Origin of the sequence: Rhizobium sp. NXC14 (genome assembly GCF_002117485.1) — a bacterium.
Lineage (GTDB): Bacteria > Pseudomonadota > Alphaproteobacteria > Rhizobiales > Rhizobiaceae > Rhizobium.
Genome location: NZ_CP021033.1, coordinates 626372 through 739714, shown reverse-complemented (window position 1 = coordinate 739714; position 113343 = coordinate 626372). Strand labels below are relative to the sequence as shown.

The window sequence follows — 113343 nt, the reverse complement described above, 5'->3', positions numbered from 1 at the left end:
CCTGCACCGTTGTCGCAGGATTGTTTCATACAGCTTGAGATGACGCTCGAAGAGACCGTAGTGCAACAATATCTAAATGATGCCGGTTGTGAAGACCTAAGAATATGCACAAGTTCCATAAATACCCCTTACGCCACTGACACTGGAAGAGCGCGATCAACGGTTCTGGCACGGCGAGAGCTGTGCAGGCCAGAGTCCGGCTTGTTCCTATGGAGTTCACGTTCTAGGCCAAAAAGATCGCATAATGGATCGACTGGAAGTGGCTGTGTGCCGACGAACGGAAAACCGACGGCCAAAAACATAGCTATTTCCGGCGAGGGATCTCCGGGCCAATTCCTTTCAACTACATTGTGATTTCGCTGGCTCCAATCCTGTACATCACATGAAAAACTAAAGCCTTGGCATACCTTCCGGCCTCAGATGCTTCTTCTGGGCTGCGATTCGAAAAATAGCGTTAGCCGCTCCGTAGCCGGCATAGCTCCGACGCTGTACGATCTCGAAGAAGAAACCCTCGCCGAACGCCGGGCTATAGAGCTGGAAGTACTCTCCATGCTCGTCCTGGTCGTACAAAATGTTTTCTGTCTTCAGCCGATCGCTGAGTTGCGTATCCAATCCGAAGCGGGCTTCGATATCATCATAGTAGTTCGGTGAAATGACAAGGGGCTTGAAGCCGTTGCGGCGCAGGCTCGCCGCGGTGGCGAAGATGTCGTCGGTGCAAAAGGCAAGGTGCTGCACACCCGAGCCGAATGTCTCGGCCATGAAATGGCCTGCTAGGGTGCGACGGTTTTCGGCGCCGTTGAGGGTGATCCGCAGCGAGCCGGAGGCGTTTTCCACCACCTGGCTATGGACCACGCCGGCGGGGTCGATGATATCGACCATCGGCGTCTTCTGTGTCTGGAAGATCGAGGTGTAAAACAGCATCCACGTCAGCATCTCATCATAGGGAACCGTCTGGGCAACGTGATCGATATGAAGAAGATGGGCGGGGACGATATCGGTCTCATCCTCGGCGGGAACGAAATCGACCTCCGAAAACCGGGCGAGATCGCTCTTGTCGTCTATGAAATAGATGAGCCCGCCGCCCACACCCCGAATTGCTTGAACCTCCATCTCACCGGCTTCGACCGCCTGGCTGAAAGGCTCGGCATCGAGCGCAATCGCCCTCTCGAAAGCGTCCCCTGCATCATCGACCTTCAAGGCAATGGCATAGGCCGATGTTCCGTGCACGGCGAACGAGGCGCCGGCAAAGCCGCCATCATCGGTATTGACGATGAGGCAAATATCCCCCTGGCGGTACAGGGCGACGCTCTTCGTCCGGTGAATGGCCGTCTTGCGAAAACCCAAGGTTCTCAATATGCCGATGAGTTCGGCCGCCTCGTCCTCATCCGCCGAAAACTCCACGAAAGCGATGCCCTTGACGGCCGCACGGTCGGGCATGGCCTTGACCGATAGCTGCTCGGAGCCGGCTTCACGTCGAACCCGGTCGCCGAGATAGAGCAGCGAGCGATGCCCATCGGCGGCGATCGCACGAGGCAGCCCGCCGCGAAACTGGTCGTTGAAGATCTCCAGTGAGAAGTAGCCGTTATATCCGGTCTCGGCGATTGCCGTTGCGAAAGCCGTTACCGGAAGGTCGCCTTCGCCCGGCATGTTGCGGTAATGCCGGCTCCAATGGAGAAGATCCATGTCGATGAGCGGTGCGTCCGCCAACTGGACGATGAAGATCTTCTCCTTCGGAATCGACCGGATCGAATTGATGTCGATCTTGCGTGAAAGACTGTGGAAGCTGTCGAGGATCAGGCCGACATTTGAGTGATCGGCCCTGCGCACGATTTCCCAGGCGTCGCGATGATCATTGATGTGCCGCCCCCAGGCGAGCGCTTCATAACCGACCCTCAGGCCTCGCCTTGCGGCGCGCTCGCCGAGCTCGTGAAAATCCGCCGCCGCCCGATCGATACCGCCGAGCGAGGCGGACGAGACGTTCGAGCAAACCAGAATGAGGTCGGCGCCAAGTTCCTGCATGACATCGAACTTTCGTTCGGCACGCTCGAAGGTACGGCTGCGCAAGGGCTCGGGCATGCCCTCGAAATCGCGGAACGGCTGAAACAGGGTGATTTCGAGCCCGCGGTCGCGCACCATCCTGCCGACATCCGCCGGGCTGCCGTCAAAGGCCAGAAAGTCGCTTTCAAAGATTTCCACGCCATCGAAGCCGGCTTTGGCGATCGCATCCAGCTTCTCGGGAAGCTCTCCGCTGATCGATACCGTCGCAATCGAAGTTTTCATCGGTCGGCTCCTGCAAGCTTTCTAAAGCGCGTCGCGATCTCTCAGATTCGCTGTTGGCGCTTTAGGTCTTTGTTTTTACGCATGCCGTTATCGCAAAACCGCTGGTCACTTTTGCGCGACATGCTCTAGAGTGCGGTCAGAAATTCCGGTCTTCCCCGAAGGCCGGCATCGAGCACCAGCACACGGCCGGCGAGCGGTTCGGCTTCCTTCTGCGCGGCCGAAAGGGGTTCGCTTGCCGACGTCACGTAGAGCCGGTCGAGATCTTCGCCCCCGAAGCAGCAGCAGGTCGGATGGCTGACGGGCAAGTCGACCGTTCGGTCGATCCTGCCGTCCGGACTGTAGCGCACCAGCCGGCCGCCCGCATATTCGGCATTCCAGAGAAAGCCTTCCGCATCGATGCAGGTTCCGTCAGGGCGCGCCGGGGCGGTCGTCGTCGTAAAAATCCAGCGGTCGCCGACATGGCCTGTCTCCGCATCATATTCGCATGCCCAGATCGTGTAGGCGCGTGTATCGGCGAAGTAGAGCCGCTGTCGTTCGGGATCGAAAGCCAGCGCATTGGGAATGGCGAGGCCATCGGCAAATGTGGTTATGCTGAGATCCGGCGAGATTCTGTAGATCGCGCCAACCGGCGCGTAGTCGGTTTCTCGCAATGTGCCGATCCAGAAATTGCCCGCGGAATCCGTCCGTCCGTCATTTTTCCGATGACCGGGCTGCCCCGGTTCCGGGTCGATGAGGAAGAGCTGTTTCCCCGTTTCCGGATCGTAGGTATACAGTCCGTCGTTGCAGGCAAGCAGCAATCCGCCGGCTTTGCGCAATGCGAGTGAACCTATCCGCCGCGCCGTCACCGCATGAGCGACAATTGTTCCGCTTTTCGGATCGCAGCTCCATAATGCCGGAGCAAGCACGTCCACCCACCACAATCGCTGACTGCGCCCACACCAGATGGGGCATTCTCCCAGTCTCGCGGGGGCGCAGTCGAGCGCTTCAATGCGCATGTTCTTCCTCGATATGCCCGCCCAGAAAGAGCTGGCCGACCCGCGGGTCGGCGAGGAGAGCGGAGGCCTTGTCGTGCATGCGGGTCTGGCCGAGCTCTAGCACGAGGCCGTAATCGGACATGGCGAGGGCCGACTTCGCGTTCTGTTCCACCATCAATATGGTAACGCCTTGGTCGCGCAGCTTTATCAGGGTCTGGAAGACCTCCTGCACGAGATTGGGCGACAGGCCGATCGAAGGCTCGTCGATCAGGATCAGCTTCGGATCGAGCAGCAGGGCACGGGCCACTTCCAGCTGCTTCTGCTGCCCGCCGGACAGTTCGATTGCCTTGCGGTCGCTGAATTTGCGCAGCATCGGAAACTGGTCCATCACCATGTCGATGCGCTTGCGCACCTTCGCCTGGTCGCTCGCAGTGATGCCGCCGAGCTCCAGATTATGGTAGACGGAAAGCTGGGGGACGACGTTGCGGCCCTGGGGGACGTAGGTGACGCCGTGCCCGATCATTTGCCGCGGCGTTTGTCTGGTCACGTCTTTGCCGTCGAGCAGGATCTGGCCGGAATTGATGTTCAACAGACCGAAAATGGCCTTGAATACCGTCGACTTGCCGGCGCCGTTCGGGCCGATGACCGTGGTGATCGACGCTTTCGGAATCGAAAAGGAAACGCCGTTCAGAATGGTGATCTTGCCGTAACCGCCATGGATGTTTTTCAGTTCAAGCATTCTCAGCCTCCGAGATAGGCATCAATAACGGTCTGGTTCGACCGGATTTCCTCCGGCGTGCCTTCGGCGATGATGCGGCCTTCCGCAAGGACGATGATGCGGGAGCACAGGCTCATCACGAACTCCATATTGTGTTCGATGACGACGAAGGTCGTGCCGTGCTCGGCATTGTAGGCGATGAGCCGGTCCTTGAGGTTGGCGAGCATCGTCAGGTTGACACCGCCAGCCGGTTCGTCGAGCAAGACGAGGCCGGGGCCGGCCATGAACGCCATCGCCGCATCCACCAGCTTCTGTTGGCCATAGGAAAGGGAGCCCGCCAGCGTGTCGCGCAGATGCCCGAGGCGAAAGAACGCGATCAGGCGCTCCGCCTCTGCCGTCAAGCCGGCATCGCCGGGGCCGAAGAGACGCGAGAGCATCGTACCGTGATGCTCCTGGCCGGCGAGGATGATGTTGTCGAGCACCGACATCTTCGGAAAGACCGAAAGCTGCTGAAAGGTTCGTCCGACGCCGAGCTTGTTGAGATCGGAGGCGCGCATGCCGGAGACGTTTTTACCGTTGACCGTCACTTCGCCCGTTTCCGGGGTCAACTGGCCGAGGATGCAGTTGAAGAGCGTCGACTTGCCCGACCCGTTGGGACCGATCAGGCCGAGGATCTCACCTTTGCTGACCTCGAAGGAAACACCGTCGACGGCGCGGATGCCGCCGAAACTCTTGCCGATGTTGCGGATGGAGAGGATGGGCGCGTTCATTTCAGGCTGGCTCCTTGCGCCATGTCTGCGCGGACCTGCTGCTTCGGCCGGAATTTGTCACGGATTCTGGAGCCGACGCCGATCAGTCCCGACGGCACGAAGATCAGCATGACGATGACCAGCGCCGAATAGATGATGAGATAATATCCTTCGGTAAAGCGCAGGACCTCAGGCAGCAGAATGACGACACCTGCTCCGACCAATGGCCCGATGAAGTATCCCGCACCGCCGACGATCACCATCAGCAGAATGCGAAGGGAATGGGCGAGCGCGAAGGACCCGGGCTCGATGAATTGAACGAGAGGCGTGATCAGCGTGCCGGCCAGCCCGCCATATGCGGAGCCGATGGCAAAGGCGAGAAGGGTGATGCGCCGCGTATCGACGCCGAGGCTCTCGGCGCGGACCGGATTTTCACGCAAGGCCTTGAACGCGCGTCCCCACGGCGAGCGCACGATCCCCCACATGACGAGTGCCGCGAGGACCGTGACGGTGAGCGTGAAATAGTAGAAAGGCAGCTGTTTCATCGTCGAGAACAGACCGAAATCCGGGCGAGGCATGCCGACGAGCCCGATGCTGCCGCCGGTCAGCCAATCCTCGTTCCTGAGCACGAGGAAGACGAGCGTATTGAAGGCAAGCGTCACGAAGGCGAGAAAATGGCCTTTGACGCGCAACGCCGGATAGCCGAGGAGCAGACCCACGACGAAACATGCCAGCAGCGCCAGCGGCATGGCCATGACCCAATGCCAGCCGGCGAGTGTCAGCAGCGCGGTTATGTAAGCACCGATCGCCATGAACGAAGCCTGCGCCAGCGAAATCTGGCCGGCATAGCCGAGCGTCAGGTTCAATCCCATGGCGGCGATCGTAAAAATGAGCCAGGAGGTCAGAACGTAGATGATGTAGTTCTTCTGGCCGATGGGAGCGACGATCGCCAGCGCAAGAAGCGCCAGGATGATCGCGACACGCATTTTGGAGCTTCTCATCATCAGACGGCCCTTCCTTCGGATGTTCCCATGATGCCCTGCGGCCTGACGAGGATGATGACGATCAGGAGGAGGAGGGGCAGGGCGGCACGATATTCCGCCGTGACATAGGCTGCGGTCAGGTTGTCGAGAACGCCGATCAGCAGGCCGCCGACCAGCGCGCCCCTTATCTGGTTGAAGCCGCCGACGATTGCCGCGATGAAGGCGATCAGGCCGAGCGTCTCGCCGTTCGAAAACTTGGCGAGATAGACAGGCGTGATGAGATAGGATGCCAGTGCTGCGAGTGCTGCGTTGATCAGGAAAGTATAGAGGACCATGCGCTTGACGTTGACGCCGAGGATTTCCGCGACTGCGGGATTCTGTGCGGTCGCCTGCATGGAGCGCCCGGTACGCGTGCGATTCAGGAACAGGGTCAAGAGGACGACGATGCCGAGACAAAGCACGAGGTTGAAAACATCCTGCATCGACAGAACGGCGCCGAACACGTTGATCGGATCGTTCGGGAACATGGCGGGAAACGGCTGGGCTTCGGCCGAGTAGAATTCCTTGACGCTCTCCTTCAAGAGAATTCCGAGCGCCATGGTCGCAATGATCAGGGTGATCCCGCCGTGCGGAAGTATGGGCTCTACCATCAGCTTCTTGAAAAGGACGCCGAGAATGATAATCGACAAGATGAGCCCGGCGAGCAGGGCAGCCCAAAACGGCATGCCGAGAATGCTCATGCAGGCGAGTACGAAGAATGCCGGCAGCATGACGAATTCGCCCTGGGCGAAATTCACCGTCTGCGCCGCCTGCCATACCAGCGTGAAACCGATCGCGACGAGCGCATAAATGGAGCCGGTCGCCAGACCGGACAGTAAGACCTGTAGGAATTGAGACATCGTGCCATTCTCTCGAAGGGCCGCGGCGGCGGAAGCGGCCGCGGCTGTGTCGGGGATCGATCAGTTGGCCGGAACGGTTCCGATCACAACCGGCGAGCCATTCTTCACCTGGACCATGAAGCTCGGACGCGACATTTCACCATGCTCGTCCCAGCAGGTGTCGAGAAGGATCTTCGGATAGTCCGCGGCCTTCAGGCACAACCCATGCATTTTCTCGGAGAAGGCTTCGCCGTCGAATTCGCCGACCATCTCGGTGACGTATTTCGTCGTCCAGGCGCCGATATAGCCCTTGATGGCGTCATGTGTCGGCTTGCGCTTGTATGTCTCTTCGAATTTCTTATCGAAAGCGCCGATACCGGGAACATCCGTTGCCGCTGCTGTCAGGCCGACATGGGCGATGGCGCCATCGGCGGCAGGGCCAGCAAGCTCGACGACCTTGGCTTCGGTAAGCGTGACCTCTCCCAGGAGCGGCATGGGCAGGGTCTGTTTCCTGGCTTCGATCAGGAACCGGGCCGATTCTTCCTGGTTCATGTAAACGAAGACCGCGTCGGGATTGGCTTCCTTGAGTTTAGCGACGTCGGCTGCATAGTCGGCTTGCCCCTGTTCGGAAGAAACATCGGCGATAACGTCGATCCCGGCCTTCTTCATTTCTGCGGCGAAAACATCGTGGCCGCCTTTGCCGAATTCGTTGTTCACCCAGGCGATGCCGACTTTTTTGGCCTTGAGCGTATCGGTAAAATAGCTCACCAGCGCGGGGATGCCTTTCTGCGAGCCCGACGAGGTGCGGAAGACGAAGGGATTGCCTTTCTGCACGATGCTCGGAGATTCCGATCCGACGAATTGCGGGATGCTGTTCTGCTGGGCGACGAGCATGTTGACCATTGTCGAGCCCGAATAGATCGTGCCGAGGATCGCATACGCCTCTTCGTCGATCGCCTTCTGAACGAGGGCGCGCGAAACCTGCGGATCCGTCTGAGTGTCGTATTCGCCAAGTTCGATCTTCTTGCCGAGAATCCCGCCCTCGGCATTGATTTCCTCTACCGCGATCTTGATGCCGTCACGCCAGTTCGTTCCCGAGGGTGCGCCGGCGCCGGACAGTTCGGCCACCATGCCGAGCTTCACCGTGTCTTCGGCATGAGCCACGCCGAGACCGGCCAGCAGCGCGGCCGAAATTGCAATGAGTTCCTTTCGGTACATGTAGTCCTCCCAGTTAAAAATAGACTGGTTTTTTACGGCGCCGTCTCCATGCGCCACCAGGCTTCACGTCAGCAGGAGACGAAAGCTAGCCACTTTTCAAGTGCAGTTCCGGTTGCGCCGGTCGCGACAGCAAAAAGTCCACAAGCGTAACGGCTTGCGCGTCGAACATTCCGGCGCCCGTCATCGTCCGGCATCCACGCCGGCGGGCTTCTTCGATCAGCGGCGGCATTTCCGGCTTCGTGATGACGCAGGCTACGAATTGCCAAGACTCGAGCTTCGAGACATCGACCGGCAGGGGATCATGCGGCCGCATGCCGAGAGGCGTCGCGTTGGCGACGAGATCATAGCCCGTAGGATCGGCGCTGCCACGGCGCACACGACCCGGGAATTGCTGCTCGAGCTTTGCTACGACAGTGTCGCGCCGCGCAACGTCGATATCGTGTATGGCAAGCACCGCGGCGCCACGCCTCATGATCTCGACCGCGATTGCCGAGCCGGCGCCGCCACAGCCGACCAGCAGGCATTTGCGATCGGCAACGGAAAATCCCTCGGCTTCTATCCCGTCGAGATAACCAAGCCCGTCCGTATTGTCGCCGTGCCAGCCCTCCTTGGTCCGGCGCACGACATTTGCCGCCTCTACGAAGACGGCACGGTCGCTCGCCGTCGTGCAAAGCGTGAATGCGGCTTGCTTATGCGGAACGGTAACGAGGATGCCTCCAATATTATGCACCGAATGAAGCGCACGAAAAAGATGAGAAAGATCGCAGGCGTTGACATGCATCGGGACAACGACGGCGTCCTGCTGACGATCCGCAAGCAAGCCGGTAATGGCGGCCGGCGAGCGAACCTGAGCGATGGGGTCGCCAACAACCGGAAAGAGCCTCGTATTTCCCGAAGGGATGATACCCGTCATGTGTCGTCCGTTTCACCGGGAGAGGGGAGGGACGGGCCTTCCCGTCATCCGTCTCCCGAAGCAGTCGATCCTGCGCTCAAGCAGCGCATTTCGATTGAAGCCTAGCGAACCCCGGGCGGCATATCGAGTATCATTTTGGCAGGCTTCCATAACATCATGTTAATGCCTGATTGCGTGTCCATGCAGGGTGCGGGCGCGACAGATCCGCATGCCTGCTAGCTCCGGCTATTCCTCCGTTTCGTCTTTTTCTCGGGAGATTTGAGTGAACTGACGCTGTTCATCTCCTGGCGAAGAAGCGATCGGAAATCCTCTGCATAGACGGAAAGGGGTAGATCCTTGCGGTAGGCAATGAAGGTGTGAAAGATGCTGTCGGCGTCGATCTCGATGCTTTTCAACCCGCGAACGACGCCATGCGCCACGGTGAATTCATCGATGATCGCGATCCCCAGCCCGGCTGCGACGAGGCTGCAGACCGTCGTGCCGAAGCGAGCCTTGATGTTCATCTGGTAATCGACATGATTGTCTGTGAACATCGCCGCCATGACTGCCCCATACGGGTCCTTGGGATTGATGCCGATGAGTGGATATTCGGACATCTCCTGGGGCGTGATCTTGTCTTTGATCGCAAGTGGGCTCGTCTCCGGGACGATACATAGGAGCCGGCCGCTCGCCAGCGGCTCGAATTCGATCAGCGGATGGTCGAAGCGCGAGGAGATCGCGACCAGTTCGCCGCGGCCGAGAAGCAGGTAATCGATAGCCTCTTCAATCTTGAGTATGTTGAGGTCGAGCCCGAGATCCGGAAAACGTTGCCGCAATCTCGCGACTGTCCTCGGGACCATGACATTGGCGATGCTCGGCACGGAGGCGATGCAAAGCTCCTGGCTTTGGCCTCGGCCCAGTCCCGCGACGGCCGATTGCAGATCGTCGATCTTCCGGTGCACCACGTCAAGCAGATCGAAAATGTTGCGCGCCTGCGAGGTGGGAACAAAACGGCCGGCTCGCCGGTCGAAAAGCCGGATCCCAAGCGAATCTTCCGTGTATTTCATCAGGCGGCTGAGGCCGGGAGCGGACACGTTGAGAAGCTTGGCGGCGCCCGCTATGCTGCCGGTGACCATGATGGCTCGTATGACCTCGATTTGTCGGAGTGTGAGCATCGATACTGGACCTGCAAAAGCTGATATGGCGCGCGGCATATGCAATTGGAACCACGTATACGCAAGTGTTCCGAAGGTTCCTGAGGACTGTATTGACGAGGTTTCTACTGCTCAGATTTCAATTTAAATTTCCAATTTTTCGCTAACGGTCGGCCTCCGCTTGAAAAAAAACATACTCGCCTTCGATCACGCCGTTAATCCGGCAAGGCGGCCGCCTAGCAATATCCTAGTGGTTGAGCCAATAGCGCATCTGCTATCTGGATTCCGCAAATCCATTAGACGCGTTTCTGACTGCACTGCCCAGCAATTTCCCGGACCACATCTGCGCAACACGTCACTGCCGGCGTCGCGCACCAGCGACAGCAAGCTGTCCGGTCCTTTGCGGAAGTCGATGGGATGGCTGGCGAGGAACACCTTTACACCCGCGGGGATCATGCCGAACGAACCGCTCGGATAACGCGCTGCAGATGAGCCTCGTCGACATGCCCGCCTGCCCGCACGATAACATCGCCAATGATGATTTCCACGATGGGGTCGGGGCCGTCGTGCGCGAAGGAACGCCGGAGAACTAGGCCCACGGCGAACCAAGATGCTAAGCGTTAGCAGGCTCATAGCTATTCGCGCAGGTGGTTTGCGGTTCGATTCCGTTCAAGAGCTGTGGTCTCACTTAAGTCTCGGAGGCTAGCATCGCCACAAGCGGCCTCTAAATCTCAATCGTCATCTGCTGTGCTTGTGGTGGGATGCTTACGTATTTGGGCCGGTACGGAAGTTGGAAATAACAGCCTCAGCCAGCCGCCCTGATTGTCTGGCCGCCTCCACATGGCTGGAGATAGTCCGATTGAGCGCCCTGGCCGTCTAGAATCCACGTTCCCTTAGCAAAGCGGCCAAGGCCTCGTCCGACCAACCCGCCATCTCAAACAGCGTTTCATATGGATTACTCGCCTCGATGCCGAGTGTAGCCGCAAATGCGGGCTCGGTTTTCATGCCATCGGCTCGAAGCTGCATTACTGCCGCGTGGAAGCGGCTTCCGCCGATCCTCAGCAGCCGGTGCTCCACCTGAAAATGCTTCCAGCCGTGCTGCTCGGGCACCGGCAGAGGCTGACCAAATAGTTCGAACGTCCAATCAGCGGCGGCAAACGAGGCGATGATCGGGTTTTCTCGACCGGTCCACTGTCGGACGGAAAATTCATCGCATGTGGAATATGCATCCCAAACGGCTCGGGTGAATACATGTGGATCTGGAGCGTAGCAGAGGACGTCTATATCGCTGGTGGGCAGATCAATGCCCAGAGGCGGCGTACCCGCGACGTGGGGATCGAATGGAGCCAAAATCTCCAGAAGCTTTATGCGGCTTAACGCGTCCGTAAAGGGAGGTCTCGTCATGCAGATCAAATTACTCGAGCGAAGGATTATTACAACGCGCATCGCCGCCATACCCTCGATGCCACGAAGTCAATTGGGTATCGCCGATTAAGACAAGCACCGAGCCGTCGATCAGCGGAGGACCTGGTTTGGAGATGTCACCGGTGAGGCCACGGGCATACGTTGCCGATGGTCTGGTTCTTCAGACTAGGTCATGAAATTCATCCTACTTGCTGCTCTGCGGCAAATACTTAAGGATGCAGATCAACGCATCGGGGGCGGCCATGTTCAACAATAGATCGACTCTTAGAGTCGCACTTTGTCCCGGAATTTGGGCAACCTGACCAAATCATATTCGATAAAATATTCAATTTTGCTGGTGGGGTTTGCATGCATACCAGAAATCGACCGTCGGTGACTGCCGGATTCTGGGTACGCAGACGTGTGAAGCAACAGATCATCCCACCCGTCGCACCGAGCCGAATGAACAACAGCCATTCAGCCACAAACGAAAACCGGGGACGATTGATGACAGACACAAGCTTATATGAACCGGCCGACCGCGGGCGTCGCGAGATGCTTGGCCTGGGGCTCGGCGTGACGGCGCTCGCGTTGCTTCCAAGCTGGCCGGTCGCAGCCCAGTCAAACACAGCCCAAAGGCCAACCTTCGAAAGGGACCAAAGCATGGCCACTGTCACCACACGCGATGGCGTTGAGATCTTCTATAAGGACTGGGGTCCGAAGAACGCCCAGCCCATCATGTTCCACCACGGGTGGCCCCTGTCATCAGACGACTGGGACACGCAGATGCTGTTCTTCCTGCAGCACGGCTATCGCGTCGTTGCTCACGACCGGCGAGGGCATGGGCGCTCGGCACAGGTGAGCGAAGGTCATGACATGGATCATTATGCCGCCGACGCAGCAGCAATCGTCGAGCATCTTGATCTTAGAAATGTCGTGCATATAGGCCATTCCACCGGTGGTGGGGAAGCGACGCATTACGTGGCCAAGCATGGGCAGCCGCAAGGCAGGGTTGCCAAGCTGATCATTATCGGTGCGGTTCCCCCAATCATGGTGAAAACGGCAGCCAATCCCGGCGGCCTGCCAATCGAGGTGTTCGACGGACTGCGTAAGGCGCTGGCCGATAACCGTTCCAAATTCTATATAGATCTGCCGTCGGGTCCTTTCTACAGCTATAACCGGCCCGGCGCGCAGCCGATCCAGGCCGTCATCAACAATTGGTGGCGACAGGGCATGATGGGCGGCGCGAAGGCGCATTATGACGGGATCAAAGTCTTCTCCGAGACCGATTTCACGGAAGACCTGAAGATCATCACCGTACCCACGCTGGTTATGCACGGTGACGACGATCAGATCGTGCCGATCGCGGACTCCGCGCTTCTATCGGCAAAGCTGCTGAAGAACAGCACGCTGAAGGTCTACGAGAAGTTCCCCCACGGCATGTGCACGACCCATGCCGATGTGGTGAATCCCGATCTCCTGACCTTCGTGAAGGGCTGAGTCAGTGGAGGCCGGCGTCCCGGACGCCGGCTCTCGGCCCGCATTCCAATGGAGACATGTTCATGAAAATCGTCGTTATCGGCGGTAGCGGACTAATCGGGTCGCGCACCGTCACCCTGCTGCGCGATGCAGGTCACGAAGTGCTCGCCGCCTCGCCTGGCACCGGCGTCAACACGCTCACTGGCGAAGGGCTCTCGGAAGCCCTTGCCGGCGCGGAAGTGGTGGTCGATGTTGCCAACTCACCCTCATTCGAACCGCAAGCGGTGCTCGCCTTCTTCGAGGCCTCGGGCCGTAATCTGCTCGCCGCCGAACGTGCGGCCGGTGTGCGCCATCATGTGGCTCTGTCGATCGTTGGCACGGACCGCATGCCTGACAACGCTTATTTCCAGGCCAAGGTGGCGCAGGAGAAGCTTGTCGAAGGCTCGGGCGTCCCCTTCAGCATCGTGCGCGCCACCCAGTTCATGGAATTCCTCGGCGCCATCGCCGATGCCAGTGTCGTCGATGGGATCGTCCGTCTACCGCAGGGTCTGTTCCAGCCGATTGCCGCGGACGATGTGGCAGCCATCGTAGCAGAAACCGCTACTGGCGCGCCGCGGGGCGAGCACTTCGACATCGCGGGCCCTGACCGTGCGCCTTTCGACTGGATCGTCGCGCGCTATCTCGAGGCGATCGGCGACGGCCGGCGGGTCGTGAGTGATCGCGAAGCGCGATATTTCGGCGGCACGGTCGTGGAGACGTCGCTGGTGCCGCTTGGCGAAGCGAGACTCGGTCGCATCTCGCTCGAAGGCTGGCTGCGCGGCCACCGATCCACCTGATGCTTCCAACCTTCAAGGATATCCCATGAAATACTATCTTCTCCCGCTGCTCCTGGCTTCCGCTCACACCGCTCCGGCACTTGCCGACAACGTGCCGGGGGCCAAGAACGCGAAGGTCACGCTCGTCTATGAGCATGCGCTTCCAGATGTTCCAGGTAAGAGCATTCGGGGCGTCCTCGTCGAATACGGTCCCGGCGGCTACTCTCCGGCACACACGCATGCGAAGTCGGCGATCATCTATGCGACGGTCCTGGAAGGTGCCGTGAAGAGCCAGATCAACGGAGGCCCAGTTCGGACCTTCAAGGCTGGCGAAAGCTTCACGGAATTGCCGGGCGACCATCACGGCGTCAGTGCAAATGCCAGTGACAAGGAGCCGTCGAAACTGCTGGCGGTGTTCGTCGTCAATACCGACGAGAAGGTGCTGACCATCCCGGATCAGAAGTAATCTGCAGCCGCCGCCCGCCACCCAGCGGGCGGCCCCATTCAGCAAGCACCGGAGTTGATCATGACCGAATCTGCCAGTCGAATGCTTGCGGGGGTGTCCGTTCCCGACACACCGCTCGTAAACAAGACGATCGACTACGCGCGTAAAAACTGCGAGCCCTATCTGTTCAACCACGTGGTCCGTTCCTGGTTATTCGCGGTCCGGCTTGGCCAGATCGATAGCATCGAACACGATGCGGAAGTCGTTGCCGTCGGGACGCTGCTGCACGACATTACGTTGAACGAAAGGTTCGCCGGACCCCGCCGTTTCGAGGTGGAAGGGGCGGATCTTGCGCGAACATTTGCGACACAAAGCGGTGTCGATGGTCGTCGCGCGCAATTGATCTGGGATAGCGTCGCTCTCAACTCGACGCCTTCGATCGGTCTGTACAAGGAGCCGGAGGTTGCGCTCTGCACTGCGGGGATCGGCCTCGATGTCATCGGTTGGCGCTACAGCGCTCTTTCCTCTGGCGACATGGCCAGAATCGTTTCGGAGTTCCCCAGGCTCGAAATGAAGCAAAAGATGACGAAGTGCTTTTGCTGTATCGTCGAACGGAATGCGGAGACGACATATGACAACTTCGCGCGCGATTTCGGCGAACGTTTCGTTCAGGGCTACAAGGCTCCCTCGGTAGTGGATCTCGTCCTGAACGCCCCCTTCGGCGAATGAAGGTCAGCTGCGACTCTCCAATCACTAGCGTTTTGCCGGGGGTCGGTCAGGGCGCCGCCAATTGATGCTCATATTTGAGCATCCAGTCACGCATCTCGCGAAGCATCGGCATCAGGTCGATCCCGGCCTGCGATAGCTCGTACTCGACGCGAGGCGGAATCTCCGCGAAGGCATTGCGGATCACGATGCCGTTGTTGGCGAGGTCGCGCAGCTGCTCGGTCAGCATATGCTGAGTCACCCCCGGTAGCCGTCGGCGCAATTCGCCGAACCGGAGCGGCCCTTCGACCAGGATGCAGACGATTTCGATCTTCCACTTGCCGGTAATTGCACGAATGGCGCGCTGGAAGCGCAGGATATCGATCGCCTCCGGGCCAGTGCATCCCGCGCATTCGTCTTCGTCGTAGACACGCGGCTCAATGGTCTGATTCTTCATACTAGGTCCGAAAATCCATCCTACTTGATAATCTCATATAACAGCTGGATGTTGCGGTAAAGCAAACAATCAGAGCGACATAATGAGCAAGATATTGGTTACAGGTGGTTCGGGTTTTGTCGGCAGTCACGTCGTTGCAAAGCTTCTGAAGGAAGGCCATGAGGTTCGTACGACAATACGCAGCGCCGGGCGTGAAGCCGAAGTTCGAGAAATGGTGCGCAATGCTGGCCTGCAGGTCGGCAAGGAGCTTTCTTTCAGCTTGGCGGATCTGACCGATGACCATGGCTGGCCGGCCGCCGTTGCCGGTTGCGACTATGTGCTCCACGTGGCTTCGCCATTTCCACAGCAAGCACCCGAGAACGAGGAAGAACTGATCGTTCCGGCCCGTGACGGCACCTTGCGCGTCCTGCGCGCCGCAAGAGATGCCGGTGTGAAGCGCGTCGTGCTGACTTCCTCCTTTGCAGCCATCGGCTACGGTCACGTCAACTACGACAAGGTCTTTGACGAGGAGGATTGGACCAACCCGAACGGGCCGGACGTGCAACCCTATATCAAATCGAAGGTCCTTGCCGAGCGAGCCGCCTGGGACTTCATCGACAGGGAGGCGGGCGCTCTCGAAATGTCGGTCGTCAACCCTGTGGGAATTTTCGGGCCGGTTCTGGGGCCGGACATTTCTGCCTCGATCGCTTTCATCAAACAGCTGCTGCAGGGCGCTCCGCCCCTGCCTGGCTTGAGCTTCGGCATGGTAGATGTCCGTGATCTGGCGGACCTACACATCCTTGCGATGACGGCGGAGGCGGCTAGGGGACAGCGCTTCATCGGTGTGAGCGGTGACGTCGTCACGCTCTTCGATATGGCGAAGACCCTCAGGGAAAAGCTGGGCGAACTCGCTTCGATGGTGCAAACACCGGAGATGGAAAAGGTAGCAAGCGGGCCCATTCGCAGGAGCAGCAGCGAGAAGGCTATGCGAGTGCTGGGATGGCGTCCTCGGGCTCAGGAGGAAACCATCATCGATACCGCCCGGAGTCTATTTCGTTATGGCGTCGTAAGCTCGATTTAACGGCCACTGCGTGTCTTGGTGTCGGTTGGGCGAATGCGATTTGCGGTATTTGTTCTGATCTCTGCAGCCGCTATGTCTAACGAGGTCGTTCCTGATATGTTCCATATTATGAAAGCGACCGTTTTCCAGTCCGACGCCCCGCTCGACGAGCGCCGCGTCATCATAAGACGCCACGACGGCGATGTGGAGATGGTGGAACTGCCTTGGGGGCTGCGTCCCCGAGACGGCGGACCGCGCGCCGTCGATGTCGTCCGGTCTGAAGGAAGGACGTTTCCAACCCATCGCTGCCTGGTGCCGGCGTCGGAGTTTCGTCATAAGAATTTCAGCTTCTCGCTCGCGAATGGCGACTGGTTCTATTTCGCGGGGATCTGGCGCCCGGCGACTGAGGATTGGCCTGAGGCATATGCCATCCTGACCATCGATGCGAATGCGGATATTGCGCCCTACCACGATCGTCAAATGGCGGTGCTGACGCGCGATCAACGCATGGCATGGCTCGATTGTCTTCTCCCGGAAGACGAAATCCTGCGGCCGCTGCCGGGAGGGACGTTCCGCGTCAAGCGCCACGCGGGCGCGCCTGCCCAGCCGATGCTGGCCGTCTAAAGCGCCAACCGCAACTGCGGCTCCCTTCCAGAAGCTTGCCGTTCCAAAGAGGACAGGGTGACACCGAGCAGGCGAATACCCTTGCGCGGCGGAAAGATCGGCCCCAGCAGTAGGCCGACGATCTCTTCGAGGTCAGAGATCGCCGGCAGAGGGGCCACAACTGTCTTGCTGCGGCTGATCTGGTTGAAGTCGGCATATTTGACCTTGAGCGTCACCGTCTTGGCGCCGATCCCATTGGCCTCGCAATAACCCCATACCTTTTCGATCAACGGCTGGAGTCCTTCGCGGGCCGGCTCGTACGCATGGAGATCCTGCGAAAACGTATCCTCGGCGCCGACGGATTTCCGCACTCGGTTTGGCTTGACCTGGCGCTCGTCAATGCCGCGGGCAATGCCGTAGAAATAGGGTCCTGACTTGCCGAAATGTTCGACCAGGAATTCGAGCGTCTTCTCCTTGAGATCGGCGCCGGTGTCGATACCGAGCCGACGCATCTTTTCCGCCGTCGCCGGTCCGACGCCATGGAATTTCTTGACGGGAAGCTGTTGAACGAAGGCCGGCCCGTTTTTTGGCGTGATGACGGCTTGGCCATTGGGTTTGTTGAGGTCGCTTGCCATCTTGGCGAGGAACTTGTTGTAGGAAATTCCAGCCGACGCGTTGAGGCCAGTGACTTGTTTGATCCTGGCGCGGATCTCCAGTGCGATCTCGGTGGCGATCTCCATGCCCTTGAGATTATGCGTCACGTCGAGATAGGCTTCGTCGAGCGACAGCGGCTCGATGAGAGGTGTATATTCGGCAAAGATCTCACGGATCTGCTGGGATACAGCCTTGTAGACGTCGAAGCGCGGTGGCACGAAAATCAGCTCCGGACATTTTCGTTTGGCAGTCACCGACGGCATTGCCGAGTGGACGCCGAATTTGCGGGCCTCATAGCTCGCGGCCGCCACCACGCCCCGCGCCGCGGATCCGCCGACGGCGATCGGCTTGCCGCGTAACTCCGGATTATCGCGCTGCTCGACCGATGCGTAATAGGCATCCATATCTACATGGATGATTTTTCGGACCGGGGTTGAGCTCGTGTCGTTCATGGTGGCTTCAGCAATCGCGATTGCGTCGGCAGCTGGAATTTCGCGCCGAAACAAAGAGGGAACATAACAGCCTTCGGTGCCATATCAACCGGATTCAATAAGCGCTATGTCCGCCGCGACGCAAAGGGCAGGTTCAAGGAAAGCGTCGACGTCTCGCGATCGCTTTCCGCCGACAAGCGCCAGAAGGCGAAACATGGGCCAAGCAAGGTGAGGGCGACAAGGGCGATCGCAAGCACTGATTTCGGAAAACTTGCCTGCACCGCCGACCCTCTCCGATCGCCCATCGTTGGGTGGTGGGGTCGGCGCCTGCGAAAAAATTCCTAGTGCAGCCATCGATTTGAATCGCTTTATGGAATCCTTGCGAGCAGCATTGCGCTCAACTTGAGCGCGCCGATTGCGCATTGACTCGTTTTCGCTTTGAGAACAAATAAAGAACATATCGCCTCTTCTCAAGTTGAATTCAGGTCGCTGTAAGGAGATCATGACCATAACCGTCGCCACTTCGAACGCCGTTCTTGACGAGTTGCGCGAGAAAATCGCCAGCCTGAAAGGGACAGGCTTGCGCCGTCAGGGCGTCCTGCCGTTCGGTGTTGCCGAGATCGATGCGCAGCTGCCCGGAGGTGGTCTGGCCTATGGCGCGCTGCATGAAGTGGCCGGCGGCGGCAATGGCGCGATCGATGGGGCTGCCGCGGCCCTCTTCATCGGTGGCATTGCGGCGCGCACCACCGGAAAGGTGGTCTGGTGCCTGACGCGCTTCGATCTCTTCTTTCCCGCGCTCGCCCAGGTCGGGCTTCATCCGGACCGCGTTATCTTCGTCGAGTGCGACAAGGAAGAGACGGTGCTCGCAAGCTTCGAGGAGGCGCTGCGCTATGGCGGGCTTGGCGCCGTCGTTGCCGAACTGGTGCGCCTGCCGATGACAGCCTCACGCCGGCTGCAGTTGGCGGCTGAAAAGTCCGGAACACTCGGACTGGTGATCCGCCGCTGGCGGCGGCAGACGGAAGCCTCCGACTTCGGCATGCCGACGGCGGCGGCAACGCGCTGGCGAATCTCGGTGCTGCCGTCTGAACCGCTTCCCGTGCCGGGCGTCGGCAGGGCGCGCTGGTTGGCGGAACTGATGCGGGTGAGGGCAGGCGAGGGAGGAGAATTCATTATCGGAGCATGCGATGGCCAGGGTCGTATCTGTCTTTCTTCCGACACTGCCGACCGACCGGATCAGGCGAGCCGATCCTTCGCTCTCGGTTGAAACACCGCTGGTGGTGATCGCCAAGAGCGGCTCGAAGCGATGGATTGCGGCAGCCGATCAGGCAGCGCTCAAGCTCGGCCTTCGTGTCGGCATGCCGGCCGCCAAGGCGCAGGCGCTCGTTCAAGGCCTGATGATGATCGATGCCGATCCGACGGCCGATCTCGCGGCACTCGAACGGCTGACGCTCTGGGCCTTGTCGCAATATTCTCCCGTCGTTGCCCTGGATCCTCCCGACGGCATCGTCATGGACACGGAAGGCGCCGACCATCTTCAGGGTGGCGAAGACCTTATGTTGTCAGGCCTCGTCAATCGCTTCCGCGGCCGCGGTCTTGCAGCGCGCGCGGCGATCGCCGACACCTGGGGTGCGGCGCATGCACTCGCTCGGTCGACCGATCGCGAGACGATCATCATTCCGCGCGGCGAAACCGCTAAAGCCATCAACCGGTTGCCGCTGTCATTGCTGCGGTTGCCGGCTGACATCGTCGGAAGCCTCCGCACCCTCGGCTTTACCAGCGTGGGCGAGCTTGCGGCCACGCCGCGAGCGCCGCTGACGCTGCGTTTCGGGCCGGAAGTCGGACGGCGCCTCGACCAGATGTTCGGCCGGCTCGCCGAGCCGATCGATCCCATTCGGCCGGCTGATCTGGTCGAGGTGCATAAATCCTTTGCCGAGCCGATCGGCGCAGCCGAAACGATCGAGAAATATGTGAGCCGCCTCGTGCGGCAGCTCTGTCTTAAGCTCGAAAAGCGCGGGCTTGGCGTGCGGCGCGCCGACCTCATTGTTCATCGGGTCGACAACACCATCCAGGCGCTCCGGGCAGGCACGGCCAAACCTGTCCGCGACATCGCCTGGCTGACAAAACTGTTCAAGGATCGCATCGAGAAGATCGAGCCTGGCTTCGGTATCGAGAAGCTCAGCCTCGCCGCCATCCTCGCTGAGCCGCTCATCGAAACACAGTCGGCGTCATCGCTGATCGAAGAGCAGGTAACCGATGTGACGCCGCTCATCGATGTGCTCGGCAATCGCGGCGGCCAGCGGATTTTCCGGGTGGCACCCGTGGCAAGCGATGTCCCGGAACGCAGCGTGCAGCGGATCGCGCCGACGGCGCCGGAAGACGGCGCCACCTGGCCGTTGCATTGGCCGAGACCGTCGCGGCTTCTGGCCCATCCCGAACTGATCGAAGTGATTGCGCTTCTGCCCGATCATCCGCCGTTCTCCTTTACGTGGCGCGGCAAGCGGCGCCGGGTGAAACGCGCCGACGGCCCGGAGCGGATTTTTGGCGAATGGTGGCAACGCAGCTCGGAATGGATCGCCGTTCGTGACTACTTCGTCGTCGAGGACGATGCCGGCGAGCGCTTCTGGATTTTCCGATCCGGCGATGGCGTCGATGCGGAAACCGGATCGCACAAATGGTTCCTGCATGGAGTGTTTGCGTGATGCGCTATGCCGAACTGCAGGTGACCACGCATTTCTCTTTCCTGAGGGGAGCAAGCTCGGCGGAGGAACTGTTCGCGACCGCAAAGCTCATGGGCATCGAAGCGCTGGGCGTCGTCGACCGCAACAGCCTCGCCGGCATCGTCCGGGCGCTGGAGGCGTCGCGCGCCACGGGCCTCCGGCTCGTTGTTGGCTGCCGGCTCGACCTGCAGGACGGCATGTCGATCCTCGTCTACCCCACCGATCGGGCGGCCTATTCACGATTGACGCGGCTGCTGACGCTCGGCAAGGGCCGGGGCGGGAAAGCCAACTGCATCCTACATCTCGATGATGTCGCGCTCTATGCCGAAGGGCTGGTCGGCATCCTCGTGCCGGATATGCCGGACGACACCTGCGCCGTGCAGCTCAGGAAGATGGCCGAGGTCTTCGATGATCGCGCCTATGTTTCGCTTTGCCTGCGCCGGCGGCCCAACGATCAATTGCGTCTGCATCAACTGTCGAACCTGGCGGTGAAGGATCGGGTGAAGACCGTCGTCACGAACGATGTGCTGTTTCATGAACCCGGCCGGCGCCAGCTGCAGGATGTCGTCACCTGCATTCGAACCGGCACCACCATCGACGATGTCGGCTTCGAGCGCGAGCGCCACGCCGATCGGTTTTTTAAGCCGCCGGAAGAAATGGCGCGTCTGTTTCCCCGATACCCGGAAGCCCTGGCGCGCACGATGGAAATCGTCAAGCGGTGCAGATTCTCGCTGAAGGAATTGGTCTATCAATACCCCGAAGAGGCGCTGATCCCGGGCATGACGGCGCAGCAGTCGTTGGAGCGCTACACCTGGGAGGGCGTGAAGACGCGCTATCCAGAAGGTCTGCCAACTCACGTCGAAAAGACCATCCGCCACGAGCTGGCGCTGATCGAGACGATGAAATACGCCCCCTTTTTTTTGACGGTGTTCTCGATCGTCCGCTACGCCCGATCGCAAGGCATTCTCTGCCAGGGGCGGGGATCGGCTGCCAATTCCGCCGTCTGCTATGTGCTCGGCGTCACCTCGATCGACCCGGAAACCAATGATCTCCTGTTCGAACGGTTTGTCAGCCAGGAGCGCGACGAGCCGCCCGACATCGATGTCGACTTCGAGCATGAGCGGCGTGAGGAGGTAATCCAATGGATCTACAAAACCTATGGCCATGACAAGGCCGCACTCTGTTCGACCGTCACCCGTTACCGCGCCAAGGGCGCCATTCGCGATGTCGGGAAGGCGCTCGGCCTGCCCGAGGACCTGATCAAGGCGCTGTCATCAGGCATCTGGTCCTGGTCGGAAACCGTCGGGGAGAGCCAGGTGCGCGACCTCGGCCTCAATCCGGAGGACCGACGTCTCGCTCTGACCCTGCGGCTCGCGCAGCAGCTGATGGGAGCCCCGCGCCATCTCGGTCAGCATCCCGGAGGTTTCGTGCTCACCCATGACAGGTTGGATCATCTCGTGCCGATCGAACCGGCGGCGATGGTTGACCGCCAGGTGATCGAATGGGACAAGGATGACGTCGAAGCACTCAAAATGATGAAGGTCGATGTATTGGCCCTGGGCATGCTGACCTGCATGGCCAAGGCCTTCGCGCTGATCAGCGAGCACAAGCACCAGGCCCTCGACCTCGCCACCATCCCGCAGGAGGACCCGGCGACCTATGCGATGATCCGCAAGGCCGACACGCTCGGTACCTTCCAGATCGAATCCCGCGCCCAGATGTCGATGCTGCCACGCATGAAGCCGCGGACCTTCTACGATCTCGTCATCCAGGTGGCGATCGTCCGCCCGGGACCGATCCAGGGCGACATGGTGCATCCCTACCTCCGCCGGCGCGAGGGCAAGGAGAAGGTCGAGTATCCAACGCCGGAACTGGAGGCGGTCTTGCATAAGACTCTCGGCGTGCCGCTGTTTCAGGAGTCGGCCATGAAGGTGGCGATGGTCTGTGCGGGGTTCACCGGCGGCGAAGCCGACCAGCTCCGGAAATCCATGGCGACCTTCAAGTTCACCGGCGGCGTCTCGCGCTTCCAGGACAAGCTTGTGAACGGGATGATCAAGAACGGATACTCGAAGGAGTTTGCCGAGAAGACATTCTCCCAGCTCGAAGGCTTCGGCTCCTATGGCTTCCCGGAAAGCCATGCCGCGTCGTTCGCGCTGATCGCCTATGCTTCCAACTATGTGAAATGCCATTTCCCTGAAGTTTTCTGCGCGGCGCTGTTGAACTCGCAGCCGATGGGTTTCTATGCCCCGGCCCAGATCGTCCGTGATGCCCGTGAGCATGGGGTCGAAGTTCGGCCAGTGTGCATCAACCGGTCGCGCTGGGACTGCACGCTTGAGGAGGTGGAGGGCACCGATCGGCATGCGGTGCGACTCGGCATGCGGCTGGTGCGCGGATTGGCGACCGCCGATGCGGCGCGCATCGTCGCAGCGCGTGCCGACGAACCTTTCGCGTCGGTCGACGACATGTGGCGGCGGTCCGGAGTGCCGGTCGCTTCACTGGTCGAGCTTGCCGAAGCCGATGCCTTCCTGCCGTCATTGCGGCAGGAGCGACGCGACGCGCTTTGGGCGATCAAGGCGCTGCGTGACGAGCCGCTGCCACTGTTCACGGCCGCGGCTGAACGCGGGGCGCGCCCCATCGCCGAGCAGCAGGAACCAGAAGTCGAGCTCAGGCAGATGACCGATGGCCACAACGTCGTCGAGGATTACAGCCATACCGGCCTGACACTCCGAAAGCATCCGTTGAGATTCCTGCGGGCCGATCTGACGAAGCGCCGGATCGTCACCTGCGCCGAGGCTATGGCGGCGCGCGACGGGCAGTGGCTGATGGCAGCCGGCCTGGTGCTGGTGCGACAGCGGCCGGGATCGGCCAAGGGCGTGATGTTCATCACCATCGAGGACGAGACCGGTATTGCCAACATTGTCGTCTGGCCAAAGCTGTTCGAGCGATCGCGCCGGGTGGTGCTCGGCGCCAGCATGATGGCGATCAATGGCAAGATCCAGCGCGAAGGCGAGGTGGTTCACCTCGTTGGCCAGCAATTGTTCGATCTCTCGGCCGATCTGTCGGGGCTTGCTGGGCGTGACGGATCGTTTCATCTGCCGACCGGTCGCGGCGACGAGTTTGCCCATGGTTCGCCGGGCAGCCCGGATTCGCGCGAAAATGCGCCGCCGGACGTTCGGGCGAGGGACATGTTCGTGCCCGATCTTCATATCGATACGCTGAAGATCAAGAGCCGGAATTTTCAATAGTGTTGAAGCAGTCGACTGGTTCGTCGGTTCGTACTTCTTCAACTGCGGCAATCCCGGAAGCCTTCCGAAAATTGCTAAGCCCTCCCTGTCGATCACCACTACTTTCAGAAAGCGCCAGGCAGAGACACGCAATAAATTGCATCGAAGAACATCATGAGCTTTTCGGCTAAGATGCTGAGAACTGGATTTTTCCGACACCCGTGACACAAGGAACTAGAATTCCTTTTGTCTACTAATTTAGACAATTATCATCCTACGTGAAGCCGATGCCGGCAATCACACTCGTTTTAGGAGACAGGATGAGATCATGAGTAGTAAACTCCTCGGACTTTCCAGGCTTGGGCGCGTTCGCGCTGCTGTGGTGGCTTCTCTTCTCGCCATGAACACAAGCAGTGCCTGGGCCGGTGCCCGTGCTTCCAAGCCGATCGATGGTGGAACCCTCAATGTCGGACTGGGAACCGGCGATCATCGACCCGTCGATCACCGGCAGTTCGATCACCGACGCGACGGCGGCCACCTTGAATGGACGTCTGGCAAGTATTTAGCCAAGGTCGTGCCTTTCATCGTTCCGGGCAATCCGCAGAACGGCTGTCGCTCCGCCAGCGCAGAGACGGATCAGAGCTTGATCCGATCGAAGCAGCCGGCCGGAACGATCGATTTGCTCACGAACAAAGAGCCCTGCTGGTAGAAGGAGCTGGGATGAGCACCTGGAGGGAGCTCAACGGCCCAGACTTGCTCGGAAGGGTCTGTCCACAACAAGGTGGCTTTCAACGTTGCGATCGCCGCCATCGCTTCAGCCGGGGCGACATCGGGCCGAAACATCACCAGCACTGGTCCATTGCCAGGCGCCGGCATTGCGTCAATGGTGCCGCTGATCAAAACGGCACTCACAAGTGCAAGCGGCGAAGTCAGCAACAGGTTCCGTTTTGGTGGCTTGCGGCGCAGCGCTATGCCAGCCAGAAAGGGTATAACACCGAAAACAGATAGCCACATCACATCCCATAGCAGCGGGTTGGCAACGTCCATGCGGATCCTGTGAAGACCCAAGATCCAATGAGACAGAAAAGCATCGATAATGTGCCAGCCCCCGAACCCAAGGAGCGCGTTGCCGATTAGCCTATCTCCTACCACGGCTGCCACGAGCGACGACCGGGCGCGCCAGAGGAGCCACAGCCCGGCTGCCGCAATGACATACATCAACGCGTGGAACAGGCCATCCGTCAGGATCAGGAACCGGATGTCACGGCCCTCCTGATCCCGGCCGCTCAGAAGGTGGTGCCATTGCAGGATCTGATGCAGCAGGATGCCGTCGAAGAAGCCGCCAAGACCAAAGCCGAGCGCAATTCCGCCCCACCTTAGATTTTTGTCACCGCCTGACCCTCTCACGGCCGCCGCTTCATCAACCATGCTATTCTCCGTCGAGACCCTCCCGAACAGCGGCGCACTGGAAAAGTTTCGGCGGTGGCTAAAATTTCGAAAGCGAAAGCCCCTCATCTCCCAAAACCAAAATATCGGCGTTGGTTCTTCTGGCAGGCATGTCGTGCAGCGCCTTGCTCAGTGCCAGGCCGTCAGCGTAGCCGGACGCCCAGCGGGAATTGATCGAGCGACGCGAATAATCAAAAGCCTTCAGCCCGACCTCCTCGTCTTGTTGTCGATAAACGAGATGGATCATCGACAGGTTTGGGTGGTCGCGATCGGCAAACCGGCGCCGGATGTCCGCAAGGGCATGCCTGCTCTGGCTGGCGAATAACAGGTCGGTTGTGCGACCGATCATCCTGTGATCGTTCGACGCGTCCCTCTCGAGGAAGAAGATCGACACAAATGCAGATGACCTCATCTGTCAGTTCAGCATCGAACATCAGACGCACAGGGAGGAAAACAGCGCTTACTGTCAACAGGACCTAATTGAAACTGCTATAATTGCCAATTCCGGGCGAGGCCTCCAACCAACTTTTGACCCGCCGGCGCTCGCCGAGCGCTGCATCAAGGCAGGCGCGCCAAAGACAATCTGCTCATGCTGCGGAGCTGTCGAAGGTTGCGGCCCGATTTGCGAAGTCTTCGGCTGCGAGCCCGGTGTCGTGTTCGAAACCCTTCGGCGGCGCCGGTACCGTCGGCTTCGCTGCTTAGCAGCTTGGCCTTCGCAGTATTCTGATCGAACTCAATCCCGAATACGCGGACATCGCCCAGCGGCGAATAGATCCTTAGCGATCAGATGAGGTGGCCGCATGATGCCAATGAAGACACAACGTCGATCAAGGTCTGAGGATGCCGGCTTCCCGGGCCGCGCGAATGAAGGCGACCTTAGCGGTCGCGCTGTCGACCTTCCCGTCGATCGCACCGAGACAGGCTCGCCGAGCAGCGGAAAAGGACTTACCGCCTTTCGTGGGCCAAGAGGTCATCAGGTACGCCATGGCATCACGACTGCTGCCGACGCTCCGGAAATGATCGGAATCGATCATCAACTCGATTGGCTTGTCCCACAGATCACTGCTCATCTTGTCTCCTCCGGCGTGCTGACCGCAGAAGAAATACGCAGCAGACGCACTCGTTCCGGAGATTCCAGCTATGGGACCAAGGTCGGGGGTACATCTGCGACTAAAGGCCTAGGTACAAGCAGCCTCCGCCGCGCCAACCGCAGCGTCACCTCAGGTACGGCTCATGAGAGAGGCCGCGATCGCAGCCTCTCCACTCGTGCGAATCAATCAGGCGGAAACGCGCCCGCCTCCGGCAGGGGTCTTGATCATCCACGGCTGGATTGCCGGCTGCTTCATCAAGATGCCCTTCTTATTCCCGAACGCGCGAATGGCGTCGCGAGCTACCTCGAGTGGCTTATGTCCATCGTGGGCCATGTAGCAGGTCTTAAGGGTCGCTTCGTGGGTAATGTCCCGCTCGCGCTCGGGCCAATCTTCAAGGAAGTCAATCGCATCTGCCAGGGAGATTATCTCCCGAACCAGGCTGTCCCGCTCCTTAAGATATACGGGACGATTGAAATTCGCATTCATAGCTACCTCACTGAAAACGTTGGTGATCAACAAGGATGGCGCCCGGAATCCAGCGCCAGCCGACAATCTATTTTCTCGATTATTTTGTTTCAAGAGCCGCGCTGTCGCTAACCTGATTGGAGTTAGCTTGGGGTCGACAGCAGACTTCGGCCGATGTTTCGCGATTGCTTTTCGACTTGTGCAGGCGATCAGGGTCTTGGGAGAGGCAAAAGCGCAAAGTTGGCGTGGCGCTACGAAAATGCTACGCCTGCCTAAGGCCATTTGAGTTATACGAGTAAAATATGTCGATCCGTCCGGTCGCGTCATTGGAACAATTGTAGGGCTTGCCATGAACGCTGAGCGGGCGAAGGTTCTGCAGCACTCAGTGCCCTAGATTGCAACCAAGTGAATGTGCTGGCCGCGAAAAAGGCAAGCCGTAGAAAGCCTTTTCACACCGTAGCGACCGGCGTTCTCAATGGCTTATCGCAGGATATCCAATTAACAAAGCTCGAGGCGCCGACATCAAACGTTTCGATGATGAGTCGGCAACCATGCAGGCGCTTCTGGCCGGCCAGGTCGTCGCAGTCGGAGCGAACCAATTCTATCTCGCACGGGTAGAAAAGCAGGCACCAGGGCGCCTATGAATATAAGATACCGATTGTCGCCACGTACTACGGCGCCGGCTCCCGCTTGGGCGATAAGGAGATCAACAAGGCCCTCAATGACTTCATCGATGAGGCGAAATCCAGCGGCAAGATCGCCGAGCTTTACAAAAAGCGGATTAATGCCGAAGCGCTGGAGTTTCCAAGGTCGATCGAAGGGGTTCCATGTTCCACACAGTGACATGCGTATGCCGCACGCGGCAAATCGCGTGGCTCGCTGGTTCAATCCTTTCAAGAGTTTAGATGAGCCAAATGCCGTGAATTAGGACCGCGAATTGTGTAACGACACTGCCTTTACGGGTCTTGTAAAGATATTGTCATTACGCTATATGGGTGCAAACAGGAGTTTGCCATGCCGACCTCACACCCGAGCAAAAGCCCGGACGCAAGCGTGTCGCTGAATATGCGCATCAAGCCTGCGACCCGCAATCTGATTGATCGAGCCGCTGAGTTGCTTGGTAAGACGCGAACGGATTTCATGTTGGAAGCTTCCGAGCGCCGAGCCGAGGAAGTGCTGCTCGACCGCACTATCTTCACGGTAAGCCCCGAAATCTATGCTGAATACCTTGCCCGGCTCGATGCACCCACGCAGCCCAATGAGCGTTTAGCACGCACCATGTCGACCAAAGCACCGTGGGATGAGGCGTGACCCTCAGCGCACCGGCCCCCCTGACCGATCATCATGAGTTGGCCGAGTTCAATTCCGGAGTCGTTGAACTGGACGACTGGCTGCGACGTCGCGCCCGTTCTAATCAAGCGAGCGGCCCATCGCGGACCTTCGCCGTGTGCGAGGAGAGCCGCGTCGTCGCCTACTACGGGCTCGCTTCCGGCGCGGTCAGGCAGCCGGAAGCGCCTGGCCGTTTTCGGCGCAATATGCCTGATCCAATTCCGGTCGCCGTGCTTGGTCGCCTCGCCATTGATCAATCCTACCAAGGGCGCGGTATTGGCAGGGCATTGGTGCGCGACGCGGGCCTGCGCCTGCTCAATGCCGCTGAAGTACTTGGCATTCGAGGTATGCTCGTTCATGCGATTTCCGATGACGCACGGGCCTTCTATGAGGCCGTCGGCTTCCTGCCTTCTCCTTCCGACCCCATGATGCTGATGGTCGGATTGCATGACCTCAATAACGCGCTGAACTCTTAGGAGGAAATCACCAATGATCTCGCTTCTGTCTCGCTGAATTTTCGGCAGGTGGTCCCGGCATTAAATAGGGCCGCGAGTTCTAATCCCTTCAACTGCAAAAACGATTGTGGGATGTTTATCTTTACGACGAGGCTGAGACGCACAAAGTAGCCGCTCAGTTCGCCTTTAGTGTGCGAGGTAGCCCCCAAGATCGGTACATTCAAATCATTCGCCAAAGAAGATGGCGCCATAGTCGGTGGCGCCATGCAAGATATGGATGATGACTACCTTCGCGGTTTCGACGCGGTAGAAGATCAGGTAGTTGCCATGAACACGACGATGAATACCATGGTGCTCGTAGCGAGGGATGAGGGCGAAGCTGTTCGGACTATCGACGAGATCCACACATTTGCTCCGCAGCTCCCGGATAAATGACAGGGCGCGCAGCGGATTGTTCTCAGCGATATAATCGGCGATTTGCTCAAGGTCGTTTTCCGCCTCGCTTGAGAACTCAAGCATCATCCCGATTTTTCGGCATTGTCAGCCATCGCACGGTATTTGGCGTCGAGACGGTCGAAAACATCGCTCGCCGGCTTCGTTCGACCGGCGTCCGCATCGGCAATGCCGCGCATGATGGAGGCGTCCAGCGCGGCGAGCCGGGTCTCGCGGTCCTGGATTAGTCGCACGCCTTCACGCAGGACTTCGCTTTTCGAGCCATAGCGCCCAGTATCGACGAGTTGCTGGATATAGCTTTCGAGCTGTTTTCCTAGTTCGGCGCTGATCATGCGGTCCTCCGTCTGATAGCGAGATAGAATAGGTTCTTTATCAACTATTATCAAGAGACATCATACCCTCTTATGCCACTCCCATGGCCAGCCGTGCAAGGATGGCAATGCTGACTTCGAGGCGATCAAGGAAACGGCGAAGCAAGTTCCGACGATTGTCTCCATCTATCTGGCGCGTCCGGCGATCCTCACAGGAATTCGCGAGCACGCTGCTGCCATCCTCGCTAATTTCGGCGCAAGCGACGCAGCTCTGTTCGACGCAATTGAGGGCAAGAAGAAAGCTGAAGGTAGGCTGCCTTTCGAACTCCCTTCATCGATGGACGAGGTGCGCGCGCAGAGATCGGACGTGCCGCACGACAGCCGTAATCCGCTTTACCCGATCGGGTACAATACGGGATACTGGCCCTTTGGTCTTATTCTTCGACATCCAGATCTCCTTCGCGAGGTGCGGATAGACGGGCCAGTCGGCGTCGTGTCTCACGGGCGGCGAAAAGGATGATTCTGGAAATTTGTTGGCGCCCTAAAGTTCCTTAATTGCCGTTATCCGGACACGGAAATCGCGTAGTCGATGATCTAAACAGGGGCCTTCGCAGACCTGAACCCCCCCCATTGATTTTGTCATTCAAATGCATTACGTTGCTATTAATTTTGGGGATAACCATGGCTGCAAACGCACTTGTCCAAACACGTATCGATGCTGAAGTTCGGGATCGTGCTTCCGCCGTCCTTGAGAACATGGGCCTGACGGTATCGGACGCGGTCCGCATCCTACTCACCCGGACTGCCAATGAAGGTGCGCTGCCTCTTGAACTTTTTTCGGGAAGCGAGGCTCACGATGCTTGGTTTCGCACGAAGGTGCTCGAAGCACTGAACGACACTCGGCCGGACGTGTCTGATGATGAAGTCGAGGCGCACTTCGCGGAGCGCCGGGCAACAGCGCGCGTCAAAGCAGGTGCCGTTAAGTCGTGAAGCTTACATGGTCTGCGTTCGCGCTGTCGGATCGCGACGCCATATTCACCTATATCGAGGCAGACAATCCTTTGGCCGCTATCATGATCGACGAACGGATCGTGGCCGCCACGCGCCGCTTGGTCGATTTTCCAGCAAGCGGTCGAAATGGAAGAATTGCTGGGACTCGCGAACTGGTAATCAACGGAACGCCATATATCGCTGCATATGCCGTTACCGCAACAGTAGTTCGTGTCCTACGCGTCCTTCATGGGCTCGCAGGAATGGCCCGACACTTTGCCCAGCATCTAAGTTTACACGCTACGCGTATACGTTACGTATGAGAGAGCTACCGGCTTCACCCCCAAGGCTACAGTGGGATCCACGAGACCGCAATGGGTTCGAGCCGGGTAGCCATAGTCGCTAAGTTTTATTGAAAATCAACGCTTCATGCTCGGAAAGCGACGGGTCGACGGTTCGAGTTGGTTCAACTGCGGGGCTCGTCAGGCATCGGGAAAGCCGAAAATAAGGTCGTGCGGGGTTAAGCCGATCAATCAGCCCCGCCAACAAAGAAGCCCAGTATTCGCGGTGGCTGGTTGCGTGCTGGAACGGCGGAGGGCGGCGGCTGCAGCATTCCACGCTCCAGACACAGTAGCCGTCAGCAATCGTTTTCCTACACGTGACGGTACATCGAGACTTTCCGGCCGCCCGCCAAGGCCCGGCTGCACACTTGCGTTGACGCTTACCACGCCGCAAAGGATGCGGGCTCGCCCGGCGAGTTGAAATGGATCCAGAAAGATGGCGGCTATTGGAGCCTCTGCCCTATGATCAGACGGTCGGGACAGTGCCGCCGTCGACGACGAGTTCCGAACCATGGATCGAAGAGGCGCGATCCGAGGCAAGGAAGGCGATGGCTTCGGCGACCTCGAATGGTTCGGCTCCGCGCCCGATGGCAATGCCGCCAAGGCCGTCCAGGACGAGTTGGCGCGCGTCCTCTAGCGTGCCGCCGTTGGCGGCTTGGATGCGCTTGAGAAATACATCGGTCCCCTCGGTCATGATCCAGCCGGGAGAGACGACGTTGACCCGCACCCCTTCGGGCCGAGTTCCTTGGAGATGCATTTGCTGTAGGTCCGGAGCGCGGCTTTGGCCGCGGCGTAGGCGGTGGTCGCCTCGGGAAGCGGCAGGACCGACTGGATGGAGGTGACGTGCACCACCGCGCCGTCGCCCCGCTTGATCATCTGAGGGATCAGGAGGCGATCAAGCCGGACCGTGGCCAGGAGGTTCAGGTTCAGTTCTGAGAGCCAGTAATCGTCCGTGAGGGCGACAAAGCCGCCGCCCGGGGTGGTCGAGCCGCCGAGCACATGGGCGAGGATGTCGATGCCGCCCAGACGCTCTACAGCCGCCTGGGCCAGGGCTTCCCCGCCTTCGGCCGTCGTCAGGTCCGCCGGGACGAATTCGACGCCGTCGATGGGCTCCAGAGTTCCGCGCGCGGAGGTGATCACCCGGGCGCCGCCGGCAAGGAAGCGGTCGACGGTGGCGCGGCCCAGACCCTTGGTCCCGCCGCTGATGAGCACGCGCTTTTCCGCGAATTCGGTCGGATCAGCCTTGATGGTCATGCCGTGATCTCCAGGGCCCTGATGGCATCGTTTTCGAGGGTGAAGCGGTAGGTGAAGCGGATCGGGCTGCCCTTGAAGTGGCCATGGCCGGGGCCTTCTACGACGACCTGGCCGTTTTCGTGCCGGATGGTGTCAGGCGTGAAAATCGCCTTCGCGCCGACCACCGCCTCTTCAAGCAACGACCTGATTTCAGCAGTCCCTCGAAGAACGGCGCCGTTATCGTGGAGAACGGCCTCGGCTGCGAAGGGCGCCAGCATGCCGTCAACGTCGAGGCGGGCGTTCGCGGCCACATATGCGGCGATTGGAGATGGTAGTTCGAGCGTCACTGGTCTTGTCCTGCTTGTTGCGATCGCAGCCGCAGCGGCTGCAAGTGTCGTTGCGGCCCAAAATAGTGGTAGACAGGTCGCGCGATAATTAGAACAATTCGGGATGTCTCATCACGAAAATCGGGACAATCGTGCAAAGTAGCCTGACGGAGTTAGACGCAGTTCTCATGGTCGCCCGCCGAGGCAAGTTTCGCGCGGCTGCGCTTGAGCTCGGGGTTTCAACGACCGCACTCAGCAATGCGGTTGGAAAACTGGAGCACACGCTCGGCGTACGGCTCTTCAACCGGACGACGCGAAGTGTCTCCTTGACTGAGGCAGGCCAGCGGTTCGTCGCGCAGGTCGCTCCGGCCGTGCAGGACATTCATGAGGCGATGGAAGTTGCGCGCTCTCAGCAGGCGATGCCGTCGGGCACGCTGCGCATCAACGCATTTCCAACAGCGGCGCGAGAGATCTTCACTTCTCTCGTCATACCATTCCTGCGCGCGCACCCTCAGGTCCACATCGACATCGTCACGGAGGGCCGCCTGGTGGACATTGTCGCGGGCGGCTTCGACCTCGGCGTCCGTAGCTCAGACCTCGTGCCTGCGGACATGATCGCACTCCCGTTGGGGGGCGGGCGGCGCAATGTTGTGGTGGGAACACCGAGCTATTTGAAAGCGCACGGGACGCCCCTGATCCCGCAGGACCTCGCCGGCCATTCCTGTCTCCGCGTCCGGCTTCCTGATGGTGCAATCTACCGCTGGCCGTTCGAGAAGGAGGGACAATCGGTCCACATTGACGTCGAAGGCGTGATCACTCTTGACGAAGCGAGCCTCGCACGCACCGCGGCCCTTGCATCCGTCGGCCTTACTTTGGCGATGGAATCCGACGTCCGCGACGACATCGAGGCAGGCCGCCTTGTGCGCGTGCTTGAAGATTGGACGCCCACGCACTCTCCCTTGAGCCTTTACTATCCGAGCCGCCGCAACCCGACCGCCGCGTTCAAGGCCTTTGTCGATTTTGCGCGACGGCAAAGCGGAGCCAGCAACACACTGACACCCTCCACAGGTCCGGAAGCGCCAGCAATGGACATTTGACCGCTGTAAATTCAACATCGGTTCTGGGTTGTTAGCGGAAGTCGAGGGCCTTCTGCCTAAGCATGTTTACCTGCTGGTCCGGGAATTATCCCGCGCCGGGGGCACTATGCTGAGCCCGTTCCTTAAGGCTCGAGATGTCAGGTGAAATTGCCGGCAAGCTCACCATAACTTCAAAGCAGCGAAAGGGGATTAGGCTCGAAGTGGTCTCTAGGCCGAGTATGGCACTCCAATCGCTGCCTTCCGCTCCGCCATCGACTTGCAGCACATATCCGGTTGTAAACGCGGCGTCATCAGTGAGCAAAAAGTTGATCGCCGCGGCGATTTCCTCCGGCTTGCGCAAGCGGCGCATCGCCGGCAAGGTTCTGCTTTAAGTAATCCACGAAGGCAATCTCCACGACTGTTACGGGGGCGCAAAGCGGCCACAACGACTTCGCTCTTAGAGTCTGCTTCGGTGCAGGGTTTCGGATGCCGGCCATCCACGTCGTGGCTGGCGCCGAGGCCGGCGTCCGAAGCCAGGCGTTGTTCACGAAGCCTCGTGGACGCCGTGTTGCAAGGATGTTCACGTTCTGGGCTAAATTGATCGCATAATGGCTCGACGGGAACTCACGATCTACTCGTGGTGATCAGGTGCAAGGCAGAATTGCCCCTTGTAACCGCTGCTGTCGACAGCTTGCGATCGAATGTCGCCAGCTGCCCCCCATGCACCTTGGCTAGGGCAAGCAGGTAGGTGTCAGTTACCTGTCGCGATGTTAGAATTTTCGTGGGAGCGATATCACCTGACCAGACAAGGCTCACATCGTCCGGCCAAAAACTGTGACCGGGGAGCGACCGCAATTTGCGGAAGATCTCCATCACGAGTGACGGTGAACCGGGAGAGTTGGGATATTTGGGGTTGCCGACAATCCGGATGACACCATTTTCGGTAATGGGGCAGGTAGCCCACGCGGTCTGACCCATCGCCGCGAACCATTCGTGCGCATCATCATGGGCAACATGGCCCGGATCGATTAACGCAATCAGCACATTGACGTCGACCAGGAAAGTCACGGCAGCTCGTCACGCAAGGCGTTCACGATTTCGAGTGTCACTGGCGGCGCCTCCGGCCGAGTTGAAAGTAGAGGAATGCCGTTGCGCTCGCCACTGCTGGGGGGGCGGCGCAGAGAGCGTCTCGCCAGCTCAGAAATGACTTCGCCGACGCTCCGGTGCTGCTGGGTTGCCATCGCTTTTGCGGCGATCAGGACATCGTCGTCAATCGCTAAGGTCGTTCTCATGTCCGCCTCATCGCGCATCAATCATCACGCATCATATAAAGCAAGTGGTCGGCCGTCTCAAGGTGGATACCGAAAGGACGCGTCGTTGCGCCAATCTTTTTACCAGAACCTCCGAATTTTTGCTCGACATGATGACGGTCGCCAACACGACCTTGCAGGGGGCCGTGAACGATGAGTGCTACCTGCGAAACGGTGATTTCCGATCTGCGCGAGCCATCGCCTCGCTGGAGGGCTTATAGCCCGAAAGGCTGGCTGTCTTTCCTTTGGCGTGCCGGAAATCGATGCGGTCCTGCCTGGCGGTAGCCTAACCTACGGCTCTTAGCAGCGGTGTCGCTTAGCGGCGTGCCTCGCAGGCCGAATATGACCAGGTGAGGTCAAGGAGCCGTAACGCGACCGCAGCCTCCGCTTTCCGACCAATCGAAGGGCGTGTTTTTTCAAGCGGTCCGCTAGAAGCCATGACGGAAGTCGTATCACTATGAAGGTCGGTTGCGAGGGCTCCACGCTTGAATGATCTGCTCGCGTGGCCTCACTTCCACCATCGCCGCCATCCGGCCAAGGGGACGACGGGATCGGATCGAAACTCGGCGGCGCGCAAGCCCCTTCGAATGCAGAGCGAGGGCAGTCAAGACGCTCAGCACACTCGCAGCTGCGTTACCGGCCGGAAGTTTGGCGATCACCGCCGGCGACTTCAACGTAAGTTGCAACGAATCGCCGACGGAGGGTTTCGCTCGTCTGCTACAGCGGGAAAACTGGTATGTGTCGCCGCTCGCCACGCACGGCTGCAATGCCCCGGGGTCGACTAAGTATGTAGATCGCGCGATGGAGAACTGGAATACATGGTCGTTCCTCGACATGATCCTGGTGTCCCCCGAGCTAAGCGCGACGCGTCCGTCAGAGCAGAATTGGTTCGCGGACCTGGGTAGTTTTGGGACGGTGGTTGTTCACCCCGAACAGATTGCAGTGGACGAGGATAACAAAAGATTCACCGAGCCTCGCCGCTTCGATCCTAAAACCGGGCACGGTGTGAGCGATCACTGGCCGGTAATGATGCGACTGTTGCAACGCCGTAGTTGAGCGTCAGCGCCATGCGCAGATGGTGGGCCATCGTCTTCAGCTGGCGATCCACTGACGGCATTGCGGTGTGCGATCCAGATGTGATCTCGAACCCTAGGAGAGGACTCGGTCCATTGAGGCGTCGAGCTTGGCAGCCGTCGAGCTGGCGACATCGACATGATGGCCGACGACCGCGTTGGTCGATCAGGGTAGTTGAGACCATGCCTAGCAGGCCGGGGATGCAATCCGGCGATCCGACATCCACTCAAGTTCTTGCAGCTAATCGTTGAGTTTACACCAGATATTTAAGTTTTAAAACTCGATATCAAGATCAGTGGTGGTTGTCGTAGTAAGGGGATCCCCGCCGGAGCGGAGCAGGCGAAGGTCCTGACAACATGGCTATTTTTCACATTACCGCCTACGTTGTCAGAAGCCATTGATCCTCGAGTTCCTCCAGCACATATTACAGCGTGTCAATCAAACCGCCGTCCACTCGCATCGATGCGCCGGTAGTGGCCGATGCTAGGGGCGAAGCCAAGTACGTCACGATGTTCGCGATCTCCTCGACGCTTGCTGCACGCTGAATGAGGGAGCTGCTCCGGTGCTTCTTGACGAAGTCGGCGGCTACCTCCTCGATCGTCTTGCCGGTCTTTTCACGCTCACCGGCGAGCATTGCTTCGACGCCTTCAGACAGAGTGGGGCCGGGGAGAACCGAGTTCACCGTCACTCCAGTGCCCGCCATGCGCTTGGCAAGCCCTCGGGCGACGGCGATATCGGCTGTCTTGCTGACGCCGTAGTGGATCATCTCGACGGGAATGTTGAAGCCGGATTCCGACGCGATGAAGATGACGCGGCCCCAGTTGGCCTCCTGCATGCCTGGCAGATACGCGCGGGATAGCCGAACTGCCGACATGACGTTTACCTGCCAGTGTCGGTCCCAGACCTCGTCGGTGGTGTCGAAGAAGTCGCTCGGCTGGAAGATCCCGGCATTGTTGATGAGGATGTCGACATAAGGCAGCTTCGCTACGAGCGCACGGCATCCCTCGGCAGTCGCGACATCGGCCGCGACTGCGGTCACGCCGCCCTTGGCACCTTCACTCTTCAGCCGTTCGGCGGCCTTCGCGGTCTTTTCTTCGGATCTGCCGTTGACGACGATGTCCGCGCCGGCTCTCGCGAGCTGTCGTGCGATCGCGTAGCCGATGCCTTCCGTGGATCCTGTCACCAGGGCTGTCTTTCCTTTAAGGTCGATCTGCATGTTCCGCTCCTGCGAGGTTGGACTTCGATTAAAGGTTACTCATGCCGCCGTCGATGACGAGCTCGCTGCCGACGATATAGGACGCCTCGTCAGATGCGAAGAAGACCACGGTCTTCGCCACTTCCGACACGTCACCAAAACGCCCGACCGGGATTTGGTTCTGCACACCTTCGGCCATCGATTTCATCTCGGCCTCCGACATGCCGAGCTTTCCGTATAGCGGGGTCGCGATCGGGCCCGGGCTAATAGCGTTGACCCGGATGCCGCGACCAACCAGTTCACCGGACAGCGTCTTCGCCAACGTCAGGAGCGCGCCCTTGGTCAGGGAATAGACGCTGGAGTTGGGCATCCCGATATGAGCGTTGATCGAGGTGTTCAGCACGATCGATGCGCCCTTTGAAAAGATCGGCAGGAGGGCCTGGATCAGGAAATAGGGTCCCTTCACGTTCGTCGCAAACGACTTGTCGAAATCGACTTCCGACCAGCTCTCGACCGGGCCAAATTGAGCGATGCCGGCATTCACGAACAGGATGTCGAGGTGACCAAAGGCTTCCTTCACTTGGCGGAAGACATCCTTCTGGCTATCGATGTTGCCCGCGTCGGACTGGATGACGATGACATCGTCACCAAGTTCCTTGCGAGCCTTCTCTACGCTGGCCGCGCTGCTGCCTGTCACGGCGACGCGCGCGCCTTCGGCGACGAACTGTCGGGCCGTTTCAAGGCCGATGCCGCTGGTGCCCCCGGTGATGAGGGCGGTCTTGTTGGCAAGTCTGAACATAATGAATTCCTTTTTGCGGTGTTGGACGGACTCGATGCCGGGGTCGATGACAATGATTTACTTCAGGCGAGCTGTTCAAATTAGTGGTTCGAGAGCAATTCTGTTGTTCGGCGGTGCCGAACATTTCGACAGTGTGCCAGGAACGAAAGCAGACTACCCACTCCCTGAAATCTAAGCGGATAGATTTCCTAATCGGCTTTGATATCTTCTTTCGCGGCATCGATTGGTGGCAAGACTGATGCAGAAGGCGATCCGATGTCCAGATCGTTCCCAAGGCGTCGAACGCCCGTCGTTGCTCGAACTTAGCCACATCGCCTTGAGCATAGCTACGCCCGGAGAACTGAAGATGTAGCTCCTTCAATCTGTCGAAAGTACAATTCCGCCGGCTCCGCACCTCAGAGAACGTGGCGGGGTCTACCTGGTTCTGAATGTACCAGAGGTTTGCAATGTCGAAGAAGGAAGTGCAAAGTCCGGACAGGTTTAAGGGTGTCGAGCGACCCTCGTCACTAGAGATGAGCCAGCTTGCACTGCGGGACGCAACGTTCGGCAGGCTCAAATGGCGTCACGACGACAACGGCATCCCCGTCCAATTGGAGCAGGCGGATGGCTACCTGATCTGCTACCAGAGGAAACACCTGCCTGCTCGCCCTCGCTGGATCGACGGCAAGCCAGCCACATCCGTTCCACTCGATCCCGGAGAATTCCTGCTTCTCGACCTTCGGAGACGCTATAGCGCTGTAGAGGCTGGCGACGTGGACTGCATTTCCATGTTCGCCTCCCATAAGACAATATTGGAATTTCATCGTGAAAATGACCTCGGTCCGTTCTCAACGCTCCGGGACAGAGACGTCCTCGGCCATTCGGACACCATTGTGCGAAACCTGATGGAATGCTTCGTGCCAGCCTTCGAGCAGCCCAGTCTCGTACCGCGCCTCTTCCTCGATCAACTGACCCTCACCCTCATGACCCACCTGACCGCCTCCTACGGGGAACAGGCGATCGAGTTTCGTACAGTCAAGGGCGGGTTGGCTCCGTGGCAGGAGCGGCGGGTAAAGGATCTGTTGCTGGCGAACATCAACGGCAGCATCGGCCTCGAGGTCCTTGCCAAGGAAGCGGGGGTCTCCCGTGCGCACCTTGCGAGGTCGTTCAAGATCAGCACAGGGAGGTCGCCGATGAAATGGCTCCAGCATCAGCGGCTGGAGAAAGCTACGAGATTGCTCGTCGCCACAGAACTCACGATCCAGTCACTAGCCGAAGACTGCGGATTCGCCGACCATAGCCACTTCACCAGAGTGTTCCTGAGGCGCTTCAATGTCACGCCCGGGGAATGGCGGCGCAAGCACAAGACGTGACGGCTGCGAGCCTCTCTATTTTAGGTTCGCGCCCTTGAAGCGGGTAATTTCTGAGCGGCCGCAAAGCAGCACTCACGTACACAAAGCAGCACCCACATACATCGCCAGCGCCGAAATGCCGGGTATCTTCCATTCCGTGGACGCGGGGATGGCGTTCGAACCGTGGGGAGTGACCATGCAGATTTCATCTCACCAAGCTCGCTCGATCATCGCAGCCGGGGAAGCCCGGGCGAAGGCAATCGGTGTTCCGGTCAACATCGCGGTGCTCGATGCAGGAGCACAACTCAAGGCGTTCAGTCGGATGGATGGCGCGCTACTGGGCTCGATCGACATCGCCGTCGGAAAAGCGAAAACGGCGGCCCTTTTCCAGATGACGACAGAGGAGGTCGGAGAGTTTTGCAAGCCCGGCGGAGGGTCGCCAGGTTTGGAGCAGACCAACGGCGGTCTCGTCGTCTTCGGCGGTGGACTTCCAATTTCTGCACCTGACGGCACCTTTCTTGGAGCCGTGGGCGTTTCCGGTGGCGCGGTGCAGCAGGATATGGAAGTTGCCCGCGCTGCGCTCGCTGGCTTCGAGCCGACTTGACGCCGTCCACACCAACCAAACCAAAAAGAGGAGATTAGCATGTCCAAGACCATTCTCATCACTGGCGCTGGTTCAGGCTTCGGCAAGGCGGCAGCCATCGGCATGGCCCGGAACGGCCACAAGATCATCGCGACCTGCCAAGTCTCGCCAATGGTAACTGCCATGCGCGAGGAAGTGGCGAAGCTAGATCTCGGTGGACGCATCCGGGTCGAGCGGCTCGACCTCACGGATCCGTACGACATCAAGCAGGCCCAGGGATGGGACTTCGACGTCCTCTGGAACAATGCCGGACAGGGAGAGCCGGGTCCGGTCTGGGAAATCCCAGTCGACCTTGTCCGCCGCAACTTCGAAATGAACGTCTTCCTTCCGCTGACGCTCACGCAGGGCGTGGTCCAGCGCTGGATCCGCGAGGGCAAGCATAAGGGAAAGAAGGTTGTGTTCACGTCCTCAATGGGCGGCCTGTTCACGCCGGCGAACTGGGGCACCTACGTCTCTACGAAGCATGCGCTGGAATCCATTGCCGAGGCCCTGCAGCAGGAACTCGCCGCCTACGGGATCAAGATCCAGACCATCAATCCCGGCGCCTACTATACGGGCTACAACGAGACCATGGCCGACAATCCGTTCCGCTGGATGGACGACAGCAAGAACTTCACCAAGCGTGCCGATCTCCGAAAAGGCTTCGACGACTTCTTCGCGACACCTGAAGGCAAGATGGATCCCAAGGAAATGATCGATCGCATGATCGAGATCGTTCCGGCTGATACGGGCAAGTTCCGGAACGTATGCCCGAAGGTCATCGAGGACATGCTGAGGGATCACCAGCTCAAAGCCTGGGAAGCTCAGATCTAGGACATCGCGGCGTTGCCCCCGCCGCACACCTACGCCGTCGGGATTCCGCCCGGCGGTAATCCAACTCCTTCCAAGGGGACTCTGAGATGAGCAAAAGCAAGCTATTGGTGGCAACTCTGCGGGCCATCGCGTGTGCGGCCTCCATTTAATCTTCATCGTCGCAGGAGCCGCAGTCGCTGCCGACAAGGCCGCAAACAAGGCAACGGTCCAGAAGGCCTTCGACGCTTGGGCTGCTGGCACCGGAAGCCCGAAAGAAAACTGAGATGAAGACATGGTTCATAACCGGAGCATCCCGCGGGTTCGGCGCCCGCATTGCGAAGCTTGCACTTGAACGTGGTGACAACGTCGTCGCGACTGCCCGCAGTGCAGGATCGATCACGGATAACTTTGGAGAACGGCGCTGTCTGTTCGCGGCCGCACTGGATGTGACGAGCGAAGAACAGGCGCGAGAGGCAGCCCGACAGGCCCTCGAGCGTTTCGGCAGCATAGACGTGCTCCTGAACAACGCGGGATTCGGTCTCGTTGGCGCGGTCGAGGAAGCCAGCGCAGAAGAAGTTGAACGTCTCTATCGCACGAACGTCTTCGGTCTGCTGAACGTCACGCGTGCTGTCCTCCCACAAATGCGGGTGCAGAGATCCGGACGCATCCTCAACATCTCGTCGATCGGCGGCTACCGCGCCGGCGCAGGATTCGGCGTCTACTGCTCCACGAAGTTCGCTGTCGAAGGACTATCGGAGGCGCTCCACGCGGAGCTGCAACCGTTGGGAATCCACGTGACCGCGATCGAACCCGGCTACTTTCGGACGGACTTCCTCGACTCCAGCTCGCTCTCTGCCAGCGGCAATCGGATCCGAGACTATGATGGAACGGCGGGTGCCGTCCGCGAACGCGCGGCGTCGCTCAATCACAACCAGCCAGGGGATCCGGAAAAGTTCGCTCGGCAGGTCGTCGCCTTTGCGGACACCGATCAGCCACCGGTCCGCATGCCATTCGGAAGCGACACGGTAGCTGCGATCGAAGCGAAACACACGTCAGATGCCGAGATCATCGCTGAATGGCGCAATGTATCGGTCTCCACGGACTTCTGAGGGTGCAGCTTTAGAGACGCGTCGTCTCGATGCAACTATGACGCTATTCTCGAGGGACATACGCTAGGTGTAGGCGTGCCACTCAGCATCGTGGTGTGCGCGTTTACGATGCCGTATCTTGATTCCTGCGTTGATCTCCTCTATCGTTGCGCCTTTACCAAGTACGGCAATGTCGCGGAACATTCCCTCGCATTCGCCGGGAGTGACGATCCCAAGCATCTGGCCGATCTCGTTTCCGATATTGCGACACGCGTGCTCGACATGCGGTGGAAGGATGATGATGGTACCAGGCGCGCGTCAAAGACTTCGCCACCGCACCAGAAGCGATAGGTGCTGGCCAACACTCTGAACATTTCCGCTTCCCGTATATGAGTGTGGGGAGCCCGTTGTTTCCGACGCCAAGGCGTGAATGAACATCTGAGCGCCGAACGGTGTCATCGCCACTCGTTCGTTAACACGGGCAGAGACAAGTGCCTGATCAAAATTCCCGGCCATTTGGATTTCCTCCGTTGAATATACCGGAGGATCGTTCATCGTAGGATTTTGCGTCCCAAAACTAATCCAAAATCCTCTTTCGCAGCCTTCGGTTATTCAGGGAGGCCCGCCGTCCTCATTGCGTTCACCACTAATTGGAAGCGCTCCGCACAGCGGCGACTAAGCCGTCCGATGTCTGTCATCCGCATTGAGGGTGCCTTCGTCCGCAGCCGCGCCACACAGGCGCTCTGCAGAATGGCGACACCTCGGGCCCGACTGCTATCGCCTTCGCGTGTAGTTTCACGGTGTTCGTCCATTCGTCGATTGTCAAAGGAGCAAGAGAATTGGTTCCGAACCGCATGGCACGACGATAGCGCAAAAGGGACGCCTATGCACAGTCGTTCGCTGCTTCAGGAAGGATTTTGCTCGGACGTGGAACCCGGGGCAGCGAAATGACTGGTGCGAGTAACGGAATGGATTCCGCAGCCAGATTAGCAAGTTAGAGCTAATTGACCATCTTCAGAACCATGTCATCCTGTTCTACATTGTCGCGTCACCCCCTGCTGGCGGCAAGGATTGTACAAGATGCCCCGCGAGAATGCGGGGCTTTTTGCCGGCATGTTACTGGAACTGCACTACAAAACCACGGCGCCCGAAAGCCCGACCTTAGTCCGTCTTTTTCCTAGTAAGATTCGAGCTAGATTTTCTTCATCCTTGTCGAGAGGACGCCAGGGAGGTTTTAGCAATGTTGCTGCGTATCCAGTCAGAACCTCCCTGGCGAAGCAAATAACACTTGCCAAGCTGAGTTAAACCATGTCCAACGCGGTAGTGGAACTTAGTCAGTTTCTCTATCGTTGAAGTAACAGGAAAGCACGGGTGTTCCTCCTGTGCGATCCGTTGTCAAGACTTGCCCCGTTTCGGCGGGGCTTTTTTTGTCCGGCATCGTACCGGAACCACATTGGGACAATGAGGTTAACTCACCGGATCGCGGGAGAAAGCCAGTTAGTTCAGTTCGCGTAATGCCTTCCTCTTACGATCCGCTGTTGGGTCGTGCGGAGTCAATTCACCGGTCCGCTCCCAAGCGACGCTCCGCACGGCCCGACGCCTCAAGACATCCTGCCAAGTTGAACCTTTGCATTCCCGCCCTACCTTAGCATCGGGGAGTAAGGGCGTTATGATCCCGTCCCAAGTATTCCAAACCCAGAGCGTTTTGAATGAAGCCGAAGTGGCCCTCTGCCAAAGGGTCTTCGATCACGTCGTCTCGGTGAAGCAGATCACCTCGGATCCGCAGCGCCAGGACCTCGCCTGTCGGATTATCCAGTCGTATCAACATGGCGTGAAGGATGAGGATAGTTTGTTGAGGCTGATTATTGATTACCCATCGTAGATCCGGACCACGTACTCCACGCCCCCTTTAATCTTGCCGGCCTTGCGTCGTCGGGCGACGGGGATCCCAGAAGCCGTTCGTACTCGGCTTCCGGAGCGCCGTAACAACCATCTGCAACATCGAGCAGAATCTGGCGGTCCAAATCTTGACGTTCCCTCGCGTCGACTTGATGGCCCGCATGCCCTCCAGGATGTGCAGATGGTCGGTGACCCCAGATCGCCTCACGCCAAGCATCAACGCCAAAAACTCGTGAGTAACAGGCATATCGTCCACGAGAAGACGGTCATGGCACATAAGCAGCCATCTCGCGAGACGCTGGTGCATGTTGTATCGGCCCGCCGCCAAAGCCGGGTAAGCCAGTTGCAGTTCCCGCGTGTGAACATAACGGAGAAACATTAGACGAGTTGCTTCGTCGCGCAAAAGCGGCAGGAAGCGGCTCGTACTATTTTTATATCAAACGCTGATTACGTCGTGCCAGATCCAGAAGGTGAGACATTCCCCGACTTGAACACAGCAAGAGAAGAAGCCGGCGAAGCCCTCAGAGAACTGGTTGGCAGGGCCACCTTAACCAATCAGGCGGAAATCCCGCAGGCAATCGAGATTTGGGACGACCACGGTCAACTGGCTGCCGAAGTACATATTGGTGCAGCGATACCCCAAATCGTAAATCGAAACCGAGATCGATAGCGCCGGTAATCAGTTGATCTTCAAACCGGTGTCGCAGCCACCCACAGGCATCGGTTGCGGGGAAGCCGCTAGATGCTGGATGACGATCACTCGAAAAAGCGACTTACCGAAGTTGGACTCGTTTAGGCAGCGGCGGCGCGGCTGAACCCGGTTGGAAGAATTGAAAGCGCGTGCAGCGAATAAGGCGCGGCTATCGGTCATCTGATATCCTTTGCCATTTGTTCTGAACAACCTTATCGGGGGAGAGCACCCCTTCGCCCCAAGACAGATACGAGAAAGGTCGCGCCAGCTGGAGAGCTCCCACAGCAACGACCTCCTCCGGATTAAAGAAGACGACCGGGGCATTGCCCGCGTATTCGAATGACACCTACCTCTCTTCGCCATCATGCAGCGGTCTGCACCCCGAGAGCAGCCCTGGTGGCACGGCGCATGCGTGCACCATGGGTACGTACACCTGGCAGAGTTCGGTAGATATCGAGATAATCGCGCGCCATGCGCTCTGCAGAAAAGCGCTTTTCGAACGTTGCGCGAACTCTGCGGCGGTCCAGGCGCAGCGCTCGGTCGATGTTTTCCACGGCTTCGGTGACTGTATCGACGATTATGCCGGAGACACCGGCGTCAATCACTTCCGGTACGGAACCGCAGCCAAACGCAATGACTGGGGTGCCGCATGCCATAGACTCGATCATCACCACTCCGAAGGGTTCTGGCCAGTCGATCGGGAACAGCAATGCACCGGCATTGCCGAGAAACTCCGCCTTTTGATGTTCGTTGATCTCTCCGACGAACTCCACGTTTTGATGGCTCTTTACCAGAGGCTCGATCACGGTTTCCCAGTAATGCTTGTCGACATTGTCGATCTTCGCCGCGATCTTCAGGGGGATCCCTGCTTTAGCAGCGATCTGGATGGCTCGATCGGGTCGCTTCTCCGGCGAGATGCGCCCGAGGAAAGCAAGATAGTTTCCTTTCGGCTTTGCGGTGAAGGGTAGAATCTCGTCCGAGAGCCCATGGTAAACGGTGCCGGCCCAGTTGACCGGCGGCATGGGCTGTCGCTGATTGTTTGAGATCGACACCAGCGGTATGTCCGGGAAGGCTTGGTAGAATGTTCGAAGGTCCGGTAGATCCAACCGTCCGTGCAGCGTCGTCACGGTTCGGTCTGCGAAGTCCATAATCAATGGGAAATGCAGCAGATCAATGTGGAAGTGTAGGACATCGAATTCGTGTGCCCGGCGGCGAACCTCCTCCAGCATGGCAATATGGTGCGGCACGTGGTCCCTGACTGCAGGATTGAGACGCAGGGCGATGCGCGAGCACGCTACCAGTTTGGCGTCAGTAACAGAGTCGCCGCTGGCGAAAAGCGCGACCTGGTGGCCCTGACGGACCAGCTCGTCTGTCAGATAAGAGACGATGCGCTCCGTTCCGCCGTAAAGCTTCGGTGGGACGCTTTCAGCAAGGGGTGCGATCTGGGCGATCTTCATCGGAAAGCCTCCTCCAATGAGCAAAGATTTGACGTTTAGTACTAGCTCGCATCCTCTTGGATGCGGCGCGATCATCAGATGTAGAACTTGAACTGATGCGCCGCGTTCCGTAATCCTTTTCCATTAGCCGAGTTGGCTTGAAACGATGAATCGGGGCGCCGCGACGGTTCCTTGGCTAATGAGGATCAACGAGATGGGTTCGACGCGCCGTGAAGTCCTTCAAACTCTTCAACGCATCGAATTTCATGAGGCGTCGTGTCCGCCCGCAAGGCGGCTGATACGACCACTGGGCTAATATAGAAAGCCTGAGGCACAGTCAGAGCTAGTGGTCAGCGCCCGGATAAGTTGCGCCGCGCAAACGAGTCGTTTGGACCTCGAGACAGGTAGCATCCTGGCGTCTTGTGAGGAAAACGATCCCAGCGCCATCGAAAGAAGCTCTCCTTCGATACTCGAAAGACGCATTCGTGTGATTGGCGGACGACGACCATTTGCACATAGAGGCCTTCTTCGGTCTAAATGAAAAGTTTTCGAACCGGGTCGTGCCGAACTATGCATTGGATGACAGAAACACTCACGAGGAGAAGGCTGCGAGGGTGAAAGCACTGTGGCCGGAGGGAAGCATCCATCACTGGTGGAGAGGCTGCATGATTTCAGCTATCTTTGTTTCGAGTGATCGTAGGCTTAGCTAGCTTGTGCCCGCAGGTTAGTGCCTCGATGGCGAGGTGATCAGGCATCCCTGAGCGAAGGAGTGCTATAGGTCAGGTATCCTGACGAGAAATCGCAGGCTTTGTTCGATTGAGCGGATATGGCTGTCGGGGCAGGGATTCGAACCCCGCGTCACAGCTCGAAAGCTGGAAGCAACCTCGGACACCCGAGGGATGAGGAGAGCGCCACGCTCCGATTACGCTTACGCCCGACTACCGCATTAACTCCCCGGGCCTTGTGTTTGTTCCTTCGTCGCGGACCATACCAATAAGAACATGAGGCAGTCGAAACCTGCTGAGCAACCTGCAAGAGTAACCAATCCGCCCGCCAGATTGCCCCCACCGTGTCCCCGGTGCGATCATCCCCTCATAAATCCTGACGGCCGCCCGTTGCAGGAAATTGCCGTGGCAGGTCACGCTTCTAGCACCGTCAGACCGGCGTCCTCTGCGGTGGTTATGCAAGCTGGTGCGAAACCTCCGCACCAGCTCCGAGCACTCCAGGATCAACCGTCTTCTTTGACGCGATAGGCATCCGGAAGGATGAAAATCTCGTCGGCACGCCCGTATCCGCCGTCCTTCACTTCCTCGATCAGTACCATCGTGTGTGGCCGTGCCGCCTCGGAGAAGTACTCCACCAGCATGTCGGTGGCGCGGTGCACGATTTCTTCCTTCTGGGAGCGGCTAAGCGCGCCCTCAGGTGTCTTTATGTTAACGAATGGCATTGGAATCTCCTTTCTTGTGGGTTCTGCTTCAGATCATGCCGCCATTGGCGCGTAACACCTGACCGTTCACCCAACCGCCTTCCGGGCCGGCCAGGAAGGAAACGACTGAGGCAATGTCATCCGGTTGGCCCAGGCGCCCGAGCGGAATGGTACCAACGATTCTCTGGACCAGCTCGTCGGGCTTGCCGGACATGAACAGTTCGGTCTCGACGGGACCGGGCGCCACCGCATTGACGGTAATGCCGCGCCGGCCGAGTTCCTTCGCGGCGACGTGCGTGATCGCCTCGACGGCGGCTTTGCTTGCCGCATAGACGCCGTAAGTCGGCCCGTAAGCGCCGACGACGCTTGAAGAAAAATTGATGATGCGCCCACCATCGCGGAGCCGACGGGCTGCTTCGCGAACGGCGCGGAATGTCCCTGTGAAGTTTGTGGAGATCTGCTGCTCGAAACTCGTGTCGTCCATATCGGCAATCGGAGCCAGCTTTATGATGCCGGCATTGTTGACCAGTATGTCGGTCCCGCCGAAGCGCTCGTCGGCCGCGCTGAACAGATCGGCAGCTGCGGCCGGAGCGCTAATGTCAGCCTGCACTGCGAGAGCCTTCCCGCCGCCCGATTCAATGTCTGCGACGACCGCATCAGCCGCCTGACGGCTCTTTGCGTAATTCACCACGACGGCGATGCCGTCTTGCGCCAGCCGAAGCGCAATGGCTCGGCCGATCCCTTTCGATGCGCCGGTGACGATAGCGACGCGCTGCCCTTTGATGCTCATTGTCACCTTCTCCTTTATGACGGAACAGGAGATATCGATCGTGTCCCGGGAGAACAATCCACCAACATTTGACATGAGAATTCGTCTGTGGTGAATAAAGATATGGATCGGCTTGACCGCATGCAGCTCTTTATCCGGGTCGTTGAACGGCGGAGCTTCGCCGCAGCGGCGTCCGACCTTGGGCTTGCCCGTTCCACGGCCACCGAGGCGATTAAAAAGCTAGAAGGCGATCTCGGCGTTCGCCTTCTTGAGCGAACGACCCGGCATGTCGCGCCGACACTGGACGGCGCAGCCTTCTACAGGCGATGTGTGGCGATCCTCGCCGAGGTGGACGAGGCGGAAAACGTCTTCCGTGACATGCAACCGCGCGGCCTGCTGCGCGTCGATGCGCATCCTTTGCTGACACGCACATTCCTGTTGCCGCGACTCAATGAGTTCCTCGATCGGTATCCTCTGCTGGACCTGCAGATCGGGCAGGGCGACCGGCTGGTAGATCTCGTCAGGGAAGGTATCGACTGCGTCATCCGCGCCGGAGAGATTTCCGATAGCGGCTTCATCATGCGTCGCCTCGGGATGATCGCTGAAATCACCTGTGCCAGCCCAGCCTATATATCAAGGCACGGAATGCCACGCTCCCCAGACGCGATGGAGGGGCATCGCGCCGTTGGTTTCATATCCTCCCGTACCGGGCAGATCATGCCTCTCGAGTTCACGGTCGGCAACACTGTCCGTTTCGTATCCTTGCCGTGCCGGCTGACGGTCAACAACTCCGACACCATGACCGATCTCGCCCGCCTCGGCTTCGGCCTCATTCAGGCGCCGCGTTACCGCCTCCAGCGGGATCTGGACGAAGGGACGCTGGTCGAGGTCCTTGCCGACTATCTTCCTCCGCCGACACCGCTTACCGCGCTCTATCCGCAGAACCGCCAGCTTTCGCCGCGGGTACGCGTTTTCCTCGACTGGATCGTCGAATTGTTCTCCAAAGCTGAATTCTGACGGTCGGGCGCGATCCCAAATATCCAGCTATCTCCGGAGATCTGCCAAGACCGATTGCCCGCTCCGTGGAACAGCTAATCGAAAGGAGCAACAAGCAAGGTCTACACCTTAGAGGTATGCGAGGGCGTCGGCCTTTTCGCGCGACATGGCTTTCGCCAAATGTCGCTCATCTTGCCCGATGCGATTGAACGGTCGAACAGCGTCTTTGGCAAGCGGCGTGTCCTTACCGCTCCATAGACAGGGTTAAAGCCGATCTTGCAGCTCATACGTTGAGCTGATCACCTCATTCCACGCCCAGTTCTGGAGGAGTCGAGTCGCCAATTCGATCGCCGTTGACCTGCCACGGGTAATTTCCTCGAGATTGGATTAGAGTCCGGCCTCTTGAAGGACGGACAAATGAAAAAGCAGAGATTTGCTGAAGTCCGGGGTCAGGAATTTGCTTTCCGTCATTCTCACCTTCTTCGGCGGCAGTGGCCCGGAGCCGAGTCGCCGAATCGTAAGCCGATCTTCAGTGTGGAGGTGAAGTCGGGACATGACACATTGAATAATCGGCAAGATCGTAAGATCGTTCGGCATATCATTGGAGGCTCATTCAACCCAGCCAATACCTCGCTCCCGGCCCTTTGCGCCCTGCCACGTCGGCAGGGTTCGCCAAGCGACATCGGTCGATCGACAGGCAGCCGCAACCGATGCATTCGCCAAGACCGGACCGTAGGCGCTGTAACTCGGCTATGCGCTGGTCGATACGCTTTGCCCACGCGCTCGACAGCCGCGACCAATCCCGACGTGACGGTACGCGATCGGCCGGCAGCTTAGCGAGCTCGGCGCCGATCTCCTCAAGCGTCAGCCCGATCCGCTGTGCAAAGACGATGAAAGCGATCCGCCGCAATGCGGACCGGTGGTAGCGTCGGTGTCCCGAGCCGGCGCGCTCGGATGCGATCAGCCCACGCTCCTCATAGAAGCGCAGAGCTGATGAGGCAACGCCGCTGCGTCGCGACACGTCGGTGATGGTCAGCATCGGATCCATCCATAAATAAAAGCACGAAGCTCTCTTGACTTCAAGTTCACTTGAACTTGTAGCAGTTACGCGTACCCATTGAAGGAGCACCGCAATGCAGGCGAATATCGATCTTCAAGGACTTCGCGTAGCGATCACCGGCGGAACTTCCGGCCTCGGGCGGGCGCTTGTGCGGCAGCTTGCCGAGAAGGGTGCGAGCATTGCCTTCGTCGCCCGCACCGCCGCGAATGTCGAGCGCGTCGCAGCCGAGACGGGCGCGCATGGCATTGTCGCCGACATCGGAAAGAAGGAAGATATCTATCCGATCGCGATGCAGATCAGTGCCAATCTTGGCGGGGTCGACGTCCTGATCAACAATGCATCGAACCTCGGTCCTGTGCCTCTGGCGCTTCTTGCCGACACGGAGTGCGAGGAGCTGGAGGCGGCGCTCGCTGTCAACCTTCTCGGCGTCTTCCGGCTGACGAAAGCCCTGTTCGGTGCGCTTGCCGCGTCCGCCCGCGAGGGCCGCGGCGCGCTGGTGATCAACATCTCCAGCGACGCGGCGGTCAACGCCTATCCCGGCTGGGGCGCATACGGCGCGAGCAAGGCAGCGCTTGCCCATCTGACGGCAATTTGGGACGAAGAGTCGAGATCCGATGGAATAAGGTTCCTTGCGCTCGACCCTGGCGATATGGACACCCCGCTGCACGCGTTGGCGCTCCCGGACGACGATCCGTCGAGCTTGAAAGACCCGGAACTGGCCGCTGCCGAGATCCTCGAAACGATGATCGGGGCGTTGTCGGCTCACGCTGCGCTTACCGCCGGAGCCCACGCGTGATCGCCGCTGATCGCCTCGATCGGCAAGCGGCCAGGCTGTTCGTCGTTGGGGCGGACGGCACGATGCGCGAGCTGCCGCGGGCTCACCTCGGGACGTTATTTGATCCTGGCGATCTGGTTGTCGCCAACGACGCCGCGACCTTGCCTGCCAGCCTGCACGGCACGCATCTCCAATGCGGAAAGGCGATCGAGATCCGCTTAGCCGGCTGGCTGTCAGCTTCCGCTCCAGTCCGCTTCATAGCGATTGCCTTCGGCTCGGGCGATCACCGCACCCGCACGGAAGATCGGCTGCCGCCGCCCGCGCTGGCATCAGGCGATCGCCTCCAGCTCGGCTCACTTGAAGCCAGGGTCGAGCGCGTTCTCGACCATCCTCGCCTTGTCGAGCTCAGCTTCCAGGGTACCCGAGCAGCCATGTTTGCAGGACTGGCGCAGCATGGCAGGCCGATCCAATACGCGCATGTTCCCGAGCCGTTGGCACTATGGGATGTTTGGACGAGAATTGCCGCCCGGCCGGTCGCGTTCGAAGCGCCATCGGCTTCCTTCGCGCTCGACTGGCGCACACTGCAAGCTTGGCGTCGTCGCGAGATCGGTTTTGCAACACTCACGCATGCCGCGGGCATTTCTTCCACCGGCGAACCCGCGCTCGACTCGCGCCTTCCCTTCGATGAGCCGTACCGCATCCCTGAATGTACAGTGGCGCAGGTAGCGCGGGCGCGGCTCAGAGGCAGCCGCATCATCGCGATCGGCACGAGCGTCGTGCGCGCACTTGAAGCAGCCGCCAATCCCGATGGCAGCGTGGGTACCGGAGATGGTATTGCGACAGGCCGCATCGGCCGTGGCACTCCGCTCCGCGTCGTCGATGCGGTTCTCACTGGCGTCCACCAGCCCGGCGAAAGTCACTTCGAGCTGTTGCGCGCCTTTGCCGATGATGGCCTGCTCACCAGCGCCTCCGCCGCTCTCACCACATGCCGCTACCGTGCGCATGAATTCGGCGATTCGATGCTCCTCAATCGTCAACAGCGGCTCTATCGCGCGAACCTTCCCGGGGCACATGATCATCGATCTTAAGCTGCAGATGCTGTTGGAGTTTATTCCGGCCACCGCTGATACCTTCTTGAGAGTTATTCGATCGACAGGACAGTTTGCATCGCCGTGCCTTGGCTGGCTCGCCGGCGCTGAAGCGTGGCGTCAGGTCGGTTCGAACATCGGCTCGCGCAGGGTGGTGCTCGGCGCCATCATGATCAATGGCAGGATCTAGCAGGAAGCCGACCTGGAACACCTCGTCCCTCAGCAGCTCCTCGATCTCTCGGCCGATCTGCCTTGCCTGCCGGGCGCGACAGTGAGTTCCGGCCGCCGACCGGCCGCGGCGGCGACGAGTTCGCGCACGGCTCTCTGGGCAGCCCGGATTCTCGCGAACGGTCGGCGCCGGGGCTTCTGCTGAGAAATATCTTTATGCCATCAACTGCAAGCAGATGCTGAATGACGGGTTTGGTTCTGCTCTCATCAAGGCGACAGAGACCGGATAATCCGAAAAGTCGGACTATTTTGGTGTTTAGTTGCGGGGATGGGCGGGCTTATGCAATGAAGCGCCTGCCTTTTCGGCCGCCGCCTGCAGACGCTTGTCCTTGGTCCATAATGCCGCTCGCCGATCAAGCAGTATCGAGGCGAGCAAGTGGGCATCGGTATAGCCGATGCCCATACTGAAGATGCCGTGACGGTCGATCATTGTCATCACTTCGTCGTGCGTTGCGACGAACGCTTGGCGCTGGGCTGCCAGAAATGTAATCACACGCTCGCGATCTCGAAGGCTGCCAAGTGCCAGTTCGCCGACCACAGCCGGATGGCAGAGTAGACGATCGTGCTCAATGATCGTCCTAAGCTCCGCATCAACTTGGCGAAAATGATCGATCCATACAGAAGTGTCTGCCAGTATCACTTGGCCGCCGCGCTCCGGCGACGTGGAGCCGCCTCCGCATCGGGCATAGTTCCACCGAGCGCGATCAGGCGTTTTCCGGACTCTACTCGGATAAGCGTCTCCAACGCCTGGCGGACGAGAGCCGCGGTTTCTTTTGTGCCGGTCAGGGACTTGGCTCTTTCCATAAGAGTATCGTCGAGATTGATAGTCGATCGCATCGTCTATTATCCTTGTACTGATGTTTTAAATAGCACCATTTGGTGACAAAATCTACGTCTAGATCCCGCGTTGATACCTCCGGCGTCATCACAAGAATCAAGTGGCGACCTGTCGCCCGAGATAATCCGATCTGACCAGCATGGCGCGATCGTCTACTGTCACAATCAAGCCGGATTGAGGAGCTCCTACCGGGGAACGTGCGTTTGTAACCAATCCATAGAGTTCAGAGAGGACCAGGGCCGTTCTGGTACAGAAAATACAGAGCGGATTACGGCGCACGAGCGGAAGCGAAGTGGCAATTTGTGGTCTGGTCTCGCCTCATCCGGTAACACTGATTGAAAAAAGAAATAGGTGCGCCAGCCAGCTATTCCTGGCTGATTTGTGCCTCTGAAGGCAGTCTGAGCGAGTTGCCGCGGGCAAAATCCACGAAGGCACGCAGCGGCGGCGGCATCTGACGCCGGCTGGGATAATAAAGGTGGAAGCCTGGGAAGGGGGGTGTCCAGTCGTCAAGCATGCTGACCAGCCGGCCCGCGGCGAGATGTTCCGCCACATGATGATCGAAGAGATAAGCTATCCCGACACCATCCAGCACGGCCCGCAGCATCAGGTGGTTGTCGGTAGTGCTGAGCGGCCCCGAGACGGCCACTTCGAGCTTCTCGTCGTCGCGTTCGAATTCCCAGAGATAGAGGCTGCCATCCGTCGGCCACCGGGAAGCGATGCAAGAGTGGTCGCGCAGGTCGCGCGGCGTTTGTGGCATGCCGTGGCGCGCGACGTAGCCCGGCGAGGCGATGACGACGAGCCGCATCTCACCGCCGAGCTTTACGCTTACCATGTCCTTTTCCACCATCTCGCCTAGTCGGATGCCGGCATCGAAACGACCGGCGACAATATCGGTAAGTTTGTCATCCACGATAATGTCCATGATGATATCGGGATAGGCTGCATTGAAGGGAGCAATCAACGGCGCCAGCGTGTGGACGATCGCGACCCGCGGTGCGGTGATGCGCAGGAGACCGGCTGGCTTATCGCGCAGGGCCGCAACATCCGCCACCGCCCGGTCGAGATCGGCAAGCGCGGGCACTAGTCCGGCAAGCAATCGCTGGCCAGCCTCGCTCGGCGCCACGCTGCGTGTCGTGCGGTTGAGCAGACGGATTCCCATTCGTTCTTCGAGTGTGCGGATCGTCTGGCTGAGTGCGGAGGCCGACATGCCGAGCCGGGCAGCCGCGCGGGCAAAGTTGCCATGTTCGGCAACTGCCACGAAAGCCCTGAGTTCCGCATAATCGCTTCCGCGCATTATGTTCTCTTTGCTAAAGAAGTCATGTCGATAATGTAGCATTGTTATCAGTATCGGCAAGGCGCATCTTCTGTCTGCAACACAGGAGATTTATCCGATGTCAGATGAAACAACCAACACATTGTCCCTTGACCGCTACCGTCTCCTCGGCCGTTCCGGCCTGCGCGTCTCGCCGCTCTCGCTCGGTGCCATGACCTTTGGAACCGATTGGGGCTGGGGCGCCGATGAGCAGGAATCGCGTCGCATGTTCGACGCCTATGTCGATCGCGGCGGTAATTTCATCGATACTGCCAACCAGTATACAGGCGGCACGTCGGAAAGACTCGTCGGTCGCTTTGCCGAAGGCCGCCGGGACGAGCTTGTCATCGCCACCAAATATACTATCACCTCGCGCCCGAAGGATCCGAACTCCGGCGGCAATCACCGCCGCAGCATGATCCGCTCTGTGGAAGACAGCCTGAAGCGGCTGAACACCGACTATATCGATCTCTTTTACCTGCACGCCTGGGATTTCACGACCTCCGTCGAGGAGGTCATGAGGGGGATGGACGATCTCGTCCGTGCCGGCAAGATCGTCTATGCTGGCATTTCCGATACGCCGGCCTGGCAGGTGGCTCGTATGCAGACGCTGGCGGACCTGCGCGGCTGGGCGCCGCTGGTAGCACTGCAGATCGAATACAGCCTGATCGAGCGCACGGTTGAGCGTGAGCTGATCCCGATGGCGCGTGAGCTCGGCCTCGGCGTCATCCCCTGGTCACCGCTCGGCATGGGCATTCTGACCGGCAAATATACCCGCGCCGATCTCGACATCGGTGCCGGCACCGCAAGTGCGGTCGGCACCCGCAAGAATGTGGCTGCCGGCAACGGCTCGCTGACCGAGCGCAGCCTCGCCATCGCCGATGTCGTGAAGCAGGTTGCGGCCGAAATCGGCAAGTCGCCGGCGCAGGTAGCGATCGCCTGGACGCTTACCAACCCTGCCGTGACTTCGCCGATCATGGGTGTGAAGACGATAGCCCAGCTCGAAGACAATCTCGGTGCGCTCGATGTGGTATTGTCTGATGAGCATCGCACTCGCCTCGCCGAAGCCAGCGCCATCGTTCTCGGCTTCCCGCATGATTTCCTCGCCAAGCCACTGACGCGCGGCGTCATGTTCGGCGAAGCGACCATTGAGCCCCGACGCTGAGTACAACCGGTCGACGCATAAAGACGCGGCGGTGGTCGAACAATCGAACGCCGCCGCAGTTGAGCATAGACGCGGAAATTGGAGCGACTCGAGCCGCGGTTTCAAGCCCCCATGCGCTCGACGAGTTGCGCACCTGTTAACCCGGGTGCATCACTTAACGCGCGCATCATCCCTTCGGCAGCGCCTTCATCCGGTCGATTGGTTGGAGCACTCGAAGTCTTTCATCGAGCCGCAGCGGCATCTTGTGCGCCGTGCAGCTGAATGCCCAGCTGTAGGATTTACGCACCGGCTCAGGCCGTGCGCGACGCCGGCGATCTTGGTGCCGAAGTTCGTTCCGTCTGTATCAATTCCAGCCGCCGGGACCGCACGCTCGAGCGACCGAGGATGACAGCCGGTGCGCTATACGCCTGGGCCTTCCCGCCATGTCAAAAGTGGCATGTCAGGTTGCAAGGCCAGCTAGACTGTTTGCAGCTAACCCTTGTTCGAGGCGCCTTAGAGTGTCAGAACCCTCGTCGCCTCGTCACGGTCTATAGGACGAGCGGTCAGCTAGATGGCGATCGAACAGTTACTGTCGTCTTCGATCGCGGTGCTCCCCGTGGGCAGGCGCGAGGATAGCGTGGGATTCTGCACGGTTCAGCATGTTGACCAGTTCTTCGCCCTCATCGGCGGTAAGCATGTCCATAACGAAGCCGTGGACGAGAGCTTTCTGGTCTGAAACCGTATCGATTACCGTCCAGTAGATGTTGAGGTTCTTCTGCAGGGCGTATCTCTGGTTTTGCATCGATGATACCTTTCCTCCATCCTTCGATTGCTCGCGCGTTGCATCAACATCGATGACGTCCGTCCATTGGTGGGGAGGCGCGGACCCGACGCAGATTCTTGCAACGAGACGCGATAACGTCCGTCCTGTCGCTGCATGTTTTTTCAGCTGGTAAGAGGATAGAGCCGACGGGCTTCGGAACGTATTGCCGAATGAGATAAGCGACCAGCCGAATTGGCACCCCGACTATCCACCCATGGCAGACGCCCGATACTTTGGTCTAGATATGTGAGCCTACCTGGCCCACGCCGGCTTCGTCGTCAATCCGAGGCTGTCCGCCATCCGGACCAGGTCAACGAGAGATCTCGCCTGCATCTTTTGCATGACGTGGCCGCGATGAACCTTGACGGTCACCTCGCTCAGGCCCACTTGAGCAGCGATTTGCTTGTTGACGCTGCCCGCGACCACCAGGTTCATGATCTCGCGCTCGCGCGGCGTCAACGAATCATAGCGGGACCGAAGCTCGGCAATGAGCGCGACTTCCTGCCTGCGAGCGCAATCGCGCTCGATCCCGGCATAGGCGGCATCGAGCAATTCCTGCTCGCGCAGCGGCTTTGTCAGGAATTCGATAGCGCCGGCTTTCATCGCCCGCACAGAGATCGGAATGTCGCTGTGGGCACTGATAAAAATGACCGGAAGCTCAATTCCAAGGGAAGGGAGCATGCTCTGAAATTCCAGGCCGCTCCGCCCCGGCAGCCTTACATCGAGAATGATGCAGCCCGGAACGTCAGGGCGCTTACTATCCAAAAATTCCTGGCTGGACGCGAATGTCAGTACCTCAAGTCCAACCGAGCGCAGGAGATCGCCGAGGCCTTCGCGGACGGATGCGTCGTCATCAATGATGTAGACAATCTCCTTCATCCATGTCCCCAAGTTTTGCGCCGGTCAGGCGGCGCCCCGGACATGGATCAATTATTTCTCCTCGGTTGGTAATGTAAACTGAAAAATGGCACCGTGGGGCGCGTTTGGCGTGGCCCAGAGTTGGCCTTTGTGAGCCTCTATGATCGAACGGCTGATCGTCAGGCCCATGCCCATACCCTTTGGTTTGGTACTGAAGAACGCCTCGAATATATCGCCGATCTTCGCCGGGTCGAGGATAGGGCCGCTATCGCGGACAGCCACCAAAACGGTGTTGGGTGCTGCCTTTTCAGTGCTTACGATGAGTTCGCGCGCTCCTTTTGGCATCGCCGCCATCGCGTCGTTGGCGTTCATGATAAGGTTCAGGATCACCTGCTGGATTTGCACTTGGTCCCCTACGATCGGGGGCAAGCCGTCGGAGAGGTTTGTACGAAGCGACACCGCACTGCGTTCAAGGTCCGTGGACACCAGGGCTATCGTCTCGGACACGATATCGTTGATGTTCAGCCGATCCCTGCGTTCGGGTGATTTCTTCGCCATTGCCCGAATCCGGTCGATGACCTCGGATGCACGAAAAGCGTCGCTGATCATGCGCTCGATGGCGCGACGGGCGGAGACGATGTCACGGGGATCCGCGTCGAGATAGCGAAGGCAGGCATTGCCGCTGCTGACCAGCCCGGTGAGCGGCTGTCTGACCTCGTGGGCGATGGAGGCTACAAGTTCCCCCATAGTGGTCAGCCTGCTTACATGGGCAAGTTCTGCTCGCGCAAGCTGAATGGCATCCTCGGCCTGCCTGCGATCGGTGATGTCACGCGCCAGCGAAAGACGAAACCATTGCTTTTCCTGTCGGAATTTGCCGACGCGAACCTCGACCGGAAACGTTGTTCCGTCCTTCCGCCGGTGGAGTGTTTCGAAAGTCATTGGATGTCCTGCGTCGACGCGATCCACTAATGTCGCAAGCGCCTTTTCGTCGATAGCTCCGTCAAAGTCGCGCGGGTGCATGCCAATTAATTCCTCCCGGCTGTAACCGAGGCTTTCACAGGCTTGGCGGTTGACGTCTATGACGGTCAGATCGTCGGTATGGAGGAAAAAGGCATCGGTGGCATGGTCGACGAAGGTCCGAAAACGAGTTTCGCTTGCTCGCAGCCTCTCCTCTGCTCGCTTGCTCTCGGACAGGTCGAGCACGAAGGCCACGGCCTGGCTCCCGGCCCCCTCGAAACTTGCCTCACCGATCATCACGGGTACGTGACCGCCGTCCTTTCGCTGGTACACCTTTTCAAAGGGGCGGACGCTGCCGGTCACTCTGAGCTCGGCCTCGGCCTCGGCGTCACGTTCGCGCCATTCCGGCGGTGTCAGCTCCTTATCGAGGAGCTGACCCGCCAAGAGTTCGTCACGGCTGTAGCCCACCATTTGCAGGAACGCCTCGTTGGCCTCGATTATCCGACCTTCGATGTCCCGGATAAAAATTCCGATGATGTTCGCTTCGACAAGCCGGCCTATTCGCGCTTCACGCTCTGCCAGGTCGTGGTAAAGTCCGGTGATTTCGAGCGTGCTGGCGGCTTGCGAGGCGATGAGCTTCAACACCGGAATGCGCCCCGGCGCGAAGACACGGCCCGCCAGAGTATTTTCCAGATACAGCGCACCGATCAGCTTCGCGTGATTGATCAGCGGCAAACAGAGAATGGATCTGGCCGCACGATGGCGGATATAGGGATCGGCCGCAAAGGCGTTTTCAGCCGACGCATCGTCGAGGCTGACGATTTCCCGCACACGCAGGACGTAATTGAGAACTGATTCCGGCATCACGACGGCGACGGGCTCATTACGCAACTCTATGAGGACCGCTTCGCCGCGGATCGTCGCCTCAGCGGCAATCCGCGGTTCACCGCCGCGCGACAGGATCAGAAGGCCACGTTCGGCTCCCGCCTGCTCGACGGCCATTCGCAGCACCGTATCGATCAGCTTGTCGACAACGATTTCGCTGGAGACTGCTTGCGACACCTTGATGACGGTGGCGAGGTCGAGATGCTCGAGCGGCGCTTCGATCGTGCTTGTTGCAGCCGGTGCCGGTTGCCCATCCCGCAGTTGGGGATAGGCTTCTTCAAGCTGCCGGACCTTGCCGTCGGCTCCCCAACTGAGATAACAGCGACGGGCGCTTTCAAGATACAGGCGAGCAATCTCATCGAAGCCGCGCGCCCGGTAAAAGCCCGAAGCGCGCTCATACGCGATCGCTTCGTCGTGTGGGAGCGCGTGCGCACGCGCCAACTGGATCGCCTGTTCATAGAGGCGCTCGGCTTGCAACTCACGGCTTCCCAAGCGGGCGACCTCTGCGCCGAGCAATGTTGCGCGGCTTGCGAAATTCTCCGGGCTGTGCGCGGCCCAAGTGTCGAGCTGCCGGCGATGAGCGCGTAGGGCCTTGCGATAAAGAGCTGTTTCAGTCGTCGGTCCTTGCAAAGCAGAGGCCAATGAAAGTCCGGTGTAAAAGTGATATTCCGCCCGCTCGAAAATAGCGGGAGTCATCCACAGGAGGCTTTCTGCTTTCGCCGCTGCCGAAAGTGCTGTGAGGGTATCCCCGGCAAATACACATGCCTGTAGCTTGCGGATCCAGTACAGGCAACTGCCCGGCTTGCCGTCGGTCGTAAGTTCGAATTGCTGCTCGTCGAACCCTTCATCGTTGAAGCATCCGAAGATCGGCGTCAGCCCGCGAAGCGTGCGGATGAGTTGGAGCTGCCCGCTGATGAAACCGACGGCGACTCCGAAGCCGGCCTGACGCGCGAAGTCCAAACCAGCTTCCGCATCGCGCTGGACCTGCGAGAGGGGCTCGCCAGCGGCCAGAAGATAGGTCACAAGGTTATTCCGGCTTAAGACGGCGTAGGTGAGATCGCCGACCTGCTGTGCCGTTTCGAATACGCGCTGCGCAAGCGCACGGCCGGTGCGGACATGACGCGACGACGATTTCGCAAGGTTACCGAAGGCGAGGTAGACTCGTGCCTTCAGGCGTTCCATTCCAGGCTGTTCCGTCAGGTCCAGTCCGAGCAGGCCGAACCGAAAACCGGCTTCATAGTTGCCAAAATAGGGCCCGAGCACCGTGCCCACAGCAGTGAAGGCATAAGGCGATGTGTCGCTGTTGCCGTGCTTGAGGCTGATGTTGCCCATTCGCCCGATAACGAGGCAGCGCAGATTCTCGTTGGTAAACAGGGCCGGAGTAACAAGTGAAGTCAGAACGTCCATGGTCGCGAGCGCGACAGGGTCCGCCATTGGGGGCGAGTTAAGCAGCGCTTCGATAGGGCGGCCCCCGAGTTGTCGCCAAAGCCGCGCGTATTCCTGGCGCACCTGGCCCCTGGTCGGGTGGGACGACCACGAAATGCCGACCCGGCGCAGGTAGTCGAGACCGAATATGATGGCCTGATCGCTCCGACCCAGGCTCATGAAAAGGTCGACGCGCAGGCGCGTGACGCGGGCCAGGTCGGCGAGGCTGGTGGCTCGGCTTGCCAATTCCGCGAGGCGGGCCTGCGCCTCCGCCGGTGCGCCTGTCAAGAATTCGCATTCGGCCCTGTGGAGTTCGAGGGCGAAAGCGAGTTCGTATCGGCGCTCCCAGGCATCGTGCGGCAGGTAAGCCGCACCCGTGCCGGCATAAGCCAGCGCCGATTCGTATGCAGCCGACGCCTTGGCGCGGCGAGTGGCAAGCAGGTTCAAGTCCGCGAGACGCTCTCGCTCTTCACCGGGCGCGATGAGCGCGCCGCCGCAGTTGAGTTGGCCGACAATCTCGAAAATATTCTCCTCGAGTGCCTGCGGCGGTCTATGCTTCAGCAGGAGGCGGCCAATGGAAAGATGCGCTGCCGCCCGCTCATCTTCAGGGATCAGCCCATACGCGGCCTCCTGAACACGATCATGCAGGAAGCGGTAAGATGACCCCTCTTCAAGCAGCACGAGTCCGGCCCGCGCCGCGGCCCAAAAGGCTGCATGAACCGCGTCGTGATTTTCGCTCCTGATCAGAGCTAGGGTATCAACCGCCGCGTGATTGCCGAGACACGCCAGCATGTTCAGGGCAGCCTGTGTGGTATCGGGCAGGCGCCGCAGCTTGCTTAGCATAAGATCCACGACGTTATCGGTATAGCCTTTCGCTCTTATGCGATCGAGATCCCAATCCCAGTGCGCCTGTTCGTGATTGAATTCGAGCAGGCCTTCGTCCGGCAGCGTGCTCAGGAACTGGAGCGCGAAGAAGGGATTGCCTCCGCTCTTCTTGTGCACTAGCCGCGCAAGCGGCTGGACACGCTTGCTTCCGTAATGAAGAGCGTCGGCCAGCATCCGGGTCAGATCTTCCAGCCTGAGCGGTGTCAGTACGATTTCATGCACTTGGCCACCGGCCTCCCGGATCGCTGTCAGCCGGCGGATCAGCGGATGGGTGGACGATACTTCGTTGTCGCGATAGGCGCCAATGAGCAGCAGGTGACGCATATCCTGCTGGGTGCACAAATCTTCAAGCAGATCGAGCGTCGCTGCGTCCAACCATTGGAGATCGTCCAGAAACAGCGTAAGCGGATGTTCTGCTGTGGCAAACACGCGCAGCAGCCGCCTGATGTTCAGATGGAAGCGGCGTTTGGCATCCTGAGGCGGCAGATCCGCAACCGCCGGAAGCCGGCCGATGAGAGATTCAAGTTCCGGAATGAGCGTTACCAGCAGCCGACCGCCCGCGCCCAGCTCTTCGCTTAAAGCAGCGCGCCATGGCGCGAGTTCCGCTTCACTCTTGCCCAGCAGCACTCGGACGAGGCCTTGCAGGGCCTGCGCTAGGCTCGCATAAGGAATGTGACGCTGGTTCTGGTCGAATTTGCCGGAAGCAAACAGCCCACGTGACGGCACGAGCGCGCGGTGGAGCTCATTCACGACCATGGATTTGCCCACGCCGGCATGACCCGAAACCAGCACCAGCGTCGGACCAGCGCCCGCTACGGCCCGGTCGAATGCGGAGGTCAGGGCGGCGATCTCGCGTTCGCGACCGTAGGGCCGCTCGGGGATCACCAGTCTGTCCGGCACATCGCGCGTCCCGAGCGGAAATTCTGAGATCCGCCCATACTTCTCGCTCTCGACGAGGGCACGTCGAAGATCCGCCTCTAGCCCGGCGGCCGTCTGGTAGCGTTCCTCTGCGTTCTTGGCGAGCAGCTTCATCACGATTGCCGAGATAACGCCTGGTAGCTCTCTTGCACGCTCGGACGGCGGCACCGGTCGCCTGGCAACGTGGCAGTGCACCCATTCCATCGGCTCCGAAGCAGTGAACGGCAACTGGCCGGTAATCATTTCGTAGAGCGTGATGCCGACGGCGTAGAGGTCACTACGCGAGTCCACCGATCGGTTCATGCGGCCGGTCTGTTCGGGCGACATATATGCGAGGCTGCCAGCAATGACCTCAGGGGGCTCGGCGGCCTGGCGCTGACGAGAAAGATGCGATGCCACTCCGAAGCCCGTGAGACGAACCCGTCCATCCGCCTCGTCCGCCAGTATATTCGCTGGCTTGATGTCCCTGTGAATGAGGCCGCATCCGTGAGCCTTGCCGACTGCCGCCGCAATGCCCCTGGCAAGGCGCAGAAAGACAGTGAGTTCGCCTGCCATGCCATGGCTGTGCCGTCCCATCAACTGCGGGAGGGGCACGCCGCCGCAATCTTCGAGGACGAGCACGCCACGACCATTTTCCGTGGTGAAATCCAGCGGTTTGGCTGCCCACTCCCGGTCGAGTTCGTCTTTCAGGCGATACTCGTGGGCCAGTCTGTCGAGGCTGGTTCGATTGGGATGTTCGGCTGCAAGCTGCACCCTCAGAACGGCTTTTGATGCGCCGTTGCCGCTCCGGATCAGCTCTCGTGTAAAGATGCGATCGCCGTCACTCCAGGAGGATTGTGGCTCGTGGTACCTAAGGTCGGTCGAAGTTTGCTGGCCGATGGAAGCGAGAGCGCGCTTCCGTCCGAACATGTTCTTCCTGGTCTTCTGCGCATCTTTGACCGTGTCGTCCATGGCACACCGCTCGCTTCGATGCTGCCCGCATACCATCGGAGGTGCAGGCATCGCAGATCCAATCAAGCTTCACCGACTTTCCTCTCATGTCAACGAGCCTATGCTTCGGATTATGAGGCGGTCGCAGCTCTGCTGATCTTCGCGACTCGGGTTCCAGTGCCTGTTGTTAAGCCAGTTCCGCGAAGAGCAAAGCTGCGGCAATGCGGTTTCATGCTATAAGAGGCGCCGCGCCGGCAGGGGTGAAGGTCTTACGGTCAAGCAAAACGCCGGCGCGGCAAGTCGGCCCGTGATGGGAGGGCGTTTCTTTTAGGGCCGTTGCAACAGTAACTCTGCCTGGAGCGCCCTCGCCATTATGCCAAAGTATATTTGTTTAGCCCTTTCGCACGATTTCCTAAACCAGACCAATTATGCCGGAAGTATCAGATCGCGCCTGCCTTGAGAGCAGCACCGTCTCGATCCCGAGCTTTGACATCTTCTTCGCGATCGCCGGCCCGCCGCCGTGGAACCGGAGAGTGGCGGTGAGAGGGCGTTTGCCTGCCTACAGCCATGGAACCAAAGATACCGCCGTCGGCCGGCCGAACAGGAGCTCAACGCGCTTCAGATGGCGCGCAATATGCTCGAACGCCTCGGGGGAAGGCGCCGCAGCATATTCCTGGTGCTAGCTCAATTTTTATCACTCGCGCCTCCGTCAATCTGCCGATCTCCGGGACGCTCAAGGCTTCTTATACTGATGAACTCACCGCCATCATCAACGGTCGTCGCCGTGCGCGCGAAAACGCTTCACTCGGCTGTGTACCCCGCAACTTGCCTCCGAGCACCATCGCCGCCGGCCACCCTTTGAACGATCAAGGAAGAGCCAGCCGCAATTATCGCCCTTGCACTCACGCACGCGACGGCGGCCGCTCCGGTTGGTCAACAGATCAGTAGCAGCGATAGCGAATAGGTGAAAAATATCGGACAGATCGTCAAAGGGGAGTGCCCAGACGAAGTTCTGATTTGACTTTAGGAGGGTCTGTCTTGCGCGGCCTGCTCTCGCCATTTCTACCACTGTGCTCAATGCTGGCTCGGGATAAGGAGCATCGGTATCCTCGGCAATGAATAGGGTGTAGATAGTTTCTCTAAGCCTTATCAAATTCGCCAGGGCGTCTTCTGCCTTGCCGGGATCGACCGCCGCGCGTTCCCTCAAACTTGCCAATCCCCTTGCATCGATGAGCTGAAGCCTTTCAACGAACGCCAGCACGTCATCGAACGACCGCAGGAAATCGGGCCCCCAACGGCCGCGGCGGCTGTCGAGGGTGTTTACCAGTTCAAGGGCAGGATGACCGCCGCTCAGACGCATGTCGAATATTGATGAGGCCATGGTGCGGAACAAAGAGCAGGTTGCCAGATTGTAACGATATAAATAATGTTTACTCGTTACAGAGCAAGGGCCCCTCTATGTCTCCTCGCAAGAACGTGATCAAGTTCCTCAGTCTTTGCCTCGTCTGGGGTCTGACGTGGATCGCCGTCAAGACCGGTATCGAAACCGTGCCGCCGATGATGTTCGCGGCGACAAGGTTTCTTTGCGCCGGCCTTCTGCTCTCAGGCTGGTCGCTGCGGTCCTGTCGCATACCGTTTGCGGCCGGTGAAGATTTGGTCAGGCTTGTCATTGCAAGCCTGTTGATGATCACACTCTGCTACGGTCCGCTGTTTTGGGGTATGCAATTCGTTGCATCCGGGACAGCTGCCGTGATCGAAATGTCGCTTACGCCCCTGGCTCTGCTCGGGTTCGGAATATTGCTGGGGGAGGAACGATGGAGTGGCCCCCGAGCTTTTGCGATGATCATCGGCATGATCGGCCTGTCATTCCTGTTTTCACCCACACTCGAATTTACCAGCCTCTCCGGCACCGCCGGCATTGTTGGACTTCTTGCGATCAGCTGGAGTGCAGTATCGTCGGCCTGGGGATCTGTCTTGGCCAGGCCGCTAATCGCCCGTTACGGCAGCACCTTCTTATCCGGCTGCACGACACTCATCGGAGGTGGAGGCCTGTTTTTGAGTTCACTGGTTTTCGAGCCCGAAGCAACCGCAAGTCTGCAGACACTGTGGAACTGGCAGGCAGTCGCGAGTTGGCTGTTCCTCGTCCTCTTCGGATCGCTGATCGGTTACAGCATCTATCTTCAGCTTATTCGTGACATCGGGCCCGCCCGGGCGGGCAGCTTTGCGTTCGTGTCGCCCATCGTTGCTGTAGCCGTCGGCGCTATGATCGCTGGCGAGGCCTTGTCTGCGGCGGGGATGTTGGGAATGATACTCATGCTGCTGGCAGCGGCCATTTGTCTCTATGGATACCAAGATTCGTCGAGAAGCAGCCGACACGATGATGCAGAGGCGGACGAGAGGTGCGCCTTAGAAGTCGCCGTCGAACTTCGATGCGATAGGCGGCAAAGAGAAGCAGCCCGCCGGATTCGCTGAGTAATCTGTCAGAATGCTATGGCGGGGCCAAGGCATTCCGGGGCCGAGCTTGATTCCACGATTCAATCCCCATGTACAACTTATCATGAATATTGTCGTGACACGGCGAGAGCCCCAACGCCTCAAAGCAGGCCCCTGACCCGGACGCGAGCTCCACTGGCGTTGCGTCCGGGCAGCCAGTTTTCAATCAAAAATGCGTCGGGCCACCGCGTCCTAGATTATAGGAGTGGAAAGATGTTGAATCCTTCACCAATAGTGGCGAGCTGGGACATCGTGCACTGACTTTCCGAGTCACATTCCAACCGATTTCATGGCTCGATGCGTTCCTGCGCATGATCGCGCGGTGGACATTGCGCCTGCGCCAACTGATGGTGAGCATGTTTCCGCAGCTCTCTGACGTCGAGATTGAATATTGCCGTGGGTCTCGTCGGGTGCACCAGCTTAGGCGGGAGACTCCCTCACCGTGTCTGATCTGGCTTCGTCTGATCGGACGGGCAGACATTCCGGCTCCTGAACACCGCCCCAGTCAAAGAGTTGCGTAGACCAGCAGCCAGGCGATCTCGGACAGAAGATCTTTTGCGGCTTGACGCCAAATCAAAGTTACTTAATCTAAGCATCGACAGGATCCCGTTGGGAGGAGGGGCCTGCATTCGCGATCCCTATCGCATCATCTTCGTCTCCCAAAGCCAGGATTCCCGATCGCGCGCCGCCGATTTTCAACAGGATAAGCCATGCCGCTCACCATTGCCCAACGCCTCGATAGTCTGAAGGTCCGTATCGCCGAGCTCGCGCATTGGCGGGACCGGTATAGCAGCCCGATCGATGGCTGGACCTTCGAGGGCGAGCCGATCGCCCATCTGCAGGACTGGCCGCATCGTCAGGGCGTGGTGCATTTTGCTGCGAGTGCTGAAGCGCCGCAGAGCTGGCCGCTCGAAGATATTCGCCTGCAGCTGGATCTCGGCGGTGAGAGCCTGATTACGCTCAGCTATCCCGACGCTGAAAACGAAACATTCGGCCTCGATCCCTATCACCAGGAATTCCCGGTAAAGGACCGACGCTTTTCGATCGCGGCGGAAAGCGTCGCCCGCTTTCCTTTCGGCGAGCCGAACCGGGCGCCGCGGCTCAACAAAGCCCGTCTGATCTGGCTCGACGGTCCCCTTCACCGCCTGCATCTTCTCCTGAAGCAGATCGCCGAGGCGATCGGCGTGCTCGGCGAGCATGAGGTCGTGCCGCATCTGGTCGGCGCCGCGGAGCAGGCCTTGCGCAGCCTCGACTGGCCGTCGGATACAGCGGCCTACATTTCCCGCACGTCGGGCGCCGTCATGCAGCAGAAGATCTGGGAACTGCCGGAGCTTGTTTCCGATCCGGCCGGCCTCACCGACGAGCAGAGCGCTTCGGCCGCCGCTGCCTTCGAGGTCCTGACGGTGCGGTTGAAGGAGCTGCAGCAGCGCTTCCCCCCGAATGGGGAACTGGTGCTGACCGGCCACGCGCACATCGATCTCGCCTGGCTCTGGCCCTATCGCGAGACGCGGCGGAAAATGCGGCGCACCTTCAACACAGCGCTCTCTCTGATGGAGCGCTCCGCCGAATTCCGCTTCAACCAGTCGACCGCCCATTATTACGCGCAGATGGAAGAGGAGGATCCCGAGCTTCTAGAGCGCATCAAGAAGAAGGTCGCGGAGGGGAAATGGGAAACCGTCGGCGGCATGTGGGTCGAGCCCGATACCAACATGCCGACCGGCGAAAGCCTTGTGCGCCAGGTGCTCTACGGTCAGCGTTATTTCGAAAAAACCTTCGGCGCCCGCCACACGGTCTGCTGGCTGCCGGATTGCTTCGGCTTCTCCGGCGCGCTGCCGCAGATCTTGAGGCAGGGCGGCATCGACAGCTTCTTCACCATCAAGGTCAATTGGAGCGAGACCAACCACATGCCCTCCGATCTCTTCTGGTGGAAGGGCCTCGACGGCAGCCAGGTGCTGACCCACACCTTCGACAATCCGATGCAGGGCTACAACGGCTTCGTGCAACCCGATTGCTACCTGCCGACGTGGAAGAATTTCCGCGGCAAGGCGCAGCATCACGCCTCGCTTCTCGCCGTCGGCTATGGCGACGGCGGCGGCGGGGTGACGCCCGAAATGGTGGAGCGCGAAGTGCAGCTGCGCGATTTTCCCGCCATTCCGCAAGCGCGCTGGGGCACGGTCAAGGGCTTCTACGAGCAGGCGCATCGCAGCGCATCGGAGAAGAAGCTCCCCGTCTGGGACGGCGAAATCTATCTCGAACTGCATCGCGCGACGCTGACGACACAAAGCGGCGTCAAGCGCAAGCACCGCCAGGCCGAACGCGCGCTGATCACCGCCGAGACCCTCGCTTCGCTCGCCCATATGCTCGGGGCAGAAAAGCCGAAAAGCCTCGAGGCGGATTGGCGCGTGGTGTTGAAGAACGAGTTCCACGACATCCTGCCGGGTTCGAGCATCCGCGACGTCTATCAGGATGCGGAGCAGGAACTCGGCGGCGTCATCGACCACGCCAAGGCCGAGCAGGCCAAGGCTTTGCAGACCCTTTCGGCCAATTTGCCGAAGGGCGGGGTCGCTGATGCCCTCATTTTCGTCAATCCCTCGCTTGCGCCGCGGCCGGTGAGCGCCACGCTTGCCGACGGCACGGTACTTTCGGCCGCCGATATCGTCGCTCCCTTATCGGTCGCAGTCCTCGACAGGCAGGCGCTGAAGCCGGCGGGTGGGCTGAAGGCCGGCTCCGATCGCCTGGAAAACGATCATCTCTCGGTGGTCATCGGCAACGATGGAGCCGTTGCCAGCCTCATCCACAAGGCGAGCGGCCGCGAAGCGGTCGATGGCTCCGCCAACCAGCTCTGGGTCTATCCGGCCGATAAGCCGCGCAACTGGGATGCCTGGGATGTCGACGCCGATTATGCCGAAAAGGGCGTCCGGCTCGAAGCGCCCGAAAGCATCGGCCTCGTCGAAAGCGGCCCGCACCGCGCGGCGATCCGCGTCGTCCACCGCTACCGCAATTCGAGCGTCACGCAGACTTATGTGCTGACCGCCAACGCTAAACGGCTCGACATCGAAACGACCATCGACTGGCACGACCGCCGCACCCTGCTGCGCACGCTGAACCCGGTCGACGTGCAGGCTCGCAAGGCGACCTTCGAATGCGCCTTCGGCGTGGTCGAGCGGGCGACACACACGAATACCTCCTGGGAGCAGGCGATGTTCGAGGCCGCCGCCCATCGCTTCGTCGACATCAGCGAGCCGGGCTTCGGCGTCGCGCTCCTGAACAATGCCAAATACGGCCACAGCGCCCGCGGCAATGTGATCGGCATGAGCCTGGTGCGCGGGCCGATTTATCCCGATCCGCTCGCCGACGAAGGCGAGCAGAGCTTCACCTACGCGCTGATGCCGCATGAGGGCGCCTGGCATGAAGGCGGCGTCCTCGACGAGGCGCTCGATCTCAACCAGCCGCTGGTGACGGCCGAGGCAAAAGGCCTTTCCGCCGGCAATTTTGCGCCGCTTGGCGTCGAGGGCACTCCGGTCGCACTTTCGGGCCTGAAGCCGGCGGAGGAGGGCGAAGGCCTGATCCTGCGCCTTTATGAACCGGCCGGCCGGCGTGGCCGACTTTCCCTCGCCCTGCCTTCCGGATGGGCGGCGTCGCAGCCGCTCAACATTCTCGAAGAGCCTATGGAGCGTAAAGGCCCCGCCGACATCATGCCCTTCGAAATCAGGACTTGGAGGCTGCGAAAGGGCTGATCAACCATCCGCGACGCGCGGTATGTGCGGCACAAACTAGACAAATTGGTCATTTGATACTATACCAGTTCATCTAAGAATGGAGATAGTGTCATGGCTGGTTCTGAGGTCCGGCTGCATCATGCCCGTCAGGCAAGGGTCGCCGACCGCGTCGCCGCCAAAGTTGCTGACGTGCTGAAAGCCGACGCCGCATTCGAGTCCGGCTCGGTGGCCCTGTCTGCCAGTATTGCGGGCGCGGCGGCTGCGGCCATCGTCGATCTTCCCGTTAGCGTAAGGCGCGAGCTTAGCAAGCGCCAAGGCGAACTTGCCCGCCGTATTCGTGGCCTGGTGGAGACGTTCGGCGATGCGCCTGCCGGCGGCAAGATCGTGCTCGAGATTTCGAAAACCGTGGAGCCTTCCGCCGGCGAAGGACTGGGGAAGATCGTTACGGCCGAGGAGGGCGCGCGGTTGCTGGGCGAGCTTGCGGTCGCCCGCAGGCTTGAGGATTGGGCCGGGCCGGTTGCCGGCGCCAGCGAACTCCAGCGCGATTTTGGAATTGCACGCTCCACGCTCAATCGCTGGCAGCATGCCGACGAGGTGATCGCACTGTTGAAGGGAACGAGAAAGCACGTCTATCCGATCGAACAATTCATCGACGGGCGTCCCGCAAGGGGCATAGCAACGGTCGCCGCTCTCGTGTCCAATCAGCGGGTGGCATGGCTGTGGCTTTGCCAGCCGAACCCCATGTTGGGCGGGCGCAGGCCCATCGACCTCCTGAAACAGGATCGCGCTGACGAGGTCATCGACGCGGCTCAGACCTATTTCGCCGTGCAATGAGACTCGACAAAACTATCCTTCAGCGCCTCGCCGTCCGGGCTGATGTCACCGACTATGTCAGGATCATCGCGCGCGCCCATGCCGGAACGCCGCTCGGCATGGGTTTCGGCAAGTCGCGGTTTTCGAGCCCCAAGGACAAGTTCCGGCTGCTCTACCTCGCTCAGGACCCCATGATCGCCGTCGCGGAAACGATTGTTCGCGACCGCTTTCAAGGTAGAGCCGAGCGAGTGATATTCCAGGAGGAGTTCGACCGCTATTCGGTCGCCGCCGTCCGAAACCCGGGCCCGCTTTTTCTACTCGACCTGCGCTACGAAGGCGCAAACCTGCTCGGTGTCTCGACGGATGCCGTTCGGGCACGGGCGCAGGCGAGCGGACGCCGGCTCAGCCAAGACATCTACGATCGCACCGATTTCGACGGCATTCTCTACATGTCGCGGATCACCAACAAGCAATGCGTTGCCGTTTATGACCGCGCCACCGCCGGCCTCGAGGCGGATAGCCCCGCATTGGATCTGCCCCGCCTGTCGGCGCTCGCTGCAGGTCACCGTCATATCAAGGGAATAATCCCGGTCGTCGAGAAGACGTTCCGCACTCGGCGGATGCGACACAGAGCGAGCCAGCTGTCATATCCACATCCTGCGCTCGCTATCCCAATCGAAGGTGCGGACTCGGCCAAGGCGATGGCGACCAAGGCTGAGGAAGAGGCCGATGCCTCCGCTGCCCTCGTCCTATACGTCAATCGGTGTCGGTCCGTTGACCGTTATCACGTTGATCGGCGCCGCTGTTTTTGCCGCCCGCGTGATCGCAAAACCGATCGGCGAGATTACCGCAAGCATGAGCGGTCTAGCAGAAGGCAATCTCGATGCCGACATCCCATTCGCCAACCGGCGTGACGAAATCGGCCGGATAGCCCGCGCCGTCTAAGCTTGAAGCAGAACGACGCCGCCGCGCGAAGGTCATTGAAATGCAGAGGAACGTCGATGTGATCATCACGGCAGCGGTCGCCGGCGACTTCACGCGTCGCGCCGCCGCGGAATACGGCTACGAGGATCTCAATTAGTTCGCATTGGGCGTTAATGAACCCGCCGCCGCAGAATCTGGCATTCACCGGCTTACGGTCTTTGGGCGCCGGTCGTGGCAACATAGAGGGAATAGAGTGAGCGCGTTGCGGCTATGAACAGACGGTTGCGTCCGGGGCCGCCGAAGGTCAGGTTGGCGACGGTCTGAGGGACGCGGATCTTGCCGATCAGCTTGCCTGCCGGATCGAAGCAGTGCACGCCATCACCGGCACTGGACCAAAGGTTCCCCTGCACGTCAGTCCGGATTCCGTCCGGGATGCCGTTGTCGATGAGGCAGAAGACGCGGCCGTTCGCAAGGCTGCTGCCGTCGACTACATCGAACGCGCGGATGTGGCGTGGCAGGCTTTCGTCGTGGCTTGCTGACGAATCCGCGACGTAGAGGATCGTCTCGTCAGGGGAGAAAGCAAGGCCGTTCGGCTGGATGAAATCCGTGATGACGGCGGTTAGCTGGCCGGTCGCCGGGTCGAGCCGGTAGACGTTGCGCGTCGCCTGCTCGGGCTCAGCCTGATAGCCTTCATAATTCGACATGATGCCGTAGGTCGGATCGGTAAACCAGATCGTGCCGTCCGATTTCACCACAACGTCGTTCGGCGAATTGAGCCGCGCGCCCTCGAAACGGTCGGCGAGCACGGTGATCGAGCCGTCGATCTCGGTGCGCGTGACGCGGCGCCCGCCATGTTCGCAGGAGACGAGCCGGCCCTGGTGATCGCGCGTGTGGCCGTTGGTGAAGTTCGATGGCTGCCGGTAGATGGAGACGCCGCCCTCGGGCGTCCATCGCAGCATGCGCTGGTTTGGAATGTCGCTCCAGAGAAGCTGGTTCGCATCGTTGAACCAGACAGGACCCTCTGCCCAGCGGCAGCCTGAATAGAGTTCGTCGAGACCGGCGCTGGTGACGATCAACTGCCGGAAGCGCGGGTCGTGGATTTCGTAGATGCTGGCCTCGGCCATGGTGATCTTCCTGATTATCGCATGCCGGCCCGGCGACCGCCGGCGAGCATGATCACGCTGATGATGATGAGGCCGGTCATGATGAGGCGGATGCCCGCGCCGAGCCCATAGGTGTTGAGCATGGAGACGACCAGGAACATGAAGAGCGACGCGCCCCAGATGCCCGGCACGTTGGAATCGCCGCCGGCAACCGCTGTGCCGCCGATCACAACGACGGCGATCGAGGTCAGCAGATATTCCGAGCCCATATTGAGTGCTGCGCCGCCGGAGAAGCAGGCGAGCAGATAGCCCGCGACGGATGCGAGCACGGCGCAGAAGAGGTAGGTGACGAAGCGCGTGCCGTCGACCGGAATGCCGGCCATGCGTGAGGCGGGCATGCTCTGGCCGATCGCCGAGATCCAGCGCCCGTAGATCGTCTTCTCGAGCAGGAACCAAGCGAGTAGCGAGATGAGGAACGCGACGATCGCCACGTTCGGTACGCCAAGCGTGTTCGTGGTGGTGAACTCCGCAAGCATGCTCGGAGGCTTGATGCGCAAGCCACGGTTTGCCCAGATCGCCGCGGACTGCACGATGAAGCTCATGGAAAGCGTGGCGATGATCGGCGGAATGCGCAGCGCCTTGATGAGCGCGAAATTGCCGAGGCCGACGACGAGGCCGATGAGGATGGCGACAAGAAGCCCAGGCAGGATCAAGCCGTTTTCGACATTCATCAGTTTCAGCGCCACCGTACCGGCAAGTGTCATGGTGGCGGGAACCGACAGATCGATATTGCCGGGACCGAGCGTGATGACGAACATCTGGCCGATGCCGACGATCACCGAGAAGGCGGCGAAGGTGAGTGCTGCCTGCGACAGGCCGAGCGTGCTGGCGCCGAGGGTCACCATGATAGTCAGGAACCAGACCACGAAGGCGGCAAGCCATGACCAGATCCAAGATTTGCCGGAAAGGCTGAGGAGGGGCTTCATCGGCGGCGTTTCTCCTGTTTCTCCAGCCGGTTCAGCATGAGGCGCAGCGCGAGCACGATGATCAGGATCGCGCCCTGGGCTCCGATCTGCCAATCCGGCGAGATGCGCAGGAAGGATAGGAATGAGCCGGCGAGCGTCAGCGTCAGCGCGCCGACAACGGCGCCGACAGGGGAGACGCGGCCGCCGATGAACTCGCCGCCGCCGAGGATCACGCCGGCGATCGACAGCAGCGTATAACGCAGCGCGATATTGGCATCGGCCGAGGTGGTGAGGCCGACGAGGGCGATGCCGGCAAGCACCGCGAAGAAGCCGGCAAGCCCATAGGCGATGGCCCGCGCCCCGACAATCGACCAGCCGGCCCGCTCGACCGAGCGCTGGTTGCCGCCGATGCCGCGGATCAGCACGCCGAGCGAAGACCGCATGACCAGAAGATGGGCGACGGCGGCTATGATGACGCTGGCGACGATCGCCATCGGCGCCAGCGGCGGCTTGACGGTCATCAGAGAGCGCACCCAATCCGGCGCCTGCCCGCCTGGCGCCGGCAGCAGCAATACGGCAAGTCCACCCCAGACGAAGCTCATGCCGAGCGTGACGACAATGGACGGCAGGTCGCGCAGGTAGATGATAACGCCGAGGGCCGCATAGGCCGCGATCGCTCCCGCAAGGATCAGGATGCCGGTCGCCGGGTCGTCGCGCAGAAAGGTCGCGCTCACACAGGCGACGAAGCTGACGAAGGTGCCCATCGACAGATCGAGATCGTTCACCGTCATCACAAGCATCTGGGCGATCGTCGCAAGCGCGATCGGCACAGCGAGATTGAACAGCAGGTTGAGGCCGACATAGCTCATGGCGCGCGGCTGCAGCCAGAATACGGCGGCGAGCAGCAGTGTCAGCGAAAGGGCGGGAATGGCAAGACGCAAGGCGTCGGATGACAGCCGGACCATCATGCGGCGACCCCCTCGAAGGATGCGGCGATGATGTTCGTCTCGTTGACGGCGTCGCCGGCAAGTTCGGCAGTGATGCGGCCTTCGCGAAAGACGTAGACGCGGTCGCACAGACGCACTTCGTCCATTTCAGTCGAATACCAGATGAAGGTGCGGCCGCGCGAAGCTTCGTCGCGGATGATGGCGTAGACCTCCTGCTTGGTTCCGACATCGACGCCACGCATCGGATCATCCATGAGGACGACCGGCGCGCGCGTAGCAAGGGCGCGGGCAAAGAGCACCTTCTGCTGATTGCCGCCGGAAAGCGACAAAATGCGGTTGGCCATGTCGGGCGTACGGATTTCGATCCGCCGCCTCCAGTCGGCGCCCTTGGCCTCCTCTTTATCAGCGGCAATGAGGCCACGCCGCGACAGGTCACTGAGCGAGGCGACGGAAAAGTTGCGCAGGATGCTCCAGAGTTCGAAGATGCCGTTGAGGCGTCGGTCGCCGGCGACGAAGGTGACAAGCGGATCGCGCTCGGGCAGCCAGTTGCCGGACTTGGAGGCGTGCAGGGCAAGCAGAAGCTCGGTCTGACCGTGGCCGGCAAGACCTGCCAATCCGATGATCTCGCCCTTGCGGGCCGAAAAGGGACGGCCCGCCGTCTGATGGGAGAGAACGAGCGGAGCGGCGGATTGCTCGCGCGCCGGGCGCTGCCCCGTCTCCTCCTTCGCAACGCTGCCCATGGCCTCGACCAGACCATGATGGTCGAAGCCGTGGGCGGGGCGTTCGGCAACGACGCGGCCGTCCTTCATGACAACGATGCGGTCGGAGGTTTCGAGGACCTCGTGGAGGATATGCGAGATAAAAATGACGGAGCCACCGGCCGTGACGAAGCGGCGGACATGGTCGAGCATCTGGCGGGCGAGGCTCGCGTCGAGCGAGGAGGTCGGTTCATCGAGGATCACCAGCCGCGGCGGGGTGCCGGCGTCGGAAAAGGCCATCGCGATCTCGACCATCTGTCGCTCGGCGATCGAAAGGTCTCCCACTGCCCGACCGCTGTCGATGCCGTGGCCGGGGAAGACCGCATCGAGGCTCTTTTCGATGATTTCTGCGGCGCGCCTGCGCCAGCCGAAGCCGCCGAGATCGCGGTGCATGATGCGCGTGTTCTCGACGATGGAGAGGTTGGGGCAGAGCGAAAGCTCCTGGAAAACGCAGCGCACGCCGCGGGCTCGTGCCGCGTTGATGCCGTAACGCTCCAGCCGCTCGCCATCACTCGACACACTTCCCTCATGGGGGGTGAGGCCGCCATTGATGACGCTGACAATGGTGGACTTGCCGGCTCCATTGTGCCCGACCAGCCCGACGCATTCGCCCGACATGACGCGGAGCGTGACGCCGTCAAGCGCCCTGACCGCGCCGAAACTCACCTTGGCGCCATCGACGGCGATCACCGCCTTCAAAACCTCATCCATGCTGCCCGCCACATCTGCTCGGAAGGACTGCCGCGCGGCCATTTTCGGCGCGCGCGGCAATCGCCGGGAGAGTTACTTTGCCGACTCGATGACCTTGATCGCGTCTGCCTGCGTGTATTCCACATTGGCGACGCCGCCGGCCTGGGTATTGGCGAGGTTCGTTTCGAGATTGTCCTGGTCGATGCGCAGGAACGGCACGACGAGATCCTTCTTGACCTGCTTGCCGTCGAGGATCTGCTGGGCGACCCAGAAGGCGAGGGTGGAGACGCCGGGCGCGATGGACACCGACATCGTCTCGTAGCCCTTGGCGTCCTTCTGTTCCTTCCACCACTTCAGCTCGTCTTCGCGGTTGCCCATGATGATGATCGGCATCTTCCGGTCGGTCGCGGCGATCGCTTGTGCGGCCCCATAACCGTCGCCGCCCTGCGTCACAACGCCGACGATGTCAGGCAGGCTCGGCAGGATGCCGGCGACGGCCTTCTGCGCCACGTCCTGCGCCCAGTCGCCGTGCACGGAGCCGACGATCTTGAACTGCGGGAACTGCTTGACGCCTTCGTGGATGCCGGCCGAGATCTCGTCATCGACGAAAACGCCGGCAAGGCCGCGGATCTCGAGCAGATTGCCGCCCTGTGGGAGTTTCTTCGACAGATATTCCACCTCGCTGCGGCCCATTTCCTTGAAATTGACAGCGATACGCCAGGCGCACGGTTCGGTCACGATGCCGTCGAAGGAAACGACGGTGATGCCTGCGTCGCAGGCTTCCTTGACCGCGCCGTTCAGCGCCGTCGGCGAGGCGGCGTTCAGCACGATCGCGTCATAGCCCTGCAGGATCATGTTTTGGATCTGCGCCGCCTGTTCCGTCGCCTGGTTCTCGGCAGTGGTGAAAGGATCGGCCGCGGCAACGACGCCTGATTTTACGGCTTCGCCCGTCACCTTGCTCCAGCTCGTCAGCATCGCCTGGCGCCAGGAGTTCCCGGCATAATTGTTGGAAAGAGCGATCTTCTTGGCCGACGTGTCGGCAAAGGCGGATACGGGCATGGCGGCGCAAGCAATAGCGGCCGATGCCAGAAGCATCTTACGGATTGTCATGTCTTCCTCCCTCATGATCGCGCCGGTCGGCGGATCGCTTCACTCCTGCCGGCCAAACCAGACCCGAGTGAAAATTGTTCTTGCACTGAGCTTCCTCCTCTCAGTAAGGGCAGGATGCGGGAGATCGGCCTGCCTGTACAGGGGCAAGGCGGCAACTCGTTTGCGGGTTTTGCGCAACAAGCTGCGGGTTTACGCAAGACGGCGGCCCATTTGCGGGCGCTTACTGGGAAACGATCACGCCGGGTTGAGGAGCCTGTCGTGACGGGGGAGGAACTGACAATGCTGCATCTCGCACCGGCAGCCCTGTTCGACCACTATCTCGGCATTTCCCGGCTGCTCGCGGGCCAGCTCGACTTCCGCTCGGCGATCCGATCGGTCGCTGCCGAGGTCGCCCACATCATCCCCCACGACCATCTCGACGTCTGCGTGCTGCTCGAAGGCGGCAACTATCACACGGCCTATGAGACGGGCATCGAGACTGCCTGGGGCGAGATCGCCGGCGCGCCTGTCGTCAACAGCCCCATCCGTTCGCTGCTGCGAGGTGAGGTCGATTTTCTGCTCACGGACGATGCCATGACAGACCCGCGTTTCCATTTCGAGGGCGCGTTCAAGCGGCCGATCGTCGAACAATCGCTGAGGAGCCGGTTGCATGTGCCGATGAAGGTGCAGGGCACGATCATCGCGGCCCTTTCCTGTTCGTCTCACAGGGCGGGCGTCTATACGATGGAGGACGTCGAACGCGCCCGCATCATCGCCGACCTGCTGACGCCCTATTTCTTTGCGCTGCAGGCGGCCGAGCAGGCGCAACGCTCGGCGATCGTGGAGGCGGAGGCACGCGCCCGCGAGGAGGGGCTGCGTCAGGGCGCGCTGAAGCTGACCGAAGCCCTGGAGCAGGAACGCCAGCGAATCGGCATGGACCTTCACGACCAGACGCTTGCCGACCTGACGCGGCTTGCCCGGCGAATCGACCGGCTGTCGCGCAACGGCGAGGTGACCCCCGAGGCGCTCGAACCCGTTTCGCGATCGCTGCAGCATTGCATGCAGGATCTGCGGCAGATCATCGAGCAGGCAAAACCCTCCGTGCTCCAGCTCTTCGGCCTCGCTCAGGCGATCGAGCATCATCTCGACCGATCGACCCGCGACACCGGGTCGGGCATCGAATGGGGACTCGTCGACGAGACGAATGGGGCGCTCGAAAGGCTGGAGCCGACCGTCAGCGTCGCCTTGTTTCGCATAGCGCAGGAGGCGATCAACAATGCCGTGCGCCATGCCGCCCCGCTGGCGATCATGGTGCGGCTCGAAGCCGACGACGAACAGCTGGCGATCGAAATCTCCGACGACGGAACCGGGCTTGCCAAGACGCGGGGACGGATCGGCGGCGGTATCGACAATATGAAGACCCGCGCGCGGCTGATCTCGGCGCGCTTCACGACCGGCCCCGGGCATAATAATCGCGGGACCGCGGTGCGCGTCGTGCTGCCGCTGGCGCCGAGCGGCCCGGCGGGCGAGCCGGACTGAGGAGAAAGAAAAGATGAAAGTTCTGATCGTCGAGGACGACCCGCTGCACCGGTCCTACCTGCATGAGGCTGTTAACGCCGCCCTGCCGGAATGCGACACGGTGATCGAGGCGGAGAACGGAACCGTCGGTGAGAAGCTCGCCCGCGACCACAAGTCGGCGCATATTGTCATGGACCTGCAGATGGCGAGCCGCAACGGCATCGAGGCGGCGCGCACGATCTGGAAGGAGCGGCCGGAAACCCGCATCCTGTTCTGGTCGAATTATTCGGATGAGGCTTATGTGCGCGGCGTCTCGCGCATCGTGCCGGATGGCGCCGCCTATGGCTATGTGCTGAAATCAGCTTCCGACGAACGGCTGAAGCTTGCGTTGCGCTCGATCTTCATCGAGAGCCAGTGTGTCATCGACCGCGAGGTGCGTGGTCTGCAGCAGAAGAGCCTCGGCCAGACCAACGGCTTCACCGATTCCGAATACGAAATCCTCGTTGACATAGCCCTCGGTCTGACTGACCGGGCCATCGCCAAACGCCGGAGCCTGTCGCTGCGCAGCGTGCAAAACCGCCTGCAGCAGCTCTACGACAAGCTCGACGTCTATCAGACGGCTGTCGACGACCACGAGGACGGCCGCTTCAATCTCCGCGCCCGCGCCGTCACGATTGCTTTCCTGCGTAAACTTCTGAATTACAGCGCTCTCGAACGCGCTGAGGCGGAGCTGCAGGAATGGCTTGATGGAAAGTAATTTCCCGAAGGATCGGCGACATAGGCGAGCTTTTCTTTTGGGGCGCAGCCGTTTCAGACTGCTGCTTGACGCTCGATACACTCGACATCAAAATCGCGGTTTCGAAGGTGAGCCGGCTGTACCGCTTTCACATCGTCGCTCGCCTCAAAAGGTTTGGCCACGGGGATTGACCAGGCGGCGACCGACACCGCTGGTCGCAAGCTTGCGAGGCAACGCAGTGAATAAATTGTTCTCAGCAGCCGGTTCTTCTCGCGACAGCCCATCCAAGCGCTGGAAGTTCCCGTTGCTGAGCAACCGCCGCCCGTTACGTCGGCCAGCGCTCTTGCTACTCGCCCTGCTTGTCGCAACGATTGCGGTTTCTTACCTTGACATCCGCCAATCCGAATCTCCGACCGAGGACTTGGAAAAGGGAGCGCTCAACAAGGCTGCCCCTTCGCCACGCCCAACCGTCCACTCTGATCCGGCTGCTTCTTTTCTTCGTCCGACGATATCCATATCGCGGCATCTGATGGAGGTCCCAAAGCTCGACCTGGCAAGCCAGTTTCTGCGGATGTGGCTGGTCTCGGGCGCCAATATTTGCAGCGCTCTTCGAGAGGCCGGCATAGAGGTGAGCGAATGGAAAGCTGCATCGATGCGCAATCGCGATTATGAATGTTATTTTCAGCGCATCTACGAACGGGACGAGGTGAGGCCACTGAGCTCGACCTTCCTCAGGATTCGTGGAGATGAGACGGGTAATATTGTTGAGATCCGCGCCAAGATCGTCGGACCGAAGATTGATGCTGAGGGACTTCTCGCCCCTGAAGTGCTGCGCATTTTCGAGATCATTGTGAAGCAGGCATGCTGGCGAGATTTTGAAGATGCGCTTGCGTCGATCCAAAGACTTCGCGATGTCGAGGCCGAACGATTCGGCTCTTATCTCAGCTTCACGCGCGAAGCCGGCAGCGAGAACAGATTTAGTTTTGCTCTAGGCCTCAAGGCAGCTCCAGGTTCGCAGGCAAGAACCAGGGCGTATTTTTCGGCAGACCGCTGGCTGGCCACGACGGATCCGCGCATCCCGCAGACATCATCCGCATCGATCGCAATGGCGCGTTCAGATCAGCCGATGGCACTCAATGGCGGAGCAAGTGCCGGCTCCGATTCCAAACCAAGCCGGAACTGCGGCTGAGCATCAAAGCCCCCAGCGTTGTGAGTAGGGAAAGTGTACCCGCCCCGGATATGGCGCGACAGCGGATCAGCGCGACAGGCTGGCTGCCGGTCGAAAAGCGTCGGCTCGGGCGGCGCAATTCTCGACGACGAAATCCACGAAAGCGCGGACTTTGGGCGAAAGCTGGCGATTGGACGGCCAGACCAGCGAGAGCGAGCCGAAGGGCACCATGAAGGAGGTGAGGACGGGGATCAGGCTTCCCGCTCGCATATGCGATTCCGCGACGTAGACGGGCAGGTGGGCAAGGCCAAGACCATCCTGCGCTGCCCGCAGCCCCGCATCCGTATTGTTGAACGTCAGGCTTCTGGGCAGAAGCAGCCGCTCGTACGGTGCCTTGAAGGCCCATGACGCGATACGGCCGCTGGATGGGTATTTGAAATGAATACAGGCATGCCCGCAGAGATCGGCAGGTGTCTCCGGTCGTCCATGGCGCTCGAAATAGTCGGGGCTGCCGCACACGACGAAATGCTGATCGCCAAGGTGGCGGGCGATCAGCCGCGTATCGGCAAGCTCGCCGCTCCGCACCACGACATCCAGACCCTCTTGAACCAGGTCTATGACCCTGTCTTCGAAATCCACATCCAGTTCGATCTCCGGGAAGCACTCGGCAAAGGCCGGCAGCATCGGCATCAGCAGATGGTGTCCGACAATGTGCGGAACGCTGACGCGCAGGCGGCCCCTTGGGCGTTCCCGGCTATGCAGGATGGTTGCCTCTGCGTCCTGCATATCGTCGATGATGCGCTTGTAGCGCTCGTAAAGGACCGCCCCTGCGTCGGTCAGGCTGATGCTGCGCGTTGTCCGGTTGAAGAGCCGCACACCGAGCCGGCTTTCAAGACGCGCCACGGCCTTGCCGATCGCGGACGGTGAAACGCCGGCAACGCGCGCGGCTGCGACATAACTTTGCTGTTCGGCTGCATGAACGAAGGCGAAGAGGTTCGCGAGACTATCCACGGCAAGATCCGATCAGAGACATTTTGTCCTTTATGTAAGGCCACCCGTGGCAGTTGATCAATATTGCGTAACAAATATCCTTTGTTCGATAGCGGGAACGAATAGGCCTGCCAAGATAAAGGGAGTGGATGGCATTCGGGACTACGCGAGAGAGTTGCCGGAGCACACGGGCAAATATATTGGCGAGAACGACCTTTTCCTGGAAATCTTTCGCGGGAACGATCGCTCGGATGAGGCCGATCGACCGCCTCTGCTCTTTGTCCATGGCGCCTTCACCGGCAGCTGGATGTGGAGCAAGTACATTCCGCACTTCATGGCGGCGGGGTGGGATTCTTACTGCATCAATCTGCGAGGTCACTATAAAAGCAGGTCGGTGGATTTCACGAAGGTGAAATTCGAGAACTATCTTGAAGATGTTCGTGAGGCGACGTCCGCAATCGCTGGGGAATGTGCTGTTCCTCCTGTTGTGATCGGTTTCAGCATGGGCGGAATCCTCAGCCAGAAGCTGGCAGAGATCGTTGGTATTGCCGGGCTGATATTGATCGATTCCAGCATCTCCAGGCAGGTGCATGACGAGGTGCCTTACCAGGATCTTGCGCCTGAGATACCTGGGGTCGTCATTCCCGCGCCAGTACGCGACGAGCAATCCAGCCCCGATGAAACGCCCGAGGACATCGCCTTCCAGCGGAAATACCTGTCCATGGAATCCGCCAAAGCCTTCGGCGCCTTTTCTTTTCATTTCGGAGCGCAGGGAATTTCCGTCGACGGCGGCAAGATCACCTGCCCTAGCCTCGTCATCTCAGCCGTCAACGATGACGCCGCCGATCGGCGAGGCCGGGCGACGGCGCGGCACATCGGAGGCGAGTATCTCGGTCTTTGGGGCACGACGCATACGGGCTTACTTGTCGGGCAAAGATACCAAGAGACCGTCAGCCGCATCATGATCTGGCTCACGCGCTTCGATGAAAAGAGAGTTCATCCCTCCGGCGCGAGGCTCGCCAGCAGGCGGTCGACATAAGCTTCCAGACCGCCGACCATATCGAAGCGATCGGGATCGCGCAGCCAGAGCATTTGCAGGCCGTCCATCACGGCGATCAGTTCGGCCGCTATCACCTTGCTGTCGATCCTCTTGTCGATCGAGCCATCGGCGATCGCCCGCTCGAAAGTCGCGGCGATGTCCTTCTGCATCTCCGCAGTGCGAGCGAGAAACCACGCCTTGGCGGGGTGATCCTTCATCAGGCTTTCGGCATTCAGAATCGCGAAGGCTCTGACGACCTCGATCATTTCGGCATTGCGGCGGAAGATCTCGACCATGCCCTTGAGTAGGCCGCTGACATCGGAGCGATAGTGCCCGATGAAATCGGCGCTATCGAGATCGCGCTTGGCGAGGATCGCGAGCAGCAGATCGACCTTGGTGGGGAAATGGTGCAGCAGGCCGGGCAGCGACAGGCCGACGTCCCGGGCGATATCTCCGATCGCGGCATTCTGATAGCCGTCTTCGGCAAAGCGCCGCATCGCCGCGGCCAGGATTTCCGCGCGGCGCTCCTCTCCTTTGGGGGATCGACGCCGTCTTTTCTCGTCCTGTCCCGTCTTCCGTTCTGCCATTATTTCTCCCGTCGGCCTCTTTTAACGGCGATGCGCCGATCCGCAATGCTCCGGCCGATATATCCTCTTCTTCTTACATCAGCTCCGTCAGCTTGACATATTAAAAATACCGAGTAATCGGTAGGTTTAACAGACGGTGCTCGCAGTCTTTGAACGGGAGGTTTGCATGATCGATTCCATTCTCGACGAGATGACGCTCGAAGAACAGGTCTCGTTGCTGTCGGGCGCCGATTTCTGGACGACCGTGCCCGTCGAGCGGCTTGGCGTGCCGAAGATCAAGGTGACGGACGGACCGAACGGCGCTCGCGGCGCGGGCTCGCTGGTCGCCGGCGTCAAGGCGACCTGCTTTCCTGTCGCCATTGCGCTCGGCGCCAGCTGGAATCCCGATATCGTCAGGCAGATGGGGGTTGCCCTTGCGCGCCAGGCAAAGAGCAAGGGAGCGGCCGTGCTGCTCGCGCCGACAGTGAATATTCATCGCTCCGGCCTCAACGGCCGCAATTTCGAATGTTATTCCGAAGATCCGATGCTGACATCAGAACTCGCGGTCGCCTATATAGAGGGCGTGCAGAGCGAGGGGATCGCGGCGACCATAAAACACTTCGCCGGCAATGAATCCGAGATCGAGCGGCAGACCATGTCGTCCGATATCGACGAGCGGACGCTGCGCGAAATATATCTTCCGCCCTTCGAGCAGGCGGTGCGCCGCGCCGGCGTCATGGCGGTCATGTCCTCCTATAACCGCCTCAACGGCACCTATACGAGCGAGCATCAATGGTTGCTGACCAAGGTGCTGCGCGAGGAATGGGGCTTCGACGGCATCGTCATGTCCGACTGGTTCGGCTCGCATTCCACGGCCGAGACGATCAATGCCGGCCTCGATCTCGAAATGCCAGGGCCGGCGCGCGACCGCGGTGAGAAGCTGGTTGCGGCCGTGCGCGAAGGCAAGGTGGAAGCCGCCACCGTGCGGGCGGCGGCGCGGCGCATGCTGCTGCTGCTCGAGCGCGTCGGCGCATTCGAAAGTAAGCCCGATCTCACCGAACGGGCGGTCGACCTGCCGGAAGACCGGGCGCTGATCCGGCGCCTCGGTGCCGAAGGCGCGGTGCTCCTCAAGAATGACGGCATCCTGCCGCTTGCCAAGACCTCGCTCGATCGGATCGCCGTCATCGGACCGAATGCGGCGAGCGCCCGCGTCATGGGTGGGGGCAGCGCGCAGATCAACGCGCATTATACGGTGAGCCCGCTCGAAGGCATTCGCGCCGCTCTTTCCAATGCCAACAGCATCAGCCACGCCGTCGGCTGCCGCCATAACCGCCTGATCGACGTGTTCAAGGGAAAGATCACCGTCGAATATTTCGAGGGGCGCGGCTGTAAGGGCACCCCGCTTCACGTCGAGACCGTCGACAAGGGCGAATTCTTCTGGTTCGAACTGCCGTCGGGCGAACTCGACCCCGCCGATTTCTCCGCCCGGATGGTGATGCAATATGCGCCTGAGGAGAGCGGCCAACATGTCTTCGGCATGACCAATGCCGGACTGGCGCGGCTCTTCGTCGACGGCCGGTTGATCGTCGACGGCCATGACGGCTGGGTGCGCGGCGAGAATTATTTCGGCACCGCCAATGACGAACAGCGCGGCGCGGTGACGCTCGAAGCGGGCAGGCCTTACGAAATTGCCGTCGAATATGAGCCATCCACGGCGAACGAGGAGGGCATCAACCTCATCGCCGTCCGCTTCGGCGTCGAAAAACCGCTCGGCGAGGCCGATATCGAAGTCGCCGTCGAAACGGCCCGCAATGCCGATGTCGCGCTGCTTCTCGTCGGTCGCGACGGCGAGTGGGACACGGAAGGGCTGGATCTGCCCGACATGCGGCTACCGGGGCGGCAGGAGGAACTGATCGAGAAGGTCGCCGCCGCCAACGCCAACACCGTCGTTGTGCTGCAGACCGGCGGTCCCATCGAGATGCCCTGGCTCGGCAAGGTCCGTGCCGTGCTGCAGATGTGGTATCCCGGACAGGAACTCGGCAATGCCGTTGCCGACGTGTTGTTCGGCGAAGCCGAGCCGGGCGGCCGCCTGCCGCAGACCTTCCCGAAGGCGCTTGCCGACAATTCCGCCATCACAGGCGATCCTACCGTTTATCCCGGCAAGAATGGGCATGTGCACTATGCCGAAGGCGTCTTCGTCGGCTATCGCCATCACGATATCAGCGCCGTCGAACCTCTCTTCCCCTTCGGCTTCGGCCTTAGCTATAGCCGCTTCCGTTGGGGCGAACCGCGACTCTCCGCAGGAGAAATGGATCCTGAAGGCATAACCGTCAGCATTGACGTCACCAACACAGGCGACCGGCCAGGCTCGAAACTGGTCCAGCTCTATGTACGCTCGCCGTTAGCCAAAGTGGAACGGCCGGACAAGGAACTTCGCGCCTTCGCAAAGCTCTCGCTGCAACCCGGCGAAACATGCACAGCCGTTATGAAGGTTCTGCCGCGCGATCTGGCCTATTTCGATATCGAGGCCGGCGCCTTCCGGGCCGAACCGGGTGGTTATCACCTGGTCCTGGCGGCGAATGCCGCCGATACAAGATTCGTGCTCCACCTGCCGTCGCCGGCCGGCTACGTGCTGCCGCCGACCTCATGATTCCGATGTCGAACGGCCAGGCGCCATTGGTTGAGCTGAATGAAAACAGTGCGCAAGAGGCGCTCCGGACTGCCGGATCAAGCAGCCTGAAATTTTTTAGATTCTCCTCTTGAATGGAAAATCATGCGGAACCAGATCATCGTCGTCGGCAGCGCAAAAGCGGGCCGATGATCAGAGGGGAGACGCAGGTTTCCGACGCGTCTCCAACCCATGTTGCTTTACGGAGGATATGGCTATGAGAAACGAACTTGATTTCGCCCCCCTTTACCGGTCCAGCATCGGATTCGACCGTGTCTTCAATCTCCTGAACAATGCGCAGCGCCTGCAGGCGATCGAGACCTGGCCGCCCTATGACATCGTCAAGACGGGCGAAGACGACTATCGCATTCAGATGGCGGTGGCCGGCTTCGCCGAAGGTGACCTCGACATCACCCAGGAGCGGAACGTCCTTCTGGTGAAGGGGCAAAAGCCCGATGGGAAAGAAGGCGAATATCTGCATCGCGGCATCGCCGGGCGCGCATTTGAACGCCGCTTCGAGCTCGCCGATCACGTCAGGGTCGAGAACGCCTCGCTGACGAACGGTATTCTCTCGATTGCGCTGAAGCGTGAAGTGCCCGAAGCCATGAAGCCGCGCAAGATCGCCATCGGAGACGGCTCCTTTCAGCAGGCGCCTCTTCAGATCGAAGCCGAGCGTCAGGTGGCTTAAGGAGAGCCTCTTCATGAAGTCCCGAATTAAGCCGTTTATCGTGGAGATCAGGAAACGTCGCAGAAGCAGCGCTAAAGATGCGGCAAAGCCTCTGTTTTCGAGGTCGTTAGGCAAGCTTCGCAATGCGCACGCCGTTTCTGAAGCGCGATCCTGAACAGGGTTCCGCGTCGACTGGGGCCGGCGCCATGTGGCCGGCCCTTGTGCACGAATGATGCGGACCGAGTTTGCTCTTCCTCGAATTCTCACCCGCGACGAGATCGTTGCGTTTCGCGCCCGCTCCCTACGGTCCGTCTCTGCAGTGATTTGTGACGACCTCATCGCTTTCGATTGGTCATGTCATTACTTTTCAGGTCATCTTTGCCGCCGTTGCGCTAGCGATGTGAGGGCTTGACGTGTTGGTGCTCCTGGCGATCACGGATCGAACTGGGACGAGCGACATTCTTCAAACTGGCACGAATGGCCCCGCCCCTAACCCGCCCGGCGCTTTTCGATCGCAGTTCACATTGTCCATAGAAGTGATAGCGGGGCGGCTTGTAGCTTTTCTCCGAACGGGGTCACTCGGTCGTGGTCGTGTAAGACGAGCCCTCGCACGAAACGATCGCCGACCGCCTCTTGTAACTGGCGCAGCCCGCGAAAATCGTCAGACTTCACCGTTGCCGACGCCTTTACTTCAATCCCAACAACCCGGCCGCGCCGATCCTCGACGATGACATCGACTTCATCTTGGTCTCTCGTCCAGTAGTGGGAGAAGGAAAAGCGCCGGTCTGACCAAGACGCCAGTTCTCGGCAAATTTAAAGTCTAAGCCCGGCTAATTTTAATCTACTCCACGGCAGCTTAAAGCGCTGACGGTCTTAGTCTAATCGCACGACCGTCAAATTACAGGCGTTCCGGCGCGGATGAAGATCGAAATACGCCGGTGTTCAATGAGAACTTCCAGGTCTATGGCGTGGCAAGGCCTGGCGGCAGGCGGCAAGCTGGACCGCCCATGCAGATTTCGTCCTCGATGCCTCGAACTAGACGCTTCATGATCGACGGCCCGTCCATCGCGGCCTCATCCACCATCCCGACGGGGGCGTGCAATACATGTACTAAGCAACCTTTGTTCGGCGCGTCCCGGAAAGTTCATCTGCGATCAAACCGCATCCGGCTGGGTGCGCAGATTGGTGACGACGCGCCGGTTCTGCACCTTGCAGGAGCGCTCCGTGCAGTCGCGGACTTCGCGGTCGTTGCCGTAGCCCTTGGCCCACATGCGCTTGGGGTCTACGCCCTTCGAGGCGAGATAGGCCATCGCCGCATCGGCGCGCTTCTGTGACAGCGTCTGCATATTGGAGGCGGAGCCGGAATCGTCGGCAAATCCCTGCAGCTTGAGCAGCCACGTTGGGTTCCTGTTGAGCCAGGCGGCCTGGTTGTCCAAGGTTGCCATGGCGACGGTATCGAGCGCGGCGGAGTCCTGCTTGAAGTAGATCCGTCGGCCGACATTGAGAATGAAATCCTCCTCGCTACCAGCCGCAACGTTCTCGAAACCGGGGGCGGGGTCGTTGGTCTGGCCGGTCATCGGCACCGCGGCCGGTTCTTCCAGGGAGGCGACTTCGGTGGTGGAGCAGGCGGCGAGCGCCAAGAGCATCGCTGCGCCGGCAAGGCGCTTGGTGTATCCGATCATTGCAGACATAGGGGTGATATTCCTCATTCGACCGGAGTTGTTTCGCTAACCTGAGTGGCGCCCTCAGCCTGGTCGGCAATATGCGGCAGAACCTGTACGGCCGTGCCAATGGGGCAGCGCTGGTAAAGATCGATGGCGTCTTCGTTGAACATGCGGATACAGCCGCTGGAGGCGTCCTTGCCGATGCTCCATGGCTCCAGCGTGCCGTGGAATCGATAGCCGGTGTCGACGCCGTCGCGATGCAGATACATGGCGCGAGGGCCGAGCGGGTTCTTCGGTGAGCCACCCGAGACGAATTCCGGCAGTTCGGGATGGCGCTTGCGCATCTCCGGCGGCGGCGTCCAGCGCGGCCAGAGCGATTTGGCGTCGATGGTGGCGCGGCCAAACCATTTGAAACCTTCGCGACCGACCCCGACGCCATAGCGGATGGCTGGTCTTGTTCTCCATGATCAGGTAGAGAAAATGGTGCCTTGTATCGACGACAACGGTACCGATCGGCTCACTGCTAAAATATTTGACGACCTGGCGATGCCAGCGCTTGTCGATTTTGGCGAAATTGGTGCTGCGGAATGTCACGCCGTTGTCGACGGCTGTGCCGTCGAAATAAGAAGCTGCCGCTGCGGCTGCCGGTTTGCTGACGGCGCCGGTCCCAAGCAACGCCAATCCACCGAGCATAATACTCCTGCGCGTCCACACCACCGGCTAAATCCCCCCCTGAAAGCCAACAAGCGAAGTGGCAGTAAACCAGATTTTTTATTTGCCTCAATAGAAAACTCCTCTCCCTATCAAGATCGATAGAGAATCTAGGGTCGCCTGATGCTGTATTGCTCCGGTCGTTACTCCGGGCGGGAGAATGTTATGCCGACTGCGTACGGATCCGCAAAGGACAGGAGGCGCGGCCGGAGCCTGCATCGCAGGTGTTCCGTGCCAGCGTTCCAGTGTCGATGCTGCGTGCAACCTGTTCGCGAATGGCCGTGATAGGCAGATCATCGGATAAAAGGTGACTAAAATAATCATCTTATGTTGACAAGCTCCACTTCGCTCCATAGGTTCCGCCCGCATCCGTGACGTAGGGACCAAGCAATGGCGCGTGTTTTTTTGAATGTTTCTAATAATGTATCGCGAATTTACAGAGACAGCCTTTGTGCGACGACCGCAATAGTCCTGATCGGCATTGCAGCATCGCCGGCTGCCGCCCAGAGCGCCTCCGCAGGTGACACCGCGACGACACTGGAGCCAATCGTCATTCAAGGTGCAGCCTCTGATAGCAAGACCGACCGGACGTCTGTCACCGCCAAGAACAGCGCCGGCACGACCAAGATCAGCACGCCGCTGGTCGAGACCCCGCGCTCGATCTCGGTCACCACAGAGAAGGAAATCGAGCAGCGCGGCGCCCAGACGGTTATCGAGGCGGTGCGTTACACGGCCGGCGTGACGACAGGCCCCAACGGCTTCGATCCGCGTTTCGACCAGATTTTCATCCGCGGCTTCAACATTACGACGGTCGGCGACTACCGTGACAGCCTGCGCCAGCCCTATATCAATTACGGCATGTTCCGTACCGATCCCTATCAGCAGCAGCGCGTGGAGGTGATCAAGGGACCGGTTTCCGTTCTTTACGGTTCGGGATCGCCGGGCGGCCTCGTGAACAAGATCTCGAAGCTTCCGACCGAAGAGCCGATCCGCGAAGTCGGCATCACCTACGGCACCAAGGATCGGGTGCAGGGGATGTTCGATTTCGGCGGGCCGATCAGCGAAGACAACGACGATTTCCTCTATCGCATCGTTGGCCTCGCCCGCCGCGGCGATACCAATTTCGACATTGCCGACGACCGCTACTTCCTCGCGCCGTCCTTCACCTGGAAGCCCGACGAAGGTACGTCCTTGACGATATATGGTCTGGCGCAGTCCGACGAGACCGACGCCAATGTCGGCGCGGTCACGACTCAAGGCGGCGAGATTCTCGATATCCGGCAGAGCGATCCCGACTACGACTATCAGAAGGTCAAGCAGCAGCAGATCGGCTATCAGTTCGAGCATGATTTCGACAATGGCCTGACCTTCCGGCAGAACCTGCGTTACTCGCACCTCGACCTTCGCGCCCGCTATCTCGGCATTTCGAGCTGGACCGGCACCGTCGCGCACCGCAATGCAAGTTCGATCCGGGACGAGATGAACGTCTTCCAGGTCGACAACCAGCTCGAGGCGAAGTTCGATACAGGCCCGCTTGCGCATACGATGCTGTTCGGGCTCGACTACACCAATCTCCAGTCGAACTGGGGCTACGGCTTCGATGCAGCCAACCCGGCATTCGATTTCGATATTGCCAATCCGACCTATGGCGTCTCGGGTGCGACGCCGGCCTATAACTTCATCGTTGCCGATGCCGACATGCGCCAGGTCGGCGTCTACGCCTTGGACCAGATCGAAGCCGGGAACTGGCGCTTCAATCTCGGTGGCCGCCAGACCTGGGTCAACCAGACGCGTGACACGACCTATCCTTCCTTCGGGATGAGCGACTCGGAAGACGTCAATAAAAACGCCTTTTCGTGGCAGGCCGGGGCGCTTTATCTCTTCGACAACGGCCTTGCGCCTTTCGTCTCCTATTCGACGTCATTTGATCCCGTGACTAACCGTTCGACTTCAGGCAAGATTCTGGAGCCGACCGAGGGTGAACAGTACGAACTGGGCGTCAAATATCAGCCGCCAGGCACAGATATCCTCCTGTCGGCGGTTGCGTATCACATCGTCGAAAAGAACAAGCCGGTGCTGGTCGATCCACTGACGCTTGCCTATGACTCGCTCGGCGAGGTGACGGGAAAGGGTATCGAACTTGAAGCTCGCGCGGCTGTGGGCGATGGATGGGACCTGATTGCGGCTTACACTTACAACCATTCTGAAGTGACCGCGGGTACCAACGAAGGCAATACGCCGGCCGTGACTCCCTCCCACGTCGCCAGCCTCTGGGCCAATTATACGTTCCAGGAAACCAATCCCTTCCATGGTCTCTCAGTCGGCGCGGGTGTCCGTTATGTCAGCGAAAATTGGACCGATACCGCCAATACATCGAAGAACCCTTCAGGTTTCTATGTCGATGCGTCCGCCGCTTATGATTTCGGTTCAATCGACAAGAAATACGAAGGCCTGACTGCGGCCTTCGCCATCCGCAACATCGCCGATGAGCGCGACACGGTCTGCAACGAGGGCTTCTGCTATCTCGGCCAGGGTCGCAACATGACCGGCACCCTGAAGTATCGGTGGTAGCACCATGGCGGCAGAGATGAACGGGGCGGCCTCACGCCCTTCGATCGCCGATCATCCTGTCGCCCACCAGGCCGTCGATCTTGACGGCCTGGTGGGCGACGGCCCGTTCGCCTATTGCCGCGGCAAACTGCTCGGTACTCCCTCGCAGGCGGGCTTGGTCGTTCCCTGCCGGGATCTCGGCGATCGCGACGTCTTTGACGGAATCATCGCCCGCTATGCTCAAAAGTTTCCGGGCAGCGATCGCCGCGCGATCGTCTCCATGTGGACGCTCTATTATTTCAGCATGCTGACGATCGCCCCGAGCGTCCACATGTTCGTCAACCGCATCGCCCTGCCGTTGGAAATCGACCGGCTGTCGCTCGTTTGCAATGCTGAGACGGGCGAGCCGGAAGCGTTCGTGATGTCCGACAGTCCCGAGATTGCCGTCGATCCGGCGGCCGAGCTTCACCGGCTGATGCTCGGCCATGCGGAGCCCGTCATTTCGGCGATTGCCGCCAATTCCGGCGTGGCGCCGAAGCTTCTCTGGAACAATGCGGCGGCCTACCTCTCCTGGATCCTGAAAGAGATCGCTCACCGCCACGAGCCCGCCCTCGTCGAAGGCGGTCTGGCGCTGCTGAATGATGCTGAGTGGCCGGGCGGCGGGCGCAATCCGATGTTCGGCATGATCCGCATGGCGCGCCAGCAATGCGGGTTGGAATTCGCCCGCCGCAAGGTCTGCTGCCTGCGTTATAACCTGCCTGGCGTCGGCGGCTGCGGCGAAGCCTGCCCGCTGCCGGACGGACGGCATTGAGGCCGATTAGAATTATGCGGCGGCGTTTGACATGGTCTTTGCCTGCTCGGCATATCGTGACGGCGGCAATCCGACAAAGCGCGTGAATGCCGTGCTGAACGCGCTTGCGGAGCCATAGCCGACGCGCTCGGCGATCTCCTGAATTCCGATATCGCGTTGCCTCAGTAGATTTTTGGCGAGCGCCATGCGCCATGATATCAGATACTCCATTGGCGCCAGACCCACAGTGCGGCGGAAGCGGTTGAAGAACGCCGACCGCGACAGGGCCGCCTCTCGGGCAAGCTGCTCCACCGTCCATTCCCTGGCCGGATTTTCGTGCAGCCGACGGATGGCCAGGGCAAGACGTGTATCGCTCAGACCCCGCAGGATTCCGAGCGGCGCTTTCTCCCCGGCATTCGAGCGCAGCGCCTCGACAAGCAAGACTTCCAATAGCCGCGCCAGGATCATATTCTTTCCCGGCCGCTCGGTGCGGGCTTCGTCCGTGACGAGCTGTACGATCGCCGCCAGTCTGCTGTCGCCGCGGATATGAATGATCCGCGGCAGCAGGGAAACCAACAACGCCGCATCGGGCGAGCCGAAAGCGAAGTGGCCGACAAGCAGGCGTGCATTCGGAGTCCCTTCGGGATCGCCGTGACGGGTCTCTTCAGGAAGCATCGTGACGGTGAGGGGATCGATGCCGGGCGATAATCCGTCGCCCAGGCTCGACATCGTGAAGGCATGGACGGCCGGGATCAGGACGAAGTCGCCTTCGCGCAATGTGATCTGCTCGTCCTCCGCGCTCAGCCGCGAAGAACCTTCCAGCACGACGCAGTAGAAGGGCTGTCCGGTCTCCTGGCGCTCAACGCGCCACATCCCTGCGCCGCTGACGAGCTTTGAATGGCGCGCCGTTGGCTGCAGTAGCGTGACCATATCAGCCAAAGGATCGCTCATCGATACTCCTGATAATGAAACAAGGATCGCGCATGATATTCAGTGGCGATATCCCCGTCTACATCTGTAGCTGTCAGCATAGATAGGAGACAGATATGAAGACCGTTCTCGTTACAGGATGCTCGTCGGGGTTCGGGCTGGAAATTGCCAGATTCTTTCTCGCGCAGGGCTGGAAGGTGATCGCCACCATGCGAACGCCGAGCCAAGACCTGCTGCCGCCTTCAGACCAACTCAAGATCGTTGCTCTGGATGTCACGAGACCTGAAAGCATCCGCGCTGCGGTTGACGCCGCAGGTCCTGTGGACGTGCTGGTAAACAACGCCGGCATCGGCTGGCTCAACGCGGTTGAGGGAACGCCGATGGAGATCGCCCGCGAAATTTTTGAGACGAACACGCTCGGAATGATCGCCATGACGCAAGCGCTTCTGCCGCAGATGCGGGAGCGGCAGGGAGGCGTTGTTGTCAACGTTACGTCAAGCGTAACGCTCAAGCCGCTCCCGCTCCTCTCTGTCTATACGGCGAGCAAGGCCGCAGTGAACGCGTTCACCGAATCTGTCGCGCTCGAGCTGGAGCCGTTCAATGTGCGTGTGAGGATCGTGCTCCCAGGGCGCGCGCCGGAAACGCGGTTCGGCGATACGGCGCGCGCACGGATTGAACGACAGGGCGGCTTCCCGGAAGCCTATTCGTCGGTCGTCGCAGAAGTGTTCGCGTCGTGGGAGCAGCAGTCGGAGACCGCCTTGACACAGCCCGTCGACGTCGTCGAGGCGGTATGGCGTGCTGCGACCGATGCTTCCTCTCCATTGCGCATCCCTGCAGGGGCCGATGCCGAAGCATTGGCGGGATGAAGGCGGCTTCTCAAGGCCGCCGGCGCAGAACGAAAAGCAGCATCGGCGCCCCGACCAGAGCCGAAATCAAACCGGCAGGAACCTGATAGGGAAAGGCGATCATGCGGCCGGCCCAGTCGGCGATGACGAGCAGGGTCGCCCCGATCAGCGCTGCGGCGAGGAGCTGGGTGGAAGGGCGGCGAAGTCCGAGGCCGTGGGCAAGGTGCGGCGCCATCAGCCCGACGAAGCTCAAGGGGCCGACGACAAGCGTGGCGGCCGCCGTCATGATCGCCGAGAGCCCGAAGAAGACGCCGCGCGCCGGTGCGATCCTGAGGCCGAGTTCGCTCGCCGTCTCCGAGCCGAGCTGCAGCAGCGCAAGCCATCGGTTGGCGAGAAAGGCCGCGACGAGGCAGGCAAGCGCAATTGAGAGGGCGCTTGCGGCAACCTCATTGTCGACGAAATAGGTCGAGCCCGACATCCAGCGGATGAGCGCCAGGCCGCGCGGATCGCCGCTTGCCGCCAGCACGCCGATCCCGGCATCGAGCATTGCGCCGAAGGCGATGCCGGCGAGCAGCACGCGGTTCGGGCCGAAGCCTGAACGGGCGCTCAGGAGGAAGATCAGCAGCAGCACGCCAAGCGCGCCGCCGCCGGCAAAGGCAAGCTGGACGGTCAGGCCAGGTGCGGCGAAGGCGAACATGGCGGTCGCGACGCCAAGCGTCGCCCCGGCCGAAACGCCGAGCACCTCGGGGCTCGCCATTTCGTTTCCGGTCAGCCGCTGCAGGATCAGCCCCGTCACGCCGAGCACGGTTCCGGCGCCGAAGGCGGCGGCGACCCGGGGCAGGCGGAGGGGGAGGATTTCATTCCATGAGGCGGCGGGCAGCCATGTCCACGCGCCATCTGATGCCCGGCCGAAGAAGATCGCGGCGATCGCCAATGCGACGACCGAGGCGAACAGCAGGACGAGGGAGGACCCTTTGCTGCCGATCGCGAGCCGTGGTGAGGTCATGCCGGGGAGCGTGCGTGAGGCTGTTGCAAGGCGTGGAAGCAGAGCAATCAGGATCGGTCCGACGAGCAATGCGGTGACGGCCCCGGTCGGCACGAAATCGCCAGGAGCGAGGAGCTTGATCGCCTCATCGGTCAGAAGAAGAAGGCCGGCGCCTGCTATGGGCGACCAGATCAACTGGCTGACGACCCGGCGTGCGCCGGCTAGCCGGACGATCTGCGGGGCGACCAGCCCGATGAAGCCGATGACGCCGACGGCACTGGTGACGAGGGCGCTCAGCGCAATCGCAATCGCTATGATAAAGCCGCGCGCCCATTTGATCGGCAGACCTAGGCTCGCTGCGCCGGCATCTCCGAGCTGGCTCAGCGCCAGCGGTCTCGCGGCGAGGAAGGCGAGGCCGGCGACGAGGGCGACCTTGGGCAGCAGCGACAGCGGGATCGCCCAGCTTTGCTGCGACAGAGACCCGGCGCCCCAGATGAAGATCCCGGAGAGATATTGATCGTTCATCAGAATGAGGATGGCCGCTGCTGCGCCGCACCAGAGGCCGATGATCATGCCCGACAGGATGAGGGAAAAGGGCGAAAAGCCGTGCCGGGCGCTGATCGAAAAGAGGGCGAAGGCGGCAACCGCACTTCCTGCGAGCGCGACCGCGTCGCGGCTCCATCCCGCCAGTGAGGGAAAGGCGAGCATGACGGAAACCAGTGCCAGATTGGCGCCGGCCGAGACGCCGAGCGTCGTTGGTGAAGCGAGAGGATTGCGCAGCACCTGCTGCAGGATCGTCCCAGAAAGTGCGAGGGCGGCTCCCGTGATCAGGGCCGTCGCCATGCGCGGCAGCGTGGAATAGAGAAGCAGAAGGTGCTGGGCGTCGTATCCGCCTTTGGTTTCGATATGCGGCAGCGCCGGCAGGAGATCGAGCATCGCAAGGCTGAGGCCTGAAAACAGCAATAGCGCCGCAAGTGCTGGCGCGCCGAAGCGGGAAAATTCAGCCTTCATCGGGCGGCAGTCTCCAGAACATCGACTATCAGTGTCGAAAAGCGCAGCGCCTCCTGGACCATTCCAAACATCAGGACGCCGGGAACGACCGAGATGCGCTGGCGCCGGACGAAGGGGAGGCTGGCCCAAAGCGGGCTTTCTGAAAGCCGGGTCAGGACATCAGGCGGAAGCAAGGGCGACACGACGACGAGGTGCGCCTCTTCATCGAGTTCGGCGAGCTGTTCCAGTCCGATAGTCTGAAATCCCCAGTAGCTGGCCTCGCCCTTCCAGGCATTCTCAAGGCCGATGCGCCGCATGGTGCCGCCGTAAAGCCCCGGGCCGCTGTAGATGCGCGCATGCCTCCGGTCGACGAAGTTGATAACGGCGACAGGAGGCGCGGACAGGCCCCTCACCCTCTCGCGCAGCCGCTCGAACATGGCATCGGCGCGGGCGAGAAACGCCTCCGCTTGCCTCTGTCGCCCGATCATGGCGCCGAGACGCCGCGTTTCGGCGTAGGAGCGGTCGAGCGCATCGCCGTTCTCGGCATAAACAGTGAAGGTCGCGACCGGCGCGATGCGGGAGAGATTTTCATCCAGCGCCGCCAGGAAAGGCGTGCTCAGGATGAGCGATGGCCGGAGGCTGGTGAGGACTTCGAGATTGATCTCGGAGGTGGTGCCGATATCGACGACGCCTTGCGGCATGGTTGGCTCGACGACCCATTCCGACCAGTTCCTGAGCGAGGCGATCGCTCGCGGCACGCTGCCGAGCGCCATCATCGTCGATGCCAATCCGTAATCGAGCGACACGACGCCGTTATCAGCGGCGCGGGCCATGACGGGTGCGCTCGTCATGGCCAGCGCGCTCAGAAGAAAGTCCCGTCGTCTCAAAGCGCGGCCTCGCTCGGCTGTTTTCCGGCGAGCGGCTTGATCATGAACAGGCACGGATGGTCCTCGTGCCAGAGTTTGGCAAACACCTCCGCCCTGACGAAGCCGTTCCGGTCGTAGAAGCGGCGTGTCGCCTCGAATTGCGGCTCGTCGCGGCCGCGCGGCGCAAGCGTCTTGGCCGTCAGCAGCCGGGCGCCCGATTTCTGGGCGAAGCCTCCGGCAGCGTCGAGGAGATGTCGCCCTGCGCCCTGGCCGTGATATTCCGGCCGCGTCGCGATCAGCGCAATTTCGACGGCATCAGGCAGGTGCGGCTTCAAGGCCATCAGCGCGGTGACGACATCCGCTTCGATATAGCCGAACACCGGCAACTTCTCGATCGCCTGGGCGCTCGCTTCGATGACCTCGGATTCCGAAAACCAGTCGGGCAAGGCACTCATGATCGATCGGCAGAGTTCCGCCTTGCCGGTCAGGATCTCAACTGTTCGTCCCATTTTTTTCTCGCCTTCAGCCCGGTGGATTTAAACTTGACTCTTGTTATCACCTTAAAATAGACACTGCAATCACATCGTGCACATCCGCTTTGAAAAAGGAGCGCCAAGGCCGAACCGACCAGCAAGACAGAGCCTGATTTTCCATTCGTAAAAAGGTACAGGACAATGCGAGCATCGCATCGTGATGTGAACGGGAATGCGGTTGTCAACGCAATGATCGAAAACAAGGATAAGCTCCTGAAGACGATCGAAAGCGTTCTCAAATCAAGGGCATACTCCGAGGACATATTTCAGGACGGAGTCATCAAAGCTTATGGGGTCAATGTCGACGGTATTCGCTGCCCCATCGGCTATGCCTTCCGGATGGTCTATAATCTCGCACTGGATGAGAGCCGCCGCCAACGCCATCAGACGAACAACCATAGGTCGATAGATCAAATCCAGGAGATCACGGCTCCCGTCCCAACGGTGCTTGACCAGCTCGTTGCCGCAGAGACCCTGCGTGACGTGCTGGCTTCGCTCGAGGCGCTGCCGAAGCGCACCAACGACGCCTTCATCCGTCACCGCCTGAACGGCGTGCCGCAGAAGGACATCGCGGCCGAACTCGGCGTCTCACGGACCCTTGTTAATTTCATGATCAAGGCGGCGGAGCGGCATTGCCATTCGGCGATCACTGACTCCCCTCGTGCCGATCACGAACATCGGCAGGATCCTAGCGCCGCGCGGCGTGCAGCGCCTGCTGCAGGTCGCTCCAAAGCAGTTCCGGTTCTTCCAGTCCAACGGCGAAGCGAACCGTCTGCTCGCTCACGCCGAACCGGATGAAGGTGGTCATCCGGTCGGGAATCTGCAGCGCCACCTTGGCGGGGACCACAAGCGTTTCCGGCCCTCCCCAGCTGACGCCGAGGCGGATCTCGCGCAGCGCATTGACGAAACGCGCGACATCTATGTCGGGCGTGAGGTCGAAAGAGAAGAGCCCGGCATAACCCGACAGCGTCGCCCGGCCGGGGTGGTCTTGAAAGGCCGGGTGGCGAACGCGGGCGATGTCGGGATGCTGTTTCAGCCGGTCGGCGAGCAGAAGTCCGCTGCGCTCATGCTCCTTCAGCCGGACGCGCAGCGTGCGCATGCCGCGCAGCAGGAGCCAGGCCTCGAAGGGCGAGAGCTTGGCGCCCATATAGGGGTAGGAGGTCGAGTTGATCCTGGCGATCGCCTCTTTCGTGCCGACGACGACGCCGGCGACCGTATCGCTGTGGCCGCCGAGATATTTCGAGGCGGCGTGAATGACGATATCGACGCCGTGCAGGATCGGCTTCTGGAAGAGCGGCGTCGCCCAGGAATTGTCGATGACGGTTGTGACACCCGCCTCCTGTGCCATGGCCGACAGCGCCACGATGTCCTGAAGCTCGAAGACGAAGGAGGAGGGGTTTTCGAGATAGAGCAGCCTTGCGCCCGGCAGCGCCTTGCGCACCTCGTCATGGTCGGAAGGATCGATGAAATCCACCGTGACGCCGAGCCTGCCGAGCAGCTTGACCAGCAGGCGGTAGACATCATTATAGAGGTGGCGGACGGCGACGACCCGGTCGCCCGCTTCCACGAGGCTGAGAATGGTCGCGGTGATGGCGGCCGTTCCGCTTGAAAAGGCGCGCCCATCTTCCGCGCCTTCGAGGCGGGCGACCAAGAGCTCGAATTCACGGACAGTCGGATTGTCGCCGCGCGAATAGATGAAGTTGCGCGCCCGGCCGGCGAAGACATCCTCCATCGCCTCGTAACTGTCATAGGTGAAGAGCGAGGTCTGGAAGATCGGCGGCGACACGGCGTTGAAGGCCGAGGGATCGACGGGCGTGAAGAGATCGTCGGCCGCTTGGTCGCCAAGGTCGCGTGGGCTGAAGGACAGGTTCATGATGATCCTCTCAGGGGCAAAAGCTGGGATAGGGACGGAGTGCGGTCAGATCACCGGCCGAGCTCTGCCGGAGCGCGCTGAGTGATCTCGCCAGGCAGAAGCATGACAGCAGGTCGGTGAGCGACGAGGCCAGAAACATGGCTGCGAGCAGGCCTGAAAAACCGAAGAAGGGCGGCAGGAAAGCAAGCAACGGAAAGAGAAGATATCCATATTGCGCCAAGCCTACGGCAAGGGCGGCTTTCGGCCTGCCCTGTGCTTGGAAGAGGATCAGCACGGTCTGCCGGAGGCCGAACAGCAGGAAGGGGAGATGGGTTGCGACGATCGCCTGGCCTGCGATCGATGCCACGGACGCATTGTCGGTGAAGAACGAGGCAAGGTGCCCGGAGAAGATGATCGCCGTCAACCCGTAGGCGCCGCCGACCGCGCTCGTGACGGCGGTTAGCATGCGGGTTGCCGAGAGCACCCGTGATATATCCCCGCGGCCCCAGGCGAAGCTCAGGATGGACTGCGCGCCCAGCGAAATGCCGATGACAGGGAGTGCGCCGACCGCAAGCAGCCGCAGGGCGATCCCGACTCCGGCAATGCCGTCCTCGCCATGATAGGTGCCGGCGACAGACAGCATCGCGGCGATTGCGCCAGCGGTTGCGAGGCTCGTCAGCGTCGTTGGCGCGCCAACGGCAAGGACCGGCCTCAGATGCCTGAGATCGCCGAACCGCCAGCCGAACGTCAGCCGGATCGTGCCGAGCCGTCTCGCATGATAGGCGCCGTAGATTGAGAGCGCCACGAGCTGGGAGAGGATTGTCGCGATCGCCACGCCCTGCAGCCCAAGGCCGAAGCCGAAGATCATGATCGGGTCGAGAATGATGTTCAGCGCAAAGCAGGCGACCAGCGTCCACATGCTGAAGCGGGCATTGCCCTCGGCGATCGCCAGGAAATCGAGAATGATCTGCGCCATCGTCAGCGGGATCGAGACCGCGATGATGAGCAGGTAATGCTGCGCAAGCGGCTCGATGGCTGGCGTGGCGCCGAACAGCAGGAAAGATGGAAATGCGACGATTGCGGCCGCACTGGCCGCGCCGAAGGCGACGCCGGCGGCCAGGCTGACCGAGGCAAGCGTGCTCGCGCTCGACCGGTTGCCGGCGCCGAGCGCCCGCCCGACCTCGGTTGCCACGCCGACGCCGATGCCTTCGCCGAAGGCTGCGACGAGCATCAGGATCGGCAGCACGATCATGATCGCGGCGATCTGATCCTCCCCGATCGTGCCGACGAAGACCATGTTGATCGTGTGATGGGCGGCATTGATCGACAGGCCAAACATGGCGGGCAGCCCGAGCCGCAGCAGCAGCCTGAACAGGTGCGGGCTGGCAAGATCTTCCGGCGCAAGCCGTCGTTTCCGCAGGCTGCCGCTCATCTCGCTCATGTCGTTCATGATGCGGGCACCCAGAGATGATCGCCGAAGAAACGCTCGCGCGTCAGCATGACGAGAAGCGCCCGTTTGTGCGGAAAATCGAAATGCTTGATCTTGGCAAAGCCCGAGCGGTCGAGATTGCGGATCTGCTGCTCGTGGCTGGCGCGCGGTTCGCCGACAATGCATTTCGTGCGGGGATCGTCGAGGAAGATGAAATGCATCAGCGAGGGAAGCCACGCGCTGATCCATTTCTTGCCGCGATAATCGGGCTCGCCGATCGCGACATGCCATCCGCGATCGTAATCATCGGCATCGTAGTAGGGACCGAGCCGGTTTTCCTTGGCCCAGTAGACCTCGAAATAGCCGAAGGGAATGTCGGCGAAACTGCCGATCAGTGGCAGGACATGCGGATCGGCGATCCTCGCCTCCAGGATCTCCCGGTGCTTGTCGATCGAGCCCGCATCCTCCCAGATCGTGTTGACCTGCTCGTCGTTCATCCAACGGTTAAAGGCCGCAAGATCGGTCTCGGGATCGGCCACCCTGAAGCTGATGTCCCGCTCCAGCCACGGGATGAAGCGCTGGTAGACCGTGCCTTTCGGCTTTGCCGGCCGGCGCGGATGATAGCGCCCCGCGGTCATCTGCTGCACCGGCGGCAGCGGATAGGACATCTGCGGCAGCCACAGCGAGGGCCATTGCCAGAGGATAGCGGAATCGAGCCGTCCATCGGTGCCTGAGATGTGCCGGGGAAGGCTGGCCTTATGGCCTTCGAAAGCGACCGATTTGATCGACCGATCTTGCGCCGTCACCGCTTCGGCGGCTGCCATGAGAAGCTCGGCCGATTGCACGGGATTTCCCTCGTAGAAGGTCAGCGAGGCGATGCCGGCTTCGACTTCGAGGGCGACTTCGTGATTCCCGCGCACGGTGTGGAGATGGACGATATTGGGGGCGAGCCTGACATAGCTGCGCGCCTGTAGAGCCCGCCTTTGCTTGGCGGCGTCGAAATCCATGATGTTCTCCTTGATCGGCAGGGCTTTTGATGCTGCGAGCATGAAGCCCGCTCCTGTGGCGATTTGATAGAATGACGATCCATCCTTGGGCGGATTTAGGGGTAAACGAAGAAAAAAATTCTCAGCAATTTTCTAAACTCCAGCAGGCGGGATCCGTCATTTGCGAATGACGTCAATCTCTGCAGGAGCTTCGAATGGACAATCTTGAGCCCCGCGACGATCTCTGGATCGTCGTCCACGACACCGAGCATCACTACTCGGTCTGGCCGCAGGACAAGCGGATTCCAGTGACCTGGCAGCCGGCGGGTTTTGCCGGTTCGCGCCAGGAATGCCTCGCCCATATCCGCGACATCTGGGCCGATCCTCGCCCGCTCTCCCTGCGCTCGGCCATGGCAGCCGATGCGCGTCTCTGAAAACGTCTGGATGGCAAGATGAACAAGCAGATTACCAATTTCGCCGATGCCCGCCCGACCGACGCTGTGGATGCCGTCTTCGAGAGTTTTCCGCTGACGATCGCGCAGAAGCGCATCTGGTCGCTGGAGCAGATCGGCAATTACACGGTCTTTCCCGATCAGGTCATCGGGCTGCGATTGAGTGCCGCGACCGGCGTCGAGACGATCGCCGGCGCCTGCCGCGCGCTCGTGGCTGAGAACCCGTCGCTTTCCACTCGTTTCCGCCGGCTGGCGGGCGGGCGCATCGAGCAATATCGCGGCGCATCGAACGCCGTGCCGATCGAAATCCTCGGCAAAGAAGGTGCTGCTCTTTCCGAGGCTGAGGCCTTGGCTGCGCGGAAAGCCTTTCGCGACAGACGCTTCGATCTGCTGGACGGGCCGGGCGCGCGCATCCAGATCATCCAGCTTGCCGACGGGCAGTCGCTGCTGACGATCGTGCTGCATCCGATCATCTCAGACGACCGGGAAAAATCCGTTCTTGCAGCCTCGCTGGCGCGCATTCTCGATGGTGAACCCGCCGGCGACGTGCAGCCGGCGGAAATCTCGGCCGGGACGCGGGAGGAGGAATGGCTGGAGACGGATGAAGCGCGCAAAGCGCTTGCCTATTGGCGCGACACGATCGGTCTCGACTACGCGGCCTCGACCTTTCCCACCCGCTTCAACAGCGGCGGGCTTGCCGGCGTGGCGCGTGCTGAGCATCGGTTTGCGATCGAGCCCAACCTCTGGGCCAAGCTCGAACGGCATGCGGAGAGCAAGAGATACCAGATCGAGCGCGTGCTTCACGCCGCCTTCTGCGCGCTGCTGGCGCGCTACAGCGGCAACTATGCTTTGCTGACCGGGCTGCTGATCGCCCGCCCCGGCACCGAGCATTTCGCCAGCCGTGGCCGCGCCGCACAGGTTCTTCCCCTCGTGCTTTCCCTGACCTCCCGGCACTCTCTCGATGATGTCGTTGCGGCAATCTCGTCGGTGACGCAGGAGGGGCTTGCCCGCCTCGTGCCGCTGGAGCGCATCACGCAGGAGTTGGTCGTCGACGAAGCGGCGGCACAGGAAGCCGTGGTCAAGGCGCTGTTCGAATTCCGCGAGCCCTATCCGGTTCCGAGGCAGGCGACGAACCTGGAACCGCTGGGCGCGCGCGCCGATAGCGAGCTTTCCCTCATGATCGAGGCTCGCACAGATGGCGCCGCGTACGGGCTGATCGATTATGCCCAGGATCTCTACGACGGCGCCCTGGTTGCCCGTGTCGCCAGGCATTTCTGCCTGGTGCTGGAGCAGATCGTCGTAAAGCCGGATCTCAAGATCAAGGATATCGAGCTCATGGGCAGCGACGAGCTCGATTGGCTGTCGGCGCCCTATGAGGATGATGTCGTCAACGACGACCGGCCGGTGCACGAACTGATCTCGGCCCATTCGCGCCGCACGCCGGAGAAGACCGCGATCGTTTATGGCGACGAGGCGTGGAGCCATGGCTGGCTGGAGGCGAGCACGAACAGCCTCGGGCATCGGCTGCGGCAGCTCGGTGTCCGCGCCGAAGTGACGGTCGCGATCTTCATCAAGCGTTCGCCGGAGGCGATCGTTGGCATTCTCGCCACGCTGAAGGCGGGCGGTGCTTACATCCCGGTCGAGCCCGATCATCCGCCGGCGCGCAACCATCACATCCTGCGCGACGGCGGGGTGAAGATCGTCCTCACCCACAGCTGGCTGCGCCACCGCCTGCCGGAAGAGCTCGACGCCATCGTCCTAGAACTAGACAAGCTCGACCTCGACGGCGAGCCGGACACGCCGCTCTATATTCCCACGCACAAGGATCAGCTCGCTTATGTCATGTACACCTCGGGATCGACGGGATTGCCGAAAGGTGTCGCCGTCGAGCACGGGCCGCTGACGCACCATCTGCAGAATACCTCGCGGGTCTATGGCATGAGCTCGGAGTCCCGCGAGCTGCCCTTCCTGCCCTTCAGTTCGGACGGCGGCCATGAGCGCTGGATGAACCCGCTGATGGAGGGCGGCAGCATCATCCTTCCCGACCAGCCGCTCTGGACGCCGGAAGAAACGCTGACGGCGATGCGCAAGCATGGCGCCAACAATGCCAGCATTCCCACGACCTATCTGCAGCAGCTGGCGGAATGGGCCGACATTACCGACGGCGCCCCGCCGATGCGGCTCTATTCCTTCGGCGGCGAGGGGCTCGCGCAATCGACCTTCGATCTTCTGTCGCGGGCGCTGAAATCGGAATGGCTGATCAACGGCTATGGTCCCACGGAAACGATCATGACCCCGATGGTCTGGAAGGTGCGGGCCGGCACCAGGTTCCAGGGCGTCTATGCGCCGCTCGGACGCGCCGTCGGGCTCCGGCGCGTCTATGTGCTCGATCCCGACCTCAATCTGTGCCCGATCGGCGTGACCGGCGAGCTCTATATCGGCGGCGAGGGCATTGCCCGCGGCTATATTGGCAAGCCGGATACGACGGCGGACCGCTTCATTCCCGACCCATTCTCCAAGGAAGGCGGCCGGCTTTATCGCTCCGGCGACCTGACGCGCTGGCGCGAGGACGGAACCGTCGAGTTCGTCGGCCGCGTCGATCATCAGGTGAAGCTGCGCGGTTATCGCATCGAACTCGGCGAGATCGAAGCAGCACTCCTCCAGCAGCCCGGCGTCGGTGAGGCCCTCGTCGTGCTGCGCGACGACGATGCCGGCGAAAAGGCGCTGGTCGCCTATGTCGTTCGGAAGAAGGACGAGAGGCTCGACGTCGAGACGGTCCGCGCCGGACTCGAGCGCAGCCTGCCGTCCTACATGGTGCCGGCGGCCGTGGTTGAACTCGAAAAGATGCCGACCAATCCGAACAGCAAGCTCGACCGCTTCGCGCTGCCCGCGCCCCAGCCCGTCAAGCGCGCCATCGTCGAGCCGGTGACTGCGCTCGAAGAAGAGGTGCTGGATGTCTGGCGCCAGGTTCTCAAGCTGGAGGCGATCAGCGTCGAGGACAATTTCTTCGCCATCGGCGGCAATTCGCTGGGCGCGATCCGCATCCTCACGCAGCTGCGGCAGCGCCGGCCGAAGGTTCCGCTGACCGTCGCAGATATCTTCAATAACCCGACCATCCGCGCCTTTGCCGGCGTGATGGAACAGGGGGAGGAGCGAGATCTCTCCGAGGTGATCGTGCTGCGCGCTTCAGGGGCCAAGCCGCGGCTCTATTGCTTCCCGGGGCTTCTCGTCAGCACCCGCGAATATGTGAAACTCGTCGATTATCTCGGCGCCGACCAGCCGGCGACTGGCTTCATTTGCCACTCGCTGTCCGAGAAGAAGGAAGTCGGCGCGCCCGTTGAAGAGATCATAGAGAGCTATGTCGATTACATCAGAACGCATAGTAAAGGTGCGCCCTGCTACTTTCTCGGCTGGTCCTGGGGCGGGCTTCTGGCCTATGAGGCTGCCCGCACTCTCGCCAACGAGGTCGACGTCCGGATGATGGCGATGGTGGATGTCTGCGATCTCGGATCGGAATTCGCGATCGGCGCCAAACCGCGCTTCCGGCCGGGCGAGCGTGATGCGCTGCATCGCGACGTGCAGGCATGGCTGCAAAAGACGGCGATGCGCCCGGAATGGGACCGGCTGCTTTCGACCATGGACGCCGATACCTACGAGCAGTTCCTGCGCTTCGTCGGCGACGAGAAGGACCCGCTTCCCACAGACGGACCCGAGATCAGCAGCCGCGAACATACGTTCTGGGTGCTGATCGACAATGCCCTGATCTTCCGCAAGCATCGGCTCGTTCCCCATGACGTGCCGATCTATCCCTGGGCAGCCGACGACAGCCTCAATCGCGGCCTGAACCTGATCGATTGGCGCCGCCTGTCGCCGCGGGCGCACGCGGCCGAGATCATCACCGGCACCAACCACCTGCACATGATCGGGTCTCCGGCCTTCCACTCAAGGCTTGCCCTGCGTCTCAAGGAAACAGAGAAGGACAACGCATGACCGTCGCTTTTACCCGCAGAGATGCCCTGAACGAGTTGCTCGATCTTGCCGGCATCGGCATCGGTCCCTCCAACCTGAGCCTTGCCTGCCTGCTGGAAACCGTGCCCGACGTCCGCAGCCGCTTCTTCGAGCGGCGCGGCGCCTTCGACTGGCATCCCGGCATGATGATGCCCGGCGTCGAGCTGCAATCGTCCTTCCTCAAGGACCTCGTCACCCCGGTCCTGCCGACCAGCCGCTGGTCCTTCATCTCCTATCTGGTCGCCCATAAGCGGCTCTACGCCTTCCTGAACGCCAATTACGAGGCCGTTCCGCGGCAGGAGTTTGCACGCTATCTCGCCTGGGTTGCCAACGGCGTAGACGGTTTGCGCTTTTCGACTGAAATTCGCGACGTCGAGCACCGCGACGACCGCTTCGTCCTGCGCTTCGACAACGGCCAGGAAGAAGCGCGCAACCTGGCGATCGGCACCGGGTCCTCGCCCTTCGTGCCCGACTGGGCAAAACCCTTCTTGGGTGCGGATTGCTTCCACAATAGCGAGGCCAAATCGCGCCTCATCGATCTCGGCGCTTCCCGCATTTTCGTGGTCGGCGGCGGCCAGAGCGGCGGCGAGGTGGTGGAAGCGCTGCTTGGCGACCCTGGCTCGATGACGGAACTGACCTGGATCAGCCGGCGCCATAATTTCGAGCCCATCAACGATACGCCGTTTTCGAACCAGGTCTTCTCGCCGGAATATGTGCAGGCCTATCTGAAGCTCGGCGGCGAACAGAAGCAGGCGGCGCTGAAGAACTCGATCCTGACCAGCGATGGCCTGTCGATTTCGACGATCCACTCGATCTACCGCCGCCTCTATGCGCTGCGTTACCTTGAGCAGAGCACGCTGAATGCATCTTTGTCGCCGAACCGCGATGTGATCCAGATGGAGCGGAACGGCAATGCCTATCGGCTCATCGTCCGCAACCATTTCGATGGCGGGATAGAGGTGCTTCATGCCGACGCGGTGGTTCTTGCGACCGGCTACAGGTTCCGTTTGCCGGATGCGCTCGGATCGCTAAGCGAAAGGATCAGCCTCGACAGAAACGGCTACCCCACCCTGAACGACGACTACACGATGCAGTGGACAGGCCCGAGGACCAACCGCCTGTTTGCACAGAACGCCGGCCGATACTCGCACGGCATAGCCGACTCGCAGCTCAGCCTCATGGCGTGGCGTAGCGCCAAGATCGTCAACACGCTTCTCGGCCGGCAGCATTTCGATGCCGAGCCTGACAATGCCCAGCTGGTCTGGGCGACGGAGGCAGCTTCTGCCATGTCGCATCAGCTCCGGGCCGGCCATTCGGACGGCATGCTGTCATCCTGAAACGTCAGGACATGAATGCTGGGGGCGCGAAATTGTGAGTGGACGGCCAGCGCGGCGACGTGCTGGCTGCCGCTCTCGATCAGGCGGTGATGCCATTGCCGGTCCGGTTCGCCGCTCTGAACCAGGACCGGGAAGCCGTCCTGCCAGGAAAAGGCGACGCTGCGGGGATCTTCACGCAAGCCTACCCCGAGTGCCTTGAGATGGCTCTCCTTGAGCGCCCAAAGGGCAACGGCTGCACGCGATCGTTCGCCCGGAGGCAGTTGATCGAGCCAATAGCGTTCGTCCAGGCTGCAATAGCTCTCCAAGGCCGCCGCTTCGATTTCGGCGTCGGCGCGTTCGCAGTCGATCCCGACGCGCTCGCATTCTGAAGTGACGGCGACGGCCACCAGCCCGTCGGCATTGGAAAGGCTGAACTGCAGCCCGTCGCGACCCTCGGCCGTCAGCTTGCCGTTCGCATCCGCCTGCAACAGCAGCTTGTCAGGCTGCGTCTCGGTATGCGCGCTCAGCACTTGCCGCAGCAGACAGCGGCCGGCGATGAACGAGGTCCGGTCGCGCTCGAAGCGATAGGTCGCGGCGCGCTCCCGCTCATTCGGTGAAAGCCACTGCATCCAGCGCTTCTCGCCGCTGTCGTTCTTCGGATATTTCCAGAGCACGACATCGATGGCGGCCGGTTGATTTTCTGATTGCTGCATCAGGCCAGTATGCGTAACTCGGCCCGATTGGCAATCTCCGCGGGATTTACTCCGCGGCTTCGATAAAGCGGTGGCGTTCGTAAAGGAATTTGAGCACGGCCTCGCGGCATTTGAGATATGTCCGGTCGGAGGCGAGCTCGATGCGGTTGCGGGGGCGGGGCATGGTGACGTCGAGCACTTCGCCGATCCGGGCCGCAGGGCCGTTGGTCATCATCACGATGCGGTCGGAGAGCAGCACCGCTTCATCGACATCATGGGTGATCATCACCATCGTGTTGCCGAGCCGGCTATGGATCTCCATCACCGCATCCTGAAGATGGGCGCGGGTCAATGCGTCGAGTGCCCCGAACGGCTCGTCGAGCAGCAGGATCTTCGGCTCCATTGAAAGCGCGCGGGCAATGCCGACGCGCTGCTTCATGCCGCCGGATATCTCCGCGGGCCGCTTGTCCCTGGCATGGGCCATCTGCACGAGGTCGAGATTGGCCATCACCCAGTCATGTCGCTCGGCCTTGGTCTTCGTTCGGCTGAAGACCTTGGAGACGGCGAGGTTCACGTTCTCATAGACCGTCAGCCAGGGCAGGAGCGAATGGTTCTGAAAAACGACGGCGCGTTCCGGGCCTGGCTCGTTGACCTCTTGATTTTCCAGAAGCACGGCGCCTGCCGAAACCGGGGTCAGGCCGGCAATGAGATTGAGCAGGGTGGACTTGCCGCAACCGGAATGACCGATGATCGAAACAAATTCCCCCTGAGAAATCGTCAGGTTGATGTCCTTCAGGACTTCGGCGCGCACGCCGCCGCGATCGAAATGCTTGTCGATATGATCGAGCTTGAGATAGGCGTTCATCGATATGGTCCTCAGTTGGCCATGGCGCCGCGGGTGACGAGTTTGCCGAGCGCGGCCACCAGCTTGTCGAGAGCAAAACCGACGATGCCGATATAGGCGAGCGCGACGATGATGTCGGGAAGGCGCGAGGAGTTCCACGCATCCCAGATGAAGAAGCCGATGCCGACGCCGCCGGTCAGCATTTCGGCCGCGACGATGGCGAGCCAGGAAAGGCCGACGCCGATCCTGAGGCCGGTGAAGATGTAAGGGGCCGCCGACGGCAGCATGATCTTCCAGAAGAATTCGAGCTGGTTGAGCCGCAGCACCTCGGCGACGTTGCGATAATCCTGCGGAATATTGCGGACGCCCACGGCGGTGTTGATGATGACAGGCCAGATCGAGGTGATGAAGATGACGAAGATCGCCGAAGGGCTGGAATCCTGGAATGCGGCGAGCGACAGCGGCAGCCAAGCGAGCGGCGGCACCGTGCGCAGCACCTGGAAGATCGGATCGAGGCCGCGCATGGCCCAGACCGATTGACCGATGATCGCCCCGATGATGACGCCGGTGACTGCGGCAAGGCCGAAGCCATAAGCCACGCGCTGCAGCGAGACCAGCACCCGCCAGCCGAGCCCGATATCCTGGGAGCCGTAGTTGAAGAACGGATAGGCGATGAGGTCGTAGCTATCCTGCCAGACCTGGTGCGGCGAAGGCAGAGAGGCGTCCGCCGATGAACAGAGCGCCTGCCAGAGGAGGAGCACGAGAGCCAGCACGACGGACGGCGGAACGACATTGTGAAGTGCGGTCAGCGCCGCGCGGCGAAAATCGATCCGCGATGCTTGCTTGCCGGAGAATGACAGAACCTTCGCCGCCGGCTTTGCAGAGGCGACGATCGAGGGATTTTCTTTATTTGCCAGGGCGGACATCAGCGCGCTCCTCACGGGAATGGAAGGCCGGCGCGCCGTTCGCGCGCCAGAGGCGGGATCAGGAGACGGCCTTGATCGAAAGGCTCTCCAAGTAGGCGGAGGGGTTTTCAGGATCGAAGACCTTGCGGTCGAAGAAGGTTTCCTTGCCCCGGGACGACGATGCGGGAATGTCGGCAGCAGCGATGCCGAGATCCTTGGCAGCCTCGCGCCAGATGTCCTCGCGGTTCACCTGGTTGACCAGCGCCTTCACATCGGTCGTCGCCGGCAGGTTTCCCCAACGGATGTTTTCCGTCATGAACCAGGCATCGTGGCTCTTGAACGGGTATGAGGCGCCGTCCTTCCAAAACTTCATGTAGAGATCGGTCGCCTTGACCTCGCGGCCATTGCCATAATTGATATCGCCCTTCAGGCGGCCGAGCACATCCTTGGTCGGAACGTTGAACCATTGACGCTTGCCGAGAATCTCCGCCATCTCCGCCTTGTTGTCCATGCTGTCGCACCATTGCTGCGCTTCCATGACGGCCATCAGCAGGGCCTTGGCGGCATTCGGGTTCTTTTCGATCCATTCGGCGCGGAGCCCCAGCGCCTTTTCGGGATGGCCCTTCCAGAGCTCGCCCGTGGTGGCTGCCGTGAAGCCGATGCCCTGGTTGACGAGCTGCTCGTTCCAAGGCTCGCCCACACAGAAAACGTCCATGTTGCCGACCTTCATGTTGGCCACCATCTGCGGCGGCGGCACGACGATGGTCGAAACGTCCTTGTTCGGGTCGATGCCGCCGGCGGCAAGCCAGTAGCGGATCCAGAGGTCGTGAGTGCCGCCCGGGAAGGTCATGGCGGCCTTGATCTCCTTGCCTTCGGTCTTCTTCTTTTCGAAGGCTGCCTTCAGCTTCGAGGCATCGAGCTGGACGCCGGTTTCGGCATATTCCTTGGCGACGGAGATGCCCTGGCTGTCGAGATTGAGCCGGGCAAGGACTGCCATCGGCACCGGCTTGTTGTTCTGCGTCACCTTGCCGGTGTGCATGAGATAGGGGAGCGGCGAGAGGATGTGAGCGCCGTCGATACCGTTGGCTGCGCCGCCCAACACGAGATTGTCTCTCGTCGCACCCCAGGACGCCTGTTTGGCGACATCCGTTTCCGGAAGTCCATATTTTTCGAACAGGCCTTTTTCCTTGGCGATAATCAGCGGCGCGGAATCCGTGAGCGCGATGAAGCCGAGCTTGATGCCGTTCACTTCAGGGCCTGCCCCGGCCGCAAAGGCGCCGGAGGGAAAGGCGGTCTTGACGGCGCCGATGAGGGCGGCCGCTGCAGTCGTCTTGAGCATGCTCCGGCGGGTGATGCCGGTTGCCGATATCGCAGTCGTCGAAATCTTCTTCATCTGCAGGTTCCCCTCTGCTTGGTGAATTCGGACGCAAAAAAACGCCGCCGGAATGCGTCCACGGGATGAGTGCATCCCGGAGGGCAATCCTTGCGACGTCGATGTCTAACGTAAGCGCTTATGTCGCGCCCATCTGCAGCGGTCGCCGTTGACCGATGCACATTGAAGGCCTGCAATCGGTGTGCCAAGTCCAAAGGGACGCCAGTAACTTCATGAGCTGAAAGGGAAAAATAAATCAGTTCCAGCCTGCTTATTTCATGGGCAGCCTGAATATGTGATTAGTATTTGTGCTGATGCCAGGGCGGTGGCATTCGCAAGAGCGTTATATTTGTGCATCGCACTGGCCGCTTATGGGCTGACTGATTGGCCAACAGGGTCTTTGGCCTTCGTTCGATTAGCACTCTTTAAGATATTCAATGCGACACTCGGGCGAACGTAACAGCGAGATTGCCTTGAGCAGCAAACGATCCAGAACGAATGTCGAACTTGAAAATCTGCTTCGCCAGCTTGGCTTGGCGCTTGAGGCATCCAGGATTGGCATCTGGCAGCACAATATCGCAAAAAATCAGACGCGATGGGACGAGCAGCTCAAGCTGATCTATGGCGTTCCGAAAGCGCCGCTTGATGTTATCTGGCTGGACAGCGTCCACCCCGATGATCTGGCGGCGACCAATGAAATATTTCTGCGGGCGATCGAAACCAGATCGGATTACGCATCGGAATTTCGCATTGTTCGACCAGACGGAGCGATCCGCTATCTGCGTTCGCGCGCTCGCTATTTCGTCGATGTGGCCGGCGACCCCTGCTTTGTCGGCGCCGAATGGGATGTGACCGACGACGTCCTGCTCAACAAGGAACTGGAGAGGAGCCGCGCGGAAGCTCGGTTCGCGGCCGATCACGATCACCTCACCGGTCTCTTGAACCGGCGTAGTTTCGATTTCGCCCTATCCGAGCTTGCCAGGCAGGAGGGCGTCAAGGTTGCGCTTCTCCATATTGACGTGGACCATTTCAAGGAGATCAATGATCGCTTCGGGCATGCGGTCGGCGACCTCGTTCTGTGTCATGTCAGCGAGATTCTTCTGCAGGCCATTTCCGCAGATGACGTCGCAGCGCGCCTCGGCGGCGATGAGTTCGCAGTCATCGTCACTGAAGACGAGCCCGACAGAACGAGGGCGGTGCTCGATCATATTCAGCGACGCCTGGAAAGCCCGCTTCCTGGTGTCGACCAGGCACTCAGCGTGCAGTGTTCCATTGGCGTTGCCAGCGCCATGAGCGGAGACTTTGCCAAGCTGCTCTCCCAGTCGGACCTGGCTTTGTACCACGCCAAACGGAATGGCCGGAATCGCGCCGAGATTTTTACCGACGAGATGGCTTCGAGGCTGGCGAACGAAAGGCAGCTCGTCCAGGATCTGCGATCCGGATTGGCGCTCGGCCAGATCCGTCCATTTTACCAGGCGCAGGTCGACGCCAGGTCTTTCCGGGTAAACGGCATCGAAGCTCTGGCGAGATGGCACCATCCGACGAGAGGAATTCTCGCTCCGGCGCATTTCCTGCCTCTCGCCTCGTCGAACGGATTGGTCGCAGAGCTTGACGATGTCATCCTGAGGGCCGTCCTATTGGATATGAAATCCTCGGCCTCGCTGCTCGAGCGCGTTCGGCTGTCGATCAACCTCTCCGCCGAGCGTCTCGATGATCCTGAATTGACAACGAAACTCGGCGGCTATGACATCCCGCCCGGCCGATTGAGCTTCGAGCTGATAGAGACGATATTCCTGGACAGCCTGAGCGATCGGGTGCGCCAGAACATCCAGGCCATCAAGTCCTTCGGTATCGACATCGAGATCGACGATCTCGGATCGGGGCATGCCTCCTTGCTGGGCCTGCTCGAGCTCAGACCGGACCGCGTCAAGATCGATCGCCAGCTTGTGATGCCGATCCTGCAATCCGTTCCCAGCCGCCGGCTTGTCAGTTCGCTGGTCGACATAGCGCGCGCGCTTGACATGGAGGTGATTGCGGAAGGCGTGGAAACCTTCGAGCATGCCAAAGTGCTCGCCGATCTTGGCGTCCACACTCTCCAGGGTTATGCTTTTGGACGCCCGCAGTCGTTTGCCGAACTGGCAGGGCGATTGGCGCAGGAAGCATTGGAGTTCGGGCAAGCCAACTCTATCCGGTTAGCCTGACAGAGCCTCGAAGTGATCAGTGACTCCGTTGGAGTGATCGGCCCGACAACGCAACTGCTTCTGGGAAGCAATTCGAGGATCAGTGTCGTCTACGCGTCTGGAGACGCGGGCTGCAAGACTGGAGAGCGATTCAGGCCGACGCCTGCTCATCGCTTACTTTTGGTGCGCGTCGCCAGGACGTTGCGTATCGAGAAGCTGGAGTGAATCCTGAGGACGCCTGGCAAGGCCGATAATATTTCCTTGTGGATCCGTTCGAATTCGCCGGCATTGGCGACTTCCACGCGCAGCAGATAGTCGGATCCACCCGTCATCAGGAAACATTCGCGGATTTCCGGATGACGGCGGACGGCCGCCTCGAAACGGTCGAGATAATCCTCCGTCTGCCGTTCGAGGGTGATGTTGATGATAACGGCAATCATCGCATCCGCGTTGCTCGTATCGAGAAGCGCCGTGTAGCCGCGGATCACGCCCGTCTTTTCCATGATCTTGATACGTCTGAGGCAGGCCGATGGCGAAAGGCCGATTTCGGCAGCAAGCTTGGCATTGCTCATCCTGGCGTCAAGGCGCAGCAGCCTCAGGATGTTGCGATCTGTCGTGTCGAGGGCAGGCATGATCGATTGTTCCAAATTTTCGTAGATTATGCGCACAAAATGCAAGCC

Annotated in this window: 101 protein-coding genes and 7 pseudogenes (1 of these 108 running past the window's edge); 48 read left to right on the top strand and 60 right to left on the bottom strand. The window is 60.4% G+C overall.

Translation table 11 applies throughout. The features are described 5' to 3' along the window. On the top strand, positions 1-38 hold the end of the coding sequence (locus NXC14_RS31520) for a hypothetical protein (RefSeq protein WP_085781897.1). Its footprint begins 541 nt before the window's first position; only the last 38 of its 579 coding nucleotides appear in the window; its start codon lies off the left edge, out of view; its stop codon occupies positions 36-38. A gap of 352 nt (positions 39-390) precedes the next feature. Here the strand turns inward: NXC14_RS31520 and NXC14_RS31515 are convergent, their stop codons facing one another. The 10 genes from NXC14_RS31515 to NXC14_RS31470 all read right to left on the bottom strand — a co-directional run bounded on the left by NXC14_RS31515 (position 391) and on the right by NXC14_RS31470 (position 11301). Continuing rightward, on the bottom strand, positions 391-2280 hold the full coding sequence (locus NXC14_RS31515; protein ID WP_085781896.1) for a sugar phosphate isomerase/epimerase and 4-hydroxyphenylpyruvate domain-containing protein: 1890 nt from the start codon (positions 2278-2280) through the stop codon (positions 391-393). A gap of 125 nt (positions 2281-2405) precedes the next feature. Then, positions 2406-3275: an SMP-30/gluconolactonase/LRE family protein gene (locus NXC14_RS31510; RefSeq protein ID WP_085781895.1), complete on the bottom strand. Its 870-nt coding sequence runs from the start codon at positions 3273-3275 to the stop codon at positions 2406-2408. After that, a complete protein-coding gene (locus NXC14_RS31505; RefSeq protein ID WP_085781894.1) occupies positions 3265-3993 on the bottom strand; it encodes an ABC transporter ATP-binding protein in 729 nt (242 codons plus the stop codon). The genes NXC14_RS31510 and NXC14_RS31505 overlap by 11 nt, the downstream gene beginning before the upstream one ends. A gap of 2 nt (positions 3994-3995) precedes the next feature. Continuing rightward, positions 3996-4742, bottom strand: coding sequence for an ABC transporter ATP-binding protein (locus tag NXC14_RS31500; RefSeq protein WP_085781893.1), 747 nt, complete (start codon positions 4740-4742; stop codon positions 3996-3998). Continuing rightward, positions 4739-5722 (bottom strand): branched-chain amino acid ABC transporter permease, encoded by a 984-nt coding sequence (locus NXC14_RS31495; protein WP_085782084.1) that lies wholly within the window; start codon positions 5720-5722, stop codon positions 4739-4741. The genes NXC14_RS31500 and NXC14_RS31495 overlap by 4 nt, the downstream gene beginning before the upstream one ends. A gap of 2 nt (positions 5723-5724) precedes the next feature. Then, positions 5725-6603: a branched-chain amino acid ABC transporter permease gene (locus NXC14_RS31490; protein ID WP_085781892.1), complete on the bottom strand. Its 879-nt coding sequence runs from the start codon at positions 6601-6603 to the stop codon at positions 5725-5727. 60 nt (positions 6604-6663) lie between these two features. Beyond that, on the bottom strand, positions 6664-7800 hold the full coding sequence (locus NXC14_RS31485; protein ID WP_085781891.1) for an ABC transporter substrate-binding protein: 1137 nt from the start codon (positions 7798-7800) through the stop codon (positions 6664-6666). 85 nt (positions 7801-7885) lie between these two features. Next, complete coding sequence (locus NXC14_RS31480) at positions 7886-8713, bottom strand: shikimate dehydrogenase (RefSeq protein WP_085781890.1); 828 nt, start codon at positions 8711-8713, stop codon at positions 7886-7888. 215 nt (positions 8714-8928) lie between these two features. After that, entirely contained in the window at positions 8929-9867 is a 939-nt protein-coding gene (locus NXC14_RS31475) for a LysR family transcriptional regulator (RefSeq protein WP_085781889.1), read from the bottom strand. An 855-nt stretch (positions 9868-10722) separates the two neighbouring features. Continuing rightward, a complete protein-coding gene (locus tag NXC14_RS31470; protein WP_245362240.1) occupies positions 10723-11301 on the bottom strand; it encodes a DUF4269 domain-containing protein in 579 nt (192 codons plus the stop codon). Positions 11302-11913: 612 nt separating this feature from the next. On the opposite strand from NXC14_RS31470, the gene NXC14_RS31465 reads away from it, so the two are divergent. From NXC14_RS31465 to NXC14_RS31450, 4 genes are all read left to right on the top strand, one after another. Continuing rightward, entirely contained in the window at positions 11914-12750 is an 837-nt protein-coding gene (locus NXC14_RS31465) for an alpha/beta hydrolase (RefSeq protein ID WP_085782082.1), read from the top strand. A 62-nt stretch (positions 12751-12812) separates the two neighbouring features. Further along, a complete protein-coding gene (locus NXC14_RS31460) occupies positions 12813-13565 on the top strand; it encodes an SDR family oxidoreductase (RefSeq protein ID WP_085782081.1) in 753 nt (250 codons plus the stop codon). 25 nt (positions 13566-13590) lie between these two features. Then, entirely contained in the window at positions 13591-14010 is a 420-nt protein-coding gene (locus tag NXC14_RS31455; protein WP_085781888.1) for a cupin domain-containing protein, read from the top strand. Positions 14011-14070: 60 nt separating this feature from the next. Beyond that, positions 14071-14718, top strand: coding sequence for a hypothetical protein (locus NXC14_RS31450; RefSeq protein WP_085781887.1), 648 nt, complete (start codon positions 14071-14073; stop codon positions 14716-14718). A 46-nt stretch (positions 14719-14764) separates the two neighbouring features. On the opposite strand, the gene NXC14_RS31445 is transcribed toward NXC14_RS31450, so the two are convergent. Further along, positions 14765-15151, bottom strand: coding sequence for a helix-turn-helix domain-containing protein (locus NXC14_RS31445; protein WP_085781886.1), 387 nt, complete (start codon positions 15149-15151; stop codon positions 14765-14767). 82 nt (positions 15152-15233) lie between these two features. Between NXC14_RS31445 and NXC14_RS31440 the strand changes: the two genes are divergently transcribed. Both NXC14_RS31440 and NXC14_RS31435 read left to right on the top strand, forming a co-directional pair. After that, positions 15234-16211 carry an aldehyde reductase gene (locus NXC14_RS31440; protein WP_085781885.1) on the top strand — a complete coding sequence of 326 codons (978 nt, stop codon included), beginning with the start codon at positions 15234-15236 and terminating at the stop codon, positions 16209-16211. 105 nt (positions 16212-16316) lie between these two features. Continuing rightward, positions 16317-16814, top strand: coding sequence for an SOS response-associated peptidase (locus NXC14_RS31435; RefSeq protein WP_198175601.1), 498 nt, complete (start codon positions 16317-16319; stop codon positions 16812-16814). Here NXC14_RS31435 and dinB read toward each other — a convergent pair. Then, on the bottom strand, positions 16811-17899 hold the full coding sequence (gene dinB, locus NXC14_RS31430) for a DNA polymerase IV (RefSeq protein WP_085781884.1): 1089 nt from the start codon (positions 17897-17899) through the stop codon (positions 16811-16813). The two genes, NXC14_RS31435 and dinB, sit on opposite strands and share 4 nt — an antisense overlap. Before the next feature lie 481 nt (positions 17900-18380). Here dinB and NXC14_RS31425 point away from each other — a divergent pair, with 481 nt between their 5' ends. Genes NXC14_RS31425 through NXC14_RS31415 form a run of 3 tightly spaced genes read left to right on the top strand, consistent with a single transcriptional unit; the run spans position 18381 to position 23840 of the window. Continuing rightward, positions 18381-19142 (top strand): ImuA family protein, encoded by a 762-nt coding sequence (locus NXC14_RS31425; protein WP_085781883.1) that lies wholly within the window; start codon positions 18381-18383, stop codon positions 19140-19142. Further along, entirely contained in the window at positions 19063-20577 is a 1515-nt protein-coding gene (locus NXC14_RS31420) for a DNA polymerase Y family protein (protein WP_085781882.1), read from the top strand. The genes NXC14_RS31425 and NXC14_RS31420 overlap by 80 nt, the downstream gene beginning before the upstream one ends. Beyond that, positions 20577-23840, top strand: coding sequence for an error-prone DNA polymerase (locus NXC14_RS31415; RefSeq protein ID WP_085781881.1), 3264 nt, complete (start codon positions 20577-20579; stop codon positions 23838-23840). Before NXC14_RS31420 ends, NXC14_RS31415 begins: the two co-directional genes overlap by 1 nt. A 615-nt stretch (positions 23841-24455) precedes the next feature. Here the strand turns inward: NXC14_RS31415 and NXC14_RS31410 are convergent. Both NXC14_RS31410 and NXC14_RS31405 read right to left on the bottom strand, forming a co-directional pair. Continuing rightward, positions 24456-25247: a DUF2243 domain-containing protein gene (locus NXC14_RS31410; protein WP_085781880.1), complete on the bottom strand. Its 792-nt coding sequence runs from the start codon at positions 25245-25247 to the stop codon at positions 24456-24458. 58 nt (positions 25248-25305) lie between these two features. Continuing rightward, positions 25306-25614 carry a DUF3734 domain-containing protein gene (locus tag NXC14_RS31405; protein WP_198175586.1) on the bottom strand — a complete coding sequence of 103 codons (309 nt, stop codon included), beginning with the start codon at positions 25612-25614 and terminating at the stop codon, positions 25306-25308. Positions 25615-25789: 175 nt separating this feature from the next. Here NXC14_RS31405 and NXC14_RS33820 point away from each other — a divergent pair. After that, positions 25790-26045: pseudogene (locus tag NXC14_RS33820) on the top strand (DNA methyltransferase); the annotation flags it as partial. Between the two features lie 47 nt (positions 26046-26092). Here NXC14_RS33820 and NXC14_RS31395 read toward each other — a convergent pair. Together NXC14_RS31395 and NXC14_RS31390 are read right to left on the bottom strand one after the other, a co-directional pair. Beyond that, positions 26093-26335: a DUF982 domain-containing protein gene (locus NXC14_RS31395; RefSeq protein WP_085781878.1), complete on the bottom strand. Its 243-nt coding sequence runs from the start codon at positions 26333-26335 to the stop codon at positions 26093-26095. Between the two features lie 207 nt (positions 26336-26542). Then, on the bottom strand, positions 26543-26842 hold the full coding sequence (locus NXC14_RS31390) for a DUF982 domain-containing protein (protein ID WP_085781877.1): 300 nt from the start codon (positions 26840-26842) through the stop codon (positions 26543-26545). Positions 26843-27511: 669 nt separating this feature from the next. Here NXC14_RS31390 and NXC14_RS32815 point away from each other — a divergent pair. The 3 genes from NXC14_RS32815 to NXC14_RS31380 all read left to right on the top strand — a co-directional run bounded on the left by NXC14_RS32815 (position 27512) and on the right by NXC14_RS31380 (position 28626). After that, positions 27512-27664, top strand: coding sequence for a hypothetical protein (locus NXC14_RS32815; protein ID WP_157131530.1), 153 nt, complete (start codon positions 27512-27514; stop codon positions 27662-27664). A 171-nt stretch (positions 27665-27835) separates the two neighbouring features. Beyond that, positions 27836-28132, top strand: a complete 297-nt coding sequence (locus NXC14_RS31385) for a DUF1778 domain-containing protein (RefSeq protein ID WP_085781876.1) — start codon at positions 27836-27838, stop codon at positions 28130-28132. Further along, positions 28129-28626 (top strand): GNAT family N-acetyltransferase, encoded by a 498-nt coding sequence (locus NXC14_RS31380; RefSeq protein ID WP_085781875.1) that lies wholly within the window; start codon positions 28129-28131, stop codon positions 28624-28626. The genes NXC14_RS31385 and NXC14_RS31380 overlap by 4 nt, the downstream gene beginning before the upstream one ends. A gap of 204 nt (positions 28627-28830) precedes the next feature. On the opposite strand, the gene NXC14_RS31370 is transcribed toward NXC14_RS31380, so the two are convergent. Together NXC14_RS31370 and NXC14_RS31365 are read right to left on the bottom strand one after the other, a co-directional pair. After that, positions 28831-29127 carry a type II toxin-antitoxin system RelE/ParE family toxin gene (locus tag NXC14_RS31370; RefSeq protein ID WP_085781873.1) on the bottom strand — a complete coding sequence of 99 codons (297 nt, stop codon included), beginning with the start codon at positions 29125-29127 and terminating at the stop codon, positions 28831-28833. Continuing rightward, on the bottom strand, positions 29124-29390 hold the full coding sequence (locus NXC14_RS31365; RefSeq protein ID WP_085781872.1) for a type II toxin-antitoxin system ParD family antitoxin: 267 nt from the start codon (positions 29388-29390) through the stop codon (positions 29124-29126). The genes NXC14_RS31370 and NXC14_RS31365 overlap by 4 nt, the downstream gene beginning before the upstream one ends. Positions 29391-29418: 28 nt before the next feature. Here NXC14_RS31365 and NXC14_RS31360 point away from each other — a divergent pair, with 28 nt between their 5' ends. The 3 genes and pseudogenes from NXC14_RS31360 (at position 29419) to NXC14_RS31350 (ending at position 30650) form a co-directional block, all read left to right on the top strand. After that, complete coding sequence (locus NXC14_RS31360; RefSeq protein ID WP_085781871.1) at positions 29419-29889, top strand: glycoside hydrolase family 3 C-terminal domain-containing protein; 471 nt, start codon at positions 29419-29421, stop codon at positions 29887-29889. A 161-nt stretch (positions 29890-30050) separates the two neighbouring features. Beyond that, positions 30051-30359: a type II toxin-antitoxin system RelB/DinJ family antitoxin gene (locus tag NXC14_RS31355; RefSeq protein ID WP_085781870.1), complete on the top strand. Its 309-nt coding sequence runs from the start codon at positions 30051-30053 to the stop codon at positions 30357-30359. Continuing rightward, positions 30356-30650 (top strand): annotated as a pseudogene (locus NXC14_RS31350) (type II toxin-antitoxin system RelE/ParE family toxin). The gene NXC14_RS31355 and the pseudogene NXC14_RS31350 overlap by 4 nt, the downstream one beginning before the upstream one ends. 516 nt (positions 30651-31166) lie before the next feature. On the opposite strand, the pseudogene NXC14_RS31345 reads toward NXC14_RS31350, so the two are convergent. Then, positions 31167-31954, bottom strand: a pseudogene (locus NXC14_RS31345) (SDR family oxidoreductase). Next, positions 31951-32280 carry a nuclear transport factor 2 family protein gene (locus tag NXC14_RS31340; RefSeq protein WP_085781869.1) on the bottom strand — a complete coding sequence of 110 codons (330 nt, stop codon included), beginning with the start codon at positions 32278-32280 and terminating at the stop codon, positions 31951-31953. The pseudogene NXC14_RS31345 and the gene NXC14_RS31340 overlap by 4 nt, the downstream one beginning before the upstream one ends. Before the next feature lie 128 nt (positions 32281-32408). Between NXC14_RS31340 and NXC14_RS31335 the strand changes: the two genes are divergently transcribed. After that, positions 32409-33356 (top strand): LysR family transcriptional regulator, encoded by a 948-nt coding sequence (locus tag NXC14_RS31335; RefSeq protein WP_085781868.1) that lies wholly within the window; start codon positions 32409-32411, stop codon positions 33354-33356. A 241-nt stretch (positions 33357-33597) separates the two neighbouring features. Here the strand turns inward: NXC14_RS31335 and NXC14_RS33815 are convergent. The 3 genes and pseudogenes from NXC14_RS33815 to NXC14_RS31320 all read right to left on the bottom strand — a co-directional run. After that, positions 33598-33705: pseudogene (locus NXC14_RS33815) on the bottom strand (SDR family oxidoreductase); the annotation flags it as partial. Between the two features lie 254 nt (positions 33706-33959). Then, positions 33960-34403 (bottom strand): TA system VapC family ribonuclease toxin, encoded by a 444-nt coding sequence (locus NXC14_RS31325; RefSeq protein WP_085781866.1) that lies wholly within the window; start codon positions 34401-34403, stop codon positions 33960-33962. Next, positions 34400-34627, bottom strand: coding sequence for a CopG family transcriptional regulator (locus tag NXC14_RS31320; RefSeq protein ID WP_157131529.1), 228 nt, complete (start codon positions 34625-34627; stop codon positions 34400-34402). Before NXC14_RS31320 ends, NXC14_RS31325 begins: the two co-directional genes overlap by 4 nt. A 171-nt stretch (positions 34628-34798) precedes the next feature. Here NXC14_RS31320 and NXC14_RS33810 point away from each other — a divergent pair. Continuing rightward, positions 34799-34946: pseudogene (locus NXC14_RS33810) on the top strand (damage-inducible mutagenesis protein); the annotation flags it as partial. Between the two features lie 347 nt (positions 34947-35293). After that, the gene (locus NXC14_RS31310) at positions 35294-35701 is read left to right on the top strand and encodes a hypothetical protein (protein WP_085781865.1); all 408 of its coding nucleotides are present in this window, start codon (positions 35294-35296) and stop codon (positions 35699-35701) included. A 442-nt stretch (positions 35702-36143) separates the two neighbouring features. Here NXC14_RS31310 and NXC14_RS31305 read toward each other — a convergent pair whose 3' ends face one another. Together NXC14_RS31305 and NXC14_RS31300 are read right to left on the bottom strand one after the other, a co-directional pair. Continuing rightward, the gene (locus NXC14_RS31305; RefSeq protein ID WP_085781864.1) at positions 36144-36935 is read right to left on the bottom strand and encodes an SDR family oxidoreductase; all 792 of its coding nucleotides are present in this window, start codon (positions 36933-36935) and stop codon (positions 36144-36146) included. 28 nt (positions 36936-36963) lie between these two features. Then, positions 36964-37713 carry an SDR family oxidoreductase gene (locus tag NXC14_RS31300; protein WP_085781863.1) on the bottom strand — a complete coding sequence of 250 codons (750 nt, stop codon included), beginning with the start codon at positions 37711-37713 and terminating at the stop codon, positions 36964-36966. Between the two features lie 446 nt (positions 37714-38159). Here NXC14_RS31300 and NXC14_RS31295 point away from each other — a divergent pair, with 446 nt between their 5' ends. From NXC14_RS31295 to NXC14_RS31270, 5 genes are all read left to right on the top strand, one after another. Beyond that, a complete protein-coding gene (locus tag NXC14_RS31295) occupies positions 38160-39065 on the top strand; it encodes an AraC family transcriptional regulator (RefSeq protein WP_085782078.1) in 906 nt (301 codons plus the stop codon). A gap of 148 nt (positions 39066-39213) precedes the next feature. After that, entirely contained in the window at positions 39214-39648 is a 435-nt protein-coding gene (locus NXC14_RS31290) for a heme-binding protein (protein WP_245362239.1), read from the top strand. 39 nt (positions 39649-39687) lie between these two features. Further along, positions 39688-40500, top strand: coding sequence for an SDR family oxidoreductase (locus NXC14_RS31285; protein WP_085781862.1), 813 nt, complete (start codon positions 39688-39690; stop codon positions 40498-40500). Positions 40501-40763: 263 nt separating this feature from the next. Further along, complete coding sequence (locus tag NXC14_RS31280) at positions 40764-41588, top strand: oxidoreductase (protein WP_085781861.1); 825 nt, start codon at positions 40764-40766, stop codon at positions 41586-41588. Between the two features lie 1648 nt (positions 41589-43236). Further along, complete coding sequence (locus tag NXC14_RS31270) at positions 43237-43449, top strand: hypothetical protein (protein WP_085781860.1); 213 nt, start codon at positions 43237-43239, stop codon at positions 43447-43449. On the opposite strand, the pseudogene NXC14_RS31265 reads toward NXC14_RS31270, so the two are convergent. The 5 genes and pseudogenes from NXC14_RS31265 to NXC14_RS31250 all read right to left on the bottom strand — a co-directional run. After that, positions 43430-43848: pseudogene (locus NXC14_RS31265) on the bottom strand (helix-turn-helix domain-containing protein); the annotation flags it as partial. The gene NXC14_RS31270 and the pseudogene NXC14_RS31265 sit on opposite strands and share 20 nt — an antisense overlap. 297 nt (positions 43849-44145) lie before the next feature. After that, a complete protein-coding gene (locus tag NXC14_RS32810) occupies positions 44146-44337 on the bottom strand; it encodes a hypothetical protein (protein ID WP_157131527.1) in 192 nt (63 codons plus the stop codon). A gap of 182 nt (positions 44338-44519) precedes the next feature. Continuing rightward, a complete protein-coding gene (locus NXC14_RS31260; RefSeq protein WP_085781859.1) occupies positions 44520-45614 on the bottom strand; it encodes a glycosyltransferase family 4 protein in 1095 nt (364 codons plus the stop codon). Positions 45615-46821: 1207 nt separating this feature from the next. Then, a complete protein-coding gene (locus NXC14_RS31255) occupies positions 46822-47040 on the bottom strand; it encodes a 4-oxalocrotonate tautomerase family protein (protein ID WP_085781858.1) in 219 nt (72 codons plus the stop codon). Positions 47041-47068: 28 nt separating this feature from the next. Next, positions 47069-47809 (bottom strand): SDR family oxidoreductase, encoded by a 741-nt coding sequence (locus tag NXC14_RS31250; RefSeq protein ID WP_085781857.1) that lies wholly within the window; start codon positions 47807-47809, stop codon positions 47069-47071. 102 nt (positions 47810-47911) lie between these two features. Here NXC14_RS31250 and NXC14_RS31245 point away from each other — a divergent pair, with 102 nt between their 5' ends. Then, on the top strand, positions 47912-48805 hold the full coding sequence (locus NXC14_RS31245; protein ID WP_085781856.1) for a LysR family transcriptional regulator: 894 nt from the start codon (positions 47912-47914) through the stop codon (positions 48803-48805). A gap of 592 nt (positions 48806-49397) precedes the next feature. On the opposite strand, the gene soxR is transcribed toward NXC14_RS31245, so the two are convergent. After that, entirely contained in the window at positions 49398-49832 is a 435-nt protein-coding gene (soxR, locus tag NXC14_RS31240) for a redox-sensitive transcriptional activator SoxR (protein ID WP_085781855.1), read from the bottom strand. An 85-nt stretch (positions 49833-49917) separates the two neighbouring features. Between soxR and NXC14_RS31235 the strand changes: the two genes are divergently transcribed. The 3 genes from NXC14_RS31235 to NXC14_RS31225 are packed head-to-tail and all read left to right on the top strand — an operon-like array spanning position 49918 to position 51897. After that, complete coding sequence (locus tag NXC14_RS31235) at positions 49918-50640, top strand: SDR family NAD(P)-dependent oxidoreductase (RefSeq protein ID WP_085781854.1); 723 nt, start codon at positions 49918-49920, stop codon at positions 50638-50640. Further along, positions 50637-51707, top strand: a complete 1071-nt coding sequence (locus tag NXC14_RS31230; protein WP_085781853.1) for an S-adenosylmethionine:tRNA ribosyltransferase-isomerase — start codon at positions 50637-50639, stop codon at positions 51705-51707. Before NXC14_RS31235 ends, NXC14_RS31230 begins: the two co-directional genes overlap by 4 nt. After that, on the top strand, positions 51691-51897 hold the full coding sequence (locus NXC14_RS31225) for a hypothetical protein (RefSeq protein WP_085781852.1): 207 nt from the start codon (positions 51691-51693) through the stop codon (positions 51895-51897). The genes NXC14_RS31230 and NXC14_RS31225 overlap by 17 nt, the downstream gene beginning before the upstream one ends. 294 nt (positions 51898-52191) lie before the next feature. On the opposite strand, the gene NXC14_RS31220 is transcribed toward NXC14_RS31225, so the two are convergent. The 3 genes from NXC14_RS31220 to NXC14_RS31210 all read right to left on the bottom strand — a co-directional run bounded on the left by NXC14_RS31220 (position 52192) and on the right by NXC14_RS31210 (position 54067). Further along, entirely contained in the window at positions 52192-52575 is a 384-nt protein-coding gene (locus NXC14_RS31220) for a type II toxin-antitoxin system VapC family toxin (protein ID WP_085781851.1), read from the bottom strand. After that, on the bottom strand, positions 52572-52772 hold the full coding sequence (locus NXC14_RS31215; protein WP_085781850.1) for a type II toxin-antitoxin system VapB family antitoxin: 201 nt from the start codon (positions 52770-52772) through the stop codon (positions 52572-52574). Before NXC14_RS31215 ends, NXC14_RS31220 begins: the two co-directional genes overlap by 4 nt. Before the next feature lie 365 nt (positions 52773-53137). Continuing rightward, entirely contained in the window at positions 53138-54067 is a 930-nt protein-coding gene (locus NXC14_RS31210) for a LysR family transcriptional regulator (RefSeq protein WP_085781849.1), read from the bottom strand. A gap of 97 nt (positions 54068-54164) precedes the next feature. On the opposite strand from NXC14_RS31210, the gene NXC14_RS31205 reads away from it, so the two are divergent. Then, complete coding sequence (locus NXC14_RS31205) at positions 54165-55250, top strand: aldo/keto reductase (protein WP_085781848.1); 1086 nt, start codon at positions 54165-54167, stop codon at positions 55248-55250. Positions 55251-55815: 565 nt separating this feature from the next. Here NXC14_RS31205 and NXC14_RS31200 read toward each other — a convergent pair. From NXC14_RS31200 to NXC14_RS31180, 4 genes are all read right to left on the bottom strand, one after another. After that, positions 55816-56031, bottom strand: coding sequence for a hypothetical protein (locus tag NXC14_RS31200; RefSeq protein WP_085781847.1), 216 nt, complete (start codon positions 56029-56031; stop codon positions 55816-55818). Positions 56032-56304: 273 nt separating this feature from the next. Beyond that, entirely contained in the window at positions 56305-56931 is a 627-nt protein-coding gene (locus NXC14_RS31195; protein ID WP_085781846.1) for a response regulator transcription factor, read from the bottom strand. Positions 56932-56982: 51 nt separating this feature from the next. Then, the gene (locus NXC14_RS31190; protein WP_085781845.1) at positions 56983-62931 is read right to left on the bottom strand and encodes an AAA family ATPase; all 5949 of its coding nucleotides are present in this window, start codon (positions 62929-62931) and stop codon (positions 56983-56985) included. 748 nt (positions 62932-63679) lie between these two features. Beyond that, a complete protein-coding gene (locus NXC14_RS31180; RefSeq protein ID WP_245362238.1) occupies positions 63680-64303 on the bottom strand; it encodes an ABATE domain-containing protein in 624 nt (207 codons plus the stop codon). A gap of 65 nt (positions 64304-64368) precedes the next feature. On the opposite strand from NXC14_RS31180, the gene NXC14_RS31175 reads away from it, so the two are divergent. The 4 genes from NXC14_RS31175 (at position 64369) to NXC14_RS33800 (ending at position 70849) form a co-directional block, all read left to right on the top strand. Beyond that, entirely contained in the window at positions 64369-65382 is a 1014-nt protein-coding gene (locus NXC14_RS31175; protein ID WP_085781843.1) for an EamA family transporter, read from the top strand. 731 nt (positions 65383-66113) lie between these two features. Next, positions 66114-69140, top strand: coding sequence for a glycoside hydrolase family 38 C-terminal domain-containing protein (locus NXC14_RS31170; RefSeq protein WP_085781842.1), 3027 nt, complete (start codon positions 66114-66116; stop codon positions 69138-69140). A 93-nt stretch (positions 69141-69233) separates the two neighbouring features. Beyond that, entirely contained in the window at positions 69234-69956 is a 723-nt protein-coding gene (locus NXC14_RS31165) for an antitoxin Xre/MbcA/ParS toxin-binding domain-containing protein (RefSeq protein WP_085781841.1), read from the top strand. After that, positions 69953-70849 carry an RES family NAD+ phosphorylase gene (locus NXC14_RS33800; RefSeq protein WP_245362237.1) on the top strand — a complete coding sequence of 299 codons (897 nt, stop codon included), beginning with the start codon at positions 69953-69955 and terminating at the stop codon, positions 70847-70849. Before NXC14_RS31165 ends, NXC14_RS33800 begins: the two co-directional genes overlap by 4 nt. Positions 70850-71068: 219 nt before the next feature. On the opposite strand, the gene NXC14_RS31150 is transcribed toward NXC14_RS33800, so the two are convergent. The 5 genes from NXC14_RS31150 to NXC14_RS31130 form a co-directional block, all read right to left on the bottom strand. After that, complete coding sequence (locus NXC14_RS31150; protein WP_085781839.1) at positions 71069-71983, bottom strand: SMP-30/gluconolactonase/LRE family protein; 915 nt, start codon at positions 71981-71983, stop codon at positions 71069-71071. Positions 71984-71997: 14 nt separating this feature from the next. Continuing rightward, the gene (locus NXC14_RS31145; protein WP_085781838.1) at positions 71998-72948 is read right to left on the bottom strand and encodes an ABC transporter permease; all 951 of its coding nucleotides are present in this window, start codon (positions 72946-72948) and stop codon (positions 71998-72000) included. Further along, positions 72945-73895, bottom strand: coding sequence for an ABC transporter permease (locus NXC14_RS31140; protein ID WP_085781837.1), 951 nt, complete (start codon positions 73893-73895; stop codon positions 72945-72947). Before NXC14_RS31140 ends, NXC14_RS31145 begins: the two co-directional genes overlap by 4 nt. Continuing rightward, positions 73892-75343: a sugar ABC transporter ATP-binding protein gene (locus NXC14_RS31135; RefSeq protein ID WP_085782076.1), complete on the bottom strand. Its 1452-nt coding sequence runs from the start codon at positions 75341-75343 to the stop codon at positions 73892-73894. Before NXC14_RS31135 ends, NXC14_RS31140 begins: the two co-directional genes overlap by 4 nt. A gap of 72 nt (positions 75344-75415) precedes the next feature. Next, positions 75416-76432 carry an ABC transporter substrate-binding protein gene (locus tag NXC14_RS31130; RefSeq protein ID WP_085781836.1) on the bottom strand — a complete coding sequence of 339 codons (1017 nt, stop codon included), beginning with the start codon at positions 76430-76432 and terminating at the stop codon, positions 75416-75418. Positions 76433-76711: 279 nt separating this feature from the next. Between NXC14_RS31130 and NXC14_RS31125 the strand changes: the two genes are divergently transcribed. The 3 genes from NXC14_RS31125 (at position 76712) to NXC14_RS31115 (ending at position 79854) form a co-directional block, all read left to right on the top strand. Next, positions 76712-77950, top strand: coding sequence for a sensor histidine kinase (locus NXC14_RS31125; RefSeq protein ID WP_085781835.1), 1239 nt, complete (start codon positions 76712-76714; stop codon positions 77948-77950). 13 nt (positions 77951-77963) lie between these two features. Further along, positions 77964-78686, top strand: a complete 723-nt coding sequence (locus NXC14_RS31120) for a response regulator transcription factor (protein ID WP_085781834.1) — start codon at positions 77964-77966, stop codon at positions 78684-78686. Positions 78687-78969: 283 nt separating this feature from the next. Then, positions 78970-79854 (top strand): DUF6030 family protein, encoded by an 885-nt coding sequence (locus NXC14_RS31115; protein ID WP_085781833.1) that lies wholly within the window; start codon positions 78970-78972, stop codon positions 79852-79854. Between the two features lie 66 nt (positions 79855-79920). Here NXC14_RS31115 and NXC14_RS31110 read toward each other — a convergent pair whose 3' ends face one another. After that, positions 79921-80844 carry a LysR family transcriptional regulator gene (locus tag NXC14_RS31110; RefSeq protein WP_085781832.1) on the bottom strand — a complete coding sequence of 308 codons (924 nt, stop codon included), beginning with the start codon at positions 80842-80844 and terminating at the stop codon, positions 79921-79923. A 133-nt stretch (positions 80845-80977) separates the two neighbouring features. On the opposite strand from NXC14_RS31110, the gene NXC14_RS31105 reads away from it, so the two are divergent. Then, the gene (locus NXC14_RS31105; RefSeq protein WP_085782075.1) at positions 80978-81862 is read left to right on the top strand and encodes an alpha/beta fold hydrolase; all 885 of its coding nucleotides are present in this window, start codon (positions 80978-80980) and stop codon (positions 81860-81862) included. Here NXC14_RS31105 and NXC14_RS31100 read toward each other — a convergent pair. Next, positions 81820-82449 carry a TetR/AcrR family transcriptional regulator gene (locus NXC14_RS31100; RefSeq protein WP_085781831.1) on the bottom strand — a complete coding sequence of 210 codons (630 nt, stop codon included), beginning with the start codon at positions 82447-82449 and terminating at the stop codon, positions 81820-81822. The two genes, NXC14_RS31105 and NXC14_RS31100, sit on opposite strands and share 43 nt — an antisense overlap. 166 nt (positions 82450-82615) lie before the next feature. Here NXC14_RS31100 and NXC14_RS31095 point away from each other — a divergent pair, with 166 nt between their 5' ends. Continuing rightward, entirely contained in the window at positions 82616-85078 is a 2463-nt protein-coding gene (locus NXC14_RS31095; protein WP_085781830.1) for a glycoside hydrolase family 3 C-terminal domain-containing protein, read from the top strand. Positions 85079-85313: 235 nt separating this feature from the next. Then, positions 85314-85784, top strand: a complete 471-nt coding sequence (locus tag NXC14_RS31090; RefSeq protein WP_085781829.1) for an Hsp20 family protein — start codon at positions 85314-85316, stop codon at positions 85782-85784. Between the two features lie 498 nt (positions 85785-86282). Here the strand turns inward: NXC14_RS31090 and NXC14_RS34040 are convergent, their stop codons facing one another. The 3 genes and pseudogenes from NXC14_RS34040 to NXC14_RS31075 all read right to left on the bottom strand — a co-directional run bounded on the left by NXC14_RS34040 (position 86283) and on the right by NXC14_RS31075 (position 88144). Continuing rightward, complete coding sequence (locus tag NXC14_RS34040) at positions 86283-86564, bottom strand: hypothetical protein (protein ID WP_348630270.1); 282 nt, start codon at positions 86562-86564, stop codon at positions 86283-86285. A gap of 353 nt (positions 86565-86917) precedes the next feature. Next, complete coding sequence (locus NXC14_RS31080; RefSeq protein ID WP_085781828.1) at positions 86918-87454, bottom strand: OmpA family protein; 537 nt, start codon at positions 87452-87454, stop codon at positions 86918-86920. 14 nt (positions 87455-87468) lie between these two features. Further along, positions 87469-88144 (bottom strand): annotated as a pseudogene (locus NXC14_RS31075) (L,D-transpeptidase). A 384-nt stretch (positions 88145-88528) separates the two neighbouring features. Between NXC14_RS31075 and NXC14_RS31070 the strand changes: the two are divergent. After that, the gene (locus NXC14_RS31070) at positions 88529-90709 is read left to right on the top strand and encodes a TonB-dependent siderophore receptor (protein WP_085781827.1); all 2181 of its coding nucleotides are present in this window, start codon (positions 88529-88531) and stop codon (positions 90707-90709) included. A gap of 4 nt (positions 90710-90713) precedes the next feature. Further along, positions 90714-91499: a siderophore-iron reductase FhuF gene (gene fhuF, locus NXC14_RS31065; RefSeq protein WP_085781826.1), complete on the top strand. Its 786-nt coding sequence runs from the start codon at positions 90714-90716 to the stop codon at positions 91497-91499. A 12-nt stretch (positions 91500-91511) separates the two neighbouring features. Here fhuF and NXC14_RS31060 read toward each other — a convergent pair whose 3' ends face one another. Next, positions 91512-92429: an AraC family transcriptional regulator gene (locus NXC14_RS31060; protein ID WP_085781825.1), complete on the bottom strand. Its 918-nt coding sequence runs from the start codon at positions 92427-92429 to the stop codon at positions 91512-91514. A gap of 95 nt (positions 92430-92524) precedes the next feature. Here NXC14_RS31060 and NXC14_RS31055 point away from each other — a divergent pair, with 95 nt between their 5' ends. Further along, positions 92525-93274, top strand: coding sequence for an SDR family oxidoreductase (locus NXC14_RS31055; RefSeq protein ID WP_085781824.1), 750 nt, complete (start codon positions 92525-92527; stop codon positions 93272-93274). A 10-nt stretch (positions 93275-93284) separates the two neighbouring features. Here NXC14_RS31055 and fhuB read toward each other — a convergent pair whose 3' ends face one another. The 3 genes from fhuB to NXC14_RS31040 are packed head-to-tail and all read right to left on the bottom strand — an operon-like array spanning position 93285 to position 96603. Further along, the gene (fhuB, locus tag NXC14_RS31050; protein ID WP_085781823.1) at positions 93285-95249 is read right to left on the bottom strand and encodes a Fe(3+)-hydroxamate ABC transporter permease FhuB; all 1965 of its coding nucleotides are present in this window, start codon (positions 95247-95249) and stop codon (positions 93285-93287) included. Further along, entirely contained in the window at positions 95246-96079 is an 834-nt protein-coding gene (locus NXC14_RS31045; protein WP_085782074.1) for an iron-siderophore ABC transporter substrate-binding protein, read from the bottom strand. Before NXC14_RS31045 ends, fhuB begins: the two co-directional genes overlap by 4 nt. 32 nt (positions 96080-96111) lie before the next feature. After that, on the bottom strand, positions 96112-96603 hold the full coding sequence (locus NXC14_RS31040; protein ID WP_085781822.1) for a GNAT family N-acetyltransferase: 492 nt from the start codon (positions 96601-96603) through the stop codon (positions 96112-96114). Positions 96604-96768: 165 nt separating this feature from the next. On the opposite strand from NXC14_RS31040, the gene NXC14_RS31035 reads away from it, so the two are divergent. Further along, a complete protein-coding gene (locus NXC14_RS31035; RefSeq protein WP_085781821.1) occupies positions 96769-97425 on the top strand; it encodes a sigma-70 family RNA polymerase sigma factor in 657 nt (218 codons plus the stop codon). On the opposite strand, the gene NXC14_RS31030 is transcribed toward NXC14_RS31035, so the two are convergent. The 3 genes from NXC14_RS31030 to NXC14_RS31020 are packed head-to-tail and all read right to left on the bottom strand — an operon-like array spanning position 97316 to position 100915. After that, positions 97316-98500 (bottom strand): PLP-dependent transferase, encoded by a 1185-nt coding sequence (locus NXC14_RS31030; RefSeq protein ID WP_085781820.1) that lies wholly within the window; start codon positions 98498-98500, stop codon positions 97316-97318. The genes NXC14_RS31035 and NXC14_RS31030 overlap by 110 nt on opposite strands. A 10-nt stretch (positions 98501-98510) precedes the next feature. Then, positions 98511-99929, bottom strand: coding sequence for an MATE family efflux transporter (locus NXC14_RS31025; RefSeq protein WP_085781819.1), 1419 nt, complete (start codon positions 99927-99929; stop codon positions 98511-98513). Then, positions 99926-100915, bottom strand: a complete 990-nt coding sequence (locus tag NXC14_RS31020) for a GNAT family N-acetyltransferase (RefSeq protein WP_198175600.1) — start codon at positions 100913-100915, stop codon at positions 99926-99928. Before NXC14_RS31020 ends, NXC14_RS31025 begins: the two co-directional genes overlap by 4 nt. A gap of 194 nt (positions 100916-101109) precedes the next feature. Here NXC14_RS31020 and NXC14_RS31015 point away from each other — a divergent pair, with 194 nt between their 5' ends. From NXC14_RS31015 to NXC14_RS31005, 3 genes are read left to right on the top strand one after another with little or no spacing between them, the layout of a single operon-like run. Continuing rightward, a complete protein-coding gene (locus NXC14_RS31015; protein WP_085781817.1) occupies positions 101110-101328 on the top strand; it encodes an MbtH family NRPS accessory protein in 219 nt (72 codons plus the stop codon). Positions 101329-101346: 18 nt separating this feature from the next. Next, positions 101347-105336, top strand: coding sequence for a non-ribosomal peptide synthetase (locus tag NXC14_RS31010; protein ID WP_085781816.1), 3990 nt, complete (start codon positions 101347-101349; stop codon positions 105334-105336). Then, positions 105333-106691 (top strand): SidA/IucD/PvdA family monooxygenase, encoded by a 1359-nt coding sequence (locus NXC14_RS31005; RefSeq protein ID WP_085781815.1) that lies wholly within the window; start codon positions 105333-105335, stop codon positions 106689-106691. Before NXC14_RS31010 ends, NXC14_RS31005 begins: the two co-directional genes overlap by 4 nt. Here the strand turns inward: NXC14_RS31005 and NXC14_RS31000 are convergent. From NXC14_RS31000 to NXC14_RS30985, 4 genes are read right to left on the bottom strand one after another with little or no spacing between them, the layout of a single operon-like run. Further along, a complete protein-coding gene (locus tag NXC14_RS31000) occupies positions 106649-107383 on the bottom strand; it encodes a 4'-phosphopantetheinyl transferase superfamily protein (protein WP_085781814.1) in 735 nt (244 codons plus the stop codon). The genes NXC14_RS31005 and NXC14_RS31000 overlap by 43 nt on opposite strands. A 46-nt stretch (positions 107384-107429) precedes the next feature. After that, the gene (locus NXC14_RS30995) at positions 107430-108227 is read right to left on the bottom strand and encodes an ABC transporter ATP-binding protein (RefSeq protein WP_085781813.1); all 798 of its coding nucleotides are present in this window, start codon (positions 108225-108227) and stop codon (positions 107430-107432) included. 11 nt (positions 108228-108238) lie between these two features. After that, positions 108239-109132, bottom strand: coding sequence for a nitrate ABC transporter permease (ntrB, locus tag NXC14_RS30990; protein WP_085781812.1), 894 nt, complete (start codon positions 109130-109132; stop codon positions 108239-108241). Between the two features lie 58 nt (positions 109133-109190). Further along, positions 109191-110504 carry a CmpA/NrtA family ABC transporter substrate-binding protein gene (locus tag NXC14_RS30985; RefSeq protein WP_085781811.1) on the bottom strand — a complete coding sequence of 438 codons (1314 nt, stop codon included), beginning with the start codon at positions 110502-110504 and terminating at the stop codon, positions 109191-109193. Positions 110505-110956: 452 nt separating this feature from the next. Here NXC14_RS30985 and NXC14_RS30980 point away from each other — a divergent pair, with 452 nt between their 5' ends. Then, entirely contained in the window at positions 110957-112684 is a 1728-nt protein-coding gene (locus NXC14_RS30980) for an EAL domain-containing protein (protein ID WP_245362236.1), read from the top strand. Between the two features lie 146 nt (positions 112685-112830). Here NXC14_RS30980 and NXC14_RS30975 read toward each other — a convergent pair whose 3' ends face one another. After that, positions 112831-113295: an Lrp/AsnC family transcriptional regulator gene (locus tag NXC14_RS30975; RefSeq protein ID WP_085782073.1), complete on the bottom strand. Its 465-nt coding sequence runs from the start codon at positions 113293-113295 to the stop codon at positions 112831-112833. Positions 113296-113343: the final 48 nt, after the last annotated feature.

What these genes read in the sequence shown, in the direction of transcription:
- NXC14_RS31515 (WP_085781896.1), bottom strand. Translation starts at nt 2,280, where the DNA reads ATGAAAACTTCGATTGCGACGGTATCGATCAGCGGAGAGCTTCCCGAG.
- NXC14_RS31510 (WP_085781895.1), bottom strand. Translation starts at nt 3,275, where the DNA reads ATGCGCATTGAAGCGCTCGACTGCGCCCCCGCGAGACTGGGAGAATGC.
- NXC14_RS31505 (WP_085781894.1), bottom strand. Translation starts at nt 3,993, where the DNA reads ATGCTTGAACTGAAAAACATCCATGGCGGTTACGGCAAGATCACCATT.
- NXC14_RS31500 (WP_085781893.1), bottom strand. Translation starts at nt 4,742, where the DNA reads ATGAACGCGCCCATCCTCTCCATCCGCAACATCGGCAAGAGTTTCGGC.
- NXC14_RS31495 (WP_085782084.1), bottom strand. Translation starts at nt 5,722, where the DNA reads ATGAGAAGCTCCAAAATGCGTGTCGCGATCATCCTGGCGCTTCTTGCG.
- NXC14_RS31490 (WP_085781892.1), bottom strand. Translation starts at nt 6,603, where the DNA reads ATGTCTCAATTCCTACAGGTCTTACTGTCCGGTCTGGCGACCGGCTCC.
- NXC14_RS31485 (WP_085781891.1), bottom strand. Translation starts at nt 7,800, where the DNA reads ATGTACCGAAAGGAACTCATTGCAATTTCGGCCGCGCTGCTGGCCGGT.
- NXC14_RS31480 (WP_085781890.1), bottom strand. Translation starts at nt 8,713, where the DNA reads ATGACGGGTATCATCCCTTCGGGAAATACGAGGCTCTTTCCGGTTGTT.
- NXC14_RS31475 (WP_085781889.1), bottom strand. Translation starts at nt 9,867, where the DNA reads ATGCTCACACTCCGACAAATCGAGGTCATACGAGCCATCATGGTCACC.
- NXC14_RS31470 (WP_245362240.1), bottom strand. Translation starts at nt 11,301, where the DNA reads ATGGCGGCGATGCGCGTTGTAATAATCCTTCGCTCGAGTAATTTGATC.
- NXC14_RS31465 (WP_085782082.1), top strand. Translation starts at nt 11,914, where the DNA reads ATGGCCACTGTCACCACACGCGATGGCGTTGAGATCTTCTATAAGGAC.
- NXC14_RS31460 (WP_085782081.1), top strand. Translation starts at nt 12,813, where the DNA reads ATGAAAATCGTCGTTATCGGCGGTAGCGGACTAATCGGGTCGCGCACC.
- NXC14_RS31455 (WP_085781888.1), top strand. Translation starts at nt 13,591, where the DNA reads ATGAAATACTATCTTCTCCCGCTGCTCCTGGCTTCCGCTCACACCGCT.
- NXC14_RS31450 (WP_085781887.1), top strand. Translation starts at nt 14,071, where the DNA reads ATGACCGAATCTGCCAGTCGAATGCTTGCGGGGGTGTCCGTTCCCGAC.
- NXC14_RS31445 (WP_085781886.1), bottom strand. Translation starts at nt 15,151, where the DNA reads ATGAAGAATCAGACCATTGAGCCGCGTGTCTACGACGAAGACGAATGC.
- NXC14_RS31440 (WP_085781885.1), top strand. Translation starts at nt 15,234, where the DNA reads ATGAGCAAGATATTGGTTACAGGTGGTTCGGGTTTTGTCGGCAGTCAC.
- dinB (WP_085781884.1), bottom strand. Translation starts at nt 17,899, where the DNA reads ATGAACGACACGAGCTCAACCCCGGTCCGAAAAATCATCCATGTAGAT.
- NXC14_RS31425 (WP_085781883.1), top strand. Translation starts at nt 18,381, where the DNA reads ATGACCATAACCGTCGCCACTTCGAACGCCGTTCTTGACGAGTTGCGC.
- NXC14_RS31420 (WP_085781882.1), top strand. Translation starts at nt 19,063, where the DNA reads ATGGCCAGGGTCGTATCTGTCTTTCTTCCGACACTGCCGACCGACCGG.
- NXC14_RS31415 (WP_085781881.1), top strand. Translation starts at nt 20,577, where the DNA reads ATGCGCTATGCCGAACTGCAGGTGACCACGCATTTCTCTTTCCTGAGG.
- NXC14_RS31410 (WP_085781880.1), bottom strand. Translation starts at nt 25,247, where the DNA reads ATGGTTGATGAAGCGGCGGCCGTGAGAGGGTCAGGCGGTGACAAAAAT.
- NXC14_RS31405 (WP_198175586.1), bottom strand. Translation starts at nt 25,614, where the DNA reads ATGATCGGTCGCACAACCGACCTGTTATTCGCCAGCCAGAGCAGGCAT.
- NXC14_RS31395 (WP_085781878.1), bottom strand. Translation starts at nt 26,335, where the DNA reads ATGAGCAGTGATCTGTGGGACAAGCCAATCGAGTTGATGATCGATTCC.
- NXC14_RS31390 (WP_085781877.1), bottom strand. Translation starts at nt 26,842, where the DNA reads ATGAATGCGAATTTCAATCGTCCCGTATATCTTAAGGAGCGGGACAGC.
- NXC14_RS31385 (WP_085781876.1), top strand. Translation starts at nt 27,836, where the DNA reads ATGCCGACCTCACACCCGAGCAAAAGCCCGGACGCAAGCGTGTCGCTG.
- NXC14_RS31370 (WP_085781873.1), bottom strand. Translation starts at nt 29,127, where the DNA reads ATGATGCTTGAGTTCTCAAGCGAGGCGGAAAACGACCTTGAGCAAATC.
- NXC14_RS31365 (WP_085781872.1), bottom strand. Translation starts at nt 29,390, where the DNA reads ATGATCAGCGCCGAACTAGGAAAACAGCTCGAAAGCTATATCCAGCAA.
- NXC14_RS31355 (WP_085781870.1), top strand. Translation starts at nt 30,051, where the DNA reads ATGGCTGCAAACGCACTTGTCCAAACACGTATCGATGCTGAAGTTCGG.
- NXC14_RS31320 (WP_157131529.1), bottom strand. Translation starts at nt 34,627, where the DNA reads ATGAGAACGACCTTAGCGATTGACGACGATGTCCTGATCGCCGCAAAA.
- NXC14_RS31305 (WP_085781864.1), bottom strand. Translation starts at nt 36,935, where the DNA reads ATGCAGATCGACCTTAAAGGAAAGACAGCCCTGGTGACAGGATCCACG.
- NXC14_RS31300 (WP_085781863.1), bottom strand. Translation starts at nt 37,713, where the DNA reads ATGTTCAGACTTGCCAACAAGACCGCCCTCATCACCGGGGGCACCAGC.
- NXC14_RS31295 (WP_085782078.1), top strand. Translation starts at nt 38,160, where the DNA reads ATGTCGAAGAAGGAAGTGCAAAGTCCGGACAGGTTTAAGGGTGTCGAG.
- NXC14_RS31290 (WP_245362239.1), top strand. Translation starts at nt 39,214, where the DNA reads ATGGCGTTCGAACCGTGGGGAGTGACCATGCAGATTTCATCTCACCAA.
- NXC14_RS31285 (WP_085781862.1), top strand. Translation starts at nt 39,688, where the DNA reads ATGTCCAAGACCATTCTCATCACTGGCGCTGGTTCAGGCTTCGGCAAG.
- NXC14_RS31280 (WP_085781861.1), top strand. Translation starts at nt 40,764, where the DNA reads ATGAAGACATGGTTCATAACCGGAGCATCCCGCGGGTTCGGCGCCCGC.
- NXC14_RS31270 (WP_085781860.1), top strand. Translation starts at nt 43,237, where the DNA reads ATGATCCCGTCCCAAGTATTCCAAACCCAGAGCGTTTTGAATGAAGCC.
- NXC14_RS32810 (WP_157131527.1), bottom strand. Translation starts at nt 44,337, where the DNA reads ATGACCGATAGCCGCGCCTTATTCGCTGCACGCGCTTTCAATTCTTCC.
- NXC14_RS31260 (WP_085781859.1), bottom strand. Translation starts at nt 45,614, where the DNA reads ATGAAGATCGCCCAGATCGCACCCCTTGCTGAAAGCGTCCCACCGAAG.
- NXC14_RS31255 (WP_085781858.1), bottom strand. Translation starts at nt 47,040, where the DNA reads ATGCCATTCGTTAACATAAAGACACCTGAGGGCGCGCTTAGCCGCTCC.
- NXC14_RS31250 (WP_085781857.1), bottom strand. Translation starts at nt 47,809, where the DNA reads ATGAGCATCAAAGGGCAGCGCGTCGCTATCGTCACCGGCGCATCGAAA.
- NXC14_RS31245 (WP_085781856.1), top strand. Translation starts at nt 47,912, where the DNA reads ATGGATCGGCTTGACCGCATGCAGCTCTTTATCCGGGTCGTTGAACGG.
- soxR (WP_085781855.1), bottom strand. Translation starts at nt 49,832, where the DNA reads ATGGATCCGATGCTGACCATCACCGACGTGTCGCGACGCAGCGGCGTT.
- NXC14_RS31235 (WP_085781854.1), top strand. Translation starts at nt 49,918, where the DNA reads ATGCAGGCGAATATCGATCTTCAAGGACTTCGCGTAGCGATCACCGGC.
- NXC14_RS31225 (WP_085781852.1), top strand. Translation starts at nt 51,691, where the DNA reads ATGATCATCGATCTTAAGCTGCAGATGCTGTTGGAGTTTATTCCGGCC.
- NXC14_RS31215 (WP_085781850.1), bottom strand. Translation starts at nt 52,772, where the DNA reads ATGCGATCGACTATCAATCTCGACGATACTCTTATGGAAAGAGCCAAG.
- NXC14_RS31210 (WP_085781849.1), bottom strand. Translation starts at nt 54,067, where the DNA reads ATGCGCGGAAGCGATTATGCGGAACTCAGGGCTTTCGTGGCAGTTGCC.
- NXC14_RS31205 (WP_085781848.1), top strand. Translation starts at nt 54,165, where the DNA reads ATGTCAGATGAAACAACCAACACATTGTCCCTTGACCGCTACCGTCTC.
- NXC14_RS31200 (WP_085781847.1), bottom strand. Translation starts at nt 56,031, where the DNA reads ATGCAAAACCAGAGATACGCCCTGCAGAAGAACCTCAACATCTACTGG.
- NXC14_RS31195 (WP_085781846.1), bottom strand. Translation starts at nt 56,931, where the DNA reads ATGAAGGAGATTGTCTACATCATTGATGACGACGCATCCGTCCGCGAA.
- NXC14_RS31190 (WP_085781845.1), bottom strand. Translation starts at nt 62,931, where the DNA reads ATGGACGACACGGTCAAAGATGCGCAGAAGACCAGGAAGAACATGTTC.
- NXC14_RS31175 (WP_085781843.1), top strand. Translation starts at nt 64,369, where the DNA reads ATGTCTCCTCGCAAGAACGTGATCAAGTTCCTCAGTCTTTGCCTCGTC.
- NXC14_RS31170 (WP_085781842.1), top strand. Translation starts at nt 66,114, where the DNA reads ATGCCGCTCACCATTGCCCAACGCCTCGATAGTCTGAAGGTCCGTATC.
- NXC14_RS31165 (WP_085781841.1), top strand. Translation starts at nt 69,234, where the DNA reads ATGGCTGGTTCTGAGGTCCGGCTGCATCATGCCCGTCAGGCAAGGGTC.
- NXC14_RS33800 (WP_245362237.1), top strand. Translation starts at nt 69,953, where the DNA reads ATGAGACTCGACAAAACTATCCTTCAGCGCCTCGCCGTCCGGGCTGAT.
- NXC14_RS31150 (WP_085781839.1), bottom strand. Translation starts at nt 71,983, where the DNA reads ATGGCCGAGGCCAGCATCTACGAAATCCACGACCCGCGCTTCCGGCAG.
- NXC14_RS31145 (WP_085781838.1), bottom strand. Translation starts at nt 72,948, where the DNA reads ATGAAGCCCCTCCTCAGCCTTTCCGGCAAATCTTGGATCTGGTCATGG.
- NXC14_RS31140 (WP_085781837.1), bottom strand. Translation starts at nt 73,895, where the DNA reads ATGATGGTCCGGCTGTCATCCGACGCCTTGCGTCTTGCCATTCCCGCC.
- NXC14_RS31135 (WP_085782076.1), bottom strand. Translation starts at nt 75,343, where the DNA reads ATGGATGAGGTTTTGAAGGCGGTGATCGCCGTCGATGGCGCCAAGGTG.
- NXC14_RS31130 (WP_085781836.1), bottom strand. Translation starts at nt 76,432, where the DNA reads ATGACAATCCGTAAGATGCTTCTGGCATCGGCCGCTATTGCTTGCGCC.
- NXC14_RS31125 (WP_085781835.1), top strand. Translation starts at nt 76,712, where the DNA reads ATGCTGCATCTCGCACCGGCAGCCCTGTTCGACCACTATCTCGGCATT.
- NXC14_RS31120 (WP_085781834.1), top strand. Translation starts at nt 77,964, where the DNA reads ATGAAAGTTCTGATCGTCGAGGACGACCCGCTGCACCGGTCCTACCTG.
- NXC14_RS31100 (WP_085781831.1), bottom strand. Translation starts at nt 82,449, where the DNA reads ATGGCAGAACGGAAGACGGGACAGGACGAGAAAAGACGGCGTCGATCC.
- NXC14_RS31095 (WP_085781830.1), top strand. Translation starts at nt 82,616, where the DNA reads ATGATCGATTCCATTCTCGACGAGATGACGCTCGAAGAACAGGTCTCG.
- NXC14_RS31090 (WP_085781829.1), top strand. Translation starts at nt 85,314, where the DNA reads ATGAGAAACGAACTTGATTTCGCCCCCCTTTACCGGTCCAGCATCGGA.
- NXC14_RS31080 (WP_085781828.1), bottom strand. Translation starts at nt 87,454, where the DNA reads ATGTCTGCAATGATCGGATACACCAAGCGCCTTGCCGGCGCAGCGATG.
- NXC14_RS31070 (WP_085781827.1), top strand. Translation starts at nt 88,529, where the DNA reads ATGGCGCGTGTTTTTTTGAATGTTTCTAATAATGTATCGCGAATTTAC.
- fhuF (WP_085781826.1), top strand. Translation starts at nt 90,714, where the DNA reads ATGGCGGCAGAGATGAACGGGGCGGCCTCACGCCCTTCGATCGCCGAT.
- NXC14_RS31060 (WP_085781825.1), bottom strand. Translation starts at nt 92,429, where the DNA reads ATGAGCGATCCTTTGGCTGATATGGTCACGCTACTGCAGCCAACGGCG.
- NXC14_RS31055 (WP_085781824.1), top strand. Translation starts at nt 92,525, where the DNA reads ATGAAGACCGTTCTCGTTACAGGATGCTCGTCGGGGTTCGGGCTGGAA.
- fhuB (WP_085781823.1), bottom strand. Translation starts at nt 95,249, where the DNA reads ATGAAGGCTGAATTTTCCCGCTTCGGCGCGCCAGCACTTGCGGCGCTA.
- NXC14_RS31045 (WP_085782074.1), bottom strand. Translation starts at nt 96,079, where the DNA reads ATGACGAGCGCACCCGTCATGGCCCGCGCCGCTGATAACGGCGTCGTG.
- NXC14_RS31040 (WP_085781822.1), bottom strand. Translation starts at nt 96,603, where the DNA reads ATGGGACGAACAGTTGAGATCCTGACCGGCAAGGCGGAACTCTGCCGA.
- NXC14_RS31035 (WP_085781821.1), top strand. Translation starts at nt 96,769, where the DNA reads ATGCGAGCATCGCATCGTGATGTGAACGGGAATGCGGTTGTCAACGCA.
- NXC14_RS31030 (WP_085781820.1), bottom strand. Translation starts at nt 98,500, where the DNA reads ATGAACCTGTCCTTCAGCCCACGCGACCTTGGCGACCAAGCGGCCGAC.
- NXC14_RS31025 (WP_085781819.1), bottom strand. Translation starts at nt 99,929, where the DNA reads ATGAACGACATGAGCGAGATGAGCGGCAGCCTGCGGAAACGACGGCTT.
- NXC14_RS31020 (WP_198175600.1), bottom strand. Translation starts at nt 100,915, where the DNA reads ATGGATTTCGACGCCGCCAAGCAAAGGCGGGCTCTACAGGCGCGCAGC.
- NXC14_RS31015 (WP_085781817.1), top strand. Translation starts at nt 101,110, where the DNA reads ATGGACAATCTTGAGCCCCGCGACGATCTCTGGATCGTCGTCCACGAC.
- NXC14_RS31010 (WP_085781816.1), top strand. Translation starts at nt 101,347, where the DNA reads ATGAACAAGCAGATTACCAATTTCGCCGATGCCCGCCCGACCGACGCT.
- NXC14_RS31005 (WP_085781815.1), top strand. Translation starts at nt 105,333, where the DNA reads ATGACCGTCGCTTTTACCCGCAGAGATGCCCTGAACGAGTTGCTCGAT.
- NXC14_RS31000 (WP_085781814.1), bottom strand. Translation starts at nt 107,383, where the DNA reads ATGCAGCAATCAGAAAATCAACCGGCCGCCATCGATGTCGTGCTCTGG.
- NXC14_RS30995 (WP_085781813.1), bottom strand. Translation starts at nt 108,227, where the DNA reads ATGAACGCCTATCTCAAGCTCGATCATATCGACAAGCATTTCGATCGC.
- ntrB (WP_085781812.1), bottom strand. Translation starts at nt 109,132, where the DNA reads ATGTCCGCCCTGGCAAATAAAGAAAATCCCTCGATCGTCGCCTCTGCA.
- NXC14_RS30985 (WP_085781811.1), bottom strand. Translation starts at nt 110,504, where the DNA reads ATGAAGAAGATTTCGACGACTGCGATATCGGCAACCGGCATCACCCGC.
- NXC14_RS30975 (WP_085782073.1), bottom strand. Translation starts at nt 113,295, where the DNA reads ATGCCTGCCCTCGACACGACAGATCGCAACATCCTGAGGCTGCTGCGC.